General features: G+C 50.6%; 119 protein-coding genes, 1 tRNA gene, 1 riboswitch and 1 other annotated feature (1 of these 122 running past the window's edge). Of the genes, 14 read left to right on the top strand and 106 right to left on the bottom strand.

The annotated features are described in order from the left end of the window. From ACFQ03_RS01585 to ACFQ03_RS01555, 7 genes are all read right to left on the bottom strand, one after another. Positions 1 to 2486 carry the 5' portion of an extracellular solute-binding protein gene (locus ACFQ03_RS01585; protein WP_379285626.1) on the bottom strand. 490 nt of this gene lie to the left of the window's left edge, so 2486 of the gene's 2976 nt are visible here — the first part of the coding sequence; its start codon is at positions 2484 to 2486; its stop codon lies off the left edge, out of view. A 75-nt stretch (positions 2487 to 2561) separates the two neighbouring features. Next, positions 2562 to 3680, bottom strand: coding sequence for an ABC transporter ATP-binding protein (locus ACFQ03_RS01580; RefSeq protein ID WP_144933267.1), 1119 nt, complete (start codon positions 3678 to 3680; stop codon positions 2562 to 2564). Between the two features lie 73 nt (positions 3681 to 3753). Further along, positions 3754 to 5121, bottom strand: coding sequence for an ABC transporter substrate-binding protein (locus tag ACFQ03_RS01575; RefSeq protein ID WP_379285623.1), 1368 nt, complete (start codon positions 5119 to 5121; stop codon positions 3754 to 3756). A 978-nt stretch (positions 5122 to 6099) separates the two neighbouring features. After that, complete coding sequence (locus tag ACFQ03_RS01570; protein ID WP_144933268.1) at positions 6100 to 6873, bottom strand: hypothetical protein; 774 nt, start codon at positions 6871 to 6873, stop codon at positions 6100 to 6102. 39 nt (positions 6874 to 6912) lie between these two features. Then, positions 6913 to 8289, bottom strand: coding sequence for a sensor histidine kinase (locus ACFQ03_RS01565; RefSeq protein ID WP_379285621.1), 1377 nt, complete (start codon positions 8287 to 8289; stop codon positions 6913 to 6915). Further along, entirely contained in the window at positions 8286 to 8990 is a 705-nt protein-coding gene (locus ACFQ03_RS01560) for a response regulator transcription factor (protein ID WP_144933270.1), read from the bottom strand. The genes ACFQ03_RS01565 and ACFQ03_RS01560 overlap by 4 nt, the downstream gene beginning before the upstream one ends. Before the next feature lie 439 nt (positions 8991 to 9429). Continuing rightward, positions 9430 to 10221 carry a carbon-nitrogen family hydrolase gene (locus ACFQ03_RS01555; RefSeq protein WP_144933271.1) on the bottom strand — a complete coding sequence of 264 codons (792 nt, stop codon included), beginning with the start codon at positions 10219 to 10221 and terminating at the stop codon, positions 9430 to 9432. Between the two features lie 206 nt (positions 10222 to 10427). Between ACFQ03_RS01555 and ACFQ03_RS01550 the strand changes: the two genes are divergently transcribed. The 7 genes from ACFQ03_RS01550 to mtnB all read left to right on the top strand — a co-directional run bounded on the left by ACFQ03_RS01550 (position 10428) and on the right by mtnB (position 18268). Further along, on the top strand, positions 10428 to 11573 hold the full coding sequence (locus ACFQ03_RS01550; RefSeq protein WP_379285658.1) for a pyridoxal phosphate-dependent aminotransferase: 1146 nt from the start codon (positions 10428 to 10430) through the stop codon (positions 11571 to 11573). 761 nt (positions 11574 to 12334) lie between these two features. After that, positions 12335 to 13435 carry a glutamate 5-kinase gene (proB, locus tag ACFQ03_RS01545; protein ID WP_150959831.1) on the top strand — a complete coding sequence of 367 codons (1101 nt, stop codon included), beginning with the start codon at positions 12335 to 12337 and terminating at the stop codon, positions 13433 to 13435. A 62-nt stretch (positions 13436 to 13497) separates the two neighbouring features. Then, positions 13498 to 14745 (top strand): glutamate-5-semialdehyde dehydrogenase, encoded by a 1248-nt coding sequence (locus tag ACFQ03_RS01540; protein WP_379285618.1) that lies wholly within the window; start codon positions 13498 to 13500, stop codon positions 14743 to 14745. Between the two features lie 45 nt (positions 14746 to 14790). Continuing rightward, positions 14791 to 15651: a pyrroline-5-carboxylate reductase gene (proC, locus tag ACFQ03_RS01535; protein ID WP_144933274.1), complete on the top strand. Its 861-nt coding sequence runs from the start codon at positions 14791 to 14793 to the stop codon at positions 15649 to 15651. Between the two features lie 19 nt (positions 15652 to 15670). Then, a complete protein-coding gene (locus ACFQ03_RS01530; RefSeq protein ID WP_144933275.1) occupies positions 15671 to 16939 on the top strand; it encodes a 2,3-diketo-5-methylthiopentyl-1-phosphate enolase in 1269 nt (422 codons plus the stop codon). Further along, positions 16936 to 17613 carry a 2-hydroxy-3-keto-5-methylthiopentenyl-1-phosphate phosphatase gene (locus ACFQ03_RS01525; RefSeq protein WP_144933276.1) on the top strand — a complete coding sequence of 226 codons (678 nt, stop codon included), beginning with the start codon at positions 16936 to 16938 and terminating at the stop codon, positions 17611 to 17613. The genes ACFQ03_RS01530 and ACFQ03_RS01525 overlap by 4 nt, the downstream gene beginning before the upstream one ends. Position 17614: 1 nt before the next feature. Then, entirely contained in the window at positions 17615 to 18268 is a 654-nt protein-coding gene (gene mtnB / locus ACFQ03_RS01520; RefSeq protein ID WP_144933277.1) for a methylthioribulose 1-phosphate dehydratase, read from the top strand. 206 nt (positions 18269 to 18474) lie between these two features. Here mtnB and ACFQ03_RS01515 read toward each other — a convergent pair whose 3' ends face one another. From ACFQ03_RS01515 to ACFQ03_RS01495, 5 genes are all read right to left on the bottom strand, one after another. Then, the gene (locus ACFQ03_RS01515) at positions 18475 to 19143 is read right to left on the bottom strand and encodes a DnaD domain protein (protein WP_144933278.1); all 669 of its coding nucleotides are present in this window, start codon (positions 19141 to 19143) and stop codon (positions 18475 to 18477) included. Positions 19144 to 19264: 121 nt separating this feature from the next. After that, on the bottom strand, positions 19265 to 20764 hold the full coding sequence (locus ACFQ03_RS01510; protein ID WP_144933279.1) for an AAA family ATPase: 1500 nt from the start codon (positions 20762 to 20764) through the stop codon (positions 19265 to 19267). Next, positions 20748 to 21290: a hypothetical protein gene (locus tag ACFQ03_RS01505; RefSeq protein WP_144933280.1), complete on the bottom strand. Its 543-nt coding sequence runs from the start codon at positions 21288 to 21290 to the stop codon at positions 20748 to 20750. Before ACFQ03_RS01505 ends, ACFQ03_RS01510 begins: the two co-directional genes overlap by 17 nt. Positions 21291 to 21476: 186 nt before the next feature. Further along, positions 21477 to 21968 carry a cell wall elongation regulator TseB-like domain-containing protein gene (locus ACFQ03_RS01500; protein WP_150959828.1) on the bottom strand — a complete coding sequence of 164 codons (492 nt, stop codon included), beginning with the start codon at positions 21966 to 21968 and terminating at the stop codon, positions 21477 to 21479. Positions 21969 to 22010: 42 nt separating this feature from the next. Next, on the bottom strand, positions 22011 to 23306 hold the full coding sequence (locus ACFQ03_RS01495; RefSeq protein WP_150959846.1) for an amidohydrolase: 1296 nt from the start codon (positions 23304 to 23306) through the stop codon (positions 22011 to 22013). A gap of 279 nt (positions 23307 to 23585) precedes the next feature. Here ACFQ03_RS01495 and ACFQ03_RS01490 point away from each other — a divergent pair, with 279 nt between their 5' ends. After that, positions 23586 to 24206 carry a DUF47 domain-containing protein gene (locus tag ACFQ03_RS01490; RefSeq protein ID WP_144933282.1) on the top strand — a complete coding sequence of 207 codons (621 nt, stop codon included), beginning with the start codon at positions 23586 to 23588 and terminating at the stop codon, positions 24204 to 24206. A 131-nt stretch (positions 24207 to 24337) separates the two neighbouring features. Here the strand turns inward: ACFQ03_RS01490 and ACFQ03_RS01485 are convergent, their stop codons facing one another. The 14 genes from ACFQ03_RS01485 to ACFQ03_RS01420 form a co-directional block, all read right to left on the bottom strand. Continuing rightward, positions 24338 to 24973: a redox-sensing transcriptional repressor Rex gene (locus ACFQ03_RS01485; RefSeq protein ID WP_144933283.1), complete on the bottom strand. Its 636-nt coding sequence runs from the start codon at positions 24971 to 24973 to the stop codon at positions 24338 to 24340. Further along, positions 24970 to 27825: an ATP-dependent DNA helicase DinG gene (dinG, locus tag ACFQ03_RS01480; RefSeq protein ID WP_144933284.1), complete on the bottom strand. Its 2856-nt coding sequence runs from the start codon at positions 27823 to 27825 to the stop codon at positions 24970 to 24972. The genes ACFQ03_RS01485 and dinG overlap by 4 nt, the downstream gene beginning before the upstream one ends. Positions 27826 to 27927: 102 nt before the next feature. Then, complete coding sequence (locus ACFQ03_RS01475; RefSeq protein ID WP_144933285.1) at positions 27928 to 28551, bottom strand: tetratricopeptide repeat protein; 624 nt, start codon at positions 28549 to 28551, stop codon at positions 27928 to 27930. A 275-nt stretch (positions 28552 to 28826) separates the two neighbouring features. Next, the gene (panD, locus tag ACFQ03_RS01470; RefSeq protein ID WP_144933286.1) at positions 28827 to 29210 is read right to left on the bottom strand and encodes an aspartate 1-decarboxylase; all 384 of its coding nucleotides are present in this window, start codon (positions 29208 to 29210) and stop codon (positions 28827 to 28829) included. Beyond that, the gene (gene panC, locus ACFQ03_RS01465) at positions 29203 to 30126 is read right to left on the bottom strand and encodes a pantoate--beta-alanine ligase (protein WP_144933287.1); all 924 of its coding nucleotides are present in this window, start codon (positions 30124 to 30126) and stop codon (positions 29203 to 29205) included. The genes panD and panC overlap by 8 nt, the downstream gene beginning before the upstream one ends. Positions 30127 to 30165: 39 nt before the next feature. Then, complete coding sequence (panB, locus tag ACFQ03_RS01460; RefSeq protein WP_379285611.1) at positions 30166 to 31020, bottom strand: 3-methyl-2-oxobutanoate hydroxymethyltransferase; 855 nt, start codon at positions 31018 to 31020, stop codon at positions 30166 to 30168. 498 nt (positions 31021 to 31518) lie between these two features. Further along, positions 31519 to 32484: a biotin--[acetyl-CoA-carboxylase] ligase gene (locus ACFQ03_RS01455; protein ID WP_144933289.1), complete on the bottom strand. Its 966-nt coding sequence runs from the start codon at positions 32482 to 32484 to the stop codon at positions 31519 to 31521. A gap of 6 nt (positions 32485 to 32490) precedes the next feature. Then, complete coding sequence (locus ACFQ03_RS01450; RefSeq protein ID WP_191964342.1) at positions 32491 to 33780, bottom strand: CCA tRNA nucleotidyltransferase; 1290 nt, start codon at positions 33778 to 33780, stop codon at positions 32491 to 32493. Positions 33781 to 33785: 5 nt separating this feature from the next. Beyond that, positions 33786 to 34964 (bottom strand): N-acetyl-alpha-D-glucosaminyl L-malate synthase BshA, encoded by a 1179-nt coding sequence (gene bshA / locus ACFQ03_RS01445; RefSeq protein ID WP_379285608.1) that lies wholly within the window; start codon positions 34962 to 34964, stop codon positions 33786 to 33788. Between the two features lie 56 nt (positions 34965 to 35020). Beyond that, positions 35021 to 35719 carry a bacillithiol biosynthesis deacetylase BshB1 gene (gene bshB1 / locus ACFQ03_RS01440; protein ID WP_379285606.1) on the bottom strand — a complete coding sequence of 233 codons (699 nt, stop codon included), beginning with the start codon at positions 35717 to 35719 and terminating at the stop codon, positions 35021 to 35023. Then, entirely contained in the window at positions 35716 to 36141 is a 426-nt protein-coding gene (gene mgsA / locus ACFQ03_RS01435; protein ID WP_144933293.1) for a methylglyoxal synthase, read from the bottom strand. Before mgsA ends, bshB1 begins: the two co-directional genes overlap by 4 nt. A 70-nt stretch (positions 36142 to 36211) precedes the next feature. Next, positions 36212 to 37015 (bottom strand): 4-hydroxy-tetrahydrodipicolinate reductase, encoded by an 804-nt coding sequence (dapB, locus tag ACFQ03_RS01430; protein ID WP_144933294.1) that lies wholly within the window; start codon positions 37013 to 37015, stop codon positions 36212 to 36214. A 1-nt stretch (position 37016) separates the two neighbouring features. After that, positions 37017 to 37562, bottom strand: a complete 546-nt coding sequence (locus tag ACFQ03_RS01425) for a tetratricopeptide repeat protein (protein ID WP_379285603.1) — start codon at positions 37560 to 37562, stop codon at positions 37017 to 37019. Positions 37563 to 37619: 57 nt separating this feature from the next. Continuing rightward, positions 37620 to 37958: a nucleotide pyrophosphohydrolase gene (locus ACFQ03_RS01420; protein WP_144933296.1), complete on the bottom strand. Its 339-nt coding sequence runs from the start codon at positions 37956 to 37958 to the stop codon at positions 37620 to 37622. A 489-nt stretch (positions 37959 to 38447) separates the two neighbouring features. Between ACFQ03_RS01420 and ACFQ03_RS01415 the strand changes: the two genes are divergently transcribed. Next, positions 38448 to 39311: a YitT family protein gene (locus ACFQ03_RS01415; RefSeq protein ID WP_379285601.1), complete on the top strand. Its 864-nt coding sequence runs from the start codon at positions 38448 to 38450 to the stop codon at positions 39309 to 39311. 54 nt (positions 39312 to 39365) lie between these two features. Here ACFQ03_RS01415 and ACFQ03_RS01410 read toward each other — a convergent pair whose 3' ends face one another. The 56 genes from ACFQ03_RS01410 to ACFQ03_RS01135 form a co-directional block, all read right to left on the bottom strand. After that, positions 39366 to 40223 carry a sporulation protein YpjB gene (locus ACFQ03_RS01410; RefSeq protein WP_379285599.1) on the bottom strand — a complete coding sequence of 286 codons (858 nt, stop codon included), beginning with the start codon at positions 40221 to 40223 and terminating at the stop codon, positions 39366 to 39368. 45 nt (positions 40224 to 40268) lie between these two features. Next, positions 40269 to 40922, bottom strand: coding sequence for a DUF1405 domain-containing protein (locus tag ACFQ03_RS01405; protein ID WP_186328188.1), 654 nt, complete (start codon positions 40920 to 40922; stop codon positions 40269 to 40271). Positions 40923 to 41133: 211 nt separating this feature from the next. Next, positions 41134 to 42012 (bottom strand): menaquinol-cytochrome c reductase cytochrome b/c subunit, encoded by an 879-nt coding sequence (locus ACFQ03_RS01400; RefSeq protein ID WP_379285597.1) that lies wholly within the window; start codon positions 42010 to 42012, stop codon positions 41134 to 41136. Between the two features lie 75 nt (positions 42013 to 42087). Next, complete coding sequence (gene qcrB / locus ACFQ03_RS01395; protein WP_144933300.1) at positions 42088 to 42759, bottom strand: menaquinol-cytochrome c reductase cytochrome b subunit; 672 nt, start codon at positions 42757 to 42759, stop codon at positions 42088 to 42090. Between the two features lie 16 nt (positions 42760 to 42775). Then, on the bottom strand, positions 42776 to 43321 hold the full coding sequence (locus ACFQ03_RS01390) for a ubiquinol-cytochrome c reductase iron-sulfur subunit (RefSeq protein ID WP_144933301.1): 546 nt from the start codon (positions 43319 to 43321) through the stop codon (positions 42776 to 42778). 416 nt (positions 43322 to 43737) lie between these two features. Further along, positions 43738 to 44166 carry a DUF2487 family protein gene (locus tag ACFQ03_RS01385; RefSeq protein WP_144933302.1) on the bottom strand — a complete coding sequence of 143 codons (429 nt, stop codon included), beginning with the start codon at positions 44164 to 44166 and terminating at the stop codon, positions 43738 to 43740. Next, positions 44156 to 44680, bottom strand: a complete 525-nt coding sequence (locus ACFQ03_RS01380) for a gamma carbonic anhydrase family protein (RefSeq protein WP_379285594.1) — start codon at positions 44678 to 44680, stop codon at positions 44156 to 44158. The genes ACFQ03_RS01385 and ACFQ03_RS01380 overlap by 11 nt, the downstream gene beginning before the upstream one ends. A gap of 64 nt (positions 44681 to 44744) precedes the next feature. After that, a complete protein-coding gene (locus tag ACFQ03_RS01375) occupies positions 44745 to 45872 on the bottom strand; it encodes a hypothetical protein (protein ID WP_144933304.1) in 1128 nt (375 codons plus the stop codon). 285 nt (positions 45873 to 46157) lie between these two features. Next, a complete protein-coding gene (locus ACFQ03_RS01370) occupies positions 46158 to 46784 on the bottom strand; it encodes an anti-sigma factor family protein (protein ID WP_379285591.1) in 627 nt (208 codons plus the stop codon). Beyond that, the gene (locus ACFQ03_RS01365; RefSeq protein WP_144933392.1) at positions 46784 to 47374 is read right to left on the bottom strand and encodes an RNA polymerase sigma factor; all 591 of its coding nucleotides are present in this window, start codon (positions 47372 to 47374) and stop codon (positions 46784 to 46786) included. Before ACFQ03_RS01365 ends, ACFQ03_RS01370 begins: the two co-directional genes overlap by 1 nt. Before the next feature lie 612 nt (positions 47375 to 47986). Continuing rightward, positions 47987 to 49096, bottom strand: coding sequence for a prephenate dehydrogenase (locus ACFQ03_RS01360; RefSeq protein ID WP_260981968.1), 1110 nt, complete (start codon positions 49094 to 49096; stop codon positions 47987 to 47989). After that, the gene (gene hisC, locus ACFQ03_RS01355) at positions 49097 to 50197 is read right to left on the bottom strand and encodes a histidinol-phosphate transaminase (protein ID WP_379285589.1); all 1101 of its coding nucleotides are present in this window, start codon (positions 50195 to 50197) and stop codon (positions 49097 to 49099) included. It lies immediately after the preceding gene. A 28-nt stretch (positions 50198 to 50225) separates the two neighbouring features. Next, positions 50226 to 51032, bottom strand: a complete 807-nt coding sequence (gene trpA / locus ACFQ03_RS01350; protein ID WP_150959817.1) for a tryptophan synthase subunit alpha — start codon at positions 51030 to 51032, stop codon at positions 50226 to 50228. Beyond that, entirely contained in the window at positions 51029 to 52225 is a 1197-nt protein-coding gene (trpB, locus tag ACFQ03_RS01345; protein WP_150959816.1) for a tryptophan synthase subunit beta, read from the bottom strand. The genes trpA and trpB overlap by 4 nt, the downstream gene beginning before the upstream one ends. Continuing rightward, positions 52222 to 52896 (bottom strand): phosphoribosylanthranilate isomerase, encoded by a 675-nt coding sequence (locus ACFQ03_RS01340; protein WP_379285586.1) that lies wholly within the window; start codon positions 52894 to 52896, stop codon positions 52222 to 52224. The genes trpB and ACFQ03_RS01340 overlap by 4 nt, the downstream gene beginning before the upstream one ends. Continuing rightward, positions 52893 to 53699 (bottom strand): indole-3-glycerol phosphate synthase TrpC, encoded by an 807-nt coding sequence (gene trpC, locus ACFQ03_RS01335; protein ID WP_144933310.1) that lies wholly within the window; start codon positions 53697 to 53699, stop codon positions 52893 to 52895. The genes ACFQ03_RS01340 and trpC overlap by 4 nt, the downstream gene beginning before the upstream one ends. Next, a complete protein-coding gene (gene trpD / locus ACFQ03_RS01330; protein ID WP_150959814.1) occupies positions 53689 to 54729 on the bottom strand; it encodes an anthranilate phosphoribosyltransferase in 1041 nt (346 codons plus the stop codon). Before trpD ends, trpC begins: the two co-directional genes overlap by 11 nt. A gap of 26 nt (positions 54730 to 54755) precedes the next feature. Continuing rightward, positions 54756 to 56321 carry an anthranilate synthase component I gene (trpE, locus tag ACFQ03_RS01325; RefSeq protein ID WP_144933312.1) on the bottom strand — a complete coding sequence of 522 codons (1566 nt, stop codon included), beginning with the start codon at positions 56319 to 56321 and terminating at the stop codon, positions 54756 to 54758. 352 nt (positions 56322 to 56673) lie between these two features. Beyond that, the gene (gene aroH / locus ACFQ03_RS01320) at positions 56674 to 57045 is read right to left on the bottom strand and encodes a chorismate mutase (RefSeq protein WP_144933394.1); all 372 of its coding nucleotides are present in this window, start codon (positions 57043 to 57045) and stop codon (positions 56674 to 56676) included. Positions 57046 to 57052: 7 nt separating this feature from the next. Beyond that, positions 57053 to 58147 carry a 3-dehydroquinate synthase gene (aroB, locus tag ACFQ03_RS01315; protein ID WP_150959812.1) on the bottom strand — a complete coding sequence of 365 codons (1095 nt, stop codon included), beginning with the start codon at positions 58145 to 58147 and terminating at the stop codon, positions 57053 to 57055. Between the two features lie 304 nt (positions 58148 to 58451). Further along, complete coding sequence (locus ACFQ03_RS01310) at positions 58452 to 58616, bottom strand: hypothetical protein (protein WP_191964341.1); 165 nt, start codon at positions 58614 to 58616, stop codon at positions 58452 to 58454. A 245-nt stretch (positions 58617 to 58861) separates the two neighbouring features. Then, positions 58862 to 59641: a CheR family methyltransferase gene (locus ACFQ03_RS01305; protein WP_225312660.1), complete on the bottom strand. Its 780-nt coding sequence runs from the start codon at positions 59639 to 59641 to the stop codon at positions 58862 to 58864. 46 nt (positions 59642 to 59687) lie between these two features. Next, on the bottom strand, positions 59688 to 60131 hold the full coding sequence (ndk, locus tag ACFQ03_RS01300) for a nucleoside-diphosphate kinase (protein ID WP_144933315.1): 444 nt from the start codon (positions 60129 to 60131) through the stop codon (positions 59688 to 59690). A gap of 32 nt (positions 60132 to 60163) precedes the next feature. Then, on the bottom strand, positions 60164 to 61138 hold the full coding sequence (locus ACFQ03_RS01295) for a polyprenyl synthetase family protein (protein ID WP_144933316.1): 975 nt from the start codon (positions 61136 to 61138) through the stop codon (positions 60164 to 60166). Further along, entirely contained in the window at positions 61135 to 61998 is an 864-nt protein-coding gene (locus ACFQ03_RS01290) for a menaquinone biosynthetic enzyme MqnA/MqnD family protein (RefSeq protein WP_379285581.1), read from the bottom strand. The genes ACFQ03_RS01295 and ACFQ03_RS01290 overlap by 4 nt, the downstream gene beginning before the upstream one ends. Next, positions 61958 to 62596 carry a UbiX family flavin prenyltransferase gene (locus ACFQ03_RS01285; protein WP_144933318.1) on the bottom strand — a complete coding sequence of 213 codons (639 nt, stop codon included), beginning with the start codon at positions 62594 to 62596 and terminating at the stop codon, positions 61958 to 61960. Before ACFQ03_RS01285 ends, ACFQ03_RS01290 begins: the two co-directional genes overlap by 41 nt. Position 62597: 1 nt before the next feature. Then, positions 62598 to 63464 (bottom strand): UbiA-like polyprenyltransferase, encoded by an 867-nt coding sequence (locus ACFQ03_RS01280; RefSeq protein WP_150959809.1) that lies wholly within the window; start codon positions 63462 to 63464, stop codon positions 62598 to 62600. A gap of 7 nt (positions 63465 to 63471) precedes the next feature. Further along, positions 63472 to 64185, bottom strand: coding sequence for a demethylmenaquinone methyltransferase (locus ACFQ03_RS01275; protein WP_150959808.1), 714 nt, complete (start codon positions 64183 to 64185; stop codon positions 63472 to 63474). 11 nt (positions 64186 to 64196) lie between these two features. Next, positions 64197 to 65060, bottom strand: a complete 864-nt coding sequence (locus tag ACFQ03_RS01270) for a heptaprenyl diphosphate synthase component 1 (protein WP_144933321.1) — start codon at positions 65058 to 65060, stop codon at positions 64197 to 64199. Positions 65061 to 65287: 227 nt separating this feature from the next. Then, positions 65288 to 65824, bottom strand: a complete 537-nt coding sequence (locus tag ACFQ03_RS01265; protein WP_144933322.1) for a hypothetical protein — start codon at positions 65822 to 65824, stop codon at positions 65288 to 65290. 118 nt (positions 65825 to 65942) lie between these two features. Next, positions 65943 to 66170 carry a trp RNA-binding attenuation protein MtrB gene (mtrB, locus tag ACFQ03_RS01260; RefSeq protein WP_186328195.1) on the bottom strand — a complete coding sequence of 76 codons (228 nt, stop codon included), beginning with the start codon at positions 66168 to 66170 and terminating at the stop codon, positions 65943 to 65945. Positions 66171 to 66406: 236 nt separating this feature from the next. After that, a tRNA-Pro gene (locus ACFQ03_RS01255) sits at positions 66407 to 66480 on the bottom strand. A 394-nt stretch (positions 66481 to 66874) separates the two neighbouring features. After that, a complete protein-coding gene (locus tag ACFQ03_RS01250; RefSeq protein WP_144933323.1) occupies positions 66875 to 67147 on the bottom strand; it encodes an HU family DNA-binding protein in 273 nt (90 codons plus the stop codon). 208 nt (positions 67148 to 67355) lie between these two features. Continuing rightward, positions 67356 to 68834, bottom strand: a complete 1479-nt coding sequence (gene spoIVA, locus ACFQ03_RS01245) for a stage IV sporulation protein A (protein ID WP_144933324.1) — start codon at positions 68832 to 68834, stop codon at positions 67356 to 67358. Between the two features lie 343 nt (positions 68835 to 69177). Next, positions 69178 to 69936 carry a hypothetical protein gene (locus ACFQ03_RS01240; protein WP_144933325.1) on the bottom strand — a complete coding sequence of 253 codons (759 nt, stop codon included), beginning with the start codon at positions 69934 to 69936 and terminating at the stop codon, positions 69178 to 69180. Between the two features lies 1 nt (position 69937). After that, positions 69938 to 70297, bottom strand: coding sequence for a 2Fe-2S iron-sulfur cluster-binding protein (locus tag ACFQ03_RS01235; protein ID WP_379285576.1), 360 nt, complete (start codon positions 70295 to 70297; stop codon positions 69938 to 69940). Positions 70298 to 70370: 73 nt separating this feature from the next. After that, on the bottom strand, positions 70371 to 70952 hold the full coding sequence (locus ACFQ03_RS01230; protein WP_379285574.1) for a nucleotidyltransferase domain-containing protein: 582 nt from the start codon (positions 70950 to 70952) through the stop codon (positions 70371 to 70373). Positions 70953 to 71183: 231 nt separating this feature from the next. Beyond that, a complete protein-coding gene (locus tag ACFQ03_RS01225) occupies positions 71184 to 71477 on the bottom strand; it encodes a 2Fe-2S iron-sulfur cluster-binding protein (protein ID WP_144933328.1) in 294 nt (97 codons plus the stop codon). A 23-nt stretch (positions 71478 to 71500) separates the two neighbouring features. Beyond that, positions 71501 to 71680, bottom strand: coding sequence for a DUF2768 family protein (locus ACFQ03_RS01220; protein ID WP_144933329.1), 180 nt, complete (start codon positions 71678 to 71680; stop codon positions 71501 to 71503). Positions 71681 to 71907: 227 nt separating this feature from the next. Beyond that, positions 71908 to 72186 (bottom strand): stage VI sporulation protein F, encoded by a 279-nt coding sequence (locus tag ACFQ03_RS01215; RefSeq protein ID WP_150959805.1) that lies wholly within the window; start codon positions 72184 to 72186, stop codon positions 71908 to 71910. A gap of 83 nt (positions 72187 to 72269) precedes the next feature. Then, positions 72270 to 73313, bottom strand: a complete 1044-nt coding sequence (locus ACFQ03_RS01210) for an NAD(P)H-dependent glycerol-3-phosphate dehydrogenase (protein ID WP_150959804.1) — start codon at positions 73311 to 73313, stop codon at positions 72270 to 72272. A gap of 36 nt (positions 73314 to 73349) precedes the next feature. Next, entirely contained in the window at positions 73350 to 73943 is a 594-nt protein-coding gene (plsY, locus tag ACFQ03_RS01205; RefSeq protein WP_144933332.1) for a glycerol-3-phosphate 1-O-acyltransferase PlsY, read from the bottom strand. An 18-nt stretch (positions 73944 to 73961) separates the two neighbouring features. Next, entirely contained in the window at positions 73962 to 75284 is a 1323-nt protein-coding gene (gene der, locus ACFQ03_RS01200) for a ribosome biogenesis GTPase Der (protein WP_144933333.1), read from the bottom strand. Positions 75285 to 75362: 78 nt separating this feature from the next. Further along, a complete protein-coding gene (locus tag ACFQ03_RS01195; protein WP_186328190.1) occupies positions 75363 to 75548 on the bottom strand; it encodes a capping complex subunit for YIEGIA in 186 nt (61 codons plus the stop codon). 91 nt (positions 75549 to 75639) lie between these two features. Further along, a complete protein-coding gene (locus ACFQ03_RS01190; protein WP_144933334.1) occupies positions 75640 to 76527 on the bottom strand; it encodes a YIEGIA family protein in 888 nt (295 codons plus the stop codon). 1 nt (position 76528) lies between these two features. Next, positions 76529 to 77149 (bottom strand): hypothetical protein, encoded by a 621-nt coding sequence (locus tag ACFQ03_RS01185; protein WP_379285569.1) that lies wholly within the window; start codon positions 77147 to 77149, stop codon positions 76529 to 76531. Positions 77150 to 77351: 202 nt separating this feature from the next. Continuing rightward, positions 77352 to 78599: a 30S ribosomal protein S1 gene (gene rpsA / locus ACFQ03_RS01180; RefSeq protein WP_186328191.1), complete on the bottom strand. Its 1248-nt coding sequence runs from the start codon at positions 78597 to 78599 to the stop codon at positions 77352 to 77354. Between the two features lie 105 nt (positions 78600 to 78704). Then, positions 78705 to 79295 carry a lysophospholipid acyltransferase family protein gene (locus ACFQ03_RS01175; RefSeq protein WP_144933336.1) on the bottom strand — a complete coding sequence of 197 codons (591 nt, stop codon included), beginning with the start codon at positions 79293 to 79295 and terminating at the stop codon, positions 78705 to 78707. Next, the gene (gene cmk / locus ACFQ03_RS01170; protein WP_144933337.1) at positions 79295 to 79972 is read right to left on the bottom strand and encodes a (d)CMP kinase; all 678 of its coding nucleotides are present in this window, start codon (positions 79970 to 79972) and stop codon (positions 79295 to 79297) included. The genes ACFQ03_RS01175 and cmk overlap by 1 nt, the downstream gene beginning before the upstream one ends. Positions 79973 to 80213: 241 nt before the next feature. Further along, positions 80214 to 80858, bottom strand: coding sequence for a flagellar brake protein (locus tag ACFQ03_RS01165; protein ID WP_186328192.1), 645 nt, complete (start codon positions 80856 to 80858; stop codon positions 80214 to 80216). A 136-nt stretch (positions 80859 to 80994) separates the two neighbouring features. Continuing rightward, complete coding sequence (ypeB, locus tag ACFQ03_RS01160) at positions 80995 to 82350, bottom strand: germination protein YpeB (protein ID WP_144933339.1); 1356 nt, start codon at positions 82348 to 82350, stop codon at positions 80995 to 80997. A gap of 154 nt (positions 82351 to 82504) precedes the next feature. Beyond that, entirely contained in the window at positions 82505 to 82663 is a 159-nt protein-coding gene (locus ACFQ03_RS01155) for a hypothetical protein (RefSeq protein ID WP_186328193.1), read from the bottom strand. 53 nt (positions 82664 to 82716) lie between these two features. Next, positions 82717 to 83418: a glutamic-type intramembrane protease PrsW gene (prsW, locus tag ACFQ03_RS01150; protein ID WP_144933340.1), complete on the bottom strand. Its 702-nt coding sequence runs from the start codon at positions 83416 to 83418 to the stop codon at positions 82717 to 82719. Then, the gene (locus ACFQ03_RS01145; RefSeq protein ID WP_144933341.1) at positions 83419 to 84669 is read right to left on the bottom strand and encodes a Glu/Leu/Phe/Val family dehydrogenase; all 1251 of its coding nucleotides are present in this window, start codon (positions 84667 to 84669) and stop codon (positions 83419 to 83421) included. Positions 84670 to 85020: 351 nt separating this feature from the next. Next, positions 85021 to 85629 carry a genetic competence negative regulator gene (locus ACFQ03_RS01140; protein ID WP_144933342.1) on the bottom strand — a complete coding sequence of 203 codons (609 nt, stop codon included), beginning with the start codon at positions 85627 to 85629 and terminating at the stop codon, positions 85021 to 85023. Positions 85630 to 86068: 439 nt separating this feature from the next. Beyond that, the gene (locus ACFQ03_RS01135) at positions 86069 to 86434 is read right to left on the bottom strand and encodes a hypothetical protein (RefSeq protein WP_150959800.1); all 366 of its coding nucleotides are present in this window, start codon (positions 86432 to 86434) and stop codon (positions 86069 to 86071) included. A gap of 196 nt (positions 86435 to 86630) precedes the next feature. Here ACFQ03_RS01135 and ACFQ03_RS01130 point away from each other — a divergent pair, with 196 nt between their 5' ends. After that, a complete protein-coding gene (locus ACFQ03_RS01130; RefSeq protein WP_144933344.1) occupies positions 86631 to 87446 on the top strand; it encodes a polysaccharide deacetylase family protein in 816 nt (271 codons plus the stop codon). 47 nt (positions 87447 to 87493) lie between these two features. Here ACFQ03_RS01130 and ACFQ03_RS01125 read toward each other — a convergent pair whose 3' ends face one another. Further along, positions 87494 to 88099: a CPBP family intramembrane glutamic endopeptidase gene (locus ACFQ03_RS01125; protein ID WP_379285563.1), complete on the bottom strand. Its 606-nt coding sequence runs from the start codon at positions 88097 to 88099 to the stop codon at positions 87494 to 87496. Positions 88100 to 88123: 24 nt separating this feature from the next. Beyond that, positions 88124 to 88447 (bottom strand): rhodanese-like domain-containing protein, encoded by a 324-nt coding sequence (locus tag ACFQ03_RS01120; RefSeq protein ID WP_144933346.1) that lies wholly within the window; start codon positions 88445 to 88447, stop codon positions 88124 to 88126. A gap of 184 nt (positions 88448 to 88631) precedes the next feature. Between ACFQ03_RS01120 and ACFQ03_RS01115 the strand changes: the two genes are divergently transcribed. Together ACFQ03_RS01115 and serA are read left to right on the top strand one after the other, a co-directional pair. Continuing rightward, complete coding sequence (locus ACFQ03_RS01115) at positions 88632 to 89120, top strand: inorganic diphosphatase (protein WP_379285561.1); 489 nt, start codon at positions 88632 to 88634, stop codon at positions 89118 to 89120. A 99-nt stretch (positions 89121 to 89219) separates the two neighbouring features. Then, positions 89220 to 89488, top strand: a binding site (T-box leader). A 100-nt stretch (positions 89489 to 89588) separates the two neighbouring features. Then, on the top strand, positions 89589 to 91175 hold the full coding sequence (gene serA, locus ACFQ03_RS01110) for a phosphoglycerate dehydrogenase (protein WP_150959799.1): 1587 nt from the start codon (positions 89589 to 89591) through the stop codon (positions 91173 to 91175). A gap of 100 nt (positions 91176 to 91275) precedes the next feature. Here the strand turns inward: serA and ACFQ03_RS01105 are convergent, their stop codons facing one another. From ACFQ03_RS01105 to ACFQ03_RS01050, 12 genes are all read right to left on the bottom strand, one after another. Beyond that, positions 91276 to 93096: an ATP-binding protein gene (locus ACFQ03_RS01105; protein ID WP_379285559.1), complete on the bottom strand. Its 1821-nt coding sequence runs from the start codon at positions 93094 to 93096 to the stop codon at positions 91276 to 91278. Then, positions 93096 to 93812: a response regulator transcription factor gene (locus ACFQ03_RS01100; RefSeq protein WP_144933350.1), complete on the bottom strand. Its 717-nt coding sequence runs from the start codon at positions 93810 to 93812 to the stop codon at positions 93096 to 93098. The genes ACFQ03_RS01105 and ACFQ03_RS01100 overlap by 1 nt, the downstream gene beginning before the upstream one ends. A 60-nt stretch (positions 93813 to 93872) precedes the next feature. Then, positions 93873 to 95147, bottom strand: coding sequence for a cytochrome c biogenesis protein CcsA (ccsA, locus tag ACFQ03_RS01095; protein ID WP_304505320.1), 1275 nt, complete (start codon positions 95145 to 95147; stop codon positions 93873 to 93875). Next, the gene (resB, locus tag ACFQ03_RS01090) at positions 95144 to 96826 is read right to left on the bottom strand and encodes a cytochrome c biogenesis protein ResB (RefSeq protein WP_379285556.1); all 1683 of its coding nucleotides are present in this window, start codon (positions 96824 to 96826) and stop codon (positions 95144 to 95146) included. Before resB ends, ccsA begins: the two co-directional genes overlap by 4 nt. Positions 96827 to 96858: 32 nt before the next feature. Next, positions 96859 to 97401 (bottom strand): redoxin domain-containing protein, encoded by a 543-nt coding sequence (locus tag ACFQ03_RS01085; protein ID WP_260981969.1) that lies wholly within the window; start codon positions 97399 to 97401, stop codon positions 96859 to 96861. Between the two features lie 51 nt (positions 97402 to 97452). Beyond that, positions 97453 to 98199, bottom strand: coding sequence for a pseudouridine synthase (locus tag ACFQ03_RS01080; protein ID WP_144933352.1), 747 nt, complete (start codon positions 98197 to 98199; stop codon positions 97453 to 97455). A gap of 19 nt (positions 98200 to 98218) precedes the next feature. After that, a complete protein-coding gene (locus tag ACFQ03_RS01075) occupies positions 98219 to 98566 on the bottom strand; it encodes a hypothetical protein (protein ID WP_379285553.1) in 348 nt (115 codons plus the stop codon). A gap of 56 nt (positions 98567 to 98622) precedes the next feature. Then, positions 98623 to 99156, bottom strand: a complete 534-nt coding sequence (locus ACFQ03_RS01070; protein WP_144933354.1) for a spore maturation protein — start codon at positions 99154 to 99156, stop codon at positions 98623 to 98625. 14 nt (positions 99157 to 99170) lie between these two features. Beyond that, the gene (locus ACFQ03_RS01065; RefSeq protein WP_144933355.1) at positions 99171 to 99761 is read right to left on the bottom strand and encodes a nucleoside recognition domain-containing protein; all 591 of its coding nucleotides are present in this window, start codon (positions 99759 to 99761) and stop codon (positions 99171 to 99173) included. Positions 99762 to 99792: 31 nt separating this feature from the next. After that, positions 99793 to 100959, bottom strand: a complete 1167-nt coding sequence (locus tag ACFQ03_RS01060; protein WP_144933356.1) for a D-alanyl-D-alanine carboxypeptidase family protein — start codon at positions 100957 to 100959, stop codon at positions 99793 to 99795. Between the two features lie 299 nt (positions 100960 to 101258). Continuing rightward, positions 101259 to 102650, bottom strand: a complete 1392-nt coding sequence (ltrA, locus tag ACFQ03_RS01055; protein WP_379285550.1) for a group II intron reverse transcriptase/maturase — start codon at positions 102648 to 102650, stop codon at positions 101259 to 101261. A gap of 562 nt (positions 102651 to 103212) precedes the next feature. Beyond that, positions 103213 to 103932, bottom strand: coding sequence for a FadR/GntR family transcriptional regulator (locus ACFQ03_RS01050; protein WP_379285548.1), 720 nt, complete (start codon positions 103930 to 103932; stop codon positions 103213 to 103215). Between the two features lie 122 nt (positions 103933 to 104054). On the opposite strand from ACFQ03_RS01050, the gene ACFQ03_RS01045 reads away from it, so the two are divergent. Next, a complete protein-coding gene (locus ACFQ03_RS01045) occupies positions 104055 to 105470 on the top strand; it encodes an FAD-binding oxidoreductase (RefSeq protein WP_379285546.1) in 1416 nt (471 codons plus the stop codon). Further along, complete coding sequence (locus ACFQ03_RS01040; RefSeq protein ID WP_144933359.1) at positions 105467 to 106900, top strand: (Fe-S)-binding protein; 1434 nt, start codon at positions 105467 to 105469, stop codon at positions 106898 to 106900. Before ACFQ03_RS01045 ends, ACFQ03_RS01040 begins: the two co-directional genes overlap by 4 nt. Positions 106901 to 107115: 215 nt before the next feature. Here the strand turns inward: ACFQ03_RS01040 and ytfJ are convergent, their stop codons facing one another. The 10 genes from ytfJ to ACFQ03_RS00990 all read right to left on the bottom strand — a co-directional run bounded on the left by ytfJ (position 107116) and on the right by ACFQ03_RS00990 (position 114987). Next, positions 107116 to 107616, bottom strand: coding sequence for a GerW family sporulation protein (gene ytfJ / locus ACFQ03_RS01035; RefSeq protein WP_144933360.1), 501 nt, complete (start codon positions 107614 to 107616; stop codon positions 107116 to 107118). Next, on the bottom strand, positions 107589 to 108269 hold the full coding sequence (locus tag ACFQ03_RS01030; protein ID WP_379285543.1) for a DUF2953 domain-containing protein: 681 nt from the start codon (positions 108267 to 108269) through the stop codon (positions 107589 to 107591). Before ACFQ03_RS01030 ends, ytfJ begins: the two co-directional genes overlap by 28 nt. Before the next feature lie 185 nt (positions 108270 to 108454). Beyond that, the gene (gene scpB, locus ACFQ03_RS01025; protein ID WP_379285541.1) at positions 108455 to 109069 is read right to left on the bottom strand and encodes an SMC-Scp complex subunit ScpB; all 615 of its coding nucleotides are present in this window, start codon (positions 109067 to 109069) and stop codon (positions 108455 to 108457) included. Beyond that, positions 109038 to 109829: a segregation and condensation protein A gene (locus ACFQ03_RS01020; protein ID WP_144933363.1), complete on the bottom strand. Its 792-nt coding sequence runs from the start codon at positions 109827 to 109829 to the stop codon at positions 109038 to 109040. The genes scpB and ACFQ03_RS01020 overlap by 32 nt, the downstream gene beginning before the upstream one ends. Positions 109830 to 109844: 15 nt before the next feature. Then, the gene (locus tag ACFQ03_RS01015) at positions 109845 to 110486 is read right to left on the bottom strand and encodes a site-2 protease family protein (protein ID WP_379285538.1); all 642 of its coding nucleotides are present in this window, start codon (positions 110484 to 110486) and stop codon (positions 109845 to 109847) included. Beyond that, positions 110486 to 110956: a 6,7-dimethyl-8-ribityllumazine synthase gene (ribH, locus tag ACFQ03_RS01010; protein WP_144933365.1), complete on the bottom strand. Its 471-nt coding sequence runs from the start codon at positions 110954 to 110956 to the stop codon at positions 110486 to 110488. Before ribH ends, ACFQ03_RS01015 begins: the two co-directional genes overlap by 1 nt. Beyond that, entirely contained in the window at positions 110940 to 112193 is a 1254-nt protein-coding gene (locus ACFQ03_RS01005; RefSeq protein WP_144933366.1) for a bifunctional 3,4-dihydroxy-2-butanone-4-phosphate synthase/GTP cyclohydrolase II, read from the bottom strand. The genes ribH and ACFQ03_RS01005 overlap by 17 nt, the downstream gene beginning before the upstream one ends. 20 nt (positions 112194 to 112213) lie before the next feature. Then, on the bottom strand, positions 112214 to 112879 hold the full coding sequence (ribE, locus tag ACFQ03_RS01000; protein ID WP_379285535.1) for a riboflavin synthase: 666 nt from the start codon (positions 112877 to 112879) through the stop codon (positions 112214 to 112216). A 35-nt stretch (positions 112880 to 112914) separates the two neighbouring features. After that, positions 112915 to 114012, bottom strand: a complete 1098-nt coding sequence (gene ribD, locus ACFQ03_RS00995; RefSeq protein WP_379285533.1) for a bifunctional diaminohydroxyphosphoribosylaminopyrimidine deaminase/5-amino-6-(5-phosphoribosylamino)uracil reductase RibD — start codon at positions 114010 to 114012, stop codon at positions 112915 to 112917. Between the two features lie 345 nt (positions 114013 to 114357). Continuing rightward, a riboswitch (FMN riboswitch) is annotated at positions 114358 to 114530 on the bottom strand. A gap of 25 nt (positions 114531 to 114555) precedes the next feature. Then, positions 114556 to 114987: a peptidylprolyl isomerase gene (locus tag ACFQ03_RS00990; protein ID WP_379285531.1), complete on the bottom strand. Its 432-nt coding sequence runs from the start codon at positions 114985 to 114987 to the stop codon at positions 114556 to 114558. Positions 114988 to 115343: the final 356 nt, after the last annotated feature.

Below are 115343 nucleotides of genomic sequence, written 5' to 3'. Positions count from 1 at the left end.
CCCCCGGACCAGCGTACGATGGACCCGTCCGGCTGTTTCGTGCCGGGCACCGGAGCGATTCCCCATACATTGAGAAGCTCGGGAGCGGCGACAAGAAGCTGCATGTATTGATTGAAATCAGCTATCCCGATCGGCATGAAGCCTTTCCGGAACTGGTTATAGAAGCTCTGCACCTGACGTTCCATTCCATGGACGTTAAATAAATCGGTCCACTGCTTGAAGGAATCGAAGGCCTCCGGCGTATCCAGCCCGGTATTCAAACCATCCGGAGTATACATCTCGACCCCGTTCTGATAGAAAATATAGGAAAAATCATTCGGATCGACGTAGAAATTCGCTTGATTCTGCAGCAAGGTAGGCACCATATCATATACTTCCTCCCACGTATCCGGCACCTTCAGCTTCAAGCGCTCCAAAATATCCTTCCGGTAGAACATCACCTTGAAATTAATCGTTTCCGGGACACCGTAATATCCGCCGTTGTAGTAATACGGAAGCATCGCACCCGGATGGAACTTGTCGAGAAACGGCCCGGCGCCGGGCAATTCCGACAGATCGAGCGCAGCGTTGCGCAGCGCCATCTCGAAGGGCATATCTCCGGGAATACCGAGGGCAATGTCCGGCAGAATCCCTCCCGCCTTGGCCAAAATGAGCAGATCCTTCGACTGGATCAGATTGACGTTGACCTTGATCCCATGCTCAGGCGTAAATCGCTCGTCCGCCAACTGCTGAAGCTCGTCAACATAATCCCGACCCCACAGCATCCAGACGTTCAGCTCCTCGTCCTTCTGCTCATTCAGCTTGTTGCTGTCGGTAAAGGAAGCGAACAAGGAGACTATAGCCCCCCACAGCTTCTGGAAGAAGCCGGCCGTCAATTTCGGGAATTCCGCCTGCACGGAGGCGGCATAAATTCTATCCACCTGCAGCGGAGCCTCTAATAAAGCCGTGCGCTGCGTTTCCAGCTTCTCCTGCATCGTTCCGATATTAATCTGGCGATATGGAATTTCATTCGGATTCTTCAATAAATCTTCGATGTCCTTGGCGCTCGATTCGAAGGACTGGGAAACGGTATCGGTCATCCCGTTAATTGCGATCATTTGTTCCGCAAGCCAATTGTACTGCTCATGCAGCTTCTTCAAACGGTCCACCAAGCCGGGAAGCTCCTTCTCCACGTCCCAAACCCGGAATTCGTCCACCCGGTTGCCGGTAGCGGTTCTCAGATCGAGCGAAATGTCTCTCCATTCGCTCGCCATGCCGTCAATAACGACCAACAGAGGGATGAACGGCTCGTAATTGACTTCCATTGAAAGTGTGTGAGTCCCTTTCGTCAAATAAAATTCGTAAGGCTCCCCTTCCTTATCCGCCAGCGTAACGCCCTGCCAGGAGGTCGCATAGGGAAACCCGTAATGCTTCATTTCCTGAAATGGAATTTCCCCGTCAATAGAAATGCTGCGGAATACGGACAGATTTTTATGAAAATTTTGCTTAACGCGCATGGCGAGCTTGTATCTTCCGTCCTCCGGCACGTCCAGCTCCCAGGTAACGGCCTGTCTGCTGCGATACCAGCTCCCCCCGCCGATTGTATTGAACCTTACTTTATAGATGGAATATGGGGTCGTGAGCGGATCGCGATCATACTGGACCTGAATGGACGTAGAATTTTTAGAATAAAAATGCTCCGCTTCGACCTCGATCAGCCGGGCTTCCTCAGAAGACTCCTCCGGATATTCCGATCTGACCTCGGCATAATCCCGAATCGATTGGGGCGGGTTTACGTACAGCGCCTTAATGGCCAGCGGCTGTCTGACGGCTTCCAGACGAATTCGGTTTGTTCCTTTCTTCAGCGGCCACAGAAGAGGCTGTGAATAAGCGCCTTCCGAATCGCGGAACGGCTGGTTCCTCCATTCCCCCAGCTCTTCGACCAGTGATCGGAGCTGGTTGTCTTCTTTGTCAAATTTCGGCTCCAGATCGCGGAATTGTCTCTCGAACTGAATCGACCTTGCTTCCCTGAAAGGGTGCTCCCCGTTAATCCGCACGGACAAGATAACGGCTTGCCGGTTGCCCCCGTCCTCCTCCGGCAGCGGATAATAATCCAAAGCGAGCTCATACAGCCCGTCCTGCTCTGCCTCGACCTCATATTCGATCCAGCCCTTGACATTCTTCCATACAAGAACATCGTTCTCGCCCTTATAAGCCCCTATCCGCACCTCTGCTTGCTCGGAGCTTGCCGCAAGCCGGTTCGCCGGAACATAAGCCCCCTCCTTCCCTTCCGCCCAGCCCTGCTCCTGCCATTCCTGGCGAATCTCGTAATAGAAGGGGCCGGATTCCAAGGAGGATTCGTCACCGGAAATGACAGCTGTCTTGGCGGCGGACGGCGCCAATGCCGCCAGACCGCTGTGCGGCGCAGCGAATAAACCGGTCAGCATGGCGCCGATCAGCATCACAGCGGTAAACCGGGATCTGTTCCCTTTATTTGTGTAAGCCATCGGTATCCTCCTTCCGCGCTATAATGGGGTGATAAAATGATTCGCTTCGTACCTTCTTTCACCAGACCTCCAAGGTCAATCTGTTAACAGCACCCCGGTCGTTTTATGAAAAAACAAAGCTTTATTCATGTCCAGCGCCACGGTCACCTTAGTTCCGTCATCGTAATGATGTCTCGGATGCGCCCGTACGACCAGCGTTTGCTCAGTACCAATATCCATATGGTAGTAGCGGTCGGAGCCCAAAAATTCGTTGAACTGCAGAATACCCGTAAGTACGGAATCAGGGAAGGCTTCCATGACGATCTCGTCAAAGCTTATGTTCTCCGCACGAATTCCAAGGACAACGGTCATATCCACCAAATTTTCCTTGCGGAGGTGATACGCCTGCTTTTCTGTAAGCCGCAGCTTGAACCGGTTCGTATGGAAATCAAGCTTTCCCGCTTCCTCCCTGATCCGCCCGTCTATAAAATTCATGGGAGGATTGCCGATAAAATTGGCCACAAACATATTGACCGGCTTGTTATAGACCTGCTCGGGGGTATCGACCTGCTGAATGACCCCCCGGTTCATCACCACCACCCGGTCCCCCATCGTCATCGCTTCTACCTGATCGTGAGTGACATAAATCATCGTGACTCCGATTTTGCGGTGCAGACTTATGATTTCCGAACGCATCTGCACCCGGAGCCGTGCGTCGAGATTGGACAGCGGCTCATCCATCAGGAAAGCCTGAGGGGTCCGGACGATGGCACGGCCCAGGGCGACCCGCTGCCTTTGTCCCCCCGATAGCTCCCGGGGTTTGCGATCCAGATAGTTTTCGATCTCCAGCACACGGGCCGCCCGTTTGACCGCCAGATCGATTTCGTGCTTCGGCTGTTTGCGCAGCCTGAGACCGAAAGCGATATTTTCATAGACACTCATATTCGGATAGAGGGCGTAATTTTGGAAAACCATGGAGATGTCGCGGTCTTTGGGCGGATAGTTATTGACGATGGTGTCCCCGATATAGATCTCCCCTTCGGAGATATCCTCCAGACCGGCAAGCATTCTCAGCGTCGTCGATTTCCCGCAGCCGGAAGGGCCGACGAACACAAGAAATTCCTGATCCTCCACTTCCAGATTAAAGTCCTTCACAGCGACTTCTTTGTATTTTCCATACCGTTTGTAAACGTGGTTAAACAAAATTCTGGCCAATGGTAAACCTCCCTGTAACTCGGTTTCGTTTCTCACCTTGCCGATTTCATATGTCTTTCTGCTTCGTGCAGGGTCATTCTCTTCTGGACTTTTCTTCGGCTATCCTCATTTCGGCCTTCTCCTGGACTACCCGCAGGAATTCGGGGATGTTCATGTCGGATTCGGCAAACTCCGCCAGATGGCCGACGATATCGACGTATTTATCCCACGGACTGACTCTGGATGGGGGAAGCGCTGGTGTACGGGCCACGAAGGCGCTTAAATTTTTGCCGTCGAAGATTTCATAATTGGCCCCATAGCGCTCATTGATTTCCGGCTGATTAAGCACCGTCAACCCATCCGCGATTTCAGCCAGCACCGTCTGATGATCCGCAGATGCTACTTCCATCAGCACCTGGAAGGCAGCCTCCTTGTTTTCGCTATATTTATTTAGGATAAGGGGGTGGGAAAAATGAGTCGGCGCAATGTCCGGGAGCTCCGGCCATACCGGGAGCGGAGCAATATCGATCGACCGGGCTTTGTCCGGATCTCCGATTCCCCAGCGCAAATATCCTGGCCAGGAAACAATCATGGCCACCGTGTTCTTGGTGAATTCATAATCCTTGCGGGCTTCCGGATCACTGTTATACAGGCCCGGAATATTATAAAACGCTTTCATTAATTCCATATATTTATGAACGGCAGGCTCTTGCGATATGAGCACCTCTCCCGTCTCGGGATCCGTCAAGTTTACCGTCAACTGCATAAGCGGGACAAGCGCTTCCGTACCTGTAAAGCCCGGTCCCATTTCCAGCCCCCGGTATTGGATTCCGTCCTTCACCGCTGTCAGCCGTTTGGCCAGATCGAGTACATCGTTCCATGTCATATCATCTGTCGGATAGGAAACCCCGAAGAGGTCGAATACTTCCTTGTTGTAAAATAAAGCATAATTATCCGCCGACGTCGGCATTCCGATCAGCCTTCCTTCCTTATCCCAGGCCCGGTACAACGCAATAATCGACGGATCAAGCCTATCCAGATCGAATTCGTATTGTTCCGCCAGAGCGTCCAACGGCTCAATCATTTCGAGCTCCATGAGCGGCTCGATGCCCCAATTGGCAAAAATGAGATCCGGTACTATTTTTTTGGCGTTCAGTTCCTGCAGCGGCTCCAGCTCGGCCCGGGAATCAATGAGCTCCAGTCTAATATCGGGCAGTTTCTCGTCAATGTCCTTAAATCGTTCATCGAAAGCCCCTTGGCCCCAAGGGTACAGAACCCGGATCGTAACTTCCTCCTGGGGACCTTCATCGGATGTCCCCATGTTTGCGTGAGGGGTTGAGATATCCGATTCATCGGCAGATCCCTCCATCCCTGTATTGGCAGTGCAGCCAGAAACGATAACCGACAACAAACCAACGGCCAGCAAAGCAGGAAATCCGCCTGATTTTCGAACTCTGTTCATTGACGTCCTCCTTAAAATTCATCATTCCATGATGGTTAATAAGGATGATCAAGCCCACTCCATTAGCTAAAGCAATCAAGTTTAGCTTTCTTTCCGTTCCACGGTATTAATGCTCGATTATCTACAAAATAGCAGGGCAAAAAGGATGTAAATAGATTTTATCCAAAATGGTGTGAAGACGGTGTGAATTTCCATCGGCTTGACCCCCCTCGTTTCTTGGGAAGAGAGGTCCGAATGGACAGAGAAAACTCCTTAAACAGTGCATGATTTTGGAATGACACCGGCATCCTTTCTGAAGCTGTCGATTCATTGTGGAAAAGGCGCTCAACAGGATGTTGCACTAGTGAAGTCCAACAGCAAAAACGTAATTGACCTGGGTGACCCTATTTCGTAGTTTCTCACATGATCTTGGTTGTACCTCATTAATATACAGCCTCTTTCTGACTGTTATCCCTTCTGCTCAGTTCCTTCATACCTGGCCGTTCCTTCATAATGATGCCGATATCTCCTTCTCCGTCCCTTCTGACTGTTATCCCTTCCGCTCAGTACCTAGAAAAGCTTGATCCGCATCATTCACTATTTTTTTCCCGAAGGCTTTGCCCGGTCTGCGGCCGGTTGGCGGAGGACTCCCGGAAGAGTTTCAGGAGACCCGGTTTATGTCGACCTGACTGCTGCGATGTTGGTGGGGTCCTACCGAGGGGAAACCGGGTCATAGGACTCGTCTGAGTCAAGGGGATAATAGTCCAAAGCCGCGTGACGAAGGGATAAATGTTTGAGTAGGAACACCACTGGAGGAAGTAATATCAAGGGGCTGGCTAGCATACGTTTGAGGGAGTTTGATTTATTATCTATTGGCGCCAAAAAAACCTCACCCCCCATAATCCATGGGCAGCGAGGTTCCAAAAGTCATACCGCTTCGAAAGGGAAGCCAAAAAAGGATGCGAAGTGTCAAACGTGACCTACAACCGGCGACTTCCTTCACTCATCCTCCCGGACGCGGTGAATAATCAGCATGAAGGATAATTGAACAGCCGTCATAACGAAAGCATACAGCCAAACACCTGCCCATAAAACAAGGGGGTGCCAAAAAGCATGCAGCAGTAAGCTGAACAGTGCAGATACAGCATAATAAATGCCGACGACCGCAGCCGTAGCCGCAGGCGCTTCCTTCCAATAGAAACGGCTTCTTCTCATGCCTGTATCGATATTCAAATGATCAACCACCATTGCCAGCTCCAAATAAATGTACCGGATGCGCAGGGCGAGAAATAAAACGAGGGACGCAAACAAACCGACCGCTCCGAAAATAAGAACGAGCAAAGTCGTTGCAGCGGTCTTCGCCAGAGCTACGATGATATAAAACAAAATAAAGCGGACCCAGGCCCTTCTCCCGTCTTTGAGAAATTGCCGGAAACTCCTCCGCTCACCCCGCAGCGCTTTATCAAGAGATGCAATGTAGCCTCCCTGCATCAGTGCCGTCAATAAGAGAAACAACAGAGTGACGAGTCCTATAACCGGCCCCCCGCCATGACGACTAAGAAAATCAGGCGAGTTCATAATTATAGGAACATTGATCAGATGGCCAAGCGAAGGAAGACCCATATCGAGAATGAGCTTGACCGATATTTGGGAGGTGCCGATAAATCCAACGGCGAGCCAGCCGGCGGCAAGCCCGGCCGAATCCATTAACGCAGGATAAAGCAGCAACGACGGATTACGGCGCAATGTGTCGAAAGCCCTTACAAAAATCATGTATACCCTCCGTTCGGATGCCGTTATTCGGTAAAATGATTATGGCATTCGCTGTATGACATGGGGGATACGGACCAGAAACGTCGATCCTCTGCCTACTTGACTTTTGACCTCAATGGTTCCCCCATGAGCTTCCACCAATGCCTTAACGATGCTGAGGCCTACTCCCAAGCCCCCGATATCCCGGGAGCGGGATGGATCCGCGCGGAAAAACCTTTTGAAAATATGCGGCAAATCCTCTTCGGAAATTCCAATTCCATTGTCGGAGCAATAAATCAGCGTTTCCGATTCGTTGGAGGACAGGCCAACCTCAACGGTGCCTCCGTCAGGAGTGTATTTGATGGCGTTAGAGATAATATTGGACAGGATTTGAATGATCCGGTCCGGGTCCACCTCCGCGATACAAGGCGTATTGGGATGATGAAACAAAAATTTCATATTTTTTTCCTTGGCGAGGAATAAGTAAGCATCATGAATTCCTTTTACGATCTTCGTCATTTGCACCCGTTGAATGTTCAGCTTGAACCTGGCGGTTTCCGCTTCGGACAATTTTTCCATATTGTCAACCAGCCGGGACAGCCTGTCAATTTCGTCGTACATGCTCTGCAGGTGTTCCTCCGTCTTCGGATATACCCCGTCCAGAATGGCTTCAAGCCGCGATAAAACCGAAGTCAGCGGCGTCCTCAGCTCATGTGTCAAATCAACCAGCATTCGCTTGCGCCAAATTTCCTGTTGATTGACATCCTCCATAAGAACATTGATCGTCCGATACAGTTCCCTGAGCTCGCTTGTTCCTTCCGGAATCAACCTCTTGTCCCGATCCCCTTTGAGAATCGGCTGTACCTGCCTGCTTCCATTGCGTAACGGAGCAGACAGTCTGCCGGAAATCACGATGCTCAACAGCAGTGAGGCAAGCAGGGCAACGGCGAAGGCAAGCTGCATCTTCCTCTCGGAATCCTGCTTCCAATTGGCAAGTGAGGCGATCTGATATTCATCGGCCTTATCGAAATAAGCATTTATATATCCCTGCACCCCGCCATTAACTATCACTGGAATCTGTACCTCATACAACCTTTCGGACGGAATGGAGAAATCCGAGAGATTCCCGCTGTATTCGTAGAGAATCGTTTCCTGATCGGGCCCGTAGCAGCGAACTGCGGTTGAAAACAACCTGGAGGTGCTCTCCAGCTTCTCCCGGATTGAAGCCGGTGTTGGGGCCTCGGTTAAGTAGGTCCGGACGACGGAAGCCATTCTGTAGGCTTGTTCAGAGTAATACTGCTCCTTATATCGTTCCAAGAGGGATTTCCCTTGTTGGGACAGAACAGCATACAATCCTGCAAGAACGAATGCCGAGGTCAGCCATACTGCCGCGAATGCCGCCCATCGGGTTCGAATAAACCGGCCCCTCCCCTTCATCCAACATCTTCATCCGGTTGATAATTGAACTTATAGCCCGATCCGATCTTCGTAACTATGTATTGGGGATTTTTGGGATCCGGCTCTATTTTGCGGCGAATGTTCTTGATATGGGCGTCCATGGTCCTGCCGTCCCCGATAAACCGGTAGCCGTGCACTTCATAAGACAAATCATGGCGGCTGTATATTTTCCCCGGATTCTTAACCAACAGATTAAAAATTTTAAATTCCGTACATGTCAAATTGGCTGGCCTGCCTTCCACATAGACATCCTTGGCTTCAAAATTTACGATCAGACGGCGGTTATTAAATTTCATAAAGCGGTTTGGTGTTGGGGAAAGCGAATTGATTCTGCGTTGAAGCGCATTAATCCGGGCGATTACTTCCTTCATCCGGAACGGCTTCGTAATGTAATCATCAGCCCCCAGGTTCAACCCGTTTATGGTATCGCTTTCATGAGCCTTGGAAGTCAGCATAATCAGAGGGACATTAGAAATAGAACGGATCTGCCTGCACAGTTCTTCCCCGGACATGCCCGGAATCATCAAATCCAGAACGATTAAATCCAGCTTGAAGGTTTGAACCTTCTGAAGGGCTTCCCTTCCATCACCGGAAGTATGCACATTCCAACCTTCTTTGATAAAATAAGATTTAAGCACGTCGCGAATCGTTACCTCATCTTCAACAATCATGATATCCATCTTATATATCCCCCTTGTGAAGAAAATGAGAAATTGTGCGGGCATAACTAGGACGGGCAGCCTTGGGAAGGTGTCGCCGCCAAATGGCTATCCTGTCTCCCGTATAATGAAGGCAAGGCTCTGAACCAGATTCGTGCGACCTAATAACCGCCTGCCGGGACTCTCTGATTGATTTATCTTGATTTCATCTGCCGATGCCATTTCAACGCCGAACCTCCCTCCCTAGAAATATTGTCTCAGAACGCAGAGAAATTCCGCAGCAGCTGCCGGGAATCTCTCCATTTAAACATAGAAACCTGCGGCACGTCCCGGTAAACAGCACTTTTATAACCAGTGTTTTCTATTATATACGGAACATATATAAAGATTCTGCAAGGTTCCTTTTCTTTCCTTTTTTTTCTGAAAAATACTCCCCCCCATAATTAAGGGAACGTTCAGACTAATATAAGTGGGGTCTGCGATCCTGGAAAACCGGAATTTTACTTCTTACACGATCCACTTCACCAAGGTCTATCTGTGCAGTGAGAATCGTTTCTTCCTCTCCGCCCTCCACGATGATCTCTCCCCAGGGGTCGATAACCATTGAGTGCCCGAAGAAGGAGGTATCTCCGCTTTGACCGACCCGGTTGCATGAAATCACCACCATCTGGTTCTCTATAGCTCTCGCGGTCAACAGCGTACGCCAATGATTCAATCGCGGATGCGGCCACTGAGCCGGCACGAACATCATCTTGGCCCCATCCAGAGCCAACCTCCGGGACAATTCCGGAAATCGGATATCATAACAAATTACCGCTCCAGCCGGCAGCCCATCGATCTCGAAGCGTCCGATCTTCTCTCCTCCGGTCAGATACTTCTCCTCGTCCATTAACCGGAATAGATGGATTTTGTCATACTCCGCCGCAAGCTTGCCGTTCCGATCAAATACGTACAATGTATTCCTTACTTCTCCGTTTACGTTATTCGCTATCGAGCCGGCCACCACATTGACCGAATGCTCGGCGCAGAATCCGGAGATCAGCTCACGGGTCCGTTTCCCTTCCGGGTCCGCCTGCTGTTGAATCTCTTCCAGGTCAAACCCGGTATTCCACATTTCCGGACAAATCAGGACGTCCGGCTTCGGATCGGCCTGCACCGCTTGGAGCAGCATTTGCTCGAGCTTGGCAAAATTAGCTTCGGGCTCTCCGGCTTTGACATCCATTTGAAGAAGAGCGATATGTAATGAAGACATCGTTTTCTATTCACTTCTTTCTGCTTTTTCTCTATCATAAGGGATACCGGGCGGTTCATCAATCCGGCCAACAGCAAAATCTCCTATAAGAATACTATACAGATAGGAAAAATCGTGTTAAAATCGGTTCAATTTTACGTTAATTACTGGAGTGTGAATGGATTTTGAATAAACAAGCCCAATTCCCCATAGTTCCCGCCGCGCGAATGCAGAGCCTCCCTAGGCAATTTTTCGCAAGTCTTGTACAGAAAGCAAATCGGCGGATTGCTGAAGGATATGATGTCATCAATCTTGGCCAAGGAAATCCCGATCGCCCTACCCCGGATCATATCGTGCGCAGGATGCAGGAAGCGGCCGCCAATCCGGCTTTTCACCGTTACCCGCCGTTTGACGGTTATTTGTTTCTGAAGGAAGCCGCCGCCCAGAGATTCCGCGAGGATTACGGGGTCGAGCTGGATCCGCAAACGGAGGTCGCGGTTCTCTTCGGAGGGAAAACCGGCCTGGTCGAAATCAGTCAATGCCTGCTTAATCCGGGGGATGTCTGCCTAGTCCCTGATCCGGGATACCCCGATTATTGGTCGGGGGTTGCACTGGCCGGAGGGGAAATGGTATTTATGCCGCTGCTGGAGCAAAATCGTTTCCTTCCGGATTATTCGGCTCTAGCGGAAGCCGACTTGAAGCGCGCCAAGCTGATGTTTATTAATTATCCCAACAATCCGACCGCCGTTTGCGCGCCACCGGCTTTCTATGAAGAAACGGTTCGCTTCGCCGAACGCCACGGGATTGTAGTCGCCAGCGATTTCGCTTACGGAGCCATCGGCTTTGACGGAGAGAAGCCGGTCAGCTTCCTGCAGACACCAGGGGCCAAGGAAGTCGGTGTCGAATTTTATACTTTATCGAAAACTTATAACATGGCCGGCTGGAGAGTGGCCTTCGCCGTCGGCAATCCGGAGGTCATCCGCCTTATTAACCTGATCCAGGACCATTATTACGTCAGCCTCTTCGGAGCCGTTCAGGCGGCTGCGGCCGAAGCGCTGACCGGTCCCCAGCAGTGCGTCGCCGAGCTGTCGGCAGTCTATGAGAGCCGCAGGAACGCTTTATTCTCGGCTCTAGAGCAAATCGGCTGGCAGGCCCAGCCTTCGCAAGGCTCCTTCTTCGCGTGGCTGCCGGTTCCCAAGGGGTACCGTTCAAGCGAATTCGCCGATAAACTGCTGTTGGAGGCCAATGTCGTAGTCGCCCCCGGCATCGGCTTCGGGCAGAGCGGAGAAGGTTACGTTCGCCTAGGGCTGCTGACTTCCGAGGAACGTCTCCAGGAAGCTGTAGAGCGAATCGGGAGGCTGAACATTTTCTAGGATGGATCTAGTCACAAACGTTCGGATCAGGTAACAGGCAAAGGGCTATTTCTTTACAAACGACAGGGTGAATGATATCCTTAGGAAATAAGGAAGCAGCATCCATTATGCAAGAATCGGCATCTGCAGAACCATTCGGAAACGCTTATGTACTATGACTGGAATGGACCGTTATACAATGCTGACACAACCTACTAACTGCCATACTTTCGTCCAGTGCGGACGAAAGTTTTTTCCTTACCACGTAGGAATTTTAGGAATCATTAATATCTTTACAGCGTTAATATGACGCAATTCAAAGATTCCTATTGGCATAATAAGCTACCTCTTATACCGGGTTATTCAATTTATTTCCGGGACTCCCCGCAATATACTTGGAATAAGAGCGAAGGTTTACGTCATTTTGTGGGGTATTTATCGGGCTCCGTTAGGAGCTTTTTTTAAAATATAAGAAAAATATAAGTTTAACATGCTTATTCAGTTCTTATATTTATCGAGAAATTGTACGTCCTTGGACAAGAACGGCGACAGCCGTTTCTTATTGTATGGGAATGTAAGGAATCATCCTCTTGTTATATCCTGAGTGCTCGACAGGACTTTTGCGGTGTCTTCTCACCGTCCCTCATAGATTCAAAAATCATTCCCCTCGGGAAATCCGAGACAGATTTACCTGTACCTCGTCAATCCCGAGCTGTCATTCGGCTATCCAATCTGTATCTGGTGCCGGGTAAATCATTAGCTATATAGAAAGAAGTGATTATATGCAATCACGCATTGTCGTCAAAATCGGGAGCAGCTCCCTTACTTCCGACGAAGGCGGCCTTAACCGCGATAAAGTCCATTTCTATGCAAATGAATTGTCAGCCCTGCGTCAGAATGGCTATCAGGTGCTTCTGGTTACATCCGGAGCGGTTGCCGCCGGCTTCACTACGATCGGTTACCGGAAACGCCCTCGTGTGCTCAAGGAAAAGCAAGCCGCCGCAGCGGTAGGACAGGCTCTGCTCATGCAGTGCTATCAAGAGGCCTTCGCCCACAATGATATCCCCGTCGCGCAGATTCTGCTCACCCGAGCCGACTTCTCCAACCGGCAAAGAATATTAAACGCGTTGATGACGGTCGAGGAGCTGCTGGCCAGAGGGGTAATTCCGGTCATTAACGAGAATGATACCGTCGCTGTCGAGGAACTTAAATTTGGCGATAACGACAACCTGTCCGCCCTGGTCGCCAATCTGGTGAAAGCAAGCAGCCTTTTAATCATCACCGATACGGACGGTCTGTATACCGATGATCCACGCAAGAATGCAGATGCCGTCAGAATTGACCGGGTAGAGCAAATCAGTGATGAGCTGTACCGGATCGCCGGCGGCAGCGGCTCCTCCGTCGGTACCGGAGGAATGCGCTCCAAAGTGGAAGCCGCCCGGATCGCGATGCGGGGAGGCGTACCCGTCTTTGTCGGCAAGGTGGCCGAACCCGGCGATTTGCTAGCCGCTGCTCAGAACAAAGGCAAGGGCACCTACTTTGACACCCATCTGCATACACTGCCTGCCAAGAAGCAGTGGGTCGGCTTTCACTCCTTCCCGCAGGGCAAGGTATATGTCGACCGGGGCGCCGAAGCTGCGCTGCTGGAGGGTGGCAAGAGTCTGCTGCCTGCCGGCATTCGCAAAATATCCGGTGATTTTCACCCCGGGGATGTCGTTGAAGTTATTAATCCGGATCAGCAGCTGATCGGCAGAGGGGTCGTAAACTATGCGGCCTGGCAGCTTCAGGCGGTAGCCGGACTGTCCACGGATGAAGTGAAAAAACGGGTGGAAGTGCCGAGAATTGAAGTGATTCACCGCGATGAATGGATGGCTGTTGACTGAATGTAGGATACTAGTGACTTTATTTTCAATAGATAATAAACGATGCATGGGAGGCAAATGCTATGAGCGAGATTAAACGACAAGCAGAGCTGGCGAAACGGACAGAGCCTGTGCTGGGAAGCCTGACAACGGAACAGAAGAACGAGGCGCTGCTGGCGATGGCAGATGCACTGGTCAAGAGATCGGAAGACATTATTTCCGCGAACAAGGAAGATCTGGAGCGCGGAGCCGCTAGCGGACTTAGCAGTTCCTTGCTCGACAGGCTCGCGCTCAATGAGCAAAGAATTCAGGCAATGGCCGAAGGACTTAGACAGATTGTTGAATTACCCGATCCGATTGGAGACGTTATGGAAGAATTCGAACGGCCTAACGGACTGCTGATCCGCAAGAAGCGGGTTCCTATCGGACTGGTAGGCATCATCTATGAAGCCCGGCCGAATGTAACGGTCGATGCCGCCGGCTTATGCCTGAAGTCCGGCAATGCCGTCTTGCTGCGCGGAGGCTCCAGTGCCCTGTCCTCCAACAGCAAAATTGTCGAGGTGCTGCACGAGGCGTTGGCTGCGACTTCGGTTCCTGCAGACGCTATACAGCTGGTCGCTAGCCCCGACCGTTCATCGGTCGACGAAATGCTTAAGCTGAACGGCTGGCTCGACGTGATCATTCCGCGGGGAGGCCGGTCGCTGATTCAGAACGTCGTTCAGAATGCTTCTGTTCCCGTCATCGAAACGGGTGCCGGAATCTGCCACACTTATCTGGATGAAACGGCCGATCCCGAGAAAGCACTGCGTATTACCATGAATGCGAAAATCCAGCGTCCTTCCGTCTGCAATGCTATGGAGACGATGATTGTACACCGCTCTTATGCCGAGAAGCATCTGGCCGATCTGGCCGATAAATTTATTACGGCGGGAGTGGAGCTGCGCGGCTGCGCGGCCGCGGTCGAGCTCGCCCCCGTGATCCATCCGGCTGCAGAGCAGGATTGGGCTACGGAATATAACGACTATATTCTTAATATAAAAATTGTCGGGTCGTTGGAGGAAGCTATTGACCATATTCGCCAATATGGAACGATGCATTCCGAATGTATTGTTACGGAAACGAAGGAGCACGCAGACCGCTTCTTGCAGGAAGTGGATGCCGCCGCCGTTTATGTGAATGCGTCGACGCGGTTTACCGATGGCTTTGAATTCGGCTTCGGCGCAGAGATCGGCATCAGCACACAGAAGCTGCATGCCCGTGGACCTATGGGCCTCCCTGCTCTGACTTCTACTAAATACTACATCTATGGAAACGGGCAAATTAGAGAATAAGCGCAAGCCCGTCACTCCAGTTCGTGTGCACGGAGGTTTTAAACCATGAATCAAACCCTTGCGGGCAAAACTATACTATTCATCGGAGCGGGAGCCATGGCCGAAGCTATCATCCGCGGTCTTGTTTCCCTTCCCGGCTCTAATCCAGAACGAATTATTGCGACAAACTCGAGCAACCGGGACCGACTGACCATCCTCTGCCAGAAGTACGGCATCCGTACCGGCAGCGGACCAGAGGCGGTTCGCAGATATACAGCGGAAGCGGATATCATCGTGCTTGCCATGAAGCCCAAGGACGCCGGGGCGGCACTGGAGGATCTGGCACCATTAGTGCATCCCGGGCAGCTCGTCATCTCCGTGATAGCCGGACTTTCCATCGATACGATGGAAAATCGGCTGGGCCGGCTAATTCCCATTGCCCGCTGCATGCCGAATACATCATGTACGATCGGTATGGGGGCGACGGGACTCTGCTTCTCCGCTAACGCCTCCGGAGTCTATCAGGAAATGGCCATAAATCTTTTCTCAGCTACCGGGGAAACCATCGTAGTCGAGGAGCCGCTGATCGACATTGTTACCGGCGTCTCAGGCAGCGGGCCGGCTTATATCTATACCTTCATGGAAGCTCTTATGGAAGCAGGGATCCAGGGAGGGTTGAATCAGGAACAAGCCCGGAAGCTGACGGTTCAGACCGTCCTGGGTGCCGCCTCAATGGTTAAAGCAACGGGAGAAGAACCGGCCTCCTTACGGCAGAAGGTTACCTCTCCTAACGGCACCACTCAAGCCGCACTGGAAGTATTGGATCAATATCATTTTCAAGAGGCTATCCGAAGCGCTGTCCGGCGGGCTTCGGATAGAGCCGGCGAGATCGGCCGCACGATATCCGAAGAAATGATGAAATATTGAACGAAAAGCAGGTGGAACGATGAACTCCTATTGTACGGCAACCTATCGCTGCTATGATGAAAATGCCGATTTCGGCAAGAAGGCTGCCGGCATTGCCGTCGGCCTGACTGTCGGAAGCTGGACGGATCTGCCCGAGGCGAAAAAAGCAAGCATGCAGCCCTATCTCGGCCAAGTGGTCGATGTCGCCGAAAGCCGTAATGAGCTTGGTGAACGTTACGCGGACATCCGGATAGCTTATCCGGACGTCAATTTCAGCCGGGACATTCCGGCTCTCCTTGTGACTGTATTCGGAAAGCTCTCTATGGACGGCCGCATCAAACTGATGGATTTGCATTTTTCCGACCCCTTCCTGAGTGCCTTTTCCGGTCCCAAATTCGGCATGGAAGGTGTGCGCTCCCTGCTGGGCGTCCATGATCGTCCTCTGCTGATGAGCATCTTCAAGTCCGTCATCGGCCACGATTTGCCTGCCTTGCGCGAGCAATTCTACAAACAAGCTCTCGGCGGTGTGGATTTGATTAAGGATGATGAAATTTTATTCGAGAATCCGCTCACCCCACTGGAGAAACGGGTCAAGGTATGTATGGAGGCGGCCAAGCAGGCAGAGGAAACGACCGGGCAGAAGCTGCTCTATGCCGTTAACCTGACGGGGCCGACATCCAAGCTCGCAGAGCAAGCCGTTAAGGCGGTTTCTCTTGGAGCTAATGCTCTCTTATTCAACGTGCTCTCCTATGGGTTCGATACGCTTCGCGAACTGAGCGCGCATCCAGACATTACCGTCCCGATCGCGGCACACCCTGCGTTGGCGGGCGCCTATTATCCATCACCCTATCACGGCATTTCCGCTTCCGTACTGCTCGGCAAGCTGATGCGGCTGGCCGGTGCGGATCTGGTGCTGTTCCCTTCGCCTTATGGTTCGGTCGTGATGCCCAAGGAAGAAAACATGGCTATTCGTCACGCTTTATTAACGGACCAGCCCCGGGACTATCTGCATTCGTCCGGAAATGACGGGGAACCGCACGCCGGAAGACTGACTCTAGCCAAGAGCTTCCCGGTGCCTTCAGCAGGTATTCACCCCGGGCTGGTTCCGTTGATCCTCCGCGATTTCGGACAAGAGGTCGTTGTTAATGCGGGCGGAGGCGTTCACGGCCATCCGATGGGAACCGAAGCGGGAGGCCGCGCATTCAGGCAAGCGATTCAGGCGGCGTTAAGCGGCGTACCCCTGAGAGACTATGCGTCTGAACATGAGGAGCTGCACGCGGCCATCGAGGCATGGGGGGTTAGAGAATGAAGCTTGATGCAAACAAGCAAAATATCATATTCTGCGATTTCGACGGGACCATTACCGTTACAGATAACATCATGGACATCATGAAGCATTTTCAGCCTTCCGGCTGGGAAGACATTCTTCGCCGGATCGTTGATAAAGAGATCCCCCTGCAGGAGGGAGTCGGAGCGATGTTCGCCCTCCTCCCCTCCTCGCGGAAAGATGAGATTATTCAATTTACCCGCCAATCGATCCGTATCCGGGAGGGCTTCCCGGAGCTTCTGGAGTATGTCAGGGAGAATGACTTCGATTTTCTGGTGACCAGCGGGGGAATTGATTTTTTCCTGCTCCCGACACTGGCCCCCTTCGAACTAAGACCGGAACAGATTTACTGTAACGGCAGTGATTTCTCCGGAGAACAAATTCGGATTACCTGGCCTCATCCGTGCGATGAGCAATGCGATAAGGGCTGCGGGATGTGCAAGACTACTATTATCCGCTCCTATTCACCGGAGAAGTATAACCGCATACTGATTGGCGACAGCCTGTCGGATTTTGAAGGTTCCAAGCAAGCTGATTTCGTCTTTGCCCGATCCCATCTTGCAGAGGAATGTGAGAAGCTTGGAATTGCCTATAGAAAATTTGAAACCTTCCATGACGTCATCAATGGATTGAATGCTTTAAGAGAGGGGAACTGAAATGGAACATAGCATGACGTTGGAACAGAAGCAGCGAGCGTTCTCTGAGCTGAGGGAGGTCAAGGAAACGTTCGCCGCACGAGGCTGGTTCCCCGCCACCAGCGGCAATTTGTCGGTACGGATAGGCGACATGAGCGAGGATCGCCAGACCTTCGCATTTGCTGTCACGGCAAGCGGCAAGGACAAGTCGGTCTCTTCCCCGGAAGATTTCCTGATCGTGGATCAGCATGGGCGTCCGCTGGAGACGACCGGGCTTAAGCCTTCGGCTGAAACTCTTATCCATTGCGAGATTTATCGGGCTACCGGATGCGGGGCGATTTTCCATGTTCATACGGTCTTTAACAACCTGGTTTCGGAACTGTACCGGGAGGAACAAGCCATTCCCGTAGAAGGAGTGGAGCTGATTAAAGCGTTCAATATATGGGAGGAGGACGCCGCGATCCGCATTCCTATCCTTCCTAATTATGCGGATATCCCCCGCATTGCCGAGCTGGTCAGCGAGGCGATTGTCCCCCGGGTTCCCGGCATTGTCCTGCGCAAGCACGGCATCTATGCCTGGGGAGCCAACGTTTTCGAAGCGAAGCGTCATTTGGAAGCCTTCGAGTTTCTCTTCGAATATGTTTATCGGTGGAAGCTGTTGAACAAGCAAGGATAAACGGCAATGGCCGTCCTTTGGACAGGCGTGTATACCGCGATGAAATATAGGAACAGGATTACGGTGAAACTTATTCTTTCTTATGTTCTGAGAAAAACACCTATCGGGAATTATTTCATTAATAAGCAACTGGATTTAAAGGATGTTTTACTTTGTACTGTATCTAAAAAACCTTCGAAGTCGGCCTTCGAAGGTTTTTTCTTGGTTTAACGGGCGCCACGAAAGCGCTGTGCATGCTCCTTCGCCTGCTCCGGGGTAAAAATCCGATTGCGGCTCCATTCCAGCAGAATCCGGTCAATGTAACGAAAATGAACCTTGCCCGCAAAAACTGCCTCCTTCAATGCGGCCAGGATAAGGTCTTTGTTGTATTTATCCTGATCCAGCCAGCCGGAGATCGTCTCCAGCTCCATCGGAGTCAATGGCCTGGCAAATTCATTCTCGAAAATAGTGAAGATGTCATTGCCTTCCTTGGAAACCGCAAGCCTCTTCTGGCGTTCTTCCTCCTTGTGGAAATCCGCCCAGGCCGCAGCCAGCTTGTGGTACATTCCGGATAAGTTATAACGCTCATATTGAATGCCTGATAAAGAATCGACCTCTTCATCGATCGTAATCCAGCCTTCTTTCAGAAGCTTCTGCAGTGCCTTGATGACTTGTTCCGGAGGGGCTGCCATTCGGGATTGTATTTCTTCAATCGTCGGAAAATCCTTCTTCTCTCTATCGATAAAAGACATCAGGTGAAGGAGCAGCATGGCCTCCGTTTCATTCAGGTTTAAGCCGGGATACAGTTTAAAAAACAAGTGAGGAACCTGCAGGGTTCCTTCCTGTAAAGCGGCAAGTACCCCCTCTTCCAGTCGCTTAAACTCCTTGTTGTTCACACCATCACCTCATTAAGGATACAAACGCTTGTCTCTATTGTACTATGTTTGCGCCCTAATAAAAAGAAGACGGCGTCCTTTAAGCAAAGTTTGCTGAAAGGACGCCGTCTTCCATAATAATTTAGGCTGTGCTCTTCTGCTTGAGTACGGCAAGCAGATTGCGGAATTGTTCTCCGGAGAGAACTTCTTCCTTGATAAGAATTTCTAAGGCTTGGACGAATACGGAACGGTAGGATTCCAATATTTCACGTGTTCTGGACGTTAACGAATCCAATATGGAGGCGTTCGCCTTCATTAATTCTTCTTTCGTCACCATTTCCCTATCCACGATACCCAGACTCGTCAACCCGGAGTCCATCATCATTTTGACGAGATTAAGAGCCTGTTCGAAATCGTTGCGAGAGCCTGTGCTCCGGTTCCCGTAGAACATCTCTTCCGCTACCGCGCCGCCGAGCGCGATCATAATCCGTTCTTCCAAATACTCTTTGGTATATAAGTATTGATCCTCTTGCGGATTATGCCGGACAAACCCGAGAGCTTGACCCCTGGGGCTCAAGGATACCTGGGATACCGTACCCGGCTTGACGACCTCCGCCACGATGGCATGCCCCAATTCATGATAGGCTACGCGCTCTCGCTCTTCGTTGCTCGTCTCCCGGTCGGTCTTCTCTCCCATCATTACCTTATCAATTGCCAGGGTCAAATGCTTCTGCTCAATCTTCTCCGAACCATCCCTCATCGCGTAGATGGCCGCTTCATTCATGACGCTTTCCAGCTGGGCTCCCGAGAAATTAAAGGATTCCTCAGCAATTTTCTCCAAATCGACGGTATCTGCAAGCGGCTTGTTCGCCGCATGAATGTTCAGAATATGAAGCCGCCCCTTCTTATCCGGAAGGTCAACCTCTATATGCCGGTCGAATCTTCCCGGACGCAGCAAGGCCGAATCGAGCATTTCTTTGCGGTTGGTCGCAGCGATAATAAGAATACGTGGAGATTCTTCCGTATGGATTCCATCCATCTCCGTCAGAAGCTGGTTAAGCGTCTGATCATACTCCCGATGCTGCCCGCCATCCCGCTTGCCGCCGATCACATCGATCTCATCGATAAAGATTACGGCGCTCTCCTTATTTTCCTTCTGCGCGAGCGTTTTGGCCTTCTTGAACATCTCGCGAATCCGGCTGGCTCCGACACCTACATACATTTCAACAAATTCGCTGCCGGAAGCACCGACGAATACGGAATTTGTGTAATGGGCGGCCGCCTTGGCCATCAAAGTTTTTCCCGTTCCGGGAGGACCGGTCAGCAGAATTCCTTTGAGAGGGCGAATTCCGAACTTCTTGATATCATCGTACTTTATTATAAACTCGAGGGCTTCCTTCAATTCATTCTTCGCGTTCTCCTGACCGCCAATTTCTTCGAAGGTTAGAGCGGACGGTTTTCGAATCTTCCCCGGCCTCTCTCCCTTGGCTTCGAGATTCATCTTCGGTTTGACGATATACAGCAAGGCAATAACGAGAACGGCCATCATGACAAGAGGAATAATATTCAGTCCGATAAAAGCGAGAAACAGCAGCACGACGGGAATGACGCCAATTAGGATTTCCTTACTGTATTTGCTCATTCGGCCACACTCCTAACTTAGCCGGAACTCTCGGCAAAATAATGTATTTGCTCTTCTCCCCATAGGTAAGTCGAACATATACATTATTATCGTCCATTTCGGTTACGGCTTGCAAGCCCGGAAGGGCGGCCGCCTTCTCTTCCAGTGTCACGGGAATCCGGGAATACTGGCGGGTATCCATCGCTTGAGCGATGTCAAACAAAACGATAGACCACCACTTGTCCAATTCCGGAGATGAATCATTCACTACTTGAATGTTTAATTGACGCTTGCCGATAATGTCCGCGCCTTCGGTCGCTACCTTCTGGTAGATTTCGCGCATATTGGCCTCGTTATTGAGCTTTACCTTTATATTAACCGATTGGTTGGATAATTCCATCTGAACTTCTTCCACGCCCTGGGCTTGAGAAACGAGTTCATTAAGCGGCGTCTCCATCGCATAACTGCGATACATAAACCATCCGCCAAACAATATCAAGCTGGAGCAAGCAACCGCAAGTAAGATTGGCAATATTCTCAGTTTCATCTACGCCCACCTTTCTAATCATTAAATCGTGATATATACGAGTATATCATATTATCTATAACGAATGTTAGAAAAAAGTGTGAAGGTAAGGATAACCATCCCAATCATTCCTTTATCAGGTAATTGCCTTTGAACCCACTTTTGCTTGTTGTCCCTTTGCCAGGCTCCATTTTTTTAACGATGCACTTAACGCGCCGCCATTCGATAGGTATCCAGATGGCTTCCATCCGAAAATCGGTAATAATCATAATAATACCGCTCGCCGGCCTCTTCCTTTTGTTTATAGAAGACTTCCCAAACGAATACATCCTGCATTTTTCCGGCGTTAATATGCACAATATCCATTTCCGGGTTTTTGGCCAGCATTTTCTCCCTTATCGTCTCCGAGCTGACACCTTCCCGCGCCAGTTTTACATCCACCCCGTCCTCATGGACCCAAGCAATCATTTCCTCGTCACGATCCGATTTCCCATAGACGACCATATAGGGCTTATCTCCGACAAATGGCCGCACGGCATCGACCTGCTCTATCCTCGTCTCCTGCAATACCGTCTTAACGGCCTGTTCCTTCTCCAGGCGCAAGTCAGCTCTGACCGCATCATAAAACCGAAAAGCAATGAAAACCAGCAGGGCCACCGCAGCGATACTGCCCCAAACGATTCGTTTCTTATAGTGCAACTTCGATCGGCCTCCCGGTATTTTTTATTCGAGGATTGCTCATTATCCAAGCAACGCGCTGAATCGTTGGCGGAACTCAGCTTTTATCTTTTCCTCATCCAGAGTCAGACATTGTCTGTCCCGCACAATTTGTTTGCCATTTACATAAACATCGGTTACATCATTCGCAGATGCGGAGTAAACGACATGAGATAAATAATTTGATTTAGGCAGCAAATGAGGCTGATCTGCATCCAAAGCGATGAAATCGGCCTTCATCCCCTGCTTCAAGCTTCCTACGTCCTCAAGCCATATCGATTGTGCGCCTTCTAACGTTCCCATTCTCAACGCCTGCTCTGCAGGAATGGAAACCGGATCTCCGGATACTCCCTTGTGGATTAACGCGGCCAGTCTCATCTCCTCGAACATATCCAAATTGTTATTGCTTGCCGCTCCGTCCGTCCCGAGCGACACCTTGATTCCGGCCTTAAGGAGATCAGGCACACGGGCTATACCGCTGGCCAGCTTCAGGTTGCTTCCGGGATTATGGGAAATCCGGACATCATGCTTCTGAAGCAATGCGATTTCCTCGTCGGTGAGGTGCACTCCATGGGCCACCAGACAAGGCCGCGAGAATACTCCGAGCTTGGCCAGATGCTCCGGCGGTCTGCTGCCATACTGCTTCACGTTCTGCTCGACTTCGGCGGCCGTTTCGGACATATGGGTATGAAGAGGAAGATTGAGCTCATGAGCGGCTTCCACTATTCTCTCGATGTAATCCGGAGGGCAGGTGTAGGCGGCATGAGGGGCCATCATCGTCGTAATCCGGCCATCGGCCTTGCCATGCCAATCGCGGGCAAATTGCTTCGCTTCAGCCAGCTTGGCATCCTGGACATCCGGCGGACATAATCCGATGACGCCGCGGGTCAAGCAGCCGCGCATGCCGGACTGCTCTACCGCCAGCGCGACCTCATTCATATGGTCGTACATGTCGACGAAGCAGGTGGTCCCGCCCTTCATCATCTCCAGTATGGCTAGCAGAGTGCCCCATTTGACGTCTTCGGACGTAAACTTGGCTTCATTCGGCCACATTTTTTCTTCCAGCCACACCTGAAGAGCCAAATCATCACCCACTCCTCTAAGCAGGGTCATAGCCGCATGTCCGTGGGTATTCACCAATCCCGGCATGTACAGCTTATGGCGACCGTTAATGATACGCGCATCCTTGCTTATGGAATCCTGCTTCTCAGGTCCGACATAATCTATCCGGTCACCTTTAATAACCATAACCCCTTCCACGTAAGGCTGAGCGGGGTCCATCGTTATAAAGCTTCCATTAATAATCACTGTATCCGTCAATGTATTCAACCCTTTCACGAAATATCATTCTTTTCCAATGTACCGCTTAGTAAGGTTAAAATCAAGAAAGACGGGTACATTTTAAAATAGCAGGACTTATTGCTTTAGCACCAATTTCAATGACAAAAAATGCCCGGCAAATAGCCTATATAACCGGTCCATTGCTTTTAGGCTGGAGAATGTGCTATTTTTAATTTTATGAAACGACATTAAACGGTTTAAGAATCTAAGGCCGATAGGTCCATGTTAGATTCAACAGAGGAAAGGGGTCTTATCACAATGTTTAGCGGCAAGAAGAAAGATACCGATTTTTTAGCACTATTGATTGAAGCGGCCGAGAATACTCTGGAAGCGGCCAAAGTCTTTCGGGAGGCCATGTCCGGCTCAAGCGCGTTAGCCCCTTATTTCGATAAGCTCAAAGAATTGGAGAACAAAGGGGATCAACTGACACATTCCATATTTAAAGGATTAAGCAAAGTATTCCTTACTCCGATTGACCGCGAGGATATTATGGAGCTGGCCATGTCTGTGGATGATGTAGTGGACGGTATCGAAGCGACCATCGCCCGTTTCGATTATTTAAATATTGATAAAACCGATGATTTCATGAAAGAATTCGCTGAAGTCATTGTATCGAGCTGTGAGCATATTCTGGAGGCCTTCAAGCTGCTTTCCAAGAAGAAATATTCTGAAATTACCGAGCATGCCGTACATATCAACAGTCTGGAGAATGAAGCCGACCGCTTAATGAGAGAAGGCATTCGCGCGATCTTCGTTTCTCCCAAGGACCCTTACCACGACTTTAAAATCAAAGAGCTGTATGAGCGTCTGGAGCAGACGACGGACTCCTGTGAAGATGTGGCAAACATTCTGGACAGCGTTGTACTGCGCTACGCTTAATCGGCTAAACCCCGCTTGAGGCGGTCTTTCATAATAATAAGGCTTGTACGGCTCGAGACCGGACAAGCCTTTATTATGTTACAGTGAACCGGCTCCGGTGAACCGGCAATTTTCAATGTGCGGCGCCTTGATCACGCCTCTTCCTCTTTGTTCAGATAGTAAGCCAGGCTCTGCAGATCCGTTGTAAAATCTGCATGATGAACCCTTATATGGGGCGGAACTTTAATAATGACCGGGGCAAAATTTAATATAGCCTCGATCCCGGCCTCGACAAACCGATCGGCTACATTCTGAGCCTCCGAAGCGGGAACCGTAATAATCCCGATCCTTATTTGCAGCTCCCGGATCGTATCGGTCAGCTCCGACATCGGAAGCACGGTTAAATTGTTCATGTTCTGCCCGATCTTGGACTTCTCCGCATCAAACACAGCGACAATCTTCATGTTATCCTGCAAATAAGCATTATAATTACACAAAGCTCTGCCTAAGTTACCCGCTCCGACCAGCGCCACTTGAATTCTTTGGTCCAGCTTCAAAATTTGTCGAATCTTCTCTATGAGATACTTAACGTCGTAGCCGATTCCCTTCTTGCCGAACTCGCCGAAATAAGCCAAATCTTTGCGGATTTGGGCCGGATTGAGATCCAGCTTGCTTCCTAAATCCTGAGAGGAAACGGTAGTTACGTTCATCCGGTTTAATTCGTTCAGGAAGCGCAAATAAATGGGGAGCCGCCTAACGACGGCTTCGGATATTTTCATCGATTTCAAGCGTGTTCCTCCTCCATCCATTGTTTAATCCGCGGAACCATCTGCCCGGTCGGCATGTGCTCGATTTTGGGCCCGGGCAAGGAGTAAAGAAAGTATTTGCCGTACTGGGTATCGATGACCCTGGTATCATATAAGATAACAATTCCTTTATCGCTGGCCCTGCGAACAAGACGGCCGAAGCCCTGCTTGAAGCGGATGACCGCCTGAGGCACAGACAGCTTCATGAAAGGATTGAGATTACTTTTCTTCAGCTGTTCGCTCTTGGCTTCCGTTACAGGATGGTTGGGAGGCTGGAAAGGAAGACGAACGATCGCCAGGCAGGTCAAAGCTTCTCCCGGAATATCGACCCCTTCCCAGAAGCTGCTCGTCCCCAGCAATACGGCGGATTCGCTCTCCTGGAACAAGCGTGTCAGCTTGCTGCGGTTAAAGCTGTCTATCCCCTGCCCCAGCACCTGAATACCTGCCGAGGCAAGCCTTTCCTTCAATTCCGGATAAGCATTCTTGAGCATACGGTACGAAGTGAAGAGAACCAGCATGCGGCCCCTTGTTTCTACAGCTACCTCATGAAGCGATTCTACCAGCTTGTGTACGAAATAATCTTCTCCGTCTCTTCCTTTAATCCCGGGAAAATCCCGAGGGATGCAAACCAGCGCCTGCTTGCGGTAATTGAACGGAGAAGGAAGCAAAACGGTGTTCAGCTTATCCGACCTTCCCAGCCCCAACTGATCGCGGCTGTAATCAAAGGTCTTGTCGACGGAAAGAGTGGCGGATGTCAGAATAACGCTGTCTTTTTCATCGAACAGGGATTGCTGCAAAATTTTGCTTACGTCAGTGGGCACGCTGAACAGATGAAGCGACCTCATCTTGAATTGAGGGCTTGCTTCGAGCCAATATACATAATCCGGATCGCTTCTCTTCATGAAGAAGCGCAGAGCATCTCTCTGGCGGTTTAGTTCTTTCACGGAACCGGCAAGGTCGGTCAAGCTGCCTTTAAGATCATGTTCCTCCTGCCAATCCTTCAACTCTTGCGCGAGACGGTCCAGCTTGCGGCTGATCTCGCCCAGGCCGATATAGATGTTATCCTCGATGGTCAGCAGTTTATCCCACTGCTTCGGCATTTGATCGTCCTTAATCCTAAATACAAGCTGGCCGGTTTCTCCCGACTCGCCCATCTTACCGTTCACTAGCTCGTAAAGCAGCTCGGCCAAATGATCCCAATGCTCTTTAACCTCGACCAGTTTAGGGTAGATTCCCTCAATGAGAGCGTCCCATTCCGCAGAATGCTCCGGAAGCTCCCCGCCCAATCCTTGTAACCGTATGCGCAAGGACGGAAGCTGTCCGTTCTTACTGTCTCTAAACAATCGGGTAAGAGTATTCACGAAGGACATGTATTTCAGTTCGATTCCCATATGCTTGCTGGCGACCTCTTCCAGATGATGCGCTTCATCGATAACCAGATGTTTGTAGGAAGGAAGCAGGCGATGATCCGCCTTGATATCGGTGAACAGCAAGGAATGGTTAGTAATGACCACATCCGCTTTATTGGCGTCATTCCTGGCCCGGTGATAGAAGCATTTTTTAAACCATGGGCAAGCCCGGTTTAAACAGGAGTCCGCATCGCTCTCAACCGTCCGCCAAAATTCGGCGCCTCTGCCCGTAAGATGAAGCTCCTCTTCATCCCCTCTTTCGCTTTCACTGAGCCAGACGATCATTTGTGCCGCGGTGAGACGTTCCTCTTTAGCAAAATTAAAGTCCTGTAGTTGGATCTTATTCTCAAACTTTCGCAAACAAAGGTAATGACTCCGCCCTTTAAGCACTGCCGCTTGAAAAGGAACCGGAAAAATTTCCTGCAGTACCGGAATGTCCCTTGTTCGCAACTGTTCCTGTAAATTGATTGTATGAGTGCTAATAAGTACCTTCTTGTCCTCACGGATTCCATGATATAAGGAAGGGATCAGATAGCCTAACGATTTGCCTGTGCCTGTACCCGCCTCGATCATCAGATGCCGGTCCGTATCGAAGGAGGAGGCCACCTCCTTAAGCATCCGGCTCTGGGCCTCCCTCTCCTCGTAAAAGTCGAACTTCTCCTTCATTCTTTGCTTCAGCCCGTCGTAGAACTCGTCGAAGGATACCTGCAGGGCTGCCCGATCCTCTTCTGAACGGACAGGCTCATCGTCTCCCCAATCATCCACATTCATGGCAAATTGTCTGTAATATTTGTAGGAATCTTCGTCCAGGCTCACAGAAGCTTCCTTGCGCTCCAGCATTTCCTGCAAAAACCAGGCCAGATCGTTATTGGAATAATCATTCTCGAACAGCGCGGTGATTCTCTGAAGGACAAGCAGCGGCAGACGGTTGAGCTTCTGCAGGCATTTTAACCAAATCAGAGCGGTCGCCTCCGCGTCCGAATCCGCTTGATGAGGACGGGCATGCTCAACCTCCAACTCGTGACAGACGTTGCCAAGCTGAAGACTGGACAGCGACGGGAACAGAATCGTCAGCATATCCATCGTATCCAGAACAGGCCCTGAGAAGGGCATGTACCCGCAAGCATCCAGTGCCCGCTGCAAAAAGGCAAAGTCAAATCCCGCGTTATGGGCTACCAATGCGGTGTCATAAAGCAAAGGCTGCATCTCCATCATTACCTCTTCCAGAGACGGGGCACCCTGAACCGCGGCGTCGTCAATTCCGGTCAAAGAAGTAATGAACGGAGGTATCGACTGATTCGGTTTGACCAGACTTGAATAACGCTTAACGATATTATCTTCATCTATCAGTACGAGGCCAACCTGAATAATTTCGTCCGTTGTCTGGCCCCCGGTCGTTTCAAAATCCAATACGGCATATTTCATGTAAACCGTTCATCCCTTCGTTAAACAACTGCTCTTTAAGCATACCAGACTACAAAAAAAACGTCTATCGATGCAACGAACGGATGAACGATGCAGCTTTCTTCACCAGCGTAATTCCGAACCGTAAGCAAGGGAAAGCTCTATGCATTCCGGGTCTTCCTCGAAGGCCATGCGGAAATATTCCATCGCTTTTTCCAAATTGTTATGTTCATAATGAACGCAGCCCATTCCTGTATACGAAATGGCCTTTAATTTCCGATTTTCCGTCAATGCAAGCAATATTTTGAACTCGCGGTAGGCTTCCGCCAAATCCCCTAGGTGAAAATGGCAAAGTGCCAGATAAAATCGCCCCAACACAAAATCCGGCTGCTTGCGCACCATTTCGTCCAGCTTGGGCGCAGCTACTTCAAACATAGATAATTTATAATACCCTTGGGCTTCTTCGAAACCGGATTGGTTGGATGGATCTACCGGGAATCCCTCTTCTTTAGCCGCTTTGCCCTTAATTTTTGCTTTAACCGGTATTTTCCCTTGATTCGCCAGCGGAAGCAGTCTTCCCAGCTTCTCCTCGAAGCGGAGCCATTCCTCTATACAGGAATCACTCATCGCCTTTAACGCAAGGAGCTGCTCATCCAGTAATTGCTTGCGCGCGCCCGACGCTGTAGAATATTCGGACATAATTTCCGTAAGAACTTCATGCATGGTTGCAAACAAAGGCTTAAACATATCGATCCCACCCTGCAAGCGGAGTCCACGAACCTTCAGTAAGTTATCCGTGTAAATTCATTGTGTGTCAAGGGGGAGGGTTTCATTCAACCGTTCCATTAGTTACATCTCTGGATATTAGAACACATTTTTGTTAAAAGGTTTTATAAGCCAATAACTTTACTTTCCATCGCTTCAGGTAACAAATATGACTCCAACCGAGCCGCATATAATGAAAAGAAGGGCGCAACCTTTCCGTTGGCCCTTCAGCATATTTATATCAATGATTGCCGTATTCAAACTACCGTTGAATGGGGTTCATGCTTCATCATGGAAATAACTTTATTATTTTCACCCAGTATAGCAACGGTAGGCACGAACGTTCTGGCTTCTTCCTCCGTCATCATAGCATAAGAAATAATAATGACATTGTCTCCCGGCTGCACAAGACGGGCGGCCGCGCCATTCAGACAAATCACTCCGGAGCCTCTGGGGCCAGGAATAATATAGGTCTCCAGCCTGGCTCCATTATTGTTATTGACAATCTGCACCTTCTCGTTAGGCAGCATATCGACCAGCTCCATCAGATCTTCGTCTATCGTAATGCTGCCGACGTAATTCAAATTGGCTTCCGTCACTGTCGCCCGGTGCAGCTTCGATTTCATCATCGTCCTAAACACGGTTTGCTTCCTCCTTTGTGTCCTGATCGCCTAACGAATACAGCCGATTATCGATCAGCCGGGTTTGCCCAAACCTTACCGCCAACGCGATTAGTAACTGACCGTCATTCACCGCAGCGGTTACCGGTTCTTCGTCCTCCAGCGGCAGGAATGATGGATACGAAACGATTTCCACATAATCGATTTCCGCCAAAGGAGCGGTGGCTATTCTCGATATTATATTCTGGCGAAGCTCCCGCGATCGGATGCCCGGCTGCCGGACCCATTCTTCCGCTTCGTTAAGAGATAGCTGCAGGACCAGCGCCTGGGTCCTCTCCTCGGCAGATAAATAAACATTGCGCGAGCTCAAAGCCAGACCGTCCTCTTCTCTAAGGGTCGGACAAGGAATGATTTCCACATTCATGTTCAAATCGCGGACCATCTGCTGAATGACGGCAACCTGCTGGACGTCTTTCATACCGAAATATGCACGGTCCGGCTGAACGATATTAAACAATTTGGTTACTACCGTGGCTACCCCGTCGAAATGGCCGGGCCTGGAAGCTCCACACAATCCTTCCGTAATTCCGGAAACCGAGACGGTCGTCAAGATCTTCTGCGGATACATCTCCGTAACGTCCGGCATGAAGATGAAATCGACCCCTTCCTGTTCGGCAATAGCCGAATCCCGCTCCGGATCCCGCGGATACCGTTCGAAGTCTTCATTCGGACCGAACTGCAGAGGATTGACAAAAATGCTCAGAACGACCGTCCCGCATTCTTCTCTGGCCCGTTTCAACAGACTCGCATGGCCTTTATGCAAATATCCGAGGGTAGGTACAAAGCCTATACGGCTTTCCTTCTCATCCTTCCCTGCCTGCCTCCGGCGCTCGGCCACCTTGCTCCGCATCTCTTCAATCGTTTTGATTATCATCATTGTGTGACACTCTCCTATCGGTGCTGTCCAGAGTTCTTATTATTCTTTACCACCGTACAAGAAAGTCAACACATCGTCAGCGCCTTGAAAAGCGTGGCTTGAGTCAGGATACTTCCGTTCCTTGACTTCCTGCACGTATTGGGAAATACCGCTGCGGATCTGATCGCCAATATTGGCATACGCTTTAACGAATTTCTTCGGGATAATCGGTGAACCGTATTGCAGCACGTCATGGAATACGAGCACTTGACCGTCACACGAGGCGCCCGAACCTATTCCAATCGTTGGAATGGATAATTCCTTCGTGATAAGCTCCGTGAGCTCTTCCGTGACCAGCTCCAGGACGATGGCGAATGCCCCGGCTTGCTCCAAAGCTTTGGCATCCTGCAGCAGCTTGGCCGCTTGGCGGGAAGTTTTGCCCTGCACTTTATACCCGCCAATCTGGTACAACGATTGCGGGGTTAAGCCCAGATGGCCCATAACGGGCACTCCGGCTTTGACACAAGCTTCCACAGTGGCGGCTATTTCCTCTCCGCCTTCCATCTTGACCGCCTTACCCATTCCTTCCTGCATAATGCGGGCCACGTTCTTCATCGTCTCATCCAGGCTGCCATGGTAAGTCATAAAGGGCATGTCGGTCACGACAAAAGGGACCTGGACCGCACGGGTAACGGCTCTTGTATGGTAAATCATATCATCGAGAGTGACCGGCAGCGTCGATTCGTAACCGAGAACTACGTTGCCAAGTGAATCCCCCACAAGAATGGCGTCAATCCCCGCTTCTTCCGCCAATTTGGCAGACGGATAATCGTAGGCCGTAATCATCGTGATCGGCGTTCCATCTTTCTTCATCTTTTTCATTCTCGAGGTGGTGACCGGTTTTCTCGTTTCCAACTATCCTCAACTCCTTGCCCTAAATTTGGGATACTAATTCCGCTACTGACCCATTCAGTTCCTGTGCAGCCGCCAGAATCCGTTATTCAGCACTTCTCCCGGATAGTATAGCCGACTTCAGCTGCTTACATCTTCTTTAATCCCTGTTCCGTCCAACATCCTTTTAACAAAAAATGCAAAAAACCCTTCTTAGCCGAACTAAAAGGGTTCATAAATACACAAAGAAGCTGTGCTCCATGATCCTTCTGTCTCGGTCCGTATGGCTCAGAGCAGAATCCGATATGGGAAAGCGGGTCTATTCCATTGTTTCAAAAAAAATAAAATCTGATCCGCAGAGTGCGATTCGTCAAGACGATACCGCCTCCTCGAAATCATTATAACAAAATGTTCACAATTTCAACATCATTTTTTTGCTGTTTTTTAGAGTTTAATACGCGCGGACTCTACGGGACAACGTTTGGACTTCCAATCACCGTTATCCTCAGACGTCTTTGAACGCTATAACTGTATATCCCCCGAGTACAGCTTCATAGTTTCGCCATCACGCGTTTTTACCGTCAAAGCCCCGTTATCATCAATACTTTCCGCCGTGCCTTCCACCCAACCGTTATAAGTTTTTACTCTCAACGGACGGTTAAGAGAAATCGTCAGCGCCTCCCATAATGTACGAATGGGCGAAAACCCCTGCTGCAAGTACAGCAGATAAAGCTCCTCGAATTTCTCCAGAAACCGGCGAATAATCTGAATCCGGTCAAGAGGCCTGCCGCATACGATTCGTAATGAAGTCGCCTTGCCGTCAAGCTCTTCCGGGAAATCATCCGCCTCCATATTCACGCTTATGCCGATTCCGGCCACCACATAATTCAAGCGGTCGTCTTCCCCGCTCGATTCCAGCAAAATGCCGCTCACCTTAAGCCCGTCAACAAGCAGATCGTTAGGCCATTTGATTCCGACGGCAACACCCAATTCCTGCCGCAACGTACGGCAAAGGGCCACCGCGGTCAACAGCGTCAACTGGGAGGTTTGCTTCAGCGGTATATGAGGCTTCAACACGATGCTCATCCAGATTCCTTTACCTTTGGGAGACAGCCATTTCTTGCCCATACGGCCCCTTCCGGAAGTCTGTTCCTCAGCGAGCACGACCGTTCCTTCGGGGCAGCCTTGGCGCACTAGCTCATGGGCTACGTTCTGGGTGGAATCTACCTGATCGTAAATACGGAAGGAGCTGCCGATCATTTCCGTTTGCAGCGAATCCGCCAGCTTCAACGGGTCAAGCTTGGCCGGCTGATAGACCAACCGATAGCCTTTTCTAGGCACGGCCTCGAATTCGTATCCTAACTTCCGCAGATTCTGAATCTGCTTCCATACAGCCGTACGGGAGCAGTTTAATTTCCGGCTAATTTCTTCACCGGAGAGAAAAGCCTCCGGATCATTTTGGAATAGCTCTAGCAAGCTTTGGTTCATACTCCATCACTCATTTGCCAAATAATATTTAGCCTTGTCCAACAGGTCTTCTTTACGGTTAGCACAACGGCCGAGAGCTACCTCAAGCATTAGCCGGTCCATAACCCGGCCGAGCCAAGGTCCCCCTTGCCGACTGGTTAGAGTCAACAGATCTGACCCGGAAACCGCCAGCTCTCTAATCCCGGTCACCGGCATCTCCTTCAGCCAACGGCGCCCTTCATCCGCTGGGACCGAGCTCCATGCAGGACCGATTGCCAATGGAGGATTCCGCAAACGTCCCGCTGCTGCCGCATCCGCCAGAGCAAGCCACTCCGCCGCAGCATCCGCACCATATCGCAGAACCGCTTCTTTCCATACCTGTTCCAACTCTTCCTGGCCTGGGTCTGCAGACTTGGCTATTAAATGCCCGTCCATTTCGATAAGCTTGATCACCTTGTCGATGGCCAGCCTGGAGAAGGTCAGCATAGACAACCCCTGGCGGGCCGCCTCTGCGGACAGCTCCATACTTCTCAACAGCCAGGCCCAGCGCAATAACGGGCGATCCAATAGATTGAGAAGGGAAAGCTCTGCGGGCAGTTCCTCTTCCGCAGTCCAGCGGATAACGGGCCAGTCCGGCTTTCTTTTCAAAAAATGCAGCAGCCCGCTGTTCACCAACAGAACAAGCCCCCGGTAAGGGTCCGAACCCTCCATCATCTTGTCCCATTCCGCCCTGATTCTCTCCATAGCGATATGCTGCAGCAGATCCCGGTTCGCTATTAACGACTCCCAGGTAGAGCTCTCTATCCGAAAGCGATAATTGGCGGCAAAACGAACGCAGCGGACCATCCTTAACGCGTCCTCGCGAAACCGCTCCCGGGCATCTCCTACACAGCGAATGAGCCCGTTCTGCAAATCTTCCAATCCGCCGAAAGGATCGATGACCGAGCCTGTCCCATCCATCGCCATTGCGTTAATGGTAAAATCCCGGCGCTGCAAATCCTGTTCGAGGTTTTGCACGAAGGTGACTTCCTGGGGACGCCGGTAGTTCTCATAATCCGACTCCGTCCTGAACGTCGTGACTTCATAGGATTTACCGCCATACAATACCATGACGGTCCCATGCTGAAGCCCTGTCGGAACAGTACGCTCGAATAGAGCCATAGTTTGTTCCGGCAGGGCGGATGTCGCTATATCAATGTCATTCGTCGGCTGGCCTCTTAGCTGATCCCGCACGTAGCCTCCGACAACATATGCTTCGTACCCGTTCTCTTTAAGACGGTTCAATACATAAACCGCTTCCGGTTCCAACGGAATCATTCTTATTACCCCATGCACAGGCTGTTGACATCCGCATTCCATTCCGGCGCCGGACGCCCCAATACCCGGTAATAAATTTGCTCATACTGATAAGTGATTAGATCATTGCAGAAGACGGTTCTGGCGCGATGGAGGCAGGCCTCCTTGAATTCACGGAACAAGGCTTCATCCTGGAGCAGCCTCACGACCGCAGAAGCCATTTGCTCCGTATCCCCGATGGGCGCCAAGTAACCGGTCACGCCGTCCGCTACCAGCTCGGGAATTCCCCCCGCATGCGAGCCGACGGTAGGCACCCCACAGGCCATCGCTTCGAGAGCCACCAGACCGAAGCTTTCTTTTTCCGAAGGAAGAAGCATAACGTCAGCTAATGAGATTACCTGCGCAACGTCATCCTGCTTTCCCCAAAAAAGAACTTTATCGGACAAATCCAGCTCTCTCACCTTGCATATGGCTTTGTTCAGGTCCGGTCCTTCCCCTACGAACAACAGCTTAGCCGGGATGCGGCTATGCACACGGGCGAAGATGTCCACGACGTCAAGCACTCTTTTAACCGGGCGAAAATTGGAGATATGAATCAGAATCTTTTCCTCCGGCTTCGCGATCTCGCTTCTGAGACCGGAAGCGTCTCTCGGATAATACACCCGTTTATCGACGAAATTGTAAGTCAAATCAATCGGCCGGTCGATGAGCAGCGTCTCTCTCGTCTCGGCGATCAGATCCTCGGATACCGCGGTCACCGCATCGCTCTCGTTGATCGCATGACAAATCAGATCGCTTAACGACTCGTCATGGCCAAGAACGGTAATATCGGTCCCGTGCAAAGTAGTGACGACTTTAAGATGCTCTCCGACCATCTGTTTAGCCAACAAAGCACATACGGCATGAGGAATAGCGTAATGAACATGCAGCAGGTCCAGCTTCTCCCTCTTGGCAACCTGGGCCAGCTTGCTGGCCAGCGACAGGTCATAAGGCGGGTAGCGGAAGACATAATAATCGCTCACTTCCACCTCATGATAGAAAATATTTTTATCAAATTTGCCGCCCAAGCGAAAAGGAATGCTGTGGGTAATAAAATGAACCTCATGCCCCTTCTCCGCCAACAGCTTGCCGAGCTCGGTAGCGACAACGCCGGACCCGCCCAGCGTCGGATAACAGGTAATTCCGATTTTTAATCTGTCACTCATGGCTCAGCCCCTCTTCCAGTATCATCCATTCCCAAATAAGTTTATTCCTAACGGCGTCAAAATAGATTAACAATTAGAGGAAGCTTGCTCACAAATCCTTCAGCATATGGGACAAGACGCTTCTGCCCGAGAAGCCTGTCCCTTGCCTCAACATTGTCCAGATACCCTTGATTCAGAGGGGTCTTCACCTGCCCCCGGGATGCTTCCGCAGGCTCAAATTGGGAGCGGTAGGCCATCAGCGCCTCTCTCTTCTTGGAATACTGGCTGCTTATATCTATCATAGCATCCGGGTCTATCGCATCGTTGATAAAGTAAAAATAAACCTGCTCGACCGAATGTGCCTCGGTATCGGGCAAATAATTGCGCAGCTTGGCACTGAAAACCGCCTCTTGAACCATGCGGCTGCAGAGCACATGATCCGGATGCCTGTCCTCCCAATAGGGGCAGAAAACCATTCGCGGTTTATACCTGCGGATCGCCAGAGTAATCTCGTCCAACTGCTCCTTAATAAGCTGCAGCCCCCGATCGGGCAGGCCCAAGTTGGCTCTGAGGGTCACCCCCAGCGCCTTCGCTGCATGCGCAGCCTCCCGCTTGCGCGTTTCCACCGTTCCGTTGGAGGACATCTCGGCAAAGGTCAAATCGCATATTCCGACGCTGCGGCCTGCTTCCACATGCTTGGCTATCGTTCCGCCCATGCCTATCTCGGCATCGTCAGGATGGGCCCCGAACACCAGCATATCCAACGACTTGGTCATTGCTCTCCCTCCGGCTTATATTTATGAACCAGCTCCCGCCAGGCGAAATCACCGCGATCCAGGGCTCTGACCAGAAGCTCTGCGGTCGCTACGTTCGTGGCCACCGGGATGCCCTGTACATCGCACAGTCGGAGCAGAGCGATAATATCGGGCTCATGCGGCTGGGCCATAAGAGGATCACGCAAGAAAATGAGCAAATCCAATATATTTTGCGCGACAAGCGCTCCGATTTGTTGATCCCCGCCCAGCGGTCCCGACATATATCGGTGAACCTTAAGCTGGGTGCTGTCCATAATTTTTTGGCCGGTGGTTCCGGTAGCATATAGCTGATGGTTTGCAAAAACGGATTCATAGGCGATGACAAAATTGACCATTTCTTCTTTCTTCCGGTCATGTGCAATTAATGCGATTTGCAAGCTCATGGTTTACACTCCCTCCGTTGCTGCCGCTGTTGAATTCAATCTTTATGAATATAAATTACCCTGAATAGCTTTAATCGATAAAATGATCAAAGCCGTATACGATGCCGTCCAATCCCATTGCTTTCTTGACAGCGAGATTCACACCCGGCATATAGCCCGCTCTTTCGTATGAGTCGTGGCGGATCTTTAATGTTTGACCATAGCCGCCGAAGATGACTTCCTGCTGGGCGAATACCCCTGGAAGCCGGACACTGTGAATTCTGAAGCCGTCGTAGTAACCTCCCCGGCTTCCCTCGATCGTCTCTTCCTCATTGGGATTTCCCTGACGCAGCTCTTGACGGTTCTGCGATATTAATTCCGCCGTCTTGACGGCTGTGCCTGAAGGAGCGTCCAGCTTCTGGTCGCCGTGATATTCGATAATTTCCACATGAGGCATATATTTGGCCGCCTGGGCGGCAAATTTCATCATCAGAATAGCTCCGATCGAGAAATTGGGTGCAATGATACCGCCAATGCCCTGGGCCTTGCAAAGCCTGTCCAACTCCTCAATATCTTCCGGTCGGAAGCCGGTTGTTCCTATAACAGGACGTACTTTATGCTTAATGGCTGTACGTGCATTCCCCATAACTGCTTGGGGAATTGTAAAATCAACCATGACATCGGGCTGCCCTTCAACTAATGCCAGCTCCAAATCGGATGTAAGCTTGATTCCGCAGGCTCCCAACCCGACCATCTCCCCTGCGTCCCGGCCGTCTCCGGAGTGATCAATCGCCGCTACCAGCCGCAGCTCGGGATCCTCCAGTACCATCTTGACCACTTCCCGGCCCATTCGGCCTCCTGCACCTGTCACTGCTACTTTAATTGGATTATTCATTCTATTTACCCTCGCTTTTCTCAAACTTCGTTGATGATGTCGTATATTGATGAAGCTGCTGCTCGTATTCCTGTTTGAGCCTAATTGCTAATGAATGATCCGGTTCCAACCGGAGCACTTCGGATATAGCCCTCAGTGCGGAGCGATAATCGTCGACATCCGCGTAAGCCATTCCTAACAGCAAATAAGCGTCAGTCGATAACGGGTCCAGCTCTACTGCCTGCTTCAACAGCAGAATCGAGAAGTAAGCCCTGTCCCGTCCTTCCTCCAAATAATTTTGCGCTTGCGCCACATGCTCCCTGGCCCGCACCCTTTCGTAATGGGACCGGTATGTGTCGTCGTCCGGCTCCAGCTCAGCGGCCCTCCGGGCATGAATAGAAGCCTCCGTCAAACGGCTGCTGCGCATGCAGGATATCGACAACCGGTAATGATATTCCGCATTGTCCGGGCAAGCTTTAACAGCCTGCTTAAACCACGCAATCGCCTGGTCGAAATCGTGAGCAAGAATCGATTGATAAGCCTTCTGCATAGCTTCATATCCGTCCATGCGTCGCCATCCCTTCCTAATGCCTTATGGATGAAAGGTGATGGTATAGCATATGTATTATTGATTTTCATTGTTAACCGGAGTCCACCGATTGGCATCCCGGGTTTGAAATTTTTCAAGTACGTCATCATGGGCTTTAGTTAAATCAATGCCCAAGGAATTGGCAAAGCAGATCAGGATAAACAACAGATCGCCAAGCTCATTTTCGATAGAATTTTCTTCTTCCGTCGGCTTCTTCGGCTTTTCACCGTATCGATGATTAACCTCCCTCGCCAGTTCGCCCACTTCTTCCGAAAGCCGGGCCAACAAGGAAAGAGGACTGAAATATCCTTCTTTAAATTGAGAAATATAACGGTCGACCTCATTCTGCATTTCCTTTAAGCTTTTATCCGCCAATGGGATCCCTTCCTTTACTTTCTGTCTTGCAGGGGTTATTCCCTTCACTGTTATTCACTGCAATAAAGCAGTGCAGCTAAAATACATGTTAACGCAAAGACGTCTTGAAGACAAATTATTTTTCGAAGAATCGCTCATTACAAACGGTGGAAATAAGTACATACACGAAAAAAGCCTCTTAATTAAGAAGCTTTAACCCGAACAAATCGACGAACTGATCGTTCGTGATCGTGCAGCATTTCTAATTAGTGGCTAGAATGCTTTCTAGTCAGATAAATTTGTATAATAATTCCAAACTCTAAGAAGGTTTAACCCGTCTAGATGGAAAATTAATATCAATAACATCTGCAATCGCTTCACACGCAGGATGGATAAATCCCGGCGATAAGAAAGGGCATACTAAAAAAGCTATGAATCCTATTCCGGTACTTTTCCGAAATCCCGGATGTCAGCGTTTCTCATGATTAATGGAGGAGGCGTACATAGAAAATGACGAATAAGTATCTCACGCTATACCGCAACATTATTCCCATTATGCTCGGTACAGCCGTCTATGCCTTTGGCCTTCATTATTTTGTCATTCCTAACGAGCTTATGGAAGGGGGCATGACCGGCGTTTCCCTCTTGATTAACTATGCGTTGGGAATACCTCCTTCCTTAACAACCCTTGTACTCAATGTTCCCCTATTTTTGATAGGCTGGAGAGTATTTGGTAATCAAGCTATGGCTTTGACCGTGCTCGGAACCTTGTTCCTCTCCTTCTTCCTCTGGACTATGGAAATGCTGATCGGCTACGGCTGGATCATTCCTCTAGCCGGTGAGGACTACTTCCTCGTGACCCTCTATGCCGGTGTCACCTTGGGGGCCGGATTAGGCGTAGTCTTCCGATTCGGCGGTACAACAGGAGGCTCCGATATTCTGGCCCGGATCATCAACAAAAGAAAAGGATGGAGCATGGGACAGATCATTCTGGCGATTGACGTTCTGGTCATCGGCTCCTCTCTGCTGTATATCCCCAAGGAAAAAGTTTTATACACGATCGTGGTCGTATTCATCGCCTCTAAAATGATTGATTTCGTTACGGAAGGGGCTTATGCCGCCAAAGCCTTCACCATCGTAACCGAAAATGGAGAGCTGTTGGCCCACCGGGTAACTTCGGAATTGGAACGCGGTGTCACCATTTTTCCGGCGAAGGGCGCCTATTCCCGAAAGGATAAGGAGGTATTGTATTGTGTAGTCGCCCGTCAAGAGGCCCGGAGGTTAAAAATGATTATCCGATCGGTTGATCCCTCTGCTTTTATCATTATAGCGGATGTACAGGATGTACTGGGCGAAGGCTTCAAAGAAGAATAAAGCTATATCCGCACTTTGTCCATAATGCCCATGGCGGCGTAGGCAGGGTTACTTTTAACGATCTCTTGGAACGCGCGCGAACCTTTTATCGGAATGAAACATTTTCCATGCGACGAAGCCGAGAACCGTTAATATAATGGCGCCCATTGCTGCAGACCATATTATCGGATCTTTGCCTTCTACTATAGGCAGATAGGCCGTCCGTTCGTCAGCCGAATAAAACACCTCGCGAAGGGCATTGTCCAACTCTTTGGCCGCTGAGCGGATTTCTGTATACGGAATCGGGGTGGACTGCATTTGGTGTTTGATAAAAACGAACAACGAGTCCAATTTTTCCACAATCTCCGGATTTCGGCTAACCATTATGGACGCACGAATGGTTTCGTATCGATCCTCCAGTCTCTGGAATGTACCGGACAATTCCTGATCTTGCTGGCGGCTCGCGGCCAGCTCCATTCTTCTCAGTTCGGACCGAATCGCTTTATCGAATTCCAACCACATGGGTGAATATTGATGAGTCATTGCATCAGCTATCAAGCGGATTTTAACAGCCTCCTGCAGAGCTTCCTCTGGAGAAGTTTGAACAGAATTGAATTTCCTTTTTGCCTGCTCAATAGTGTCGAATAAAGCATTCATCCCTTCCAGCGAGGTAATTCCGGAAAATTGGATTTTCGTTAACTGCTCTGAAATATCGTCCAGCTTTTCCTTACCTCCAACAACATTGCCGGAAGCTGTCTGCTGATACATTTCATTCGCCCATTGGTTGATTCGCTCCAGTTTAACCATTTCCCGCGAATTTCCCTCTTGTGCCTGCGGATCGGTTGGCGTATTTACCTCTCCGCAGCCTCCAAGGATCAAGGCAACAAGTACAAAGCCTGCACTTAACGCACGAAATCTTCTATTTAACAACATAGGACATCCCCTCCTCAACATCATGATATGGGGGGATGTCCTTATTTAGACCCTGTCTGAACGTGATTTTTTAGCAAGTCCTATCCAGCCGAACAACAAGACGGAGAACAAGCTGAGCCCCCACGTAAAGGCCTTTACCTGATCTATATTTTCCGTAAGGGCATCAGGCAGCCAAGGGTAAATTTCGTAGGAGTAGTCGATAAAATCGTTGCCTAGTACCCATAATGCAGCAATCAGCCAGGAGATGGGACGAATCTGAAAGAAGCGGACGAACAGCAGCGCTTCCGCAGCCATGCCCAAATGCGATCCGATAAGCATCCAATCCTGCCATGCCATGGGCTCACCCTGATAGGCTCCGCCGACAATCATAGCTACGGCCCAAATCCCGTATTTGAAGGAAGCGACTACTGCCACCGTCTCAATGATGCGGCGAACAGGCGTGCTTACCGGCCCTTTGAACCGGTCACGCAGAAGAAAGATGAGCGCCAGTGTAAAAAACAAGCTTGCCGTCGGACTATCCGGAACAAGCAAAACCATCCACAATGGTCTGTTAGAAACGGTATAGACGAGTTGATCCCAGTACCAATAGTAACCATATACCGTTCCTAAGCTATTTATCCAGAACAAAGACCACAGCATAAACGGTGACGTCAGAAAAGAGCGGCTCATTACTGTCTTCCACACAATTTCATTCGGCATACGGCTACCTCCTTTCGAGCTTTTAACATGCCAGGCAAGCCCCTGTAACAACCCGGAACTAAGATGTCAAGGATAAACGGCCCATCGCCGTCCTTTGGACGGGCGCGTTTACCATGAAAAATAAGAACAGGTATAAAGTAAAACTTATCCTTTCTTATATTTCAAGAAAAAACCTGACCACATCTTGCGAAGGGTCAGGTTATCGTACGGATTATTGGGCTTTCTGCTTCGACAGCCATTCAGCCAATGTATCGATATCGGCATCGGTCAGCCCATTGGCAATATTGGTGTCATATTGGGCCGGCATTCCGCCCTTACCGTTCTTGATAATATCAAGAATTCCCGCTTTGTCATACTTATCACCAATTCCGAGCAAAGCAGGCATCGCGCCTCCGCTCAAGTCCGCCTGGTGACAGCTGAGACAAGTCGATTTGGCATAAATTTGCGCCCCTTCGCTGTCCGGATCCACGATAGGAATAGCTGCGGATTCCGGTTTCTTGCGAATATCGGGCTCGCGGCCTTCTTCCTTAGCCGCCTTCCGCTCCTCTTCCGCTTTAATATGATCCGGAACGAGGCCTTGACGCTCCAACTCCTTCGTATAGTGGTCCCAGGAGTAAACTGTCAAGTATGTGACGGCAGCCAACGAAACCAGCATTAGAGAAGAAGCAATCGGTCTTCTGTAGAAACGTCTTTCTTTACCGGTATCCAGGAATGGCGCCAGTAACAAGCCGCCGAACATAATACCGGGAAGAACAATCGTTCCGAGCACAACATACTGATCCGAAGTGTACGGATATTTAAGCAATTGATACATAAACAAGAAATACCAGTCCGGCATCGGAATAATCGCCGTATTCGTCGGATCGGCGGGATATCCGAGCGGTGCCGGCTCAGACATAACCAGAACCAGGATACCGACCAAAGCAACGACCGCAACCATCCATTCCTTCAATAAGAAGTTCGGGATGAACGCCTCGGACTTGCCGGGATAAGAGGTATAATCTTGTGGATGCGGCCGGAATTCTTTCTTGCGAATACGCGAATCGCCGACGTAGACTATCTTTTCATTCGATTTAGGACCATGGGCCACGCTTTACCCCTCCTCCTTCTTCGGCTTCCACAACTTTCTCAGATGCTGTTAAAGCTCTGCCTTATGAACTTAACCTTATAGCGGACCTGCAATCCCCTGCCTGCGGATCATGAAGAAGTGGGCCGCCAACAAGCCTAACAGTACAGCAGGGAGAAAGAACACATGCAGTGCGAAGAATCTCGTTAAGGTCTGTGCCCCTACAATGTCGCCCCCTTGCAGGAACGTCTTCACATAATCTCCGATGAAAGGTGCATTTTCCGCAATTTTAATACCTACTTGAGTTGCAAAGTAAGCTTTGTTATCCCACGGAAGAAGATAACCTGTAAAACCAAGGCCAAGCATTACGAAGAAAATAAGCATTCCTACTACCCAGTTCATCTCGCGAGGATTCTTGTAGGATCCTGTGAAGAAAACCCGTAGCGTATGTAGGAACATCATGACGATAACCAAGCTGGCACCCCAGTGATGCATGCCGCGAACGATAACACCGAACGCCACTTGATGCTGAAGGTAATCAACGCTATTGTACGCATTTACGATATCTGGCACGTAGTACATCGTCAAGAACATGCCGGACAGAATTTGAATAACCGTAACAAAGAACGTCAATCCGCCAAAGCAATACACGAAAGCGGAAAAGTGATGCGCAGGGTTGACGTGTTCCGGAACCTCGTGGTCGGCCACGTCTCTCCACATTGGTGTTATGTCAAGGCGTTCGTCAATCCAGTTATAAACACTTTTCAGCATTTAATAGCACGCCTCCTTATTTGACTATCTCATTCGGATGCAGCTTGCCCAAATAAACGAAGCCGCCTTCAATCTTCACTTCATACTGATCCAATGGTGCAGGCGCTACCGCAAGGTTCTTGCCTTCCTTAGTGTAGTGAGCGTCATGACATGGACAGTAGTATTGGTTAGGAAACTTCGGATTGTTCCAGTTAACGGTGCAACCCAGATGCTTACAGGTCGGATTCAGAGCAAAAATATTGCCGGAATCATCCTTGGCAATCCAAGCCTCAAGCGTCGGCGTGCTCTCATACCAACCATCGACTTGCTGAACTTGAAACTTGAAAGATTGAGGCTCCGACTGAATCTTGCTCTCCTCAACGACCTTCACCCAATCGGCCTCGCCTTTCGTCTGCAGAATCGGATCCACTGCAAAACGAAGCATCGGGATCATGGGCCCCATAGCCATAAAAGCAGTTGTTCCTCCCAGAGCATAGCTCAGGAATTGGCGACGAGACATCTCGCGCTTGGGACTGGTTTCATCAACTGGATATTGGGTTCCTTGGTCTTTGTTCTCGCTCATGTGCTGGTTCTACCCCCTTTAGCCATATATCTCACGTCGCAATCGACAAGTCATTACATAATATACTAGGACATAAACTATAATAGCCTACGACCATGGGGGCGTCAAGAACATGGCTTGTCCACTTCCCAATGGTTTTGCAGCGAATAAAGCAATTATTAACCAAATTGTCACAATTGAAATTTTTATACGATGCAAGCGATTAGGCTTCGAAGAAGTCACACTCGCTAAATCGCCTAATAAGCTACCTTTATGGAATCGACAACATCTTTGAAAAGGCATCGACGGAAGCTTCTTTTACCGCGACGGATAGTTTGTTTTCATTTAATCCGGTAAAGATCTTAAACAATCTTGAACGTTCGCCATAAAAAGCTACCTTTGGAAGCTTTTTTTAGAGTTCTCCCAAATGAACATTCTCATTCATCCCCGGAAGGACTTTGTGACCAAATGGATTCGATTATCTGGCCGATTCCGCTTCTCCCGTTCCCGATACTCTTCGCCGAAACGAATACATCGGCCTCCGGCAGTACAAGATCGTTCAAGCGGGGGTCGTTAGAGATGGGAATAACATATCGGAACCCTACCTCTTTCAACTTTTTGCAAACTTCGTTTACATGAGTGGCGAATTGGGAAATTTCCGAAGTATAATGAAGGGCAGGATAAGTAACAATACGGCCTTTGTAAGGGATTTCTATCCAATCCATCGCATCTCTCAGCTTCTCCAGAGCCTCGGTAGCCTGCCATGGAGTTTCATCTCCTGTCAGCCCCGTAAGCGGGAGCAGGCATGTGTCCAAATAAGGACGCAGCTCCTCCCATTGATCCTTTTCGATTTCGCTAAATTTCATGAAAGCCTCTCCTCTCCCTGTATTCCCTTCCTTTATCCACATAGCTTGCGGTCGTCCTCTTCATTCGCTCCAAATCCGCTTCCGTCAACTCCCGTATGACTCTGGCCGGAGTCCCTAATGACAGAGTATAGGGCGGAATGACCTTATTCTCGGTCACAACAGAGCCGGCACCGATCATGGAATATTCCCCTATTTGAGCGCCATTCAACAGAATCGCTCCCATTCCGATCAAGCAGCCTTTGCCGATTTGGCAGCCATGAATGATGGCCCCGTGTCCAACCGACACTTCCTCATCCACAAGCAAAGGCTGTCCGGTATTCACATGGCCGATGCATCCGTCCTGAATATTCGTACGCCGGCCTATCCGAATCGGTGCAAGATCTCCCCGCAGAACCGCATTGTACCAAAGACTGCAATCTTCACCGAGATGGACGTCGCCGATAATCTGAACTCCTTCCGCAACGAAAACGCTCGGGTGCAATGTCGGGTATACCCCCTGGTAATCGTGCTTCATTCGCTTCACTCCGATCAGTTTGGATGTACGACTTACAGGTTCGGGTGTGATTGTAGCAAGCCCGTTAAGGCTTGTCAATCGGCAGTTCTATTTTATCCTCTTCCTTTACATAGGTGCCTTTAATGACGCCGCTGCCAAGCTTGGTCATCATCACGACCCTGCCGAGCCCTTCCTCTTCCCCGATTTTAATCAAGCCGATATGCATCATCATTTGGAGAATGCGATGATTCAATATAGACTCTGGAGCATCGTAGTAGAATGGCTTGATAAGGGGGACGAGAACCTGCTCCAGAGAAGCGACCGTTACCCACGAATGGGCCAGTCTGTCAATCCATTGCACCAGCGACTGCAGATTGGGGATAGCTCCTTTGTACAGTCTCAGCCAAAAATGATAAATATCCTGAACATCCTCCGTCCGGCCTTGTTCCAGCCTCTTTCGCCCCTCAAGTGTAAGCTCCAGGACCTGCTGCTCTTCCGTGATCAAGCCCTGATAATAGCAATAATCATATATAAGGGAAAAGCGGTTAGGATATTCCTTAAAACGTCTCCCGTAGCCAAAACGCCAAGCTGTCCGCCCGACCTGCTCTTCCTGAACGGCAAAGCTCTCCAGCAATTGCTGAAGATTCCGTTTATAAATATACCCGTCTGCCGACAATTGCACCTCCTGCTGCTGCAAATAACGCAGCAATGCCGACAAATCTTGAACAAGCAGCTCCTGCTCATCCCGGTAGACCGTCGGATCGGTACCAATGTATTGCAGCTTTGCCGCAAATTGCTTGGTTAAGGCTTCACCGATTTTACGTTTCAAATCTTGCGGGACTTGAAAAAGATATCTCGTCTGTTGGGAATGTCCATTAAATAACCAACCCCTATGTTTAAACTTCACTATCGTATCTCGCGGATTCCAGTCGGATGCTTCTTCTTTAACGAATCGGGTCTGGTTCGCGCGCGCCAGTAATTCTTCCAAACTGAATAAATCCCGCCTCTCAAACAGCAGGGAGTTAAGAAAACGGATATCCTCCATGGATAGCCCTCCTACCTGCTGCTCAAACACTTCCTTGCGGCCAATGCTCGACAGAATCGATTGAATCAGCTCGTTCTTGGAGTTCGTGCTGCATTCGCAGGCATAAGTTCGAGCGATATGGCTTAACTCACGTATGTCGGCATAGCTTAACATATCTGCGAGATTCATTACCGGATGCCTCCGTTCATTCTTTTTGTTGTTAGTATGAACGGTTTTTGACAACATATTCCTTGTTTGGATAATGCATGGAACCACCCTTGGTAAAGAAGCCGTATAAAATGACTTATGACCCTAGTAGCCGCCCGCCGTTATTGAAGACAAATTCCTGCGATGATGCATCAATTTAGAGCGATTCAGAGCACTCGGGGAGACGCCTGCAAATACATTAATTTCGGTATAAAATCACCCTATCCCGCAAGAGAAAAAAAACGCCCCCTAATGGGAGCGGTCGTCCTATGCTCTTATTCGGGAAAGCCAATTCATGATCAGCAATGCGGCAATTAAACCCAGGAAGGAAATGACTAGCAAGTAGTCAGGATAAGTCTGAATCGGCCCCAGCTTGAGCGGCTCGATTATGGCCGTCTTGGAAGAGGCGCTTTGCATCATAACCTGAGTGTGGAGCGAGGGCTCCGCATAATTGTCAGCCGCGCTGACCGCCTGATGGAAACCAAATATCCCGCTTTCCACCGGTTGGGATTCGGGTGCCGGGCGATAGACCAAGGAATACAGAAAGCTAAACATAAACAGCGCCAAGCAAAACGAAATGAATGCGGTCAGCCTGCGTCTTACCTTATAGGAAATGGAGTAGATTCGATCGGAAACCGGCGTTCTCCAGCTCTCCTGCTCGTAAATCCGGTTCATGACCCGACTGGAAAACTCAGGGCCTTCCATCGCTGCCGGACGAGACGAAGGCGAGGCCTCCTCCCTGGCGATCCATTCGGCACTCTCAATCCATATCTGGAGTTCATTCTTGCAATCCGTACAATGGTTAACGTGCTCATCCACACGCAAACGCCGTTCATCGTCCGGAGGAAGATCGGTATAAATCTCGATGAGATCCTGAACCTCGGCACAATTCATTAACGATTCATCCCTTCAATATCAGTCAAGATGGGATCAAGAACGTACGGCTCGAGCTGCATCCTGACACTGGCCCTTGCGCGAAACAACAACGACTTCACCGCACTGACCGTCTGTCCAAGAATATTCGCGATTTCCTGATAGTCCAACTGGTCGTACTCCCGCAAAATAAGGGCAGACCTCTGTTTCTCCGGGAGATTGTTAATGGCTCTGCGGACCATCGAAACCTTCTCATTGCGAAGAACCGTCTGCTCGGGAAGTGTTTCCGAAGCAGCTTGCGGAGTATGTCCGCTTTGTTCTAGCGAAACCTTGACATGCTTATGCCTGCGAAGCTCGCTCAATACGGTATTCCGCGCAATGGTATATAACCAGGTGGAGAAGGAAGCTTCTACTTCGCGAAAAGTGGACAAGCTTCGATAAGCTTTGTAGAACGATTCTTGACACAAATCGTCTGCCATCGCTTCCAAGCCGGCGCTCTTGAGCATGTGAAACACAAATGTAAAAATCTTCCGTTCATAACGCTGCATTAATTCGGAATAAAGTTCCACATTTCCATCTTTAATTTCTCTAATCAACTGGGAATCGGTCATCACAAACGATCCTCCTTGCGATCCTCGTTCGTTAATCCCAGCCTCCTATCCTGTTGTACTCTGCTGGGGAGGAAAAAGTTGCGCACCACGATCAAAATTTTACGTTCATAGCTTCTGAAAAATGACAAAACTTCCGAAGCCCTGCCATTACTGTATGCTGACAGGGATCGGAGGATGTATAAGATTGCCACGGACAAATACATGTTGATATAGTTATTCGCGGTAAATTCAATAATTCCTTCTTTTTCGCCAACATTTTCAAAAAAAAATGTAGAATTATATTGATTAAGCTTGCTGTAGATTAAACGCCTTTCCTCACGATGTGACCGAGATTCCCTTTGATCATGCACCAAGCCTATTTTCGACACTTTTATTAAACAAAAAAAAGAACCGCCGATTGAATCGGCGGCTGCACATCGTGCAAATATTCGGATAGGAGTGGAGAGAAACCATACTGTACTTTTATTATATGAATCCGTTTTCATTTTGTCAATGGTTTTTTTGAAAACGTTTTATATTTTTTTGTAATTAAAATAGCGCAACCTTCCAAGAACTTATTTCCCATGGAAAAAGCAGGCTTGTCCAAAGCCTGCTTCCTACCTATCCGGAAAACTATTGATGAACCGTATATTGCTCTTTGAGCAAATTTGCCGCTTTCTCATAATCCTTCTCATTATCGAAGGAAAGCCTGAGTACCCCGGGGACATCCGCGCGGCTTTCGATAATTTGAATGTTGCGCAGGTTGATTCCTTCATTACCGAGCTGTGTGGCTATACTGCCGACAATGCCCGGGTGATCGGGAACGTCCACATACAGATCATAGAGAGAGGTTAGAACTCCCTTGCGCCTCTCCGGAAGCTGCCCGCGAAATTGTCCGGCACGGATAAACTCCTGCTCGATCCCCGGCCCGTCCGCCGCCTCCAGCAATTGAACAAAATGCTCCATCTGCCGATTCCAATCCTTAAGCAAGTCCAGCAGAACCTTCCGATTATGAACGAGAATGTCCCTCCACATGACCGGATCTCCGGAGGCAATCCGGGTAATATCGCGGAATCCCCCGGCGGCCAGACGCTCATAATAAGGATTGTCCTTATTGTAGGCCGCAATTTGATTCACTAAAGCAACCGCAATAATATGCGGAAGATGGCTGATGGCGCCGACGATATCGTCGTGAAGCCCGGAATCCATCCGGACAACATGAGCCTTCGTCCAGCGCAGAAGGTTCTCCAGCCTGCCGTAAACCTCTTCAGGAGTGGATTCCAGGGGAGTTAGTACATAGAAAGCATTCTCGTACAAATAGCTGGAAGCGGCCTCCACCCCGGACCGCTCCGAGCCGGCCATCGGATGGCCCCCTATGAAATAAGCGTCCTTAAACTGCAGCTTGCGCGCGTAATCCATAACCGATGCTTTGGTGCTGCCTACATCGGTAATGATGCAGCCCGGCTTCAGCGGCAGGTTGCTTAAACGCTCCAGATAAGGCTCCAGTTGACCTACGGGAACGCATAGAAAAATATAGTCGGCATCGCAGGCCGCCTGCTCGAACGAAGTCGTTGCTTCATCGACGACTCCCCGTTCCAAATATTTGTTCACGGAGGCCGGATTGGGGGAATGGCCCACTACCCGCAGGCCCGGCTTTCCTTTAAAGCAAAGAGCCAGCGATCCCCCCATTAATCCGACGCCAAAGATCGAAATGGTCTTAGCTTCGTCCTTTATAAAGCCCACTTATGCTTCCACTCCGATTTCCGCCAATACGTTCTCGAGCGCCCGGATGAATTTCTCATTCTGCTCTTGGCTTCCTACGGTCACTCTAATTTTGGTCGGGAAATCCAGCTGATGGCCCCCACGGACAATGAAGCCTTGGCGCAGCAGTCCGTTGAATACATCCGCAGCCGACCGCTTGACGTCCACCATGATGAAATTTCCATGCGCCGGATAATAGGACAAGCCCATCCGGGCAAATTCTCCGGTCAAATAACGAATGCCGGCCGCATTCTCCTCGCGGCAGCGGTCAATGAAAGCTTGATCCTTAACGGCAGCCAGAGCGGCCGCTTGACCGAATCGAGACGTATTGAAAGGCTCTCTCACTTGATTGATCGAACGAATGACATCCGGATGCCCTACGCCGTATCCGATTCTTAGTGAAGCCAAACCGTATATTTTGGAAAAAGTGCGAAGCAAAATAAGATTCGGATAGGTCTTCAGAAGCCGGAAGCCGTCCGGGTATTCCGATGTCGTATTGTATTCGGCATAAGCTTCATCCAGCACAACCAATACGTTGGAGGGCGCCTTCTTCATAAACGCTTCAATCTGCTCATGCGTAACCATCGTTCCGGTCGGATTATTCGGATTACAGATCCAAACGACTTTCGTCCGCTCCGTAATCGCTTCGAGCATGGCTTCCAGATCATGGGTCCCGTCTTGAAGAGGAACCTCGATACAAACCGCTCCCTCGATTTCCGCATTGTGCTTATACTGCGGGAAGGTATGGGAAGCCATGACCGTTTCGTCCCCGGCTTCAAAGTATGCGCGGGAGATCATCAAAATGACTTCATCCGAACCGGCGCCGAAAATGATTTGATTCGGCTCGACCCCGAGATGCTCGGCCAAAGCCGCGGTTAATTCAACGGCACCGCCGTCCGGATAAAGGCTTGTGTTTGCTATTTCCGAAGCTATCGCTTCCTTAGCTTTCTCGGAGCATCCGAACGGATTCTCGTTGGAAGCCAGCTTGATGACTTCCGTGAGCCCCAGTTCTCTCTTCACTTCTTCAATAGGTTTACCCGGCTGATAGACCGGTAAATGAACGATATTCTTCTTCGGCTGCACGGCCAACACCCCAATATGAAAAAATAAGTTACGCTTTTAATTGTCGCACAAATTCACGAATTTGCAAGAGACCGGCCGATTTTGTCTCTTCCTGGCTTAAAAGCGGGAGTGTTTCTTCGATTTTGCGGACAATCGCACTGCCGACCACGACTCCGTCACACTTTTTGGAAAAATTGTCGACCTGCTCCCGGGAAGAGATCCCGAACCCGATCGCTATCGGCACCTCGGTGGATCGCTTAACCGTATCAAGGAATGAATCAATACCCTCGAAAAATTGCGAACGGGTTCCGGTAACGCCCAGCGAAGAGACGCAATAGATAAAACCGGCGGCTTGCGAAGTAATTCGCTGGATCCGGTCATTGGAGGTCGGGGCGACGAGCGGAATCAGATGAATGTTATACTGTCTCGACAGCTCCAGCACCTGCCCGTTCTCTTCCAGCGGCAGATCCGGGATAATGATGCCGCTCACGTCGTTCTCGCGCAGCAATTCGAAAAATCTTTCCAGCCCAAGCTGCAGCACCGGATTGTAGTAGGTGAAAATAATAAACGGCAGCTTGCTGCCTCGGTCGCGGCATTGCCGTGCAATGCGAATGCAGTCGACAATTGTGACCCGGTGCTGCAGCGCTCTCAGCGAGGAACGCTGAATCACCGGCCCGTCCGCCAACGGGTCTGAATAGGGGACACCCAGCTCGACCATATCGGCTCCCGCTTTTTCCAGCTCGAGAATAATGTCCACCGAAGTGGCCAAGTCCGGATCGCCAACGGATATGAACGGCATGAGGGCAGTTTGTCCCTGTTCCTTAAGTGACGCGAAACGTTCGTCAATAAGATTCATTGTCCATCCCCTCCCAAGTACTTCATGATCGACTCCACATCTTTATCGCCCCGGCCGGAGAGGCTGACTATAATCGTTTGATCAGGGGACATCGTCGGAGCTATTTTTACCGCCTGGGCTACTGCATGGGCGCTTTCCAGGGCGGGAATAATTCCTTCCTTGCGGCTGAGCAATTGCAGGGCATCCAATGCCTCCCGGTCCGTGATCGGCACGTATTCCGCCCGGCCGCTGTCCTTCAAGTAGGCATGCTCCGGTCCGATTCCCGGATAATCCAGTCCGGCGGAAATCGAATGAGCGGGCTGCACCTGGCCATATTCATCCTGAAGAACGAAGCTCAGCGAGCCCTGGAAGACCCCCGGCGTACCTTTGGTCATCGTGGCCGCATGCTCATCGGTATCGATCCCGGCCCCTGCCGCCTCGACTCCCATCAAGCGAACCTCCGAATCCTGTACGAAAGGATAGAACATCCCCATCGCATTGCTTCCGCCGCCTACACAGGCGATGACCAAATCCGGAAGCCTTCCTTCCGTTTCCAATATCTGTTCCCTGGATTCATCGCCAATAATTCGCTGAAAATCGCGCACCATCTTCGGATACGGATGAGGGCCCGTGACGCTGCCCAGCACATAATACGTATCCTCTACATTTGCCGCCCAATAACGAAGTGTTTCGTTGCAGGCATCCTTCAACGTTCTCGAACCGGAAGTGACCGGAACGACCTCTGTGCCGAGCAATTTCATCCGGAAAACATTCAGCTGCTGGCGCTTGGTATCTTCCTCGCCCATGAACACCTTGCATTCCAGCCCGAGAAGTGCGGCAATAGTCGCCGTAGCCACCCCGTGCTGACCGGCTCCCGTTTCGGCAATGATTTTCTTCTTCCCCATTCGCTTCGCCAGAACGGCCTGTCCGATCGTATTGTTGATTTTATGTGCGCCGGTATGATTCAAATCCTCGCGCTTCAAATAGATTTTGGCTCCGCCCAGATGCCCGGTTAACCGTTCCGCAAAGTACAGCGGTGTAGGTCTGCCCGAGTACTGTTTAAGCAAATATCGGACCTCGCTTAAAAATTCGGGATCCTTCATGTAATGTGTAAAAGCTTCTTCCAGCTCCAGCAGTGCGTTCATTAATGTTTCGGGAACATAGCGTCCTCCGAATTTGCCATACCGGCCATATTGATCCGGGACCTGAGTCATCGGCTTTTCACCCTTTCCACAAACTGTTTGATTTTAGCTATATCCTTCTGTCCTTCCGTCTCCACCCCGCTGGAAACATCCACTCCGTCAGGTTGGTATGCAGAGATCAGTCCGCTCACATTATCGGGGGTTAAGCCTCCTGCAACGATCAATTTCATTCCTGCGGCCCGGGTCAGCTCCAAATAATCGGGAATGACCTTCCAGTTGAAGGTTTTCCCGCTGCCTCCGCCATGTACAGGATCATATGTGTCCAATAATATGGCATCCGCCGAGCCGGCGAAGGGCAATACGAGATCTGCGGGAGAAGCGGTCTGCGACATGGAGATCGAGACGGCTTTGAACAATCCTGTCCCGAATCTCTCCTTCACTTGATGGCAATATTCGGGGGATTCCCGTCCATGGAGCTGTATAACATCCAACGGAACGATCTTCAGTATCTCTTCAAGCTCTTCCGGTTCAGGATTGACGAAGACTCCAACGGATGCGGGAGCCGGCCTTCCCTGTTCCCGCTCCCTCACCAATTCCCCGGTCATCTCTGCGGCCTGGCGGCCGGTCACTCTTCTCTTGCTCGGGGCAAAAACAAAACCGATATACTCTATCGGCAAGGAAAGAATCGAGCGGACCGCTTCGACCGTCTGCAATCCGCAAATTTTAACCGCTGGGCGGATCATCTCGCCACCTCTTCGGTGCCGGGCTCTCCCATCAACTGTTTCACGGCCCATCCGATATTATGCTGCCTCATAAAATGCTCGCCCACCAAAACGGCATGAGCGCCGGACGCCAGCAAATAACGGATCTCCTCCGGGCGGGATATGCCGCTTTCGCTGACGATTGTCGCTTCCTGCGGAATATGGCGAATCAGCGACTCGGTCGCCGCCAGATCGGTAACGAAGGTCTTCAAATTGCGATTATTGATTCCTATCAAGGAAGCATCCAGCTCCAAGACCCGCTCCAGCTCTTCCCGGTCATGCACTTCCACCAGCGCATCCAATCCCAGGTCGCTGCTTATTTGCAGCATCTCCTTCATCTCTTCCGCTGTCAGAATGGCAGCTATCAGAAGGACCGCATCCGCACCGATCAGACGGGCCTCGTAAATTTGGCGGTAATCGATCGTGAAATCCTTGCGCAGGATAGGAAGCCGGACCGCCTCTCTAATCTCCTGCAAATAACGGTTGCTCCCTTGAAAATACTCTACATCCGTCAGAACGGACAAGCAGTCCGCCCCGGCCTCTTCATACGTCCGAGCTATATTAACAGGATGGAAATCCTCCCGGATCAGTCCCTTGGAAGGGGATGCCTTCTTCACTTCCGCAATCAAACCCATGGGACGGTTACGGCCTCTGGCAAGCTTCTCCCCAAAGCCTAAACAAGCAGGCAGTTCCGCTATTTGTCTCTCCGCTTCGGTAAGGGAGAATCGCTCCTTCAGCGCCGCGACTTCCATTCGTTTCGTCTCAACGATTCGATCAAGATACATGGCTCAATTCTCCTGTGCAATGAATTAATTCGTCCAGCTTGCGGCTGGCCCGGCGCGAATCGATAACCTCCGCTGCCAATTGTACACCATCCCGCAGGGAGGAACAACGCCCGGCCACATAGAAGCACGCTCCCGCGTTGGCCAGCACAATGTCCCGGTACGCTCCTTGACGACCATCCAGAATCGAATGGATAATCTGCGCATTCGTCTCCGCATCTCCTCCGGCTACTTCTTGCAGCGGATAGGTCCGAAGCCCGAGCTCTTCCGGAGAAATCGTATAAGTCCGAACCTCTCCTTCCAATAACTCCGTTACCTGGGTCGGAGCGGAAATGCTGATTTCATCCAATCCGTCGTAGCTCGCAACGACAAGTCCGCGCTTAAGCTGCAGTGCGTTCAATACATGTGCGAGCAGCTCGGTCTTGGAGCGGTCGAAGACACCGAGCAGCTGACGGTCGGCCCCCGCCGGGTTCGTGAGCGGTCCCAGAAGATTGAACACCGTTCTGACCCCGAGCTCTCGTCTCGGCCCCGCTGCATGCTTCATAGAAGGATGAAAATCCTGCGCAAACATGAAGCATATTCCGATCCGGTTCAAGCAGTCGGCGGCCTGTACGCTGTTCAACTGTATGTTTACGCCGAGCTTCTCCAGCACATCCGCGCTTCCGCTGCGACTGGACATAGCCCGGTTGCCGTGCTTCGCCACCCGAATTCCGCCTGCGGCAGCGACGATCGCCGATGCCGTGGAAATATTGAACGTATTGGCGCCGTCTCCCCCCGTTCCGCAAGTATCGAGCAGATCGAATTGCTCCGTACGTACCCGGTTGGCCTTGCTGCGCATGGATTCCGCAAATCCGGTAATTTCATCGATCGTTTCGCCTTTCATCCGCATGGCGGTCATCAAGCTGCCGATCTGCGCGGAAGTGGCTTCCCCATCCATAATAGCCGACATGACCTCACTGGCTTCGGCCCGCTCCAGATGCTGGCCCGAAATGACTTTGGCTATCGCTTTCTTAATCTTTGCTTGATTATCCATCAACTCAATCCCCCCGCCTAATCGGATTATAAATTACTTCCGGAAGCATTCCCGGCATAATAATAGTCTTGGTTGGCCGCTGTTTCCCCGCCTCCGCCGCCGAACATCTCCTCCGCCATACGGATAGATTTCAGCAGCGCTGTAGCTTTATTCACCGTTTCCACATATTCGTTCTCCGGCACCGAATCTCCGACGATGCCCGCTCCGGCCTGCACATAAGCCTTGCCGTTCTTGAACACGATCGTCCGTATCGTAATGCAGGTATCCATGTTGCCGGCAAAGCCGAGGTAGCCGATGGCCCCTGCATACGTTCCCCTGGCCTCATTCTCCAGCTCGGCGATAATTTCCATCGCCCTTATCTTGGGAGAACCGGACACGGTTCCGGCGGGAAGGCAGGAGATGAAGGCGTCGAAGAAATCTTTATCCCGGCGCAGCTTACCGGTGACATTCGAAACGATATGCATGACATGGGAGTAGCGTTCCACTTCCATGAATGAGTCGCATTTCACCGACCCGAACTCCGAGACCCGGCCCAAATCGTTGCGTCCGAGATCAACGAGCATCAGGTGCTCCGCTCGCTCCTTCTCGTCGGCCAGCAGCTCCTTCTCCAGCGCCTGGTCCTCCTCTGGAGTAGCTCCCCTCGGCCTCGTTCCGGCGATCGGGCGCGTCTCCACCTTGTCTTCCTCCACCCGGACCAGCAATTCCGGAGAGGCACCGACGATGATCTCATCCTCCATTTTCAGATAATACATATAAGGGGACGGATTGACAGTTCGCAGCACCCGGTATACCTGCAAGGGGGAAACGTCCGTTTCGATTTCAAACCGTTGGGACAGAACTACCTGAAAAATATCTCCCGCACGAATGTAATCTTTGGCCTTCTCCACATTGTCCATGAACTCCGCTTTAGTCACATTGGATCGAATCTCTCCCAGCTCGACCTCCCGGACATTTACGTTTCGGGATGCCGGCAGTGAAGGAGACGGCCTCTGCAGTTTGCGGACGGTCTCGTCGATCTTGAGGCATGTCTTTCGATAGGCCTCCGCAATGTCGGACTCCGATGCTTGAGGAGGAATATGCACGTTCGCAATCACTTTGATTTGCTGCTTGAAATGGTCGAAGGCTATAACCTGATCGCAGAACATGAACTGAATATCGTTCATCTGTAAATCGTCCCGCCGATGTGCCGGAAGCTTCTCGTAATACTGAAGCAGATCGTAGCCGAAAAATCCGATCGCCCCTCCCGTGAAACGGGGCATATCCTCGAAATAAGGACTGGAAAAGGAGGATAAGCATTCTTTCAAAACTTCCAGCGGCTTCTCCCTTAAAATCTCAGTCTCTTGGCCCTTGGTCACCCGGACCTTGCCGTTTTTCGCCTTTACGGTCATGAACGGATCGGTTCCAATGAAAGAATATCTGGCCCATTTGACCCCTCCCTCCACACTTTCAAGCAAGAAGGCATTCGGTTCGTTGACAAAATGCTGAAATAACCGGATGGGGGTTTCCACATCGGCCAACAGGCTGCGCGCGATGGGTATCAGGTTGAATTGCTCGGCCAGACGGGTAACTTCTTTCAATTCCGGACTATACATTCTCGATCTCTCCTCCGTTCATGTGTTAGGAACGACTCTGACGCCCAGTCATGCCACTTCGTACAAAGCTTGGACTTCTTACCGCTATAATCTTTAGACAAAATAAAAACAGCCTTCTACTCACCGTAGAGGCTGTCAATGTACAATTTAAGCAAATGGAAGCGAACAAAGAATAGCAAACAAACATAATGAATCCAACGACTCATTATAGATGCGCGGCTCATTCTTGCTCTCTACTCAACTCTTCTCAGCTCAAACTGTTCTCAACTAGTCTCTACTCAATCTCTTCTAAGGTCTTTCTCAAAACTGGTTATCTCTCAATATACAGGAGAGCCGCTTGACTCGTCAACCCTTATTTTTTCCCGACAATATCCGGACGAAGCGCTTTGGCTCCGTTCAGGAACACGTGCCGGATTTCATCCTGCCGCTTGGTAGTGTTGACATGCACCATTAGACGGATACACATCGGTAAGCTGGGCTGTACCGGTATTTCAAGGCAGCACATCAAAGGAACGAGCTCCCAGCCCGGCATTTGGCGGATCGCTTTGGCCGGAAATGTAGCGGTCAGATCATGAGTCGTCGTGACCAGAATGCTGCCTATATCCTCGGGATGCACATCATTCTCGGCAATGAGCTCGTTCATCAGCTCCGCCGTAGCCTGCAAAATTTCTTCTTCGTCGTTATTGTTTACGGTTGTCGCACCGCGAATTCCCCTAACCCACATCATCGTTTTATTCCTCCCGTTTCAATTGTTCCACTGTTTCCCTTACCCATTCGACCGAAATCTGGTGATTGATTTCGACCTTGCCTATCGCGGTAGGAATGATAAAGACCATCTTACCTTCTTTAAATTTCTTGTCATGCATCATGGCAGACATGATCTGTTCCGTGTCCATATGCTCCGGCAGTCTGACCGGCAGTCCGAATCGCGATAAAATCTCCTTGGTCTCGCGGTAGATCGATTCCGGATGGCCCAGCTTCATAGCCAGTCTGGCAGCCCCTACCATTCCTATCGATATGGCTTCGCCATGAAGAAGCTCATTATAGCCCGCCACAGCCTCCAGTGCATGCCCGATCGTATGCCCCAGGTTAAGGATAGCCCGCAAGCCGTTCTCCTTCTCATCCTGTGACACAACAGCCGCTTTGACCTTACAGCCGGTATAGAGTGCCGTCGCCAAAGCTTCCGGTTCGAGCGCCAGCAGACGATCGGCATGATCGCGACACCAATCTACGAACGCGGCATCCCAGATTAGGCCGTGCTTGATCACTTCCGAGAAGCCTGCACGAACCTCCCGATCCGGCAGCGTATTCAACGTTGACGTATCGTACAGGACGAATTCCGGCTGGTGGAAAGCTCCGATGACGTTCTTGGCCAGCTTGTGATTGACGGCCACCTTGCCGCCGACACTGCTGTCGTGAGCCAGAATCGTTGTCGGTATCTGGACAAAGCGGATTCCTCGCATATAGCTTGCGGCCGCGAACCCGGCGAGGTCTCCGACAACTCCGCCCCCCAATGCGACGATACAGGAGCTGCGGTCCAGTCCCGCTTGTAAAGCATCGGTTACGATATCCTCCAATATGGCCAACGATTTGGATGTTTCTCCAGAGGGAACGATTTTGGTTACTACATCAAATCCTCCAGCGCGCAAACCATTCGCTACCGAATCCAGATGCCTGGCGGCAACATGCTCATCCGTAACGATCATAAGCGGCGAAGCCTTACGGATTCCGTGCTTCTCAAAAAATCCGGAAATTCCGGATATCATTCCCTCACCAATATATATCGGATACGACCGTTCCCCTAAATCGACGATCAGCTCTTTCATAGCTGCCCCTCCTTGTCTCCCATGCTGTGCGCTCTTGCGCTTTAGCGCTTTTATGTGCTAATTATAGTACAGGGCACCCGCTTTGACAAGAAAAGTTCGTTTAGATCCAACGAACCTAAAATCATAGGAAAAGCCTGCTCTGATAGATTACCATTCCCTTGATGCTTTGCAGTCCGTCCGTTTCATTTGCAGTGCGACTGCCGGACATACCGCCGATCAACATCCTTCCGCGAAAAAAAATAGCACGCCGGAATGACATATGGTCACCGGGCGTGCTGGTTAGCTGATCGCAAGTTTAAGACGTTCAACTGTTCATCGACTGCCTTGGGACGGGACGGGGCCGTTCTCCTCCGTGAGGAGCGCCAACCATTCCCATAATTTCCAAGGAATCGATCCCCAATATTTGAGCACATTCTTGTATCGTTATAAACCCTCTTTGATAGGCTTCGATAACTTTCCTTTTATCCAAGCGGATACCCTCCTTATCGTTCTGCCGTAGCAGAAACGGCTTTGTAAGCAAAGCGGACGCTTCCGGGAAAGCTGTTCTGATGCAAACATAGGCTGGATTCTTCACAAAACCTATAGACTTAAGAAGATTGGGCCCATACCTTCCGGAAACCAAGCCCGGGGCCGTTATGAGAACGGCTGCACCGTGCCTGTCAGGAGCCTTTGCTCACAGTATTGGAGAGATTGGAAAAAATTATACTTAGAATCTTACAGTTTTTTTCGATAGAAGAAAGTGTCGGCCGGCTCCAACCCGAATTTGCCCGGTGAGAAAATTTGCTCCGTGCTGCCTACGAACAGGATGCCCCCTGGTTTGAGCGCATCCGAAAACTTCCGGTAAAGAAGCTGCTTCGCTTCCTCCGTGAAGTAAATCATGACATTTCGGCAAATAATCAAATCGAAATCGGGCTCAAACCGGTCTTCCAGCAGATTATGCCGGCGAAATTCCACTGTCCGGAACCGGTCCCTGATCAACCGGTAGCCCCCATTCTCCTTGACAAAATATTTATCCAGCAATGGCGCCGGAACCTCCCGTACCGATCGTTCGGAGTAGAAGCCCTCCCTGGCCTTGGCCAGCACTCCCTCATCCAGATCGGTAGCCAGAAGCGAAGCCGACGCCAAAGCGTTATTCTCGCTCAGGATCATGGCAAGCGTATAAGGCTCTTCGCCGGTAGAGCAAGCGGCGCTCCAGCATTTCAAGCGTTTCCCCTGCTTAAGCATCTCAGGCAAAAATTTGTGCTGTAAAGCGTCCCATCGGTTCGGATTGCGAAAAAATTCCGATACATTAATCGTCATTCGATCGAGGAATTCGTTCAGAAGCCCCTTATCCGAAGACATCGCCGCATACAGCTCCCGGAAGGTCGCAAAGCCCTTCTTCATCCGAAAGGTGGTCAGCCTGCGTTTCATTTGAGCTTCTTTATACTGCGTCAAGTCTATCGCAGTCAAGCTTTTCACGTTTTCCATAAAGAGCGTAAAGTCTTTGTCCTCCAAGTCCGGCTCCTCTCCCATGGCCTGATGATTACTGATAAACCCTAGCTTATATCCATTTATTCAATACTTTATCGTAGCCGGCGATTTCCTCAGGCTTAAAGAAATTGTTGATTTCCCGTTCCGCACTTTCCGGCGAATCGGATCCGTGAATCAGATTCATTCCGGTATGGACGGCGAAATCTCCGCGAATGGTTCCCGGCTGCGCATCCAGAGTATTGGTCTTGCCCATCATGAGACGGGAAAGGGCGATGACCTGATCTCCCTGCCACACCATAGCAAATACGGGTCCCGAAGTAATGAAGCTTACCAGGTCCTCGTAAAACGGCTTGCCCTTGTGCTCCGCATAGTGATATTCGGCCTGCTCACGGGAAATGACCATCAGCTTGCCGGCCACCAGTTGAAATCCTTTCTGCTCAAAGCGCTTAACGATCTCCCCGATCAATCCGCGTTGGACCCCATCAGGCTTTACCATCAAAAATGTTTTTTCCATTTCCATCACTCCTGTTTTGTATTATCAATCATTCAGTAAGAACGATTCCCAACAAAATGAGCTACTCTGATCAGATCTTTCTTGGCTTGAATTTCGGGAAGCGGGCCAAGCGCCTGTATCGCTCGGTCAATATATCGGGACGCAAGCTCCTCCGCTTGGCGGACTCCTTCGCTTCCCCGCACTATATCGAGGAAGCGGCTGACATCGGTCTGGCCTTCCGCGGCGCGGATCCGGTTCAATTCTTCGAGAAGAGGTGCGCGGAGCTTGTCCTCCCTGAGAGCACACAGAATGGGCAAGGTAATGTTGCCCTGCTTGACATCGCTGCCCGGCGGTTTGCCCAGCTCCTTCTCGGTCCCGGTAATGTCCAGCAAATCATCCCGGATCTGGAACGCCATCCCTACGTTGTATCCGTACAGATACAATCGGTTGGAGATCGTCTCCGGAACCCCTGAGGCGATCGCCCCAAGCTGACAGCTAATCGCAATCAGCAAAGCCGTCTTTCTCTTGATCCTCAGCAAATAATTGCGGAGCGTTTGACCAGTATGGAAGAAATAACGAATCTGCTCCATCTCTCCGATACAAAGTTCGACGATGGCCTTGGACATGATTTGATGGATAGTGGGGTTCGACAATTGAGTCGCTACCCCTATCGCTTTGGCAAATATATAATCCCCCGTATACATCGCTATCCGATTATCCCATTTGGATTTCACGGTCAGCTGACCTCTGCGGGTATCGGCATCGTCGATCACATCGTCGTGAACGAGACTTGCCATATGAATAAGCTCCATTGGAATGGCTATGTATTTCAATTTATCCAAATCGTAATCCCCGAACTGCCCGGCCAGCAATACAAACACAGGCCGCAGACGCTTGCCTCCCGCCTTCAACAGGTGGCTGGACGTCTCCCGCAGCTCGGGATGATCGGAATGAACGCTTTTTAACAGTTCTTTCTCGAGATAGTTTAAATCCTTCTTGATTCTGGCGTAAATATCAATTATTTTCATTCGTTCACCTGTATGACGGAATTATCGTGCCAGATTTTCAGCGATACGGGCTCCTCCAGCAGTCCAAGCTCCCAACCGTATTGGTAGTACAGCCGGAGGCCTTCCCATTGAGCGGGGCCGAAGTCGTAGGTTAGCTGCTGGAAATACTGCTTCCAGTACAATTCGCTTCCGCCGATCGACGACTGGGCATCGCGGATCATCTCTTCCGGGCGGGCCATTCCCTGCTCCTTACTCCAGCAGAACGCCTCATAAATGCGCCGGACCACTTCCGGTCGTTCTCGCAGCGCCTGTTCCCGAATCGCCCAAACGGCGAAGGTCATTGATTTCCCCGTCCAGTGATTCCACAGCTGACCAAGATCAGTGACCTGGTAACCCGATCGGCTCCAACTGGCCCGAATGGCATCGTCTCCGATCAGCAATGCCGCATCGGACTCTTTCATCATATCATCTAACGATGGAGAAGCATAGAAATAGGTCGGCCGGCCCCCATAATATTTCGAAATAATGATTTTCAGCAGATTGACGGAGCTTGCCGAAGTCGTGGGCAGCGCGATCGTTCCATGGACAATCTCCTCCAATGGCCGACGATGAAACAGCAGAATCGAATTGACTCTGCCGAAAGCGCTCACGGACAGATCGGGAAATAACACACAGTCTTTAAAGTATTGCCCATAAGCGAAGGAAGAAATCGGTCCCATATCGATCTTACCTTCTGCCAGTGCTTTATTCAAGCTCGTCGGCACCTGCAGAAGCTGCTCGGCCTCTTCTTGAAACTGCTCCATCGGAAAATAATAAAAGATCGGCCAAACATTCGTATAATTAATTCTGCCTATCCGAATTTTCTTTGTTTTGTTTTCCATTGCCTTCTCCCCATCTTATATACAGATCGTGTTCTATCTCCATGGAGTCCAAAACTTTGCCCACCATAAAATCGACCACTTCATCCAAAGATGAAGGCTTCTGGTAAAATCCCGGCATGGCCGGAATGATCCGGATCCCCATTCTCGCAAGAGTCAGCATATTTTCCAAGTGTATGGCGTGCAGCGGAGTTTCGCGGGGAACGAGAATCAGCTTCCTGCCTTCCTTCATCATGACATCGGCCGCTCTCTCCAGCAAATTATCGGATGAACCCCGGGCAATCCCCGACAAGGTTCCCATGGAGCACGGGATGACAACCATGCCTTTCGTCAGGAACGTTCCGCTGGCTACACTTGCTCCAATATCCTGTATGGGATGATAGATCAGTTCCCCCGGCAAATCTTTAAAGTGCTCCTTCAGCGTGTCCCTCCTGCGCGGAGAAGCGCTCCAATCCAATTCATCATGCAGCACCCGCCATCCGGCATCCGTAATGATCAGATGAACCGTCTCTCCCCTTGCCAGCAGCTCCTCGCATAGACGGACTCCATAAATGACGCCACTGGCACCTGTCATTCCAACAATCCATTTCTCCCTGGCCATCTTACATCACCACCAGATCGATTAAAGTAAAGACGAATACAACGACGCTCAATACGCCGTTCATCGTGAAGAAAGCAGTATTTAAACGGGACAAATCTTTCGGGGAGACAATCCAATGCTCATAGAAAAGAATTAAATAAGAAATAATGAGACCGGCGAAATACCACCAGCTTAAGTCGGTAATGAAAAACAATGCGCTTAGTCCGATCGCGGTGATGACATGGAACGCTTTAGCTATCCACAGGGCCTTAGCTACTCCAAAACGGCTGGGAATAGAATGCAATCCTTCCTCCCGGTCGAAATCCGTATCTTGGCAAGCATAGATGACATCGAACCCGGCTGTCCAGAAAGCAATCGCAATATAAAAAATAAACGCTGTCCAGGTAATCTCACCGGTGACCGCAACCCACCCGCCCAATGGGGCAAGGGCAATCGTCAATCCCAGGATAATGTGGCAGCTCCAGGTAAATCGTTTCGTATACGAGTAGAAAACAAGAAAAAAGACCGCTATGGGCAGCAGTTTCATCGCAAGCGCATTGAGTTGAGAGGCGGCAATAAATAGCAGGACAAAGGACACCACAATAAAAATATAAACTTCCTTCGACGTCAATAACCCCGCCGGTATGGCCCTTCCTGCGGTACGCGGATTCTTCTTGTCAATCGCTCTGTCGATCAGCCGGTTAAGGCCCATGGCGGCGCTTCTCGCCCCAACCATGGCCAAGGTAACCCATCCGATTTGCGCCCAGCTCGGAAATTCCCCGAACATAACAAAGGCTCCCAGCAGCGATCCCATATAAGCGAAGGGCAAGGCGAACAGCGTATGTTCGAACTTAATCATTTCAAGAAAAACTTTTACTTTATTCAACATTAAGGTTTCACCTGCGATTATTGGGTTTATCCCCTATATGTAAGGCAGCTATGCCTCCGGTTAAAGGATAGGTTTGGACGTTCTCCAGTCCTATTTCCTCAAAGATGGCCGCCAGCTGTTTATAGTCTGGAAAATGAACCAGGGATTCTGGAAGCCATTTGTACTGCTCATGCTTTCCGGCGATTAATTTCCCGAGAAGCGGTAGGATATTCTGAAAGTAAAAATAATAAATGCCCTTGAACGGCTGCCAAGTCGGCTTGGACAGCTCCAGTGAAACCACCTTGCCGCCGGGCTTCACCACCCGCTGCATTTCCCGGATGACCTGCTTGAAATCGGGGACATTCCGCAAAGCGAAGCCGATCGTGGCATAGTCAAAGGTGTTATCGTCAAATGGCAGCTCCATAGCGTTTCCTTGAACGAGCGAAATCTGCTTGTCCAAACCGAGCTTCTCTACCTTGGCCGCCCCGTAATCCAGCATATTGCGGCTAAAGTCCAGCCCGACAATCTCTCCGGTTCCGCTGGCTTGAGCCAGACTGATCGTCCAGTCACAGGTTCCGCAGCAGAGATCAATGGCGCTGTCTCCGGCTTGCACGTTCAGCTTGCGCATCGTAAATTTGCGCCAAAGCTTATGTTGGTTAAAGCTGAGAATGCTGTTCATCATATCGTACTTCGGCGCTATGCTTTCAAAAACGGAATGAACAAATTCTTCCTTCGATTTCACTCTGCCTCACCTCATCTTTCTTCCAACAATTGCGGCATGCCGACAAACCTGTAGTAGGTTTCCTGCAGCCGGAAGAGCTCTTCGGTTAAATTCGACGGCTCCAGCTTCCGGATGATTTCTTTCAGATGCTCCAATTGTTCGTCCAGCATCTGGGAGAGCTTGCCGGCGATATTATACTTCTGCAGCATAGAACGGATCAGTCCTCCGTCGGTTTTGTCCGAGGAAAGATAAGAACGCTCCTCCTTGGTTCCAAACTGCAGCAAATGCCAAAAGCCCCAACTGTTGCGAAATTGGTGCAGCGAATCCGCTCGGAACATTTCTTTCACAAGCACCTCGCACTTTGTAAAGCCGGTTAATATTTCGGGCCAAACCTTCAGATATCCGTCCGAGATCATCTTGTTGAAGGACAGGAACAACTGTGTCTTGATATTGACGGATTGCTGCAAATATTCCTCCGCCGTCAGCTTCAGCTGCTTCATCTGCAAATAGAAATTCATCTTCATGCGGTTAACCTCACAGATGGATAGAGACAGCTGCTTAATAATATCAATTTGTCCGGCCTGAGACAGAAGATTGTAAAATCTCGAACTGAAATAAGCGCCTGCCAGCACCTTTAGTTGGCGTGAACGCGCTTCGTTCTGTTCTTTAAGCTCATTCGATTCCGGAACCTGGTCATGCGTATCCAGACCAACCTGAACGAGAGATGTCACTAGTGCAAATAAATTTCGGTTTTCTTCCTGAATTCCTTTGGCATTTAAAAAGGCTAGCAGCAGTCTTGTCCGGGCTTCCGGAAAGTCAGGCAGGGAAGTATGACTCTGGATCATATCATACTCCATGTACGGCTTCGCCATTTCTTGAATTCGAGATTTCGTCATACGCCGCCTCCGAACATACCAAGTGCATGATAAATACAACATATAATTATAGCATAACCTGACAGAGATCGTACAATCAACCGTCCGGCCAATTATTACGAAAAAGTGAACGAAGGAAAACCGGACGGGGCAGGCGTGCAGCCGCTGTTCTAACGAGCCTGACGACGCCCGCAGGCGATCCTTACTTACGTTATGGGCTGTCAATTTACTTTTATCAGAATGGCCCGTCAGTAGGCGTATACATCCTTCCATTTCTGCGTATAGGTGATACGGTATCGGGATTGCAAATATTGCCGGACATCCTGGCCGCTCAGCTCCTTCAGCGCTTCTTGTCCCTGAACCCTCTCCTTGCGCGCATCCATCGAGACAAGCAGCAGGCCGTTTCGTTCGCGGCTAACGCTGGAGGCTTCCATCACCCGTACTAGCACCTGATCTACATTGGTATGGTTTTGCAACCCGAATTTCGACAATTCGTAAAGATCATGATACACACGGCTGGCTGTCGATCCGGCGGGAGCTCCCAGATCGATCGACAAGATCGAGTTATTCCAATCTACCCGGCGGATGTTAAGCTGTAGAGGAAGCATGGTCATTTTATCTACCAGATTCTCATCGCTCAAGCGCGTTGAATGATTTTCCTTGAACACCGCCAGCTCGTTATCATTCATCAAATTGAACCTCTCCCACTGAGGCAGAGTGCTGAGAAACAATGCTATAGCGGCAGTAATCAGACAAACCGACAGAATGGCGGCTGGCCATTTCATTTGAAGAGACCTCCCTTTACCCGCATAAGGATTTTCAGGCGAATTACCTTGTCTTCATAAATGATTGCCTACCACCATTGTACAATGAAAAAAAGCAGGCTATGCCTGCTAACTGCATTTAATCGTCCGTCTCCATGACTCCGAACTTCGTCATGATCGTTGCCTTGCCCCTCACTTTAACCGCCGATGTATGCTCGGTAAACTGGGCGATCATAACCTCACCCTTGTCCAGCTTCTCCGTGTGGTGGAACCGGGTGTCGTTCCCTCTCGTCAACCCGATAACATGCACTCCATTATCCTTGGCCTTAATAATAAAAAAGTCACCTTGATTATTCAAGATCGGCATCCTCCCAAACATGAAGAATCTCTTCTGTTTCCTAATGATGCTAAAAAAACAGGACAATGTCAACCGGGGAAGTGAATCTTCGACTTCCAATCGATCAGCTCAATCTAGTTAGAGGCATTGCATCAAAAAGAAGCGAAGTGCAGGACATGCTGTTTTCAAAAATAGCGATCAATAAAGCAAAACCACTCTCCCCTGTGTACAAAGTACACTGAAGAAAGTGGTTATGGAACATAAAATCGGAGTAACAGGATTTGAACCTGCGACCTCACCCACCCCAAGGGTGCGCGCTACCAGGCTGCGCTATACCCCGATGCATAAGCTGCAAAAATTAGTATATCGCCTCCCAACCGGTAAGTCAAGACCTTATTCCTTATTTGTTGTATTCTTCCTGTCGGGCGGCTTCCACTGCCGCAGTGCCCCAATGATTCGAAGCAAGGATAAACGGCTATCGTCCTTTGGGCAGGCGTGTTTAACGATGAAATGTAAAAAAAGCTCCTAACGGAGCCATCTCGAAGATGATTAACCCGGTATTAGAGGAAGCTTTTATGCCAATTAGAAAGTTTGTTCCATTTTAATGCTTAATGAACTTAAACTTTCTAATGTGGTAAGAACAGATATAAGGTGAAATTTATACTTTTATAAGTTGAAAAAACCGTGCGCGACAAGGCGGCACGGTTTATGAAATCGGATATGTAAACAGGAGATTATTGAATTCCATCTCTCAGAGCTTTCCCTGGTTTAAACGCAGGTACTTTGCTGGCTGCGATATCGATTTCTTCACCCGTTTGCGGATTCCGTCCTTTACGCGCGGAACGCTCACGAACTTCAAAGTTTCCAAAACCTACCAATTGGACTTTATCACCGCTTTTCAGAGCTTCGGAAATAGCATCGAATACGGCTTCAACAGCCTTAGTAGCGTCTTTCTTGGACAGCTCCGACGTTTCAGCCACTTTAGCAATCAATTCGGATTTATTCATAGTCTTTCACCTCCTCCAACGATAATTAAATGTCCTTACTCCATGTGTTAACGGATTACTCGCAAAATATACGTATTTACAAGGAAAAACGAACAAATTTATAGTAATACACCTTTGTTGCATTTTCAAGTATTCTACAATCTTTTTTTTAAAAATAAAAATAAAGAACACTCCGGGGAGTGCTCTTTAAACCATGACCTGCTCTTATTTAAAGGATGATTGCGATCAAACCGCCAGAGCCTTCATTAATGATCCGGCCCAAAGTTTCCTGCAGTTTATAACGCGCATTATCCGGCATCATCGCCAATTTTCCTTGAATTCCTTCGCGTACGATGGAATGCAGCGACCGTCCAAAAATATCGGATTCCCATATCTTGAGCGGATTTTCCTCGAAATCCTGCATCAGGTAGCGCACCAATTCTTCGCTTTGCTTCTCGGTGCCGATGATCGGCGAGAATTCGGATTCCACGTCTACCCGAATCATGTGAATGGATGGCGCCGTTGCCCTCAACCGAACCCCGAAGCGAGAGCCCTGACGGATCAATTCGGGTTCGTCAAGCGCCATTTCCGCAAGAGTCGGAGGAGCGATGCCGTAGCCGGTAGTCTTCACCATTTCCAACGCTTCCGCAAATTGGTCATACTCCCTCTTCGCATGAGTGAATTCCTGCATCAATTGCAGCAGATGATCTTTGCCGCGGATTTCCACCCCGACGACTTCCATCAATATTTTGTCATACAATTCGTCCGGAGCGTACAAGTCGATCTCGGCGACGCCCTGACCCATGTTCATTCCGGCCAAAGCCGCCCTGTCAATAAAGTCATATTCCGAGAATTGCCCCACGACCCGGTCTACATCCCGCAGCCTGCGGATGTCCTGTACAGTCTCTCTGACCGAGCTCTCAAAGCTGGTGCGCAGCCAATGGTTTTCCTTCAGAACCATGACCCAGCTGGGCAGGTTGACGTTCACTTCGTGAACAGGGAATTCGTAGAGCACCTCGCGAAGAACGGACATACATTCTTCTTCGCCCATTGTCGCTACACTCATCGCCATAACCGGGATATCGTATTTGGCAGCCAATTCATGACGAAGCTCCTGTGCGGAATCACTGTATGGTTTCATCGTATTAATGATCAGGATGAACGGTTTGCCGACTTCCTTCAGCTCGGCGACGACCCTTTCCTCGGCCTCTACATAGGAGGAACGTGGAATTTCCGAAATGCTGCCGTCCGTTGTAATGACAACCCCGAGTGTGGAATGCTCTTGAATGACCTTGCGCGTGCCGATCTCGGCCGCTTCCTGGAACGGAATCGGATCGTCGAACCATGGGGTCGAAATCATTCTCGGGCCGTTCTCATCCTCGTATCCCTTGGCCCCTTCCACCGCATAACCGACGCAATCCACCAGGCGCACATTGACGTTTAACCCTTCCGTCACGGTGATTTGCACCGCATTGTTAGGAACGAACTTCGGTTCCGTCGTCATAATGGTTCTTCCAGCGGCGCTTTGCGGCAGCTCATCCGTCGCGCGCACACGGTCCGCCTCATTGCGAATATTTGGCAATACTCCTGCTTCCATAAACCGCTTGATGAATGTTGATTTCCCAGTGCGGACCGCTCCCACGACTCCTAGGTAGATGTCACCGCCGGTTCGTTCCGCGATGTCCTTAAAAATATCGATTTTCTCCAAAAAGATCCCCTCCTACAAGGTTTATTGACGAAGCACGCGCTTTGGACGAACCGGAGAACGTTCCCGGATCGGTTCGTGTGCGGCCACACTCGTACATACATTGGACTAGTACTACTATATGTACAGGTTTATGGATTATGACAACATTTAACCCCCTCGCTTCCTTTTCCTAAGGAGTTTTCGACCAACCCCCAATAAAAGAAGGCTACTTCTATCATATATGTGAGAGAGCAACAGGTTATTCTACAAAAAAACTCTATAGTCATAGATCAATGACCATAGAGTTTATCGGAGCTTGGATTAAGCAGTTCGCGTAACAGCTTGCCTCTCTCAAATCGGGCATTCAGCTCTGTCCGAAAGAGTTTACCAATTTGGGCATACCGTCAATCCATTTATAAGGTAGGGACCACGCCGGCACAAACAAGGATTCCGCAACAAGAATTTCGCGCAGATCCGTATCGGGACCGATCGTTTCCGAACCTTTCTTTTCCATTACCTTCATTATATCGAGTGCATAATCAATATAGACGTCACCCGTATCTTCCACCAAAACAGGAAGCGTCTGGCCGGAATTCGGGCTCTGGATCACCGGCTTCTTCATCCGTAACTGCTCAAAATCGAGCAAATAGACGCCTTCCGCAACCTTCTCCCCCTTAGGGAGCTTTCCCTGCTTGTCCCTATAAGCGAATACTTCTCGCTGAATATCCACCATTTGCTGATACAGGGGCAGATCCATCAGCTTCACCTTGGGCTCTGTTTCAACATCCACCAGAACGTAGATGGCGGTTCCTCCGTTCTCGAACGAATTCGTCGGAACCATGCTCAGCAGGTTGGACTGAGTCAGTTTGTTGAAATCAATGAAATACTTTTCGTATATTGGCGTATCGCTTTCCTTATTTTTGATAGGCAGTACTCCGGTTCTTTCTTTATACTGGTCAACGGCATTCTGCACAATGACAATAAATTCCCCCGAGGCCGGAGCATTCCGCTTCTTCACCTCGCCGGAATACATGCAGCCGCTAAGCAGCATAACCGTCAGTATCAGCATCAGACCGGTTAACGGCTGCCTCCAGCGTCTAGACCAACGCAAGTCAGCTATCATCTCATTCATCCTTTCCGGGCACGTTCAGCCCGTCCTCCTCCTGCCTCTCGGCTAACAGCTTGCGAACCGCTGCCTTGAGCGGATCCTCCGGGATATGAACCTCTACATTCCCGGCTACTCTAGCCTGACATGCCAGTCGGAATCCATCCCCCATCAGGGAGCCAAGCTTCTGCTTCTCGTTCAGGTTAGCAGGGGTAAGCCCAGACTGGTCCGGCACCTTGACTTTGCACATCAGGCAGGCGGCTCTTCCGCCGCAGCGTGTGCGTATATGGGCCTTGGCCCTGCGGCCCGCCTCCAGCAAAGTCGTTCCTGGACGAACGTTAATCTGCCTCTCATCAGGCCAAAACCGTACCTCGTTCATCCTATCTTCCTTTCCCGGCTTTATGCGACGGCATATTCCTACCGAGCTTATCGGAGTGGATATTACCTTATTTTCAAACTTCTGTCAAACGGCTGATTTGCTCAACAACGGACGGAGTCAACCGATTATCTTCCACAATAAGTTCCAAGGCGGGAAAGTATTGATCGGGAGCCTGCTTCATTCTCGCGGCAATTGGCTCATACCGATCCTCCCTCGCCCGGAGGACGTTAAAGACCAGCTCATGAGCCAGCGGCATCAAACGTACCTTACATCCGCCCAAGCCAACCTCCGGGCTGTAAGGAAACAAAGCGCCTACATTGACATGATAGCTGCCGGCAGCGGTTGAAATCCGAAAATCCGAGACCAGCTCTAGCGGCATGCCCGCAATATGGAAGTGAGCAAGCCGGGAGGAATAAATTTCCGTCTCACTCGGCCCAAGCTTGTCCGTCGCGAAATCGTTAAGCAGAGAATAAATCTCCTCCGCATCCTTCGAATCTGTGTATACATCAATATCTCTGGGCTGCCGCGATAAATCGACTCCCTGCAGCAGAAGTCCGCTGCTTCCTCCAAGCAGCCACACGGTGTCGTAGCGGGCTTTCTTCAGCTTCCCGGCCATAACTCTGATCGCGTATTCTACATTATCGTCAAGCTTCATCGTATACCGCGCCTTCCGGTCTAATCTCCAAACTAAACTTCTCAGCAGATTCTTACGATGTTAGACAGTATAACCATCTCATCTATAGGTTTCCATTCTTTATTCCGCACCTGCAGCTGAAAAGTGAAATGACCGGGGTCTTTCAGCAAGAGCCCGGGTTCGATTTCAATCATTCAAAATAGGTGGGGTCCGGCGGGATCGGATTTCTCCTCCGTTTCCTGGTGCGGACTTCTAGAAATAAGTCTTGTTGGTGGCCTTAATCGGTCCGATTTCTTTAATTCTGGCCTGACAGCCGAGGCGGAACCCCTCATCGAATTCCTCCGGATCCAGACGGGCAATTTCCGCTTCCGTAGGTTCCTCGAGTAATTCCATTCCTTGCGAAATGTAGCACCTGCAGCGGGCACAAGTCCCCCTTGTACAGGAAAATCCCCAGTCTACATTATTTTTAAGGGCCAGTTCAAGAATGGACAGGCCCGTTTCAGGTTGTACCGTTTTCTTCCCAAAGCGGCCCACAAGCTCGAGCATTCTTCGATTACCTCCAATGTCAGTTAAATCATGGAAAGCAGCATGTACAGCAAAATCGGAACAAAAAGAAGAAACGCAATAAGAGAAAGGATAAATCGGACAAAGCCTTTGGTTTTTTGTCTGGCATACGTAATCAGCACGGTAGCGACCAGCATCAAGCCCATCGCAACGAACGATGCCCACATTTTATCCAAACTGCTCAAGATTTGATAACCTCTCTTTCCAAAATCCGCATCTTATGTATTATATCATTCTGCTAATTGTTTTTGTAATCCGGTCTAACCAACAAATCGGTGACAATTGTGTGGACATCCAAGCTGTGTACACGGCAGGGAAAATAAGAGCTCTTCGATTCCATGAGATTTAATAGCCCTGTTATTCCGCAAAAAAATAAAGGACCGAATTCTCGGCCCCTATTCCCCAATCAAGATTATTTTTTGGATATCATTTTCATCAATTGCTCCAGGCTGTTCGGATTCACTTTGCTGCTTTTTACCGCTTGAATAATATCATTCATAGTGGATTCCGACACTTTCACATTGACCAGAGACGATACTTGGCGGATCAACTGCCGGAGCTGCTCTTCGCTCTGCAAGGTGGACGGCTTCACTCCACTGGCCAGCTTCTGAATATCTCTCTCGGAAATGGATTTTCCGGTCTTGTTCTTGACCACGTTCAATATGTCTTTGGGGTTTTGTTTGCCGCTCATCCTTTCCCCTCCCTTAGTCCAGTCTTCGTTGCACTAAGGTATAATATGTACGAAAAGCGGCAAATGTGTAGGCGGGGTACTATCTAATTCCAGCGAAGGTGTCCGCTCTGCGCCACTTCTTCCATTTCATGCGTTGGAACGCGGCCCATTAAATCCTCTACCGCATCTTTAGCCTGTTTGCCATTGAACAATACCTCATACAAAGCCGCTGTAATCGGCATTTCGACCTGATATTTGCCGGATAGTGCGTAAGCGGCCTTGGTTGTCTTCACGCCTTCGACGACCATGCCCATAGTTTCCAGTACTTCTTCCAGAGCGGCTCCCTGTCCAAGCATATGGCCCGCACGCCAATTCCGGCTGTGCCGGCTGGTGCAGGTGACGATCAAGTCGCCGACACCCGCCAGACCGGCGAACGTGAGAGGACTGGCACCCATCGCCGCGCCGAGCCGAGCGATCTCTGCCAACCCGCGGGTCATCAGCGCCGCCTTGGCATTATCCCCAAAGCCGAGGCCATCCGACATCCCTGCTCCGAGAGCAATGATATTCTTCAGAGCGCCGCCGATTTCCACGCCGCTGACGTCCGGATTCGTATAAACGCGAAAATACGAGTTATTCAGCAAATCCTGAGCCGCATATGCGGTCTCCAGACATTGAGCGGCCACTACCACGGTTGTAGGGCTCTTCTGAACCACTTCCTCGGCATGACTCGGACCGGACAATACGACAATTCGGTCATGGTCGTATTCCGGCAGCTCCTCGCTGATGACAGTGGACATGCGCTTGAGCGAATCCGCTTCGAAGCCTTTGGTTGCATGAATTAATAACGAATCGGGACGAAGCCAAGGACGGATTTGACGAACAACCTCCCGCATGCCATGCGAAGGCGAGACCACAAGAACACCCCGCGAATCCCGGACCGCCTCTTCGATGGAGGTAGTGGCTGTAATATTGTCAGGCAGCACGGTATCCTTCAGAAACCGGCTGTTGCGATGAGTCCGGTTGATTTCCTCCGCCTGCTGTCCGGACCGGGTCCACAGGACGACCTCGTGGTTATTCGAAGCCAGAACCGTTGCAAGCGCCGTTCCCCAGCTTCCGGCTACAAGGACCGTTGTTTTGCTTTTTCCCATCGTATTCCTGCTCCTTCCTTCACGATCCCAGCGGGATCATCGTTTGCTTCCCAGCTTGTTCTCCTGTCCGCGAATCAGCTTCATAATATTCGTCCGGTGACGGACAAAGGAAAATACGGCAATAAGCAAGCTGCCGATCAATACCGGTAGAGGTTCTCCCATTATCCATATAGAAATAGGAAGTAGGCCAGTAAAAATAAGAGAACCCAACGATACGTACCTTGTTATGAATATAGAGCCGATGGCAATAATTCCGGCAAACAGAGCGGGCAGGAAGCAGAGGGTCGCCGTCACGCCGATAGCGGTCGCTATCCCTTTGCCCCCTTTAAAGCCGAAATATACCGGCCAGTTATGCCCTGCAATAACGGAAAGTCCGGCCCATACCGGCACCCAATCGTTTTCTCCTCCGAGCCATCGTCCAATCCATACTGCGGCGATTCCTTTAATCACATCCAGAGCAAGCACAGCGATGGCCGGTCCCTTGCCCAATATTCTCAAAGTATTGGTTGCCCCGGCGTTACCGCTTCCATGCTTGCGGATATCGATTCCCTTCAGCAGCTTCCCCGCAAGAAAGCTGAAGCTGATGGAACCAAGAAGATAACTGATAATCAATGCTGCAAAAACTTGCACTCGCGCTCCCCCTTAACCTTATTCATCCGAAGACTTTTTGCGAGTAATGATTCGTACCGGAGTCCCCTCGAAGTTAAACGACCCCCGTATTTTGTTCTCCAAATACCGCTCATAGGAAAAATGCATCAATTCGGGGTTGTTAACGAATATAACGAAAGTGGGAGGCTTGACAGCTACTTGAGTCACATAATTGATTCGCAGTCTTTTGCCTTTGTCGGTTGGCGGCGGATTAATCGCTACGGCATCCATAATGACATCATTCAACAGGTGCGTCGTTATGCGTGCCGCATGATTCTCAGCCACCTCAGACACAACCGGCATCAGCCTGTTCAGCCTCTGCTTCGTCTTCGCCGAAACGAAAAGCACCGGCGCATAAGGCATGAACAAAAAATGATCTCTTATTTTTTGCGTAAACTGCTGTGTAGATTTGTCGTCTTTCTCAATCGCATCCCACTTGTTGACAACGAAGATGCTGGCCTTGCCGGCCTCATGGGCGTACCCGGCAATATGCTTATCCTGCTCGATTATTCCCTCCTCCGCGTTAATGACAATCAGAGCCACGTCAGCGCGTTCTATCGCCTTCATCGCCCTCATGACGCTGTATTTCTCCGTTGTTTCATATACCTTGCCCCGCTTGCGCATTCCGGCCGTATCGATCAGCACATACTGCTGTCCGTCTTTCTCGAACGGGGTATCTATCGCATCGCGAGTCGTCCCGGCGACATCGCTGACAATGACCCTTTCTTCACCCAATATGGCATTAACCAGAGAAGATTTGCCGACGTTGGGGCGGCCGATCAAAGCAACCTTGATAACCTCATCGCCATAAGGATCCTCCGTCTCCGGGGGAAAATGTCGGGCTGCGGCTTCCAGCATGTCTCCCAATCCCAACCCGTGAGCACCCGAGATGGCAATCGGATCGCCGAAGCCCAGGCTGTAAAACTCATAAATGAGCTCCTGTCTCTGGATATTGTCCACTTTATTAACGGCCAGCACAACCGGCTTGCCCGATTTGAACAGGATGCGCGCGATTTCTTCATCGTCCGGCGTGACGCCTGCCTTGCCGTCCACCATGAACAGAATGACATCGGCCTCTTCTATCGCTAATTCGGCTTGAACCCGCACCGATCTAAGGATCGAATCTTCTCCATCCAATTCTATACCGCCGGTATCGATGACATTAAAGGATGTTCCGAGCCATTCACCGGTTCCGTATAGCCTGTCTCTTGTAATCCCGGGTTTATCTTCCACGATGGCCATCCGGTCGCCCACGATCCAATTGAAGATCGTTGACTTGCCGACATTGGGACGGCCAACGATGGCAATAACGGGTTTTGCCATTCCATCCACTCCCTATACTCCATGCTTACTCTTTTTTATCCATTCTCCATCATAGCAAAAATGCTTATAAATGGCTAATTAATGTTTAACGATGATCATCGTCCCGTTCTCTAAATCATGGGCCATGGCATCCAGTATTTTCTCCAGCTTGAAGGCTACCGTCTGCAGCTCCTCTTTATTTTCCGTAATAAATAAAGGGGCTCCGCCCGCGTTGACCTTGTCTTTGTGCATCGTTATAATTGCCAGAATCGGCTTGATGTCCATCGTCTTCATCATCCTTTCCAACTAACCGGTGATGGCAGGCTTTCTTGTCTTTCCTCGTTTTTCCTGCTGTACTTGCCTCCGCAAATCCGGATTATATTTTCGCCTGGTTGGGCATCTTTATCGCACTTTCCAGCAGTGGAACGTTGAGGAATACTTTCTCCGCCTTTGTCCCGTCTCTGTCGATAGGCATGAGGAAGACGCCCAGCCGGCCATCGTTAATGTCCAGCTTCGACAAGGGGATAAGGGACGGCTCTCCGGAATCGCGGTAAATCCCCAAGATGGTTGACAAGTCATGCAGCAGCGCCTGCCGCTGTCCAAGATTGGCCAGAGCTAACCGGCCGTTGGTGCTTCTCGGAGTGGCGATCAACCCCAATCCTCGCTTGGCAATCAGCTTCTGCGATTCCTCCAGGCCCACGTTCATGATATAAATGTCTCCGACATACAGATTGGGGCCTTCCACTCTCACTTCCGCACAGCGGACATCCGCAATAGCGCCTACCGTCTTGCCCGACCGGAACCGGAAGCTTATGAATAATGCCAACAAACCGAACAGAACTCCCCAATACCAGGCGAACAAAACACTGAGCAGCGTCGTCACGAATGCGGTAAAAATAACCAGGTAATTCCTCCCTTCGAATACCATTGCAATGCCTTCGATATAAGATGCTCCCCGTGGTACGAGCTCCATCTCATCCAGCTTGGACAAGGTTTCCCTCTCCATATTGCGGACGTCGCGAAACTGCTGGGCTGCCAGCGAGAGAAATGTAACGGCCGTATAATCTTTGCCCAGCAAAGAAGGGACCGCTACAGCACCAAGGCCCGCCGCAATCACTCCCAACGAAATATGGATTATCCGGCCGTGAGGATAAGTAGGATATTGGCGGTAATCTGTACGAAGAAGCATGATACGGGTCAATACTCCGTATAAAACTCCTATGATTACCCCAGTCAGAAATTGGTTCTCGATAATTAAGCGCATGCTATTCTTTCTCCTTCCGGGCCTCTGTCCATTGCTGGAACCACGTTCTTGTCATCAAAGCAATGTATCCCAACGCTGCCGTTATGATTCTCGCGCTGAAGGCAAACAGCCACCAATGATCCTTCATATGCCCGAAGCCGAGTCTATAACCGGCCAATGAAGCATGGGAATACATTTGCAGCAAACTGCCGGAAAGAATGCATAGAGTGATACAGGCCAATTGGGCAATCGGATTTCGATACAGGCTGATAACAAGCAAACCGATGAGCAAGCCCAACCAAAGCTGGGAGCTTCCGGGCAGCCCGGCCAAAGATAGCGATATTCCGTTCGCAAGGAAATAAAACAGGCCGAGTGTAAGTCCGCAGGCCATCAAGTAGAAGACGGATATCTCTTCGGGAAGGGCCAACAGCAAGAAGAAGAACAAGATAACAAGTCCGGCGTAGGGTCCGCTTATTGTCCATTGCCCGAGAGAAAACTTCACTTCGGAAAGGGCAAAGCAGCCGATGAAAAACAAAGTGATCGCTCTGGCGGAAACGCCTCTAAGCAGTGCATCCTTCCAACCGCTCACCAACAAGATAACGGTTATACAAATTAATATGTAGGACAAGTATCCCGGATTCATTTCGGCTCACCTGCGCTATATTTTTCCCTGACACTTGCAATTTTAGTATGGATCAATAGGCCGTTTCCCATCCTGCCCTTGTCCGAAATAGAAAAAAGCATCCTGGTACTGATCCAACTTTATGTCGGATCAGTACCAGGATGCTGAATGGCGAACTGCAAAGAAACAGACGGATCCGCAGACCCGTCTGTCGATGGTAGTATTACTTAAACTTGCTCAGCTTGTCGCCGAAACGCTCGCCGAGCGTCAGGCTCAGGCTTTGGTTAGGTTGAGCCACATAATCATTGGCAGAATCTTTCTCCTTGCGGGGCTTCTCCGATTTCGGCGGAGCGGCAGGAGCTTCTTCCGTTTCTTTAATGCTCAGGCTGACACGCTTTTCCGCAGGATTGAGGTCCAGAATTTTAACATTGATTTCCTGTCCTTCTTCCAGTACCTCATGCGGGGTTCCGATATGACGGTGAGCGATTTGAGAAATGTGGACAAGCCCCTCAACTCCCGGAGCAATCTCAACAAACGCTCCGAAGCTTACAAGACGCTTAACCGTACCGGGTACGATGGCCCCTGGTTGAATGTGATCGCCGAGCTGCTCCCAAGGTCCGGGTTGAACAGCCTTCATGCTCAGGCTGATCCGCTCGTTCTCCGGATCTACCTTAAGCACCTGCACCTTCACAATATCGCCTTCCTTAACAAGCTCGGATGCCTGCTCAACATGATGCCAAGCCATTTCCGAAATATGGACCAGCCCATCGATTCCGCCGATGTCTACGAATACGCCGAAAGGAGTCAGACGCTGAACGGCTCCTTCAATTTCCTGCCCTACTTCGATGCTGTTCAAAATTCTTTGCTTGTTGGCTTCGAATTCTTCATCCAGAACATCCTTCTGGGACAGGATGACTTTGTTCTTCTCGCGATCGAGCTCTTTCACTTTCAGGCGCAGGGTGCGTCCTTTATAGTCACTGAAATCTTCGACATAATGGCGCTCCACCATCGAGGCGGGAACAAAGCCGCGAAGTCCTACGTCTACGACAAGACCGCCTTTAACGACGTCGGCCACAGCGGCTTCGATCGTTTCCTGGCTGTCCAGCTTAGCTTGCAATTCATCCCAAGCCTTCTCGCTGTCGACAGCACGCTTGGACAAGACGAGCTTCTCCTTCTCGTCATCAATCGTTACTACCTTCAATTCCACCTCTTGACCTACTTCTACGGCAGCAGCCGCATTTTCCAGCGGAATGGAAGACAGCTCGCGCAATGGGATGATTCCGTCATATTTGTAGCCGATATCGACAAATGCTTGATCGTTATCTACTTTAACGACTTTACCTTGTACGGTATCGCCTTTTTTCAGTGCGGTAATGTTGGCATATCCTGCTTCCGCCTCTGCGGTTTGCTCCGCGTTGGCCTCCGTGTTTTCTTCAGGTGTGTTCTCATGCATTTTTGTTTCCTCAGACATTGTCAATTACCTCCTCGTTTAGCAACCCATATATGTAAAGATGGGCATGATAGACAATTTTTTAAAAGCTGTATAATTCCAAGATACCATGTCCATGCGCAGCAATCAATTTTTCGCCGAATTTTTATGATCGGCGATCATCGCGCGAATCGTTGTCATGATCTTCTCGGTCGCTTTTTCCAAATCCTCCGAGCCGCCTTCAGCGAATTCGGTTAGATCAACTGGCGCCCCATAAAGCACGATCATTTTAGAAAAAGGAGCGTAGCTGCCGACGATGCCGACCGGAATGACGGTCGCCTGGGCTTTAATAGCCAGCATGGCGGCCCCTTTCTTCCCCATTCCCCCTGCATTCTTGCGGGTTCCTTCCGGAAAAATCCCGAGGACGTTGCCGTCTTTCAGCAGCTGAATGGACAGGCGGATCGATTCCTTGCTGACTCCTCCCCGTTTGACCGGGAAAGCCCCGAGCTTGTGAATGAGCCATCCGAATCCCGGAATGTTGAATAATTCCTGCTTCGCCATATAGTGGACCTTGCGGTTAACAGGTATGCCGACAACCGGAGGGTCGAAATTGCTGATATGATTGGCACACAGAATCACAGGACCGCTTTCCGGAATATTTTCCAGTCCCTTGGCTTCCAATCGGTACAGGACGGCAAAAATCCCCCTTAATAAGGCTCTGCATACACGATACAGCATTAATTACCTTCCCCCGTCACTTTAGATCGGCATAGCTTGAGCACCGCTTCAACCACCTCGTTCAAATCCATGTCCGAAGTGTCTAGAAGCACCGCATCTTCAGCTTGAACAAGCGGAGAATGTACCCGATTACGATCCATCTCGTCTCTTTGGCAAATTTGCTTCTCCAGCTCGTCCAGGTCGATTCCCGGCTGATTCATTTCCTTGAAGCGGCGTTCAGCACGAATTCTCGGACTTGCAGTTAAGAAAATCTTCACCTCGGCGTCGGGAAGCACTGAGGAACCTATATCTCTTCCATCCATGACGACCCCTTTGGCCGCGGCTATTTTCTTCTGCTTCTCCACAAGCAGCTGCCGCACTTCAGGAATTTGTGCAATGATGGATACGGCCCGGTTCACCTCTTGCGACCGGATAAGCTCTGTCACATTCTCTCCGTCCACATAAACCTGTTGTCCGGACTCGTGAGCGAACAATTCCAGTTTCATATTACGTGCGGTTTCGATAACCGCTTCTGTATCTTCAGGACGAATTCCAAGTTGAAGCGCTTTCCAGGTGATTGCCCGGTACATAGCTCCCGTATCGACGTAAATATAATCCATAGCTTTAGCCACGTGCCGAGCTACCGTGCTTTTGCCCGCTCCTGCAGGGCCGTCTAGAGCAACATTAATTTTCTCCAAAAGTAGTGCCTCCCATAAAATCTGCCAACCGCTTAATACTTTCCTTCTATATTGCACAGGTCCAATAGCGGCCCCGGGCAATAAGAAAGATAACAGACCGTTGACTATAACCCGGCAGATAAAGCTGGAAAAATCTCTTCTCTGCCCGATAATATAACCTGATCCGGTCATCCAAAACAGGCGCAAGAAGCCTGCCAACGCTCAAGATTATACCATAATCAAAGTCATCATTGCAAAAACATCACCTTTTACGGATATCGATCTGCTTTTTGAAGCAATATCGGATGATGCTCTGTCGATCCCGTTCGGCGATTTCCGCAAACTGTACTATAATGATTGGTTTTCCGTTCTCTGACTCTGCTCGCCGCACCATATGGCCTGCAAACCGGACTTCTTCCATTGACTGAGGCAGCTTAAGCCGACCCTCCACTAGTCCTCCTTGGGAATAGGACAGTTCACCAGGACAACGGAAGGAAACTCCTCCACCGCTTATATCTTCCGTGATGGCACGAACCGCAGGCCGCCCTTGTACCTCCATAATCAACTCCAGCTGAGCGGGGACGCGAAGGAAACTGCGCCGCTGAATTTTGCTCACTGTACCCGGTTCGGGTTTCTTCAATCTAATTAAGTCTATGTTATCTTTGCGGTAACCGAGGACGCGGGATGGAAAATAATATTTCATTCCTCCTTCGGCAATAAATACGATTTCCAATTCATCTCCTATATGTAGACGCTTTAAACGGCCGGTTGTTTCGTGAATAGGAATTTGGATATCCAGAGCATCGTCCGAAACATCGGCTATACGCGATTTATATTCTTGTCCGGTTCCATCCTCGCCACAGGACAGAATGTATAACGAAATAACTTGATTGATATCTGGAAGCAAGTCCTCCACCTCCCAATAGGTATTAATACCTAGTTCTATTATACCATTTTGTTCTTGACAAAAAAGCCCTTTACAAGCAAAAAAAAGAAGAAGCCCTGGAACTCAAGGACTCCTTCCCAATATTTACCGCCGGTTTTTATTGAGCTGCTACAACATCTTGCTGGCGCAGGGGCTCCACTTTTTCCTCAACACCGCTGTTTGCATTTATAAATATTTTATAGTTTGAGCCGTTAACTTTTCCAGTAAATTCATAGCTGAGCGTTTCCTGATCCATATCGTTGCGAATGAGACATAAACGGGTTCCCGTCACCTCAAATTGCGTATTTAACGATTTGCGTGCTTCTTCCTCGGTTAAGGATGGCTTCCCGATCTCCCTGTCCTTGTGCTCGAGAACATAATCGGCGGCATGCAGTCCAAGTACTTCCCCGTTGTCCAGGGCCACTTCAACAACCATCTTCTCGGGATACACCACTACGTCGTTAATCCGGTTGGCAAAGGTAAGACTCGCTACATTGGCATATTCGTCTACAGACACCGGAGCCATCGTAGAAAAGCCGTGATGATCCAGAAACTCCAATGCCGAATCGCGGGCTGCCCGAAGGTCTATCGTCTTCTCCGTAACTTCTCTCGGTGCCATATACCAGATCAACTGGCCGCCCTTCTTCGTGTAATCCAGGTGGACTTCCCGGTCGGTACCCGGCTTCACGCCGGACACGGAGAAGGTGTTCGCCTCGGTGCCGGCTCCATTCTCATTAACCTGCAGACTTCCGTCATCCTGAACTCCAAGAAATTGTACGGCCCGTTGCTTCACCTCTTCCGCTGTCACTTCGTCTCCCGATAAAGCGGAGAACGACTTGTCCTGGTTAACGGTGGCCATCGTCGGTCCCCAATCCACTTCCGGATATTGGCTTACCTTCTGGTCCACCAATTGAAAACCGTCCACAATGACGTTGTCCAGCTTCTGCCCCTGCGAAGCTACCGCCACCTCTACATCCATCCAGCGCAGATTGTTGGCGATAATCTGATCCTGGACGCCTCGCAGCTCGTCTCTGATCTCTTTGGCCCTTTCATATAGGGTAAACAAAGCCTTCGATTCTTCCTCATTCAGAGGCTGCTTGGATAGATCTCTTACAGCAGTACGGTACGAAAATTTGGAGATATTGTCCAGAAAAAGAGCCGTTTTATTGAAGGGCAGCAGTGTTAAAGGAAGCTGGCTGATTTCATTCTGCGCCTGACTGGTAATTCTCCAGACATTGACAAGCCCTTTCCGGTACATATCGTGGGATCCGGAATTCACTGCGAGCGTATTGCCAAGCTCGGTATGCAGTTTATCCATGTGAGCGGTCAGGTCATGGAACGCTCTCTGGTATTGATTCTCCGCCTTGATTAATACCGTATTCTTCTCCCGGTTCTCCTGGTAGCCCCACACCCCCGTTCCGATTAGAGCAATGAGTAGTATCGGGAACATTACAGCGCTCAATCGCTTATACATACTTATATTCTCTCCTTTTAAATCAGCATTAGATGCACATAGCTTTCGTTAAAAGGAAAGGCTTTATTCATGCCCGGAGGGATAGATTAATCGCCCTGCCCCACAGGCTATGGAAGGACAACACAACAAAACAGAGGCTTCACAGCCTCTGTTCTCAGTCGTAATCCAGTATGTCGATATCAAAATCTCTTTCATTATCGCACAAACAACGTTTGAACCCGGTTTCGATCCGTCCCTTCTCCCGGTTTCCCTTCAGCACGAACCGCTCACCGCACGCTTTGCAGCGAATGCTTACTTTGACACGTGGATGCAAGCCTCATCCATCCTTCCCGAAAGGTATTCAACTAATTCTGATATCCGTCATTATTAGCTGAATGTGGACATTTTAACCTCTTCCTGCGGATGAAGGTGCCGACGGGAGGATCTGTCATTCGCTTTGCGCACCTTGCGCAAGCTTCTTACCCACAAAAATACCATAAACACAGCGATCAAAAACATCCAGTTGGTTCTCAGCAGCAGGATGTAATCGAATAACCCGTGATACAATATAGGGATACATATGGCAAATAGTAGAAAGCGTTTCTCTCGTTGTTGGGAAAACTTCGCTCTGCCCAGATGATATCCCATGGATACTCCGAACAGAGCATGACCCGAAACGGGGAGCAAAGCCCGAAGAAGCAAATCCGAGAATGTGACAAAATTCAACAGCGCGTAAAAAACATTCTCCACCGTCGCAAAACCTGCCGATACGGCAACGGAATATACAATTCCATCGTAAGGCTCATCGAAAAACGCATGCTTGTATAGAACGAAGTAAAGCACGAACCATTTAAAAAACTCTTCAACTCCGGCAGAATATACGAAGGAATATAATACAGGACTCTCTCCCAATCCAAGAACAAGCGCCCGCTGCAGCACCATGGTCGGAAACACGAGCAGCGCCCCGAACAAAAACATTCTGGCCACCATGTGCACAGGCTCGGGATCATACCGGTCCTTAAGATAAAAGTAAACTAGGAGTGCCATTCCTGGCGCAATCGCAGCCGTCAGAAGCGACAGCCAGAGCATTTAGACCCAGCCCCGGAATTTCGCCGCTTCCGCCATTTTTCTTGCTCCTACCATATAAGCGGCCAATCTCATATCTACTCCGCGTGTCTGATGCAATTGATAAACGTTCTCGAAGCCTTGAATCATAACCTCATGAAGCTTCTTGTAAACCTCTTCCTCCGTCCAGTAATAGCCCTGATTGTTCTGGACCCACTCGAAATAAGATACGACTACGCCTCCGGCACTGGCCAGAACGTCCGGAACAAGAAGTATTCCCCGTTCCGTCAATATTTTGGTCGCCTCGAGCGTTGTCGGTCCGTTGGCGGCCTCAACGACAATTCCCGCTTTGATCAGATGGGCGTTCTCATGAGTAATCTGATTCTCGATCGCGGCAGGAACAAGTATATCGCAAGGCTGTTCGAGAAGCTCTTTATTCGAAATCGTGTTGCTGAATAATTTGGTGACTGTCCCGAAGGAATCTCTTCGATCGAGCAAATATTCTATATCCAGGCCCTTCTCGTCATAGAGCGCGCCATATACGTCTGAAATACCGAGCACTTTGGCTCCCGCTTCGTGCATCATCTTAGCCAGGTAGCTTCCCGCATTGCCGAATCCTTGGATAATGATGCGGGCATCCTTCACATCGATTCCCCGCTTCTTGAGCGCCTGATCGATCATGATGGTAACCCCTTTGGCCGTCGCCGTTTCCCTTCCCTGCGAGCCTCCAAGCACAATCGGCTTTCCGGTAATGAATCCCGGAGCGTCAAATTCGCGAATCCGGCTGTATTCATCCAGCATCCAAGCCATGATCTGGGAGTTCGTCATCACATCGGGCGCCGGAATATCCTTGGTCGGTCCGACCAATTGGCTGATGGCTCTGACATAGCCGCGGCTCAGCCTCTCCAATTCGCCGAACGACATCTCTCTCGGGTCACAGATAATACCGCCCTTACCCCCGCCGTACGGCAAGTTAACAATGCCGCACTTCAGACTCATCCAGATGGACAGAGCCTTCACTTCGTCCTCGGTCACGTCGGGATGAAAGCGAACTCCTCCTTTAGTGGGGCCTACGGCATCGTTATGCTGGGCCCGGTATCCGGTAAAGACTTTAATCTTGCCGTCATCCATCCGGACGGGAATGCGGACGGTAAGCATACGTAACGGTTCTTTGAGAAGCTCGAACATTTCCTCCGAATAACCCAGTTTGGTCAGTGCCTCTTTCACTACTACTTGAGTCGAATGCAACACATTTAAATTTTCTGTTCCTCCCATGGATTCCACTCCGTTCAAAGAATGATCGTGCTAAGCCGCCCCGCGGCCAATCACCGTCGTCTCTATCCAGCAGTCGCTGTTACTAGCATACCACCAAGCCTCAGGATGTTTCCACAAAATCAACCGGATTTCGACATTTTTTTCAGGCTTGTCCACACAGGATGACGGGTCGTGTATAGGATTTGGAATGGTGAACGCCCGCCGGTATCTGCCTGGTCCACGAGGATAATAAAGTTTTCTATATGGATCGAAGCCAAGTCTGGTTATACAGCGCTAAGCCCCGGGATTCCTGACGCAGCAAAAAGCATCCGTCAAAAACAGAAGTTTTTGAAGATGCCTGAAATATTTATGTCACTTGAAATGAGTACACAAAACTTGAATGGCGTCCTGCCGGATGACTGCTTTCCCGTATTCCTCCAATACAGCCGGAGTTACCGAGGCTGCGTCCCCATATTCCGACAAAACAGCAATAATCGCCTGGTAATTACTGTCTTTCTCATCCATTCCTGCCGGATCAAGCTGAAGAATCCATTTATTCTGGTAAGAGTAAAGCGTACCGCCGTCCTTAACGAGCGGGTTAATCACCTTCGCCATTCTGAGCAGCTCTTCAAAGTCATGGAAGACGTAGGAGATCGTATCGCTTTGCTCCAGTGTTACCTCCATCTCATAGATATCTTCCTCTTCATCCAAGAGAGAGTCCTGGGAATCGGAGCCGTTCATCTTCCCTCTCGTAACGATGACCACCATTCCTTGGGCAGGCAGTGCGAACACTTCTACAGCAAGGGGACCTGTCGCGTCGAACCCGAGTTCCGAATAAGCCTGCTCCATCATTTCGCTGAACAGTTCATGAACCTTGGGAATTTCTCGCCACATATCTTCCTTCTGAATACCGCGTTCGGTCAAATCGTCAAAGGTTAGGAAAATTCTTATTTTATCCGAACTTAACCGCTCAATCTTCATATAGGACCCCCCTTCTACTTTCACATCTGTCGTTTGGAACCCCTAATAACAGATTATGAAAAATATGATTAATTGTGCTTTGGATTGTATAAAAGTTTATAGCACTATTATTATAGCATGTTCTTCTTCTTTATGGCCAATTTGTTGCAAAAAGATTGAGGGATAATAGTTTATTTCGGCAGCGTATTCCTTTCTTTGGTTTTACAATTGGGGGCCTAATAAATGATCTATAAAAAAGCTTTACTAATTATGTATTCGCTTCTTCGATTTACGGCCGCCCGGAAAATAAACCGTACTGTCTGACGGCGGCATGCAGAATCGTAAATATCAGGAGTTAAATGGTAATTCATCCCACAAACACATTTGAACTTATACTTTCAATTTGGATAAAAAACCTAGCGGGACAACTTACCGCTAGGCCTGTGCTCATGAAGTCAGCTTAAGAGCGAATAGGGCTGAATTCCGACTTTTGGTTCTGATTATGCTCCAATATTTCCTGCACCGTCGCTGTAAGCTCGGGATCCTTGCTAACAATTTCCTCAACGTCCTTGAGCTGATACTTGGACGTTTGCGTATTATCAGCGATGCTGCCGGCAGTCTTGGCTTCAGGCTGCTTTGGTTCGCTCGAAGCTCCGGTCTGGCTGGTTGCTGAAGCAAATCCGAAAACTTTGGAATTGGACATCATCTTCTGAGCTGAACCGGCAGCTTGGACAAGTCCGGACCAAACTTTATCGCGGTTGCGGCTGACATAGATGGCTGCCGCTGCTCCTGCAATTCCACCCATTAAAAAAGTGGCCATGCGCATTGATTTCGCCTCCCTAATAGTTACTTGATTCCGGTTCACAATTTATTGTTTGCCTGCTATATCAAACTTATCGCCGTGAAAAACAGGAAACCTCCGCCGGGCTGGGATTTCATGCCGATCTTAGTTACAATAGGGTAATCCGGTTTATTTTTACGCAGTTTAATTACGATTTTAATTAATCATGGGAGAGATATTTATGAAAAAGACTTGGATAGTTCTTACTCTGGGGACGGTTCTCCTCACGGCTTGCTCCGCTCCTTCCGCCGCGAACGGGCCGTCTGCTTCACCTGCGGATCCGATACCGTCCGCTACGCCGGTTCCGTCTCCGGAGCCGCCGGCAGATCCGACACCTGAGCCCGTTCCGGAGGCTCCTGCCATTGCCTATCGGATGAAAGACAATTACGCCCTGACTCCTTTAGATCCCGATGGAAACAAGAAGATGGTGCTGCTGACTTTTGACGATGGCCCGAAGGATAAGGAAATGATTGAATCCATGCTGGACACCCTCGACAAGCATGAGGCCAAAGCGATTTTTTTCGTCAATGGCTATCGGATTAAACAGAACCCCGAGCTGCTCCAGTTGATCCACGATCGGGGGCAAATCATTGGGAATCATTCTTGGGACCATATTGATTTGAAAAACGAAAGCAAGGAAACGATTGATCAGCAAATTGAAGACGTTCAGAAGATTGTCGCCGAGATGGTCGGCAGTGCGCCGAAGTTTTTCCGCCCTCCGTTCGGTTCGGCGAACGACTACGTGAAGGAGAAGGTGAAGGAAGAAGGAGCGCTCTTCATGACCTGGTCCAACGGCTCCCTGGACTGGGACGCATCGGCCAAGAACAAGCCGGAGGTCGTTATTCAAAATGTTCTGGACCAGCTTCATCCGGGAAGCAATATTCTCATGCATGAGCTCCCATGGACCGTTGAGGCGCTGGACACCTTGCTGGACAAACTCGAAGAGGAAGGCTACGGATTCATTGATCCCCGCACAATAGAAACGGATAGCCCTTGAGAGGCTATCCGCTGCCTGATGGCGGATTGCGGCGGAAGACAAGTCCGTTACGCCGCATCCTTCTTAAATCTTATTATACAGCCCATCACCAGATCGATTAGGAAATGGGCGATGATCGGGGTCCACAGCGTCCCGGTATGGATGAAGATCCAGCCCAGGCCGTAGCTGATGCAAAACACGAGGCCCGTCATCAGCCAATGCTGAAGATAGCGGACATGGATAGCCGCAAAGAGTATGCTGGTCCAATAAGGGCCCATCCAATGCTGCAGAGCCCCTCTAAACAGCAACTCCTCACAAACCGCCACTATGAAGCACAAAATTAGAATATGCCATAGGGGCCTCCTGCCAAACATCTTCTCATTAATCCCGCCATCATCCGTCACTTCCTCCGGCACCCAGCGGGAAATCAGCATATCCGCCGCCAGGACAACCAACGCGAACCCCGCTCCCCAAAGGACGGCCTGAATAGGATCCGTAATACTCAGCAGGGACGACAACCCGTTGTTCTTCTGAAACAGGATAAGAATAAGAGCCAGCAGCAGGCACGCTAACTGAGTGAAATATAAATTTAGCAGAATCACCCGGTCATCCAGCCTGCTGATATCGACCTGCCCTGCCTTCCATTTCTTAAATTTTAGCTTCCACTTTTTCATAGAATCCCTTTCGCGCTGTAACAGCTAGTCGTAAATAAAACCGCGGAGACCGGAAACTGCCGCCATCCCCCCAATTACATTAACGACATTCTCCAATCCGTTCTGCAGCAGGTAGCGGACGACCATCTCGCTTCTGACACCATGGGCGCATACAATATAAATCAGATTATCGGATGGAAGCTCCTTCATTCTTTCGGGAATACTATTCATTGGGATGTGTACCGCTTCCTCCAGGTGATAATAATCCCATTCCTCCTGCTCCCTGACATCGACAATAAGATCTGCAGCCAATTCCCCCGCCTTTAGCTTGCGGTCGAAATCTTCCGGTGTTATATTATGGTGAATCATGCGGATCTTCCTTTCTGCCAATGAGCTTTATGAAGCTTATTTGAAGGATAACGAAAAAAAAAGACGAATTCAAGCGGACAATGATTGCTTTTGCCGAGCAGCTTACTATAAAATAATAAACGGTAAGTTTCGGTAAAAGCCTTACATTCCAGTAGGAATGGTTAGAGTTTAAGGAGGAAAGAACATGTCAAATTTAGTCGTAGATGCTTTCATTGAAATTCCAACAGGAAGTCAGAACAAGTACGAGTACGATGAAGACAAGGGAGCCTTCATTCTGGACCGGGTGCTGTATTCTCCAATGCATTATCCGGCCGAATACGGTTATTTGAAGAACACACTGGCGCTGGACGGGGACCCGCTGGACATTCTCGTTCTGACTTCATTCCCGACGTTCCCCGGATGCGTAATCGAAGCCCGCGTGATCGGCGTCCTCATTATGACGGATGATAAAGGACCGGATGAGAAACTGTTAGGCGTTCCCGTGAACGATCCGCGCTATGACGGCGTAAATTCGTTGGAGGATATCCCTCAGCACAAGCTTAAGGAAATCGCCCATTTCTTCGAGGTTTATAAAGATTTGGAAAATAAGAAGACCGTTATCGAAGGCTGGAAGGATGCCGCTTTCGCCGCCAATCTATACCAGGAATGCCTGGATAGACACAGCGGGAAGTAAAGCGGAAGCCGGCCGGGAACAAGTTGACACAAAATTGTCTTTAATTAGTTGTTGACCTTTGCGGACTTGCATGGTACATTATGAAAAAATCAATAACGCAACATAACAGTGATGGAACCAAGCGTAAGGAAGCCTTCAGAGAGCCGATGGTCGGTGTGAATCGGCGGTGATAATTATGCGGAGCATTCCGGAGTTGCTGCGCTGAACAACGAGCGGATGAGAAGGATCCTATTCCCCATCATGCTTCGAAGTAGGTGCGGTCGGCAGAAGCCGTTATCTTCAAGGCCAGCGAATGGCCGCTGAGGCTGTCATGCGCAAGCATACAGCGAATAAGGGTGGCAACACGAAAGTTAACTCTCGTCCCTTCTGTACGGAATCCGTATAGAGGAGATGGGAGTTTTTTAATTTAAATACACGGCTGCTCCCAACCGCCGGGTATCTTACTGACTTAGAGGAGGACAATCAACCATGTACAAAGTGTTAGTTTCTGATCCAATCAGTGATTTGGGCATACGCCAGCTAAGTGAGGCTGACGATGTTATCGTAGACAAGAAGACGGGGCTTTCCGAGGATGAGCTGACAGCCATTATTGGCGAATACGATGCACTTCTCGTCCGCAGCCAGACCAAGGTTACCGCTAAAATCATGCAGGCGGCCGCCCGCTTGAAAGTGATCGGACGCGCAGGCGTCGGCGTGGATAATATCGATCTGGAAGCCGCCACCCAACGGGGCATTGTCGTAGTTAACGCTCCTGACGGTAACACCATTGCCACTTGCGAGCTTACATTCGCCATGCTCATGGCGGTTGCGCGGCAAATTCCGCAAGCCTATAAGAAGACCGTCTCCGGCGAATGGGACCGCAAATCGTTCGTAGGCGTCGAGCTGAGGAACAAAGTGCTCGGAGTTATCGGTATGGGCCGAATCGGCAGCGAGGTGGCCAAAAGAGCCAAAGTATTCGGAATGGAGATTGTAGGCTACGATCCGTTCCTTACCCAGGAGCGCGCCGACAAGCTCGGAGTCAAATTGGCCACGGTGGACGAAATTGCCTCGCAGGCTGATTTTATTACCGTCCATACTCCGCTGACGAATGAAACCCGCAACTTGATCGACCGTCCGCAATTCCAGCTTATGAAAAAGGGAGTGCGCATCGTGAACTGCGCACGCGGCGGAATTATTAACGAGCAGGCGCTGGTGGAAGCTATCGAGGAAGGTATCGTAGCGGGAGCGGGCTTTGACGTATTTGTAGAAGAACCGCCGGCTCCGGACCATCCGCTGTTGAACCATCCGAAAATCGTAGTCACCCCCCATCTGGGTGCTTCCACGGTGGAAGCCCAGGAGAACGTCGCTATCGATGTTTCGGAGGAGGTGCTGCATATTCTGCGCAACGAGCCGTTCAAGAATGCGGTGAATATGCCTCCTGTTCCACCGATCGTGCTGAACAAGCTACAGCCGTACTTCGCGCTGAGCGAGAAGCTGGGCCGTTTCCTGGGTCAAATGACGGAAGGCCCCGCCCAGGAAATCACGGTAGGCTTCACCGGCGAGCTGGCCGACCTGGATACGACCCATCTCAACCGTTACATTGTCAAAGGCCTCCTCTCCAATCACCTGGGCGGAGATGTCAACATCGTCAATGCGATGCATATGGCCAAGCTGAGAGACATCAAAATTGTCGTGCAGAAATCGTCAGCTTCCGAAAGCTTCACTAATCTGATTACCGTAACCTTGAAGACGGATAAAGAAACCCGGACACTGGCGGGAACCGTTCTTGAAGGCTATGGCGAGAGAATTGTGAAGATTGACAAGTATACGGTGGATGCATCTCCGGAAGGCGCCATGCTTCTTATCTCGCATAATGACAAGCCGGGGATGGTCGGCCGGGTCGGAACGCTGCTCGGCATGAACGATGTCAACATCGCATCCATGCAAGTGGGACGGAAGGAAGCGGGCGGCTCCGCAATCATGGTTCTGGCCATTGACAAGCACGCTTCGGCGGAAGTCGTCAACGAATTAAGCAAACTGCCGGAAATTATGAAAGTAAAGCAAATCATTTTGTAAAACGGCACTGTTTGTTTCACGTACAACAAGATTAGTCTCGTTTTTTCAACAAAATCAGGCCTCTTCCACGAATGGAAGAGGCCTGATTTCGATTAATGGCTTACGATTCCGTCGGAAGCAGGATGGAAAAAGTCGTTCCCTGTCCAACGGTGCTTGTCGCGGAAATCGTTCCGCGATGCGCGTCGACAATGTTCTTGACGATGGCAAGCCCGAGACCGGTGCCGCCCGCCGCTCCTCTGGTCCTCGCCTTGTCGGCTTTGTAGAACCGCTCGAAAATATAAGGCAGCGCGTCCGGCGGGATACCCTCGCCTTCATCCTCGATCTGGATCCTTACAGCCGAGGCTTTCATATACTCCGCTTTATCGCAGCGTAGAGTAATGGTTGAGCCTTCCGAGCTGTGGCGAATGGCATTATCCAGCAAGTTCGTCAGAACTTGCTCCAGCCGGTCTTCATCCGCACTGCGGAGCACCAAGTCATGACAGCGCAGGTCGGTTTCGAGCCGAATTCCCTGATCTTTGGAAAGCACAAGAAACTTGCGCTGCACACGCTGGATCAGTTCCATAATGTTAACCTCGCGGAGGTTCATCTCCATGTGGCCGTTTTCCATCCGCGCCAAGTCCAGCAAATCTTTAACAAGTCGCCCCATCCGCAAGGATTCGTCATGAATTACCTGAGCGAGCTCCTTGCGTTCCTCCGGCGATGCCGCAATGTCATCCACCAGAGCCTCACTGTACCCTTGCAGCATGGACAACGGAGTTCTCAGCTCATGGGACACATTGGCTACGAAATCCGTTCTCAGCTTCTCCAGGCGGGTTTCTTCGGTAACGTCACGGATCACCGCAACTACTCCCCGCACCTGCTCCTCCGAATACAGCGGAGCCATGACGACGGACCAGACACCGTTCTTGACATGGAGCCTGGAGCTGATGCCTTTCGTCTCTTTCACCACTTCATTAAACAGCTGGCGCAGAGGGTCCGGAATATGCCCTTTATAAGGGGCCATAGCATCTTCTTCCTGCTCGTCCCAATCCAGCCCGTTCCAATCCTCCATCATCATCTCGCCATGCGGATTGATGAATATGATATTTCCTTCCGGATCAAAGGAAATCACCGCGTCTTCCATACTGTGAAGAACGCTGGCCAGATTTTGCTTCTCATGGTTCAAATCCTTGATCGTCCCCTGAAGCCGGTCGGCCATCAGATTGAACGTTTGGGTCAGCTCGCCGATTTCATCGTTGGAGACGGGAGGAACTCTTTTGTCATACTGGCCATAGATGATGGAGTCGGCCGCTTTCTTCAGCTCGGTCAACGGCTTGGTTATCCGGGTAATAAGGAAGAAGGCGAAGAAGGTCGTCAGCAGAAAGCCCATTAAAGAAACGAGGGCAAACAGCCGCTTGACATATACTTGAGTATCCTCGACCGACTGCATGGATTGATAAACGATCATGACCGAGTACGGCTCGGCCTGCCCTTCGATATACAAGGGCATCGCCACATATACATATCCTCCATGCCATGGGTTCATCGAGACCGAAAATCGCTTGCGAATCGTTTCGCCCGCAAATGCTGCCTCCAGTTCTTCGGGCTTCAGCACTTCCTTGAGCTTGATCATTTTGTCGCCCGCCATGAACAGCGGCTCGTCCATGCTGATCGCCCCCCGTTCCAGAAGCTTCATCCCGGAATCCTGGGTTTCGAGCAATTCGGACAAGGCCTCGAAATAAGGGTTGTCGTTATGGTGGGCAGACGCTTCGGACGCGATCTTATTAGCAAGCCTCAACAGGTTCTCCTCTTGATTGCTTACATTCGGAAAGCTGGTATCGATGTAACGAAATAAGAAGAATCCGAGAATAAGAAGAACGACGGCCACCAGTCCGATAATCGTCATCCAAAGCTTGCCTACCACGCTCTTAATGATGAACACTATTTAGGCACCTCAAGCTTGTAACCGACGCCCCACACGGTAGTAATCATGGAAGCCGCCTCGGGGGAGACTTTGTTCAGCTTCTCCCGCAATCTCTTCACATGGGTGTCCACCGTCCGCAGGTCACCGAAAAATTCATAGTTCCAGACATCCTTCAGCAGCTCCTCACGGGAGAATACTTTATCCGGGGAGATAGCCAGGTAGTGCAGCAATTCATATTCTTTCGGAGTCAGTGTCACTTCCTGTCCTCCTGCCGTCACCCGGTGGGCATCATGCTCGATCACCAGATGGGGAAAGACGATATTATTGCTCGAGTTGGCATCCTTGGACAAGTAAGCCGTTGCGGACGAGCGTCGCAGTATCGCTTTCACCCGGTAGATAACTTCCCGCGGGCTGAAAGGCTTGACTACATAATCGTCCGTTCCTACCTCGAAGCCCTGCACCCGGTTGGCCTCCTCCCCTTTGGCTGTCAGCATGATGACTGGGGTCGATTTCACCTGCCGGAGTCTGGCGCATACCTCAATTCCGTCAATTCCGGGAAGCATCAAGTCAAGCAGGATCAGATCATAATCGTGATCCACCGCCTTCTGCAAAGCGATCTCCCCGTTCTCCGCTTCATCAATCTCGTAACCTTCCTTCTCCAGATACATTCTCAGGAGACGGCGAATGCGTTCTTCGTCATCGACCACCAGGATGGTTGTATTCGTTTCTGACATCGGTTGTCACTCCTTCCAGCATGTTCCTCGGCCGTAATGTCGGCCATTCGCTCCCATATATTATACACCGGCATACGAATGAAGTCCCGCAATGATCAGGTTAACCCCGACAAGCGTAAAGACAACCACTATAAAGCCAAGGACGGCGAGCCAGGACGAAGGCTTGCCCTGCCAGCCTTTGGATAAGCGCAAATGCAAGTAAGCGGCATAGAACAGCCAGGTGATGAGCGCCCAGACTTCCTTGGGATCCCAGCCCCAGAAGCGGCCCCAGGCCTCATGCGCCCAGATCATGGCGAAGATCAGCGCCCCCAGCGTAAAGACGGGATACCCGATAGCGACCGCCCGGTAACTGATCTCGTCCAAATCATCCGGATCGAGCCCCTGCAAAGACGGGGCGATCTTCGCTCCGAGCGGCTTGCGCAGAATCAGTCGCAGCAGTCCGTACAGAATTAATCCGCTAATGAAAGACCAGATGACCGTATTGAATTTGCGCCCCGCATCCTTGCCGTTCATCCAGGAAGGTGTGGAGAACAGCGGCTGCTTCATCCCGAGGAAGGGCTTCATCTCTACCGTCTCCATGCCGTGAGGCTTCACGATCGGAGGCAGGACATATACTTCCTTCTGGGTAGTCACCTGCTCTTTACCGGCAGCATCTACGGTCGTTACCTGCTTCTGAAACTCGGCTTTATAACCGGCTGCGTTAAAACCGAACGTGGCTCCGACGAAAGCAATGATCATGATAAGTGAGAAGATAGTGAATTCTACCCCTCTTCTCTCCCAGCGGCCAATCTTCGTCTCCGACTTGAAATCGACCGTTCTCAGCAGGTGCATCAAGCCTCCCGCGAAAGCTACCGCGAAGAAGGCGTCCCCCAAAGCGGCCATGGTAACATGAATAGCCAGCCAATAGCTTTGCAGTGCCGGGATCAGCGGTTGAATTTCCCGCGGGAAGATGGAAGCATAGGCCATAATGACGATTGCTACCGGAATGGTGAATACTCCGATAACCGGCTTCTTGTAAATTAAATAAACGATTACAAAAGCAATGATAATCATCATCGCCAGACAAGTCATAAACTCGTACATGTTACTCGTCGGGATATGCCCTCCGGCATACCAGCGGGTGAAGAAAAACAGCAAATGCATGACCAATCCGGCAACTGTAACAATAAATCCCCGTTTGCCCCACCGGCGGGAATTTTCCTCAGGAGTGCGCCCGCTCCATCTTCTGCCTGTCAACCCCATGACGAACAGCAGGAAAGCAACAGTATACAGAATGAACGCGATCAAGAGATAATTGCCGCTATAGGAGCTGATGTTGTCTAAAAGTTGGCTCACGATTTTCTCCCTCCATAAGTATCTAACGATTTCGCGTCGACGGTCACACCGACCTTGCCTAACGCTTGGGCCACTTCATTGCGAAGACCGATCCAGTTCTTGTTCGTATGAGCGCCCAGGTTAAGCTCCCTGCCGTCAATTCGAAGCCATATCCGGCGGTGCTGCCAGTAGAAGTTCATGATGAGCCCAATCATGGATATGGCGGACGCCACCCAAATATAAGGCATGGCTTTATCGACACGAACGTTTAAATAACTGGTAAACTCGGCAATCTCGACATTTTCCATAGAGCCTGCGGAAATCTCTATTTTCTCGGCGATCGCACCGTTAATGTCATCCTGACGGAACGTTTCCTTATCTATCTGGCGAGGGAAATAGATGAATACCTCGCCATCGGGCGCCAAGTCGGGACCGGTAATCGTAAAGATGAAAGCCGGCTGATTGGGATTGGGCGACAGGGAAATCGGCGTCCCTTTGTCATCCAGTCCGAAATCCGGATAATATCCTTTCACCTGCAGGTGGTAAGGACCGGCTTCATAACTTGTCTCCGGCTCCAGCATCGACAATTCGAAGGGGCCGTACGATTCCCCCGTCTTTTTGTTCGTGATCGACGGCCTTACCGACAGTAAGGTAGGCGTCTGGGCGAAATCGAACTGATACATCAGCAAGTCCCTGTATTCCAGCGGCTTATTCACTACAATATCCTGGCGGTGCACTTCCTTCAATTCCGGTTTTGCAAATGGATCATCGTCGCAATTAGCGGTACATTCATACAGAATTCCTTTCGTTTCAAACTTCTTGTAAACGTTAATATCCTTCTCCCGGAACTTTTCCGTCATTTCTTCCTGGTCATAAAAATCGACGGTAAATTTCTCGTTCTTAAAATAATATGGCGTATCCGGAATCCGGACCGTCTGCCCCTCGAGAAAACCCATGTACTTGTCCATATGCCAGCCCGGAATCCCTCTCATAAGAACGGCAAGCAGGAAAATAATGAGGCCGATATGCAAAATGTAAGGACCCCAGCGGCTAAATCTGTATTTCTCCGCCATAAGGGCTGAACCGTCCGTATGGACCCGGTACCTCTTCTTGCGCAGCTGTGCAGCCATCTCGTCTACCCAAGCGGCCGCCGCCGTTTCATCTTCGGATGAAATGGGCAGTTCCGCAGAATAAGAAACCTTCTGCCGTTTGATAAAAATAAGGTGCTTGCGGATTTTCTGCTTGCTGAGCGCTCTGTACAGCGGAAGAACGCGGTCCAGACTGCAGACTACAAGCGAAGTCCCTATCATAAACAGCAAGGTGATAAACCACCAGGATTCATAAGTATGGGACAAGCCCAGCAAATAATAAATATGGCCGAGAGTGCCGTAGTTTTCTTTGTAATAGGTCGAAGGATCAAAATTGATAAATGTACTTTCCTGAGGGTATATCGTTCCGAGAATCGACAGCAAAAGAGTAATAATAATCAGATAGACTGCTATCTTCACGGAAGAGAAGAAATTCCAGATCCGGTCAATCCAGGACGGATTGGTCTTCTGCGACCTTCGCGCGACCCCGTCGTATCTCATCTCCAACGGCGCGTTGCCCGCGTCATCCATTAAAGGCTTCCCGCAAGATTCACAAAGTACGGTCCCCACATGATTCTGGTGACCGCACTCGCATTTCGTATTTTCAATCACCTGTTGCCACCTCCCGAAGCCAATGCTGATCTTTATTGCCGAGTATATAGCTTGGAGACGCTGTGTTCAATGAAAGGCTCGTCCATCATCCCGACCTTGATCTGATCGATCGTTCCGTCCGGCTTAACAAACACGGTGGACGGATACTGGGTGATTCCGTATTGTTTTCTCACCTTCTCATCGCTGTCGAGCAGGATCGGAAAGGTCACCTTGGCCTGATTGACGAAATTCTGCGCCTTGAGCTTGCTCTCTCCGGCGTTAACCCCTAGGACGATAACATCGGATGAAGCCCATTTCTCGTATTGCTTCTGCAGATCGGGCATTTCTTCGCGGCAGGGCTCGCAGTAGGTCGCCCAGAAGTTAATCACGATGGCCTTTCCTTTCCAGTCCGCAAGACTCCGTTCATTTCCCTCCAGATCCATAAGCTTGAACTGGGGGGCGGGGCCTCCGGGTTCAGCCTTCAGCCCGCTGTCATTCACAGCAGAATATACGGTCCATCCGCCAAGAACAATAATGGAGCTCAGGATGATCATCTGCATCCATCTTCTATATTTTCCCAAACCGATCACCTTCATCCCGCAATAGCTAAACTCCCCCCTAATTATATCTAAAATGAAGGGAGCAGCTTATTTGCTATTTTGAACATTGTGTGACCGTAAAGCCGCGGCTTTCAACGCTTCCACCTCATGTTTGTCCAGATGGCGGTATTTCCCCCTGGGCAGTCCCGCAAGCAGTATCGGGCCGAATTGAATTCTCTTCAATTTGAGCACAGGAAAATGAACCGCCTCGAACATTCTTCGCACCTGGCGGTTCCTGCCTTCATAGATCGTTATTTGAATAACCGTCTGATTCTTCTCCGGATCTATATCATGATATTCGACTTCTGCGGGCGCCGTAGGGCCATCATCCAGCTCTACCCCCTGCTGCAGCTGCTCCAGAACCGTTCCGTGCGGGACCCCCTTCACCGTAGCCAGATACGTACGCGGCAGGTGATATTTAGGGTGCGTCAATAAATTCGCGAATTCGCCGTCGTTGGTGAGCAGCAGCAAGCCTTCCGTATCGTAATCCAATCTTCCGACCGGATAAACCCGTTCCTTGATGCCTTTAAGGAAGTCCGTGACCACCTTTCGCCCCTCGGGGTCCTTAACGCTCGTTATGACTCCTCTCGGCTTGTTAAATAGCAGATACATTTTCTTCTGAAGGCGGATGGCTCGTCCGTCCACTTTGATCTCATCCTGCTCAGGATCGACCTTCACGCCCAGATGGGTCACTACGGCATCGTTAACCTCTACCCTTCCGGCGGTAATATATTCTTCACATTTTCTTCTCGAAGCTACACCCGCTTGGGCGAGCACTTTCTGCAATCTTTCCATATATGCCTTCACCTCAAAACTAATGATAACCATCCTGAAGTGAAATCACAAGGGAGTCCCAGGGAAAGTACGTTCCCGGGCAATGCAGGTGATGCCCATATAGCTGTCTGGAGGAAAATTCGAATTGTTCGTACAAACGAAGAATAAGGCGCTGGATGACAAATAACTGTTCCTGCACCTGCGGAGTCTGTCCGGAAGATTCGATATGGGAAAAGTCTCCTTCCAGACAAAGATGAATGTAATGGGGATCTGTCGGGGTGAAAGAAGAGATGATATCTCCATCCGATGTAACCAGAAAATCATAGCCTTTGCCGTTAATGGAGGAGCAAGCCGAATGATGAATGATGATGCCGGAATACGGCCGCATGCCGTTCACCTCTCGATGTAAGAATGCTTTAGTATATGAGAACGGCATGGATTGGGTCACCCGAATACGAGATAGCAGACCAGGATGGAGGCAATAAAGCCCACCGCATCGGATATAAGGCCTACCTTGAGAGCGTAACCCGCTTTGCGGATGCCTACGGCACCGAAATAAACCGTCAGCACGTACAGCGTCGTATCCGTACTTCCTTGAATAGTCGAGGCGATACGTCCGATCAGCGAATCGGGCCCGAACTGCCCCATTAAATCAGCGGTGTATGCGAGCGAGCCGGAGCCGGTTAAGGGGCGCAGAATGGCCAAGGGCAGAACTTCGCCGGGCACCCCGATATAATCGAGGGCCGGGCGGATCAGCCCGATCATCATATCCATGGCTCCCGATGCGCGGAACACCGAAATCGCAACCATCATCCCGACCAGCTGCGGAATGATCGACACCGCTGTCTGGAAGCCGTCCTTCGCCCCTTCAACGAACGACTCATAGACGGGCACCTTTCGGTATGCGGCAAATAGCGGAATAAACGCAATGATTACCGGGATCGACCAAGCTGAAATCAGGGTGAGGATGGAATACAAGACGGCTCATCCTTTCAAGACGAATTAATGCTGCTGCGGCTTCTGTACCAGCGGTCGACGATAATTGCCGCGGCTGTAGCAATGGCGGTAGACAGCAGCGTCGTGCCGACAATCTCCGCCGGATTGGCGGATTGATAATTGAGGCGGATCGCGATCAACGTAGTCGGAATGAGAGTGATGCTGGCCGTGTTGATAGCGAGCAGAGTGGCCATTGCCGGGCTGGGAGAGTCCTTGTCCGGATTAAGCTTCTGCAGCTCCTGCATCGCTTTGATGCCCATGGGAGTCGCCGCATTCCCCAGCCCGAGCAAATTGGCGCTCATGTTGGACATAATGTAGCCGAGGGCGGGGTGATTGTCCGGCACACTGGGAAACAAAAAGCGGACGACCGGCCTCAGCATGCGCGACAGTATCTTCAACAGGCCGGCATCTTCGGCAATCCTCATCATCCCCAGCCAAAAGACCAGAATGCTGATTAAGCCGAAGCAGATCGTCACCCCGGATTTGGCGCCGTCAAAGACGGCTTGGGTAACCGTCTCTATTCGGCCGTTGATGGCTGCGACAATAAATCCGGCAAGGATAAAAAAGAGCCAAATCCAATTAACCATCGTCCCCCTCCTCCTTGTCCTTCGGACTGAATCAATGGGATAAAGTAAATAAGGCGCTCCATACCTGCTTGAGCCTGTAGATAAATCCGCCGTTTCCGGATGCGGGACCGTCCTCTGTAAAGCGGAATGCGGAACGAACGCTTGTCGCCAATTGCGGGCTGCCTTCCGCATAGATGGGCACCGTACCAATCATTTGGCCGTCCATCAGAAGCTTCAGAATTCCCCTCTCGCCCAGCCGGTAAGAGGCTGTCCCTTCCTGCAGAAGCTCGGGCTCCATCGCAATCCGGGCTGCCTCCTCATCGGTCATCGGGTAATTGAAGGAAGCACCCAGCACCAAGCCGTCTCCCGCTTTATCCCCTTGCTTGACCAGCGGTTGAAGCGGATAATGCCGGAAGCCGTAATCAAGCATATTGCTGTGATCCAGCCAATCGTTCGGGTCGTTGAGCGTCACCGCGGCCAGCTGCTGTCCGTCCCGGGTGGCCGAGGAGATAAGCGTTCTTTTGGCCTGCTTCGTATAACCGGTCTTTACTCCGTCGGCACCGGGATAGATGTTCAACATCCGGTTTTTGTTATTCCATACGGCGTCCCATTTCTCCTCGGGTCTGGGCACCCTCTTCGTCTTGGTCTTCACGATTTCCTGGAACACGGAGTTTTTCAAGGCATAGGCCGTCAGCTTGGCCATATCATTGGCCGAAGAATAATGCCCTTCCATGTCCAGTCCGTGCGGATTCATGAAGTGCGTGTTATCCATGCCCAGCTCCTGCGCCTTCTGATTCATAAGAAAAGCAAAGCCCTCAATCGAACCGCCGATATGCTCGGCGATTGCCACTGCCGCATCATTCCCGGACCGCAGCATCAAGCCATAGAGCAAATGATGCAGGCTCATTTCCTCTCCAAGCTTTAAATATAGAGAGGAGCCTTCTTTGCCGAAAGCACTCTGGCCGATCTTGACCATATCGCTGAGGTTTCCGTTCTCAATAGCTACGATAGCCGTCATTACCTTCGTCAGGCTCGCAATTTTCATGGGCTTATCCCCTTGCTTGCTGTACAGTATTCTTCCGGATGTGACGTCGATCAGGGAAGCCGCCTCGGCGTAAGTGGATAATGCCGGCGGCTCGGCCTTAACTGCAGCGGGAGTAACTCCCCAGCCGGCCAGCAGCGAGCCGATGACGATCCATAAGACGATGGTTCTTCTCATAATTTCCCCCCCAATGGTCTTCAGCCGTTACTTGTCCGCAGACATATTTGGTTTATATATATGCAGGGAAGACGGGGAACATGTCCGGCTTCGTGAGATGGGTCAGACTGCTGCCTTCCTTTCATAGGGGGGATACCGTTTTAATCGGGCTGATTTCCCTGTCTTTTCCCGAAAAGACATCCACTTTTCGCATGTCCTCAACGGGATTGGCTTGATCCTCATCGAGTAGGAGGAGGCGCCTAGCCTCCGTCCTCTCACACCACCGTACATGCGGGTCCGCATACGGCGGTTCCAAAAGGTTAACAAAGTTCTAAATAACGAGAAAGCAAACTTTTCAGCCCTTTTGCTTCCCAATAGGAAGTCGGAAGGGCGTTGTTTGTGTTTCGAGACATTTCCCACGCTCCTCGTCTGGAGTTAGCCATGACGAAACAGGCCCATTCTGGGACCCCTAGTGCTCGAAGTTCGCGGATTCGGGTACGTACCCGTTTCCATTGCTTCCAGAGGCACATCCGTAATCTGCGACGAATCCATTGGTCGAATTTCTCGCAGTGACCTTTCGCCGAGGCTAACCGGAAATAGCCAATCCAACCCATGAGGTATCGGTTAAGCTGTGCAATTCGGTTTTCCATGGACATCGACCGCGTTCGGTTCGTCAGCTCTCGCACCTTCTCTTTGAATCGCGAGATCGTTTGTGGAGCTAGTCGAATCGTCGCTTTCTTGTCCCGTAGGAAGCTGAACCCAAGGAACTTGCGGTTCCATGGGCGATCTACCGCGCTTTTCTCTCGATTCACTTTTAGTTTTAGCTTCCCTTCTACAAAGCGTGTTACCGAATCCATCACGCGTTCGCCCGCACGTTTACTGGCTACGAAGATATTACAGTCGTCCGCGTAGCGGACGAATCGCAATCCCCGTTCGGTAAGCTCTTTATCCAAGTCGTCCAGTAGAATGTTCGCTAGAAGTGGGCTCAGTGGACCTCCCTGCGGCGTACCCTCACCCGTTTTCTCGGTCACGCCATTCGCCATGACCCCTGCGTTAAGGTAGGCACGAATAAGCTTCAGAACACATTTGTCCGTCACTTTCCTGGCTACCCTTGCCATCAGCATGTCGTGGTTTACTCGGTCAAAGAACTTTGCCAAGTCCATGTCTACGACCCATCGAAAACCTTCTTGCATGTAGCGTTGGGCTTGCTTTACCGCATCGTGTGCTCGCTTCCCAGGCCGGAAACCGTAGCTATGCCTCGAAAAGTCCGCGTCGAAAATCGGGGTCATCACTTGTAGAAGGGCTTGTTGAAGAAAGCGGTCCATCACGGTCGGGATCCCAAGCAGCCTCACTCCGCCTCCGGGTTTGGGGATTTCCACCCGTTTGACGGGCATGGGTCTGTAGGTTCCCGCGAGAAGTTCGGTCTTCACCGCCTCCCAGTGTGTTTTCAGGTAAGCTTGTAGATTTGCTACCGTTACATTGTCCACACCGGGCGCTCCTCCGTTCTGTACCACTCGCTTGTAGGCGAGCCGGAGGTTATCTCCTCTGAGCATTCGCTCCAACAAGTCGTTATTTGCTTCGCGAGAGGAAGGGTCGATTTGTGCCGACGAAGAACTCGGCGCTCCGGCATACCCTGACGGCTTCACCGCTTCTCTTTGCCGCAAGCTCTCTCGCGAGATTTTCTGCTGTCTCTGCCCTTCATGCGAACGCATCGGTTTCCTCTCTCCTTTCGGTTCAGCCCTTCCGGTTTCTGGCGTCCCGTACTCCCGTACTATGGCCTCTGCTGACTCCTGCGGATTCAGCGTGGCTTCTCAACCACGGTTACGAAGTGACTTCGCGTATTCCGCAGGTCTCCCCAGATAAGAGCGTCATCTTTCCGCCCGCAGCCACTCGAGTATACAAGACTAGCTCTTGGCGACTTCGGATTTCGTCCTGTTGCGGGGACTCATCCAGCTTGCCTTGCCTCAAATCGAGTTCGTGTACCTTGGCTCGTGCATTTGCCTATAAGCTTCCTTCAGATTCCGCCTCACGGCGGACACCCTTGCTCTTGGCTAACGGTAGGCGTTCGCCAGCCCCCGTTCGGGACTTTCACCCTAGAGATGACGCCCATGCTGGGCGTACGCAAAAAAGCCATGCAGCTACTGCATGGCTTTGGTACAAACCTGCGACCCTAAGCTAACCCCCATACAGCATGTCCGTTTTCCTTCCTAATAAAGGCCAAACAAAAAAACCGCGTCATCCGACTGCGGCTTTACTCATGATTATGCGGAACTATTAAAACAATTTGGACAGTACTTTCTCCACCTTGGACAAATGCTCAAGCATACGCCGGGATGCGGTCGTTTCCTGCTGCCGCAAAATAGCCTCGTAAATATCCTGATGCTCCTTGACGAGTCGGTTGGCCGTAGCCCTTTCTCCATAAAACCACAGCTGCCTGGTCTCTTTAATCGTCTCCTCCAGCTTGTGAGTGAGGGATTCCATCATCTGCAGGAGCAGGGAGTTATGAGACGCTTTGGCAATCGCCAGATGAAAGCGGATATCCGCTTCCTCCTCCTTCCGGTCGTCACCCGCATTCTCCTTCATGCTTCGCATAATAGCGGACAGCTCGGCCAGATCGTCTCCTGTCCGATAGCGGGCGGCGAGCGTGGCACAGCCCGTCTCCAGCACTTTGCGCACTTCCATCATCTCCTTCAACGAATCCGCCTGATGGAATAAGGCCGGGAAGCCCCCTTGAACGCTGCCGGACTCATCCCCGGCCGGAAGGGTCTGGCTGACGAAGGTTCCTCCGCCCTGCCGGATTTCCAGGAAGCCCATAGCCTTCAGCGCGCTTAACGCCTCCCTCAGAGTCGAACGCCCGACTCCATAATCCGCCGCCAAATCTACAACCGACGGAAGCCGTTCCCCGGGCTTAAGCTCTCCGGAACGGATTCGCGAATGTATATCATCCATAACGATTTCGTAGCTCTTTTGCGCTTTGACTTGTTTTACACTCATTTGCTCGGTATCCTCCAGCCAATCTTTCATAACAACCATATACAATGATTTAATCATAAGCTATAATGAAGAAAAAGTCATCAGATGACCTGATTAATTTTTATCCCGGGGAGGATACTCTTATGCTGGAGCAAAATGTTCGCCGGCAGCTCATCGACATCGTCGGCGAAGCCTATTTTAAAGACGATAATGAGGCGTTGGTCACTCATTCCTATGATGCAACCCCGATGGTCCAGGCCATGCCCGACGCCGTCATTTATCCGGAAAATAAGGAGCAGATCGCGCTAATTTTGAAGCTTGCCAACGAGCATCGCATTCCGATCGTAGGCCGGGGGGCCGGCACCAATCTCTGCGGAGGGACGGTTCCCGTCGAGGGCGGGATTGTACTCGTTATGAACCGGATGAATCGGCTCATCGAGATCGATCAAGACAACTTGACCGCCACCTTCCAGCCAGGATTGAATACGAAGCATTTTCATATGGCTCTCGAAGAGCTTGGCCTGTTCTATCCGCCCGATCCGAGCAGCATGGTTATCTCCACGCTCGGCGGCAACATTATGGAATGTGCCGGAGGGCTGCGAGGGCTCAAGTACGGGACGACCAAGGATTACGTTCTTGCCTTGGAGGCCGTGCTTCCATCCGGGGAAATTATCCGAACGGGCGGTAAGCTCTACAAAGACGTGGCCGGATACGATTTGACGAAGCTGTTGGTCGGCTCGGAAGGAACCTTGGCCATCATTACCGAAGCGACCGTCAAGCTGCTGCCGGCACCGAAGTACAAGCAGACGATGCTTGCTATGTATAAAGATATCCATGCCGCCGCGCGAACGGTTTCCAAAATCGTCGGTAACCGGATCATTCCCGCGACGCTGGAATTTCTGGACAACGCCACGCTGCGGGTTGTAGCTGAATTTAACAAGCTGGACCTGCCGCTTGATATGGAAGCTATTCTGCTTATTGAGCAGGATGGGGACGACGAGGCTTCCATTCGCCGGGACATTGAACAAATCGTCGATATTTGCCGCCAGGAGGGGGCAGCGCAGGTACAGATGGCCCGTGATGCAGAGGAAGCTGATAAGCTAATGACCGCTAGGCGCAGCGCCTTATCGACATTGGCGCGCATTAGGCCGACTACCATTCTGGAGGACGCTACCGTCCCCCGCTCCAAAATTGCCGAAATGGTTCTGGCGATTAACGAAATCGCTCGGAAGTATAACGTTCATATCTGTACGTTCGGACATGCCGGAGACGGCAACCTTCATCCAACCTGTACAACCGATGCGCGAAATCATGAGGAAATTGAACGGGTGGAGCAGGCGTTCGCGGAAATTTTCGAGGCAGCGATCGAGCTGGGAGGCACGATTACCGGAGAGCATGGAGTTGGAATGGTCAAGGCCCCCTACTTGGAATGGAAGGTCGGGCCCGTTGGAATCGAAATTATGAAAGGGATCAAGCAGGTATTCGATCCCAACAACATTATGAATCCCGGTAAAATCTTTGCCAGGGAAACACGCAAAAGAGTGGTGGTGCAAAAATGAAACCGACAGCAGAAACCCGGCATACGTCAGCTTCCACACCTTCAGCCCCAATCCGTCCTGAGCATTCCGGGCCACCTCAGAAGCCAGTGAAAACGGTTAATCCGTTAGCGGAGGCGCTGCAATTGAAGCTCGACTATGAGGAGCTGACGAATTGCATGCGATGCGGCTTCTGCCAGCCGGCCTGCCCCACCTTTAACGAAACCGGTCTGGAGGCCGCCTCCCCGCGGGGCAGAATCGCCTTGATGAAGGCGGTGGCGGACGGCTTGATGGAGCCGGATCAAGCCTTCAAGGACCAGATGAATTTATGCCTGGGCTGCAGAGCTTGCGAGCCGGTGTGCCCGTCCGACGTCAAGTACGGGCATCTGCTCGAACAAGCCAGAGAGGCCATCGAGCAGCATACCCATCATCCGCCCCATATCCGATTTGTGCGAAGCGTCATGTTCAAGCATATGTTCCCTAAGCAAAGCCGGATGAAATTGCTCGGCAAGGGACTCAGGTTGTATCAGAAATCCGGCCTGCAGTGGCTGGCGCGGAAATCGGGAGTCATGAAGCTGTTCCCGGAATCCATGAGCCAGATGGAAAAAATACTGCCGGAAGCGAGCGCCAAGGGAGTTATTGAAACATTGGGCACCGTCTTCCCGGCAGAAGGCGAGAAAATAGCGCGAGTCGGCATGTTCCGCGGGTGCATTATGGATGTGCTGTTTACGGAAACCAACATTAATAGCGTCAAGCTGCTGGCGAAGGCCGGGTTTGAAGTAATTCTTCCCGAAGCGCAAAATTGCTGCGGGGCGCTTCATGCCCATAGCGGCGAGATGGAAGCGGCTAAGGAGCTGGCGAGGCGAAATATAGCGGCCTTCCGGGATGCCGGAGTCGATTATATCGTATCCAATGCTGGAGGCTGCGGGGCCCTGTTGATGGAGTATAATCATTTACTTCATGACGATCCGGAATGGGCCGAAGCGGCTCATTGGTTCGCGGAAAGAGTTGTCGATATCAGCGACCTTCTGTTCCGCCGGGGCCGGCTGCCCCGCTTCCACGGCGGTCATGCGGACGACGGGCCGGTTACCGTCACCTACCAGGACTCCTGCCACCTTCGGAACGTCATGAAGGGTGGCATCGCCCCCCGGCAGTTGATTAAACGCGCAGGGAACGTGAATTTCGTGGAATTGAAAAATGCCGACAAATGCTGCGGCTCCGCCGGGATTTATAATTTGGTCCAGCCGGACATGGCCAATGATATTCTCGAGCATAAGATGGAGCACGTGAAAAAAACCGAAGCCCGCTACCTTCTTACCAGCAATCCCGGCTGTCTGCTGCAGATGAAGCTCGGCATTGAGAAGGAGAAGCTAGGCTCCTCCATGAAAGCCGTTCATATCGTTGATTTCCTGTATGAGCGTATGAATGAGGATACAACCGACAGCGGATCCTAACCGCAAACCGGATGCCGGTCCAATGAGAAAACAGAATAAACCGGTCCAATCATAAAGGAAGAAGCCTTCGGAATCACTGTATAAGTGGAATGAAGGCTTCTTTTATACATCTTGCCGTTGGAAAACGAATTAGGTCGCTAGACTTTTCACAATGAGCACGGAAAAGGAACGCCCATTGACCTTCGAAAGGCCCCGCTTGGAGCCTTATCTTATCATTAGGAAAGCATGTTTTGACCTGCAGTTTGGTTCTGACCTTGCGTTGTGCTTGTTGTTGTGGTGGAATTCGGCGTAATAGCGGTGTTTGCAGCGTTTGTCTTCATCATGCTTTGAATTTTCTCTACAACCTGCGGAGCGGAATCGATCAGACGCTCGAACAAGTGGGTCTGATTATCCAACGGAACTATCCGCACCCCTTGCTGTCCGACTACGAGAAAAGCGATAGGCGTGATCGATATTCCGCCCCCGCTCCCCCCTCCGAACGGAAGAGAAACCTGTGCATGGTTAGCCTCATGAGGAGTCCCCGGCGTTCCGGCTCCCTGATCGGTAACAAATTCACTGCCACCCGCCGCAAATCCAAAGCCCACCTTGGAAATCGGCAAGATCACGCTGCCATCCGGAGTTTCCACCGGATCGCCTACGATCGTATTGACATCCACCATGTCGCGGATATTTTCCATGGCCGTCTTCATTAGGCCTTGGATAGGATGTTCTGCCATGTTTTGAATCCTCCCTTCACTTTCATCGTGCGAACCAGCAGCATTAGTCCTGCAACCATAGCATAACCCAGGCGAATTTTCGCTATGCACGTAACTTCCGTGGTAAATAGTGTCCGGTTATATTGTGGCTGAACCTGAATTTCGGGCTCCGTTTGGAGTCGGACATGTCTTAACAGATAACCGAGTAGAGTCGATTTCACGCTCCAGAGAACTCCCGTCAACAGGGCGGTTTCCGGGGCATCTCCTGCTCCGATTCGCGTTATCCAGACCATCTGGCTTATTTTGAAGCGGGATAGAGTCGATTTCATCCAGGCCGCATAATTATCCACTTGGCTGAGGAATATTTTAAATTTGCGGTAAGCTTCCTGAATCTTCTCCCAATTGATTATTTCCTTGGTTTCGTTAAGGTGTTCGCTGCTTTTCTCATCCAGCCCCTTGGTCTGAACCTTCAGTCCTTTGTCCAAACCTTTAAACTTGATAACCGGCACTTCGTATCTTAACCGGATTATTCCGTATAGGGCATGAAGTTGAATATAGAGTCTATCGTTTTCCTTGACCCGGGAGGCGAATATTTTCACGGTCAAATGACTGAAGGAGACAATAACGGCGATGATGATCAGAGCAGCCGCTAATAGAATCCAAAAAACAAGCATGGGCAAGCCTCCTCAAATATAATCCCCCACAAAGTGACGTATGCCTTCGAATCGTATTGCAAATAATTTGCGGGGAGCCCCGGAAAATTTCAATAATACCTAAAAAAACCCCGATGCGAAGAAGAATTCATCCCGAATCCATCACATGGAGTTTAGTATGTGCCTACAATATGAAAACATTCGTTTTACTCTTTATATTCTGACTTGATATCATCGAAGGTGAGCTGCTCAACCTCCAGCTTCTCGAACAGCAGTCTCGTTTCTTCTTCCAGATCGCCGCTCTGCCCGAAACGATCCATCTCCGGTAACTGTTCAATGCTCTTCAAGCCGAAATAATCCAGAAATTGCTTGGTCGTGCCATACAAAATGGGTCTGCCTATCGCCTCGGCCCGCCCCACCTCTTCAATCAGCTCTTTGGCCACCAAAGTATTCAGAGCGCGGTCGGATTTGACTCCCCGGATCTCCTCGATTTCCACCCGGGTGATCGGCTGTTTATAGGCAACGATCGCCAACGTTTCCAGTGCGGCCTGGGATAGGGAAGTTCGGGACGGCGAATAAGCTAGCCGTTCGAAAAAAGGAGCATGCTCGGGCAAGGTCGTCAATTGGTACGAACCCGCCATCTCCACGACTTGGATCCCTCTCTGCCCGGATTTGAATTCTTCCTTCATCTGCTCCAGGACTGCCGTCACCTGCCTGACATCCTGCTCAAGCACCTCAGCCAGTTGCTTTGCATCCAGACCCTCGTCCCCTGCCACAAAAAGCAAACCTTCAATAGCTGATTTCATCTGTTGTGTATTCATCGATTCCCTCACTCTCATCCTCTTTCGCCTGGATGACAATATCCTCAAACAGTTTGTGCTGATAGCACTGTATTTTTTTCATCTTCATCAGCTCAAGCAAGGCGAGGAAAGTAACGACGATATCCTCCCGGCTGTACCCCGTTTCCAACAATTTGGAAAATAACACTTTACCCCCGCGATTGCCCAGTATGGATACAATTTCAGTAATCCGGTCTTTGACGGATATTTCATCCCTGCGGATCTTGGCGACCCGGTTCCGTTCGGCCATCTTACGGAGCGCTTTCTGAAAGGCCCAGACCAAATCGGCGACGTGAAGCCCTTCCACCGGATTAACCTCCACCTTCGGAATGAAGGCCGTCAGGTCCTCCGGCTCCCTGGTATAGATCAGGCTGCGTTCCAATTCCCTGTCTTTCAAGTGCTCGGCGATTTCCTTATATTTGCGATATTCAATCAGCTTCCGGACCAACTCCGCCCGCGGATCTTCCCCTTCTTCCTCCTCCATTCCGTCCCAATCGAGCTCGATCACGGGAGGCTTGGGGAGCAGCATCTTGCTCTTAATGGACAGCAGTGTGGCGGCCATGACGAGAAATTCGCTGGTCACCTCCAGCTCAAGCTCCTGCATGGTGGATAGATAGTCCAGATATTGATCCGTTATTTCCTTAATCGGAATGTCGTAAATGTCTACCTCGGCCTGATCGATCAAATGCAGCAGCAAATCGAGGGGGCCTTCGAACGTTTCCAATTTGAAAGTGATCTTCATTCCTAGTCCCCCTCATCATACCGAATAACCTTTCATCAGCCATTGATTGACCAGTTGAAACAGCATTTCAAGCAACCGCTGCCCTGCCGGAAGCGCAAGAAGCGCAATGAGTACGAGCAGGCCCCATTTCTCATACTTGTCCAGATAGGCCGCCGCCCGCTCACCGGCCAGATGTCGCAGCAGCTTCCAGCCGTTCAACGGATAAATAGGCAGCAGATTAAGCAGAAATAGCATAACATTGACGATATAACAGTAGTGCAGAATTCCCTTAAACAAAGCCCCTGCCCATGAGCCCCCACCTGCCGCTACCGGAAGCTCCAGAAACAGCCAGCCGAACAGAAGCGCCAGCACCAGATGCAGCAGCGGCCCGGACAATGCCCACAGCGCCAGCTTCCCTTTGGCGGATTTCCCGAAGTGATCCGGATGGACCGGCACCGGCCGGTTCCATCCGTAGGGGCCGAACAGCACCATGACCGTTCCCAGAGGGTCGAGATGCTTGCCCGGATTTAAGCTGAGGCGGCCTTGCTCCCCGGCGGTTCTGTCCCCGAGCCAGCGGGAGAACAGGGCCATCCAGCAGCCATGCAACGTAACGGCAAGCAGGAAAGCTACCGCCCGAAACAACAGCGTATCCAGATCAATGTAAGGCCCGAAGTCCATTAGGCCTGCAGCTGCTTGACAAGATTGACCATTTCAATAGCGGTCGTTGCGGCTTCCCAGCCCTTGTTGCCGGCTTTGGTGCCCGCTCTTTCCACGGCCTGCTCTATGGAATCGGTAGTCAGTACGCCGAACACCGTCGGAATACCGGTCTTTAGGTTGATTGCGGCCACTCCCTTGGAAACCTCGCTGCATACGTAATCGAAATGAGGCGTAGACCCCCGGATCACAGCACCCAAAGTAATGACGGCATCATACTTGCCGCTTTCCGCCATCTTCTGGGCGATCAGCGGGATTTCGAAAGCGCCCGGAACCCAGGCGATCTCGATCTCCTCCTCCAGCACCCCGTGGCGCTTAAGAGCGTCCAGAGCCCCCGACAGCAATTTGTTGGTGATAAATTCGTTAAACCGGCCTACCACGATTCCGTATTTTGCTTCTTTAGAAACTAAATGTCCTTCATACCATTTTGCCATGTTTGTTCGTCTCCTCTTCTGTGTCGTTTATAAAATGAAGCAAATGACCCAATTTTTCCTTCTTGGTGTGCAGATAGCGGGTATTGCTTTCGTTCTCTTCCATCTGAATCGGGACTCTTTCCACCACTTCCAGGCCGTAGCCCTCCAGACCTTTGATTTTGCGCGGGTTATTCGTTAACAGCTTCATCTTGCGCACTCCCAGGTCCTTCAGAATTTGCGCTCCGATTCCATATTCGCGCAAATCGGGGGCAAAGCCAAGCTTGAGATTGGCGTCAACCGTATCAAGTCCCTGCTCTTGAAGCTTATAGGCCTTCAATTTATTGATCAAGCCGATTCCGCGGCCCTCCTGCCTCATATAGAGCAGAACGCCGGAGCCTGCCTCGTCGATTTGCTTCAATGCAGCGGCAAGCTGCGGTCCGCAATCACAGCGTTGGGAGTGGAAGACGTCGCCGGTCAAGCATTCCGAGTGAACGCGGACAAGCGTCGGCCGGGAGCCGTCAATCTCCCCTTTGACAAGTGCGACATGCTCCTTGTTATCCACCTGATTTGTATAGGCGACCGCGGTAAACTGCCCGAAATCGGTAGGCATCTTCACCTCGACTTCGCGTTTGACCAGGTTTTCCTTCTCATTGCGGTAGCGAATCAAATCGCGGATCGTAATCAGCTTCAGGTCATGCTCTTTCGCAATCCGGGCCAAGTCCGGCACCCTGGCCATCGATCCGTCTTCCTTGATGACTTCGCAAATGACCGCTGCCGGGGACGAGCCGCACATCACCGCCAAATCGACGGCCGCCTCGGTATGGCCCGCTCTGCGCAGCACCCCGCCCTTCTTGGCGATCAGCGGGAAAATATGCCCGGGCCTGCGGAAATCCTCCGGCTTCGCCCGCGGGTCTATCAAGGCTTGAACCGTCAGAGAGCGCTCATGCGCGGAAATGCCCGTAGTCGTCTCTATATGGTCTATCGAAACGGTAAAAGCCGTACCGTGATAATCCGTATTATGATTGACCATCGGCGGCAAATTCAGCTCGCTCGCGCGCTCCTCCGTAATGGGCGCGCAGACAAGCCCTCTTCCTTCCTTGATCATGAAATTGATGACCTCGGGAGTTGCCCGTTCCGCCAACGCGATAAAATCGCCCTCGTTCTCCCGGTCCTCATCGTCCACCACGATTATTACCTTGCCTATGCTTAAATCATAAATCGCTTCTTCAATTTTATCAAATTGTACCGGATCCGCCATAGCGTATCCCCCCTTTTCCATTAATAAAATCCGTGATCGGCCAAAAAGCTTTCCGTCAATACCGGTTTCCTACCGGCGCGGCCCGCTGGCTGCTCCCGGAAGGATAACAGTCTCTCCACATATTTGCCCAGGATATCGCATTCGATATTGACCGCTTCTCCCGGCTCCTTGTGCTGCAGAACCGTTTGCGCAAGCGTATGAGGAATTATCGAAACGGTAAAATAGTCGCTCTCCGCCTCGACGACGGTCAGGCTGATCCCGTCTATTGTTATCGAGCCTTTGGGAACGATGTATTTCATAATGGCCGGCTCCTCCGGCTCCAACCGGAAGACGACGGCGTTATCTTCCCTGCGTCTTGACGAGATAACCGCCGTCGAATCCACATGCCCTTGTACGATATGTCCGCCGAAACGGCTCTGCGCGGACATGGCCCGTTCCAGATTGACCCGTTTCCCGGGTGCGAGCTGATGAAGAGTCGATCTGCGGAACGTCTCGGGCATGACATCTGCGGTAAAAGATGCGTCGTCAAAGGCAATGACCGTCAAACAAACCCCATTGACCGCAATGCTGTCTCCAACCTGAATATCTTCCAGCACGCGTTTGCTTTCAATCGTTAAAATCATGGCCTCTCCCTGCCTGGAAATGCGGCGCAGGGTTCCGATTTCTTCCACAAGTCCGGTAAACAATTAACTTCCTCCTTTCCGATCTCTGCTGCATCTATTTATTTCTTCACCGGATATCCAACGATACAAATATCCTCATCAAATCTCTCCACCTTAAGCCTATCTATCGTGACGGCCTCGCTCATACGGTCAAAGCCGGGAAAGCTGAAATTGCCGGGCGCTTCGGGGCCTCCTATGATTTTCGGGGCATAGAACAGATAGCATTTATCAATGAGGCCCTGTTCAAGCATAGCCCCGTTCAACCTGCCGCCCCCTTCCAGCAGAATCGAACCGATTTCCCTCTCTCCCAGCATCCGCATCGCCAGCTCCAGATCGACCCTCGGACCGGGGCCTGCTTCCAGCAATACAATTCCGCGCCCCCGAAGCTCCTTGCGCTTCTCTTCGGGAGCGGCAGAAGTCGTAACGATAATCGTTTCCGCTTCTCCGTCAAGCACTCTCGCATTCGCAGGAACCCGCAAACGGGAATCGATAACGATGCGGACCGGATTTAGAGCGGGTACAGACAATCTCGTGGTTAACTGCGAATCATCGGCAATTACCGTCTCCACCCCTACCATAATTGCCTGATGGCGGTGCCGCAAAGTATGGACAAATTCGCGCGAACGCGCATTCGTTATCCATTTGCTGTCACCCGTTCGGCTGGCGATTTTACCGTCCAGGGTACTGGCGGTCTTCAGCGTGACAAAAGGCCGCCCGGTCACAATAAATTTATTGAAGGCTTCGTTCAATTCCCTCGCCTCGACCTCCAGAACCCCGACCTCGACTTCGATTCCGTGGCTTCGGAGCCGTTCCAGCCCCAATCCGGCCACCTTGGGATTCGGATCGGTGCATGCAACGACAACACGCGCCACTTTGGACTCGATGAGCCGTTCGGTGCAGGGAGGCGTCCGGCCATAATGATTGCACGGCTCCAGGGTCACATAGGCGACGCCGCCTTCGGCCTGCTCGCCCGCCATAGTCAATGCATGAACTTCCGCATGGGCCGTCCCCATCCGAAGATGCGCCCCGATCCCGACGATCCGCCCCTCTTTAACCACCACGCAGCCCACAACCGGATTGATGGCCGTCTGTCCTTGAGTTCCGCGTGCCAGCTCCAGCGCCAGCCTCATGTAATACTCATCATTCAGCACATTCATATCCTTCCTTCTCTCCTCTAAATCCCGAATACGGAAAAAAGCCCCTTGAAAACCGGGAGCCGGCCGCTAGGTCGACAAGCCTCGTTCTTCAGGGGGCGGATTAAGGTACAAGGAAACAAGCAAATAAACGGATCTCACCGGCTTATTTTCACATCGTGGCGGATGCATGCGAAACAAAGCACACTGTCGCCGTAAAGATTAAAGAGGGGGGCGTCCTCCCTATAAGAACAAAGGCCTGATAAGTAATCAACGACCTGTCCTTATATAAGCACACCTGAAACCGCCTCTTTAACACATCGTCCAACATGTGAAAAAAAGCGCAAGACCGAGCCGGCCACTTGCTTCTTTCTCCTTCTCCCATCCAGACTATACTGTCGGTTCCGGAATCTCACCGGATCCACCGTCTGCGCTCCGCGAAAGAGTATCATTGCAGCCGGGTCACGGACTTGCCCGCAGCCGCCCAATGGCCGCCCGGGATCACCGCCGGTAGGGAATTTCACCCAACCCCGAAGGAAATTGTATTCGATTATTAATTTCAGTTACTTAAGCTTCGCTTACTTTCACGCTTTCCATCTTGTCTCTTCCCTGGAAAGCATCCACATGCTCCATTCCTTTAACCACTTTGCCGAAGACGGTATGCACCCCGTCAAGGTGAGGCTGCGGAGCATAGCAGATATAGAATTGGCTGCCGCCCGTATTCGGACCTGCGTGAGCCATAGCAAGAGTCCCGCGTTCATGCTTGTTGGGATTAATTTCACAATTAATCGTATAGCCCGGACCGCCGGTACCCGTACCGTGGGGACATCCTCCTTGAGCAACGAAGCCGGGGATGACTCGATGGAAAACCAGACCGTTATAGAAACCGGAGTTAGCGAGCTTCTCGAAGTTCGCTACCGTGTTAGGAGCGTCCTTGTCAAACAGATCGATGACGACTTCTCCGCCGTTCTCCAATGTAATGGTCGCTTGCTTAGCCATAAGGTCACTCCTCTCTCACATAGTAGACTACTCTTACATTGTAAACGACTTGGTCCAAAAACGCCAGCATCGGGTTCCGATGCGAAGCCGGCATATTCAGAACCGGGCTATTTTCACGCAAGACGGACGGGATACCAAGCCTTGCAGACCGATATCGATCAGTTCCCCCTATCGCCAATCTGAAGGACGACTAGCTGATCCGAGTCCTGATTCGCGGTAACGACACTATCCTTGTTCATTCGGTAAACCATCCATCCACCAAATCCATATATATTCTAAATGACATGGTGTCAATCATAACCACCCGTCCAACGGGTGGTTTGCTCTTGGGGTATAACCCCCTGTTGCCAAACTGC

It is taken from the genome of Paenibacillus residui, from assembly GCF_042677205.1.
GTDB classification, from domain to species: Bacteria; Bacillota; Bacilli; order Paenibacillales; family NBRC-103111; genus Paenibacillus_L; species Paenibacillus_L residui.
Note: the sequence above shows the minus strand (reverse complement) of the source record. Positions and strands in the feature narration are given on the sequence as shown.

Bases quoted from the DNA above. Each gene is read 5' to 3' on its own strand.
- mgsA (WP_144933293.1), bottom strand. From the start codon at position 36,141: ATGAGCTTGCAAATCGCATTAATTGCACATGACCGGAAGAAAGAAGAA.
- ACFQ03_RS01505 (WP_144933280.1), bottom strand. From the start codon at position 21,290: ATGAAACTGAGAATATTGCCAATCTTACTTGCGGTTGCTTGCTCCAGC.
- ACFQ03_RS01235 (WP_379285576.1), bottom strand. From the start codon at position 70,297: ATGAACGAGGTACGGTTTTGGCCTGATGAGAGGCAGATTAACGTTCGT.
- proB (WP_150959831.1), top strand. From the start codon at position 12,335: ATGCAATCACGCATTGTCGTCAAAATCGGGAGCAGCTCCCTTACTTCC.
- qcrB (WP_144933300.1), bottom strand. From the start codon at position 42,759: ATGCTGAAAAGTGTTTATAACTGGATTGACGAACGCCTTGACATAACA.
- mtrB (WP_186328195.1), bottom strand. From the start codon at position 66,170: ATGCCGATCTTGAATAATCAAGGTGACTTTTTTATTATTAAGGCCAAG.
- ACFQ03_RS01240 (WP_144933325.1), bottom strand. From the start codon at position 69,936: ATGATAGCTGACTTGCGTTGGTCTAGACGCTGGAGGCAGCCGTTAACC.
- ACFQ03_RS01230 (WP_379285574.1), bottom strand. From the start codon at position 70,952: ATGAAGCTTGACGATAATGTAGAATACGCGATCAGAGTTATGGCCGGG.
- ACFQ03_RS01045 (WP_379285546.1), top strand. From the start codon at position 104,055: ATGCTGGAGCAAAATGTTCGCCGGCAGCTCATCGACATCGTCGGCGAA.
- trpE (WP_144933312.1), bottom strand. From the start codon at position 56,321: ATGTATAGTCCGGAATTGAAAGAAGTTACCCGTCTGGCCGAGCAATTC.
- ACFQ03_RS01290 (WP_379285581.1), bottom strand. From the start codon at position 61,998: ATGGAAAACAAAACAAAGAAAATTCGGATAGGCAGAATTAATTATACG.
- ACFQ03_RS01285 (WP_144933318.1), bottom strand. From the start codon at position 62,596: ATGGCCAGGGAGAAATGGATTGTTGGAATGACAGGTGCCAGTGGCGTC.
- ACFQ03_RS01525 (WP_144933276.1), top strand. From the start codon at position 16,936: ATGAAGCTTGATGCAAACAAGCAAAATATCATATTCTGCGATTTCGAC.
- ACFQ03_RS01050 (WP_379285548.1), bottom strand. From the start codon at position 103,932: ATGAGTGTAAAACAAGTCAAAGCGCAAAAGAGCTACGAAATCGTTATG.
- aroB (WP_150959812.1), bottom strand. From the start codon at position 58,147: ATGAAAGAGCTGATCGTCGATTTAGGGGAACGGTCGTATCCGATATAT.
- ltrA (WP_379285550.1), bottom strand. From the start codon at position 102,650: ATGCGTTCGCATGAAGGGCAGAGACAGCAGAAAATCTCGCGAGAGAGC.
- trpC (WP_144933310.1), bottom strand. From the start codon at position 53,699: ATGTATCTTGATCGAATCGTTGAGACGAAACGAATGGAAGTCGCGGCG.
- ACFQ03_RS01425 (WP_379285603.1), bottom strand. From the start codon at position 37,562: ATGGACGGATATGAAGCTATGCAGAAGGCTTATCAATCGATTCTTGCT.
- ACFQ03_RS01100 (WP_144933350.1), bottom strand. From the start codon at position 93,812: ATGTCAGAAACGAATACAACCATCCTGGTGGTCGATGACGAAGAACGC.
- ACFQ03_RS01475 (WP_144933285.1), bottom strand. From the start codon at position 28,551: ATGTTTAAGCCTTTGTTTGCAACCATGCATGAAGTTCTTACGGAAATT.
- dapB (WP_144933294.1), bottom strand. From the start codon at position 37,015: ATGAATAATCCAATTAAAGTAGCAGTGACAGGTGCAGGAGGCCGAATG.
- trpB (WP_150959816.1), bottom strand. From the start codon at position 52,225: ATGACTCAGGTCCCGGATCAATATGGCCGGTATGGCAAATTCGGAGGA.
- ACFQ03_RS01140 (WP_144933342.1), bottom strand. From the start codon at position 85,629: ATGAAGATTGAGCGGTTAAGTTCGGATAAAATAAGAATTTTCCTAACC.
- ACFQ03_RS01375 (WP_144933304.1), bottom strand. From the start codon at position 45,872: ATGAATCTCGCAGATATGTTAAGCTATGCCGACATACGTGAGTTAAGC.
- proC (WP_144933274.1), top strand. From the start codon at position 14,791: ATGAATCAAACCCTTGCGGGCAAAACTATACTATTCATCGGAGCGGGA.
- bshB1 (WP_379285606.1), bottom strand. From the start codon at position 35,719: ATGACCAAGTCGTTGGATATGCTGGTGTTCGGGGCCCATCCTGACGAT.
- ACFQ03_RS01190 (WP_144933334.1), bottom strand. From the start codon at position 76,527: ATGCGCTTAATTATCGAGAACCAATTTCTGACTGGGGTAATCATAGGA.
- ACFQ03_RS01145 (WP_144933341.1), bottom strand. From the start codon at position 84,669: ATGGGAGGAACAGAAAATTTAAATGTGTTGCATTCGACTCAAGTAGTA.
- ACFQ03_RS01130 (WP_144933344.1), top strand. From the start codon at position 86,631: ATGAAAAAGACTTGGATAGTTCTTACTCTGGGGACGGTTCTCCTCACG.
- ACFQ03_RS01450 (WP_191964342.1), bottom strand. From the start codon at position 33,780: ATGATTCCGTTGGAACCGGAAGCGGTTTATGTATTGAACCGTCTTAAA.
- serA (WP_150959799.1), top strand. From the start codon at position 89,589: ATGTACAAAGTGTTAGTTTCTGATCCAATCAGTGATTTGGGCATACGC.
- ACFQ03_RS01555 (WP_144933271.1), bottom strand. From the start codon at position 10,221: ATGTCTTCATTACATATCGCTCTTCTTCAAATGGATGTCAAAGCCGGA.
- ACFQ03_RS01115 (WP_379285561.1), top strand. From the start codon at position 88,632: ATGTCAAATTTAGTCGTAGATGCTTTCATTGAAATTCCAACAGGAAGT.
- ACFQ03_RS00990 (WP_379285531.1), bottom strand. From the start codon at position 114,987: ATGGCTAAGCAAGCGACCATTACATTGGAGAACGGCGGAGAAGTCGTC.
- ACFQ03_RS01410 (WP_379285599.1), bottom strand. From the start codon at position 40,223: ATGTTGTTAAATAGAAGATTTCGTGCGTTAAGTGCAGGCTTTGTACTT.
- prsW (WP_144933340.1), bottom strand. From the start codon at position 83,418: ATGCTCTGGCTGTCGCTTCTGACGGCTGCGATTGCGCCAGGAATGGCA.
- ACFQ03_RS01415 (WP_379285601.1), top strand. From the start codon at position 38,448: ATGACGAATAAGTATCTCACGCTATACCGCAACATTATTCCCATTATG.
- ACFQ03_RS01490 (WP_144933282.1), top strand. From the start codon at position 23,586: ATGTTTAGCGGCAAGAAGAAAGATACCGATTTTTTAGCACTATTGATT.
- trpD (WP_150959814.1), bottom strand. From the start codon at position 54,729: ATGGATAATCAAGCAAAGATTAAGAAAGCGATAGCCAAAGTCATTTCG.
- ACFQ03_RS01060 (WP_144933356.1), bottom strand. From the start codon at position 100,959: ATGAGAAGAACCATCGTCTTATGGATCGTCATCGGCTCGCTGCTGGCC.
- ACFQ03_RS01175 (WP_144933336.1), bottom strand. From the start codon at position 79,295: ATGCTGTATCGTGTATGCAGAGCCTTATTAAGGGGGATTTTTGCCGTC.
- ribD (WP_379285533.1), bottom strand. From the start codon at position 114,012: ATGAATGTGCTGAATGATGAGTATTACATGAGGCTGGCGCTGGAGCTG.
- ACFQ03_RS01265 (WP_144933322.1), bottom strand. From the start codon at position 65,824: ATGAAATGGCCAGCCGCCATTCTGTCGGTTTGTCTGATTACTGCCGCT.
- ACFQ03_RS01040 (WP_144933359.1), top strand. From the start codon at position 105,467: ATGAAACCGACAGCAGAAACCCGGCATACGTCAGCTTCCACACCTTCA.
- ACFQ03_RS01075 (WP_379285553.1), bottom strand. From the start codon at position 98,566: ATGCGGCCGTATTCCGGCATCATCATTCATCATTCGGCTTGCTCCTCC.
- ACFQ03_RS01080 (WP_144933352.1), bottom strand. From the start codon at position 98,199: ATGGAAAGATTGCAGAAAGTGCTCGCCCAAGCGGGTGTAGCTTCGAGA.
- ACFQ03_RS01570 (WP_144933268.1), bottom strand. From the start codon at position 6,873: ATGATTTTTGTAAGGGCTTTCGACACATTGCGCCGTAATCCGTCGTTG.
- der (WP_144933333.1), bottom strand. From the start codon at position 75,284: ATGGCAAAACCCGTTATTGCCATCGTTGGCCGTCCCAATGTCGGCAAG.
- ACFQ03_RS01030 (WP_379285543.1), bottom strand. From the start codon at position 108,269: ATGCTTGTTTTTTGGATTCTATTAGCGGCTGCTCTGATCATCATCGCC.
- ACFQ03_RS01530 (WP_144933275.1), top strand. From the start codon at position 15,671: ATGAACTCCTATTGTACGGCAACCTATCGCTGCTATGATGAAAATGCC.
- ytfJ (WP_144933360.1), bottom strand. From the start codon at position 107,616: ATGGCAGAACATCCTATCCAAGGCCTAATGAAGACGGCCATGGAAAAT.
- ACFQ03_RS01185 (WP_379285569.1), bottom strand. From the start codon at position 77,149: ATGAATCCGGGATACTTGTCCTACATATTAATTTGTATAACCGTTATC.
- trpA (WP_150959817.1), bottom strand. From the start codon at position 51,032: ATGAATCTTATTGACGAACGTTTCGCGTCACTTAAGGAACAGGGACAA.
- ACFQ03_RS01215 (WP_150959805.1), bottom strand. From the start codon at position 72,186: ATGAGCGGCAAACAAAACCCCAAAGACATATTGAACGTGGTCAAGAAC.
- ACFQ03_RS01270 (WP_144933321.1), bottom strand. From the start codon at position 65,060: ATGACGAAATCTCGAATTCAAGAAATGGCGAAGCCGTACATGGAGTAT.
- dinG (WP_144933284.1), bottom strand. From the start codon at position 27,825: ATGAAATATGCCGTATTGGATTTTGAAACGACCGGGGGCCAGACAACG.
- ACFQ03_RS01405 (WP_186328188.1), bottom strand. From the start codon at position 40,922: ATGCCGAATGAAATTGTGTGGAAGACAGTAATGAGCCGCTCTTTTCTG.
- ACFQ03_RS01575 (WP_379285623.1), bottom strand. From the start codon at position 5,121: ATGAACAGAGTTCGAAAATCAGGCGGATTTCCTGCTTTGCTGGCCGTT.
- ACFQ03_RS01020 (WP_144933363.1), bottom strand. From the start codon at position 109,829: ATGAAGATCACTTTCAAATTGGAAACGTTCGAAGGCCCCCTCGATTTG.
- panC (WP_144933287.1), bottom strand. From the start codon at position 30,126: ATGATGATAATCAAAACGATTGAAGAGATGCGGAGCAAGGTGGCCGAG.
- ACFQ03_RS01250 (WP_144933323.1), bottom strand. From the start codon at position 67,147: ATGAATAAATCCGAATTGATTGCTAAAGTGGCTGAAACGTCGGAGCTG.
- ribH (WP_144933365.1), bottom strand. From the start codon at position 110,956: ATGGCAAAATGGTATGAAGGACATTTAGTTTCTAAAGAAGCAAAATAC.
- ypeB (WP_144933339.1), bottom strand. From the start codon at position 82,350: ATGTATAAGCGATTGAGCGCTGTAATGTTCCCGATACTACTCATTGCT.
- ACFQ03_RS01210 (WP_150959804.1), bottom strand. From the start codon at position 73,313: ATGGGAAAAAGCAAAACAACGGTCCTTGTAGCCGGAAGCTGGGGAACG.
- rpsA (WP_186328191.1), bottom strand. From the start codon at position 78,599: ATGTCTGAGGAAACAAAAATGCATGAGAACACACCTGAAGAAAACACG.
- ACFQ03_RS01340 (WP_379285586.1), bottom strand. From the start codon at position 52,896: ATGATCCGCCCAGCGGTTAAAATTTGCGGATTGCAGACGGTCGAAGCG.
- ACFQ03_RS01125 (WP_379285563.1), bottom strand. From the start codon at position 88,099: ATGAAAAAGTGGAAGCTAAAATTTAAGAAATGGAAGGCAGGGCAGGTC.
- ACFQ03_RS01540 (WP_379285618.1), top strand. From the start codon at position 13,498: ATGAGCGAGATTAAACGACAAGCAGAGCTGGCGAAACGGACAGAGCCT.
- ACFQ03_RS01390 (WP_144933301.1), bottom strand. From the start codon at position 43,321: ATGAGCGAGAACAAAGACCAAGGAACCCAATATCCAGTTGATGAAACC.
- ACFQ03_RS01510 (WP_144933279.1), bottom strand. From the start codon at position 20,764: ATGAGCAAATACAGTAAGGAAATCCTAATTGGCGTCATTCCCGTCGTG.
- ndk (WP_144933315.1), bottom strand. From the start codon at position 60,131: ATGGAAAAAACATTTTTGATGGTAAAGCCTGATGGGGTCCAACGCGGA.
- ACFQ03_RS01550 (WP_379285658.1), top strand. From the start codon at position 10,428: ATGCAGAGCCTCCCTAGGCAATTTTTCGCAAGTCTTGTACAGAAAGCA.
- aroH (WP_144933394.1), bottom strand. From the start codon at position 57,045: ATGTGGGTTAGGGGAATTCGCGGTGCGACAACCGTAAACAATAACGAC.
- scpB (WP_379285541.1), bottom strand. From the start codon at position 109,069: ATGAATACACAACAGATGAAATCAGCTATTGAAGGTTTGCTTTTTGTG.
- ACFQ03_RS01225 (WP_144933328.1), bottom strand. From the start codon at position 71,477: ATGCTCGAGCTTGTGGGCCGCTTTGGGAAGAAAACGGTACAACCTGAA.
- bshA (WP_379285608.1), bottom strand. From the start codon at position 34,964: ATGAGTGACAGATTAAAAATCGGAATTACCTGTTATCCGACGCTGGGC.
- mtnB (WP_144933277.1), top strand. From the start codon at position 17,615: ATGGAACATAGCATGACGTTGGAACAGAAGCAGCGAGCGTTCTCTGAG.
- ACFQ03_RS01560 (WP_144933270.1), bottom strand. From the start codon at position 8,990: ATGGATATCATGATTGTTGAAGATGAGGTAACGATTCGCGACGTGCTT.
- ACFQ03_RS01565 (WP_379285621.1), bottom strand. From the start codon at position 8,289: ATGAAGGGGAGGGGCCGGTTTATTCGAACCCGATGGGCGGCATTCGCG.
- ACFQ03_RS01065 (WP_144933355.1), bottom strand. From the start codon at position 99,761: ATGGTTAATTGGATTTGGCTCTTTTTTATCCTTGCCGGATTTATTGTC.
- ACFQ03_RS01135 (WP_150959800.1), bottom strand. From the start codon at position 86,434: ATGCGCATGGCCACTTTTTTAATGGGTGGAATTGCAGGAGCAGCGGCA.
- ACFQ03_RS01385 (WP_144933302.1), bottom strand. From the start codon at position 44,166: ATGAAATTTAGCGAAATCGAAAAGGATCAATGGGAGGAGCTGCGTCCT.
- ACFQ03_RS01370 (WP_379285591.1), bottom strand. From the start codon at position 46,784: ATGAATTGTGCCGAGGTTCAGGATCTCATCGAGATTTATACCGATCTT.
- ACFQ03_RS01120 (WP_144933346.1), bottom strand. From the start codon at position 88,447: ATGATTCACCATAATATAACACCGGAAGATTTCGACCGCAAGCTAAAG.
- ACFQ03_RS01295 (WP_144933316.1), bottom strand. From the start codon at position 61,138: ATGAAAATAATTGATATTTACGCCAGAATCAAGAAGGATTTAAACTAT.
- ACFQ03_RS01365 (WP_144933392.1), bottom strand. From the start codon at position 47,374: ATGACCGATTCCCAGTTGATTAGAGAAATTAAAGATGGAAATGTGGAA.
- ACFQ03_RS01005 (WP_144933366.1), bottom strand. From the start codon at position 112,193: ATGGCGGATCCGGTACAATTTGATAAAATTGAAGAAGCGATTTATGAT.
- ACFQ03_RS01195 (WP_186328190.1), bottom strand. From the start codon at position 75,548: ATGGACATCAAGCCGATTCTGGCAATTATAACGATGCACAAAGACAAG.
- ACFQ03_RS01085 (WP_260981969.1), bottom strand. From the start codon at position 97,401: ATGAAGGTGATCGGTTTGGGAAAATATAGAAGATGGATGCAGATGATC.
- ACFQ03_RS01380 (WP_379285594.1), bottom strand. From the start codon at position 44,680: ATGAAGCACGATTACCAGGGGGTATACCCGACATTGCACCCGAGCGTT.
- ACFQ03_RS01280 (WP_150959809.1), bottom strand. From the start codon at position 63,464: ATGTTGAATAAAGTAAAAGTTTTTCTTGAAATGATTAAGTTCGAACAT.
- ACFQ03_RS01455 (WP_144933289.1), bottom strand. From the start codon at position 32,484: ATGAACCAAAGCTTGCTAGAGCTATTCCAAAATGATCCGGAGGCTTTT.
- ACFQ03_RS01015 (WP_379285538.1), bottom strand. From the start codon at position 110,486: ATGGACTTCGGGCCTTACATTGATCTGGATACGCTGTTGTTTCGGGCG.